Raw genomic sequence first — 115343 nt, forward strand, 5'->3', positions numbered from 1 at the left:
ATTTTGGATATTGCTAAAGTGAAAATCGGGAATGATGTGATGATAGGGCCAAATACATTGATTTCTACAGTAAATCATCCCATAACACCTCAAGGACGACGAGACCATCTAGCTGTGGCAAGCTCAGTAACAATTGGGAATGATGTATGGCTTGGTGGAAATGTAACTATTTTACCTGGTGTGACGATTGGTAACAATGTTGTTGTGGCGGCTGGTGCGGTTGTGACTAAGGATGTAGCTGATAATTCATTAGTTGGTGGGGTACCTGCCAAATTGTTAAAAGAAATTCCTAATGATGTTGTATAACTTCTTACAATAGCCATCATTAGTTGTTTATACCGTTCGACTATATTTAAGATATTCTTCACTAACTTTCTAATGTGTAAAATTTAAAAAGATAAATGATGAAAATGGATATGTAATTCCTAAATTTTATAACAGTAAACTTGTGTAGTAGTGTTAATAGTGGTTACTTTTTAAAAGTTCTTGATTTACAAGGGTTTTTACCTCTTAAACTGTACTAGTACAATTTCGCCCATTGTACCATTTTTTTGCAAATGAAACAATATTGTACTAAAAAAGGGGTATTTTTGGCTAATTATGGACCTCACAAAGGATATTTGTGGCAATTCATTGGAATAAGCTGTTTTAAGTGCTATTATTTCAATTGTGATATTTTTAAATCAAATGGAGGGTAATCTAAATGTCAGATAACAAAATTAACATCGGTTTAGCAGTTATGAAGATTTTAGAATCTTGGGGAGCAGATACTATTTACGGTATTCCTTCAGGTACTTTAAGTTCATTGATGGACGCGATGGGTGAAGAAGAAAACAACGTTAAATTCCTACAAGTGAAACACGAAGAAGTAGGTGCTATGGCTGCTGTAATGCAAAGCAAATTCGGCGGTAACCTAGGTGTTACTGTTGGTTCTGGTGGTCCAGGTGCATCTCACTTGATTAACGGTTTATACGATGCAGCAATGGATAACATTCCAGTAGTTGCAATCTTAGGTTCTCGTCCACAACGCGAATTAAACATGGACGCTTTCCAAGAATTAAACCAAAACCCAATGTACGACCACATTGCAGTTTACAACCGTCGTGTAGCTTATGCTGAGCAATTACCAAAATTAGTTGACGAAGCGGCTCGTATGGCTATCGCTAAACGTGGTGTAGCAGTTCTAGAAGTACCTGGTGATTTCGCTAAAGTTGAAATCGACAACGACCAATGGTACTCATCTGCAAACAGCTTACGTAAATATGAACCAATCGCTCCAGCAGCACAAGATATCGACGCAGCAGTTGAATTATTAAACAACTCTAAACGTCCAGTAATCTACGCTGGTATTGGTACTATGGGCCACGGTCCTGCAGTTCAAGAATTAGCTCGTAAAATCAAAGCGCCAGTTATCACTACTGGTAAAAACTTTGAAACTTTCGAGTGGGACTTCGAAGCGTTAACAGGTTCTACTTACCGTGTAGGTTGGAAACCAGCTAACGAAACAATCTTAGAAGCAGATACAGTATTATTTGCTGGTTCAAACTTCCCATTCTCAGAGGTTGAAGGTACTTTCCGTAATGTTGATAACTTCATCCAAATCGATATCGACCCAGCTATGTTAGGTAAACGTCACCACGCTGATGTTGCTATCTTAGGTGATGCTGGTTTAGCAATCGACGAAATCTTAAACAAAGTTGACGCTGTTGAAGAGTCAGCATGGTGGACAGCTAACTTGAAAAACATCGCTAACTGGCGTGAATACATCAACATGTTAGAAACTAAAGAAGAAGGCGACTTGCAATTCTACCAAGTGTACAATGCAATCAACAATCATGCTGATGAAGATGCAATTTACTCAATTGATGTTGGTAACTCAACACAAACATCTATTCGTCATTTACACATGACACCTAAAAACATGTGGAGAACTTCTCCATTATTCGCGACAATGGGTATCGCTATCCCTGGTGGTTTAGGTGCTAAAAACACTTACCCAGATCGTCAAGTTTGGAACATCATTGGTGATGGTGCCTTCTCTATGACTTACCCAGATGTAGTAACTAACGTACGTTACAACATGCCTGTAATCAACGTTGTATTCTCTAACACTGAATATGCCTTCATCAAAAACAAATATGAAGACACTAACAAAAACTTATTCGGTGTAGACTTTACAGATGTTGACTACGCTAAAATCGCTGAAGCACAAGGTGCTAAAGGATTTACTGTAAGCCGTATCGAAGATATGGACCGTGTAATGGCTGAAGCTGTTGCAGCTAATAAAGCAGGTCATACTGTAGTTATCGACTGTAAGATTACTCAAGACCGTCCAATCCCTGTAGAAACATTGAAATTAGATTCAAAACTATACAGCGAAGACGAAATCAAAGCTTACAAAGAACGTTACGAAGCTACTAACTTAGTACCATTCAGAGAGTACTTAGAAGCTGAAGGCTTAGAATCTAAATACATCAAATAATCATTTGGTAACCTTAGATTAGTAACTAAGATTTATTATATTCAGACGAGATAAGAACAGGTTGGGGCTTTTCCCAGCCTGTTTTTGCTTATATAGAATTCTTGCAAAAATAGTTATTTCGACCATATTTTCAACCATCGTGTTCAAAATTTCCTAATCAAGCTTGATAGTTTTTCGATACTTTGATCAAGACATAATAGTTTTGTAGATGTGTTACAATTTATCTAAACAAGATGGAGGTTTTAGCTATGACAAACAAGAAAATTTTAACCACACATGTAGGTTCATTACCACGTCCAAAAACATTATTAGAGGCAAATGACCGTCGTGCAAAAAATGAAATTTCAGACGAAGAATACAATCGAATCATCCAAGATTCAGTGGATCAAGTTGTTGCAAAACAAAAAGAACTTGGTATCGACATTGTAAATGATGGTGAATATGGTCATATCACATCTGGTCCAGTAGATTTTGGTGCTTGGTGGAACTACTCATTCTATCGGTTAGGTGGTTTAGAAATGACTGACCAAGACCGGTGGGCAAACCCTGAAAAAGTTCGTTCAACACCAGGAAACATTAAATTAACATCATTTCCTGACCGTCGTGACCGTGCAATTTTCTCAGCTGCCTATGAAGATCCAGATTCTGGGGTTTTAGGTAAACGTAAAGCTGTCGGTAACCCAGTTTTCGCTGATAAAGTGACTTACGTTGGTCATGACCAAGTACAACGTGACGTAGATTTCTTAAAATCTTCACTAGCTAAAAATAACTTAGATAAAGGTTTTATTGCAGCTGTATCTCCAGGTTCAGCAGCTCGTCTACAAGATAACTACTACAACGGTGATGAAGAAGCCTTATTAAATGATTTAGCAGACGCATTACATGAAGAATATAAAGCAATCACAGATGCTGGTTTCATCGTTCAAATTGATGCGCCAGACTTGGCTGAAGCTTGGGACCAAATCAACCCAGAGCCATCAGTTGAAGACTTCCAAAGATGGTTACAATTACGTATTGACGCTATTAACCGTGCCTTAAAAGGTATCGATCCAGCTTTAGTTCGCTTACATATTTGCTGGGGTTCATGGCATGGACCACATACAACAGATATTCCATTAGAGTACATCGTTGATCAATGTTTAGAAGTAAATGCAGCAGGATTTACTTTTGAAGCATCAAGTCCACGTCATGCGCACGAATGGAAAGTATGGGAAAAAGTAGGCCGCTTAAAAGAAGGCCAATACATCATTCCTGGTTTAGTATCACATTCAACAAATGCGGTTGAGCATCCAGAATTAATCGCAGAACGCTTAATCCGTTTCGGTGAAATTGTTGGGCCAGAAAACGTCGTTGCTTCAACTGACTGTGGTTTAGGTGGACGTTTACACGAGCAAATCGCTTGGGCTAAATTAGAAGCCCTTGTAGAAGGTGCAGCAATCGCTTCTAAACACTTCTACGGAGAATAAAACGAGTTATTTAGCTATATAAAAAGGGTTTGTAGCAGAGCTATCGCAAACCCTTTTATGCACTTTTTAATAGCATAAGAAAAGCCCTCTGGCTAGCGTATAGAACGCCAAGTCAGAGGGCTTTTACCTTGTTATCAGTTGTTATTTACGTTGTTTGCCAGCATTACGGTTTGTTTGGCTGTCATTATTTGTTAAGCGTTTGTTTGTAGGTTCGTTCTTAACAGAATCAGTCACATCTTTACGGCCGCTAGAAGGTTTCTTCACCTTGATTGGGTTCTCAGCCATTTCTTTATCAACTTCTGCTTGGATTCTTGGCTTGAAGTAGAAAGTTGTAAATAATGATTGTAGAATTGACCAAATGGCACCTGCTAAGAAGTAAAGTGTTAACCCGGCTGGTGTTGTAAATACAATGAATCCCATCATAATTGGTGTCATGAATAGGGTAGAACGCATTTGCGCTTTTTGCTCTTCTGGTACACCTTGCAAGGTAATGAATGATTGAATTAAGTACATTACAATGGTGATAATGGCTAATACCATATGAGATTCTCCAAGTGAGATACCGAAGAATTCAGAGCTGGCAATTGGTTCACTCACGCGAATAGCAGTGTATAAACCAGAGATGATTGGTAATTGTAGTAATAATGGTAAACAACCCATTCCACCAAACATAGAAACGTTATTTTCGCGCATGAATTCTTGTTGTTCAGTCGCTAATGCCATTTTCTCTTCTTGCGTTGTGGCATTTTTTTGACGTTCTTGAATTTCTTTTAAGTATGGTTGGAAAGCAGCCATCTTAATTTGTTGACGCGTTGAGCTTTTCAGCTGGTTCAGGGTAAGTGGCAATAGAATAATACGAATGGCAATGGTAATAATGATAATAGCAATTCCGTAGTTACCAGCAAACTGATCAGCAATCCATGCGATAAGTTGACCAATCGGTGCTACTGTTAAGCGGTACATAAGACCATCTGGATTATTTGGATTGGCACATCCACCCAAAAATACCACGAGTGACATCACTAACATAATTAGCGATAGGCGTTTATTTTTTAAACGGCTTGACAATACTTCACGTCCTTTAATTTATATAGTTATTTGATTCTTGTTTAAGTGTCTTGACTAACGTTACTATTGTAGCTAATTTGGGGGGCTATTTCAATAAACGGTGCGAAATTTCACCATTTCCTCACTATTGAAGGTTTCAACGACTTGGATATTGTCGACATGGGCGGATGGGTTTTCCGGCATTTCTTTGACTTCTTCAATAAAAGCGCGCAATGTGGCATCGTCTGCTTGAACAAGAATTTCGACTGATCCATCGTTCTTATTCTCAACAGTTCCTGCAACTTTCATCCTCTTGGCGATTCTTTCCGTAAAATAACGAAAGCCTACACCTTGCACACGTCCGGTTACAACAATTCTACATGTTTTCATAAATATCCCTTCTTTCATTATGCTTCTTTAATTATACTAGATATTATGTCGATTAACATCAGACTAAGTACTAATTTTGAATGGGATTTTTATTAAAATGAAGTCCTTTGTTTGCGTAAGGTCAAAACATCACCAAGATGAAAATCGACCGTAAGTTTGGTATAATAGAGTGCTGATTGGAGAGTGAAGAAGATGAGTTTCCAAGTATATCAAATAGATGGATTTGACGAGCCATGGTGGTTTGAAGATGACTGGCATGAGCATGTCGTCGCTGTTGAAACGGCTGACAGCTTAGAGGATGCAGCACTTATTTTTCAAGGTGAATCATTAAAATTGCAGGGCTTATTTCCGAAGACGCGTAGCCGAGTAGAAGGGATGCGCGCTTTCTGGCAACCGGGTGAAACGGATTGGTGTGAACCTTGTGCCAATGATGAACAAGTCTACCATAGCCTAGTCCTTTATGAGAACCAACAAGCTTTAAGTGAGGCACGCGTCAAAGAATTAACCAGTATTTTAGACAATATCAATCGCTATTCGAGCGATAAAAATCTTTTAGAAGAGGAGGGTTAGCGTGGCAAGAAAAAAGAAAAGACGGACTAAGAAACAACAAGAGCTATTCCGCATGCAATTATTTTCTGGGATTTCATTATTTTTCGCCATTATCGGTGTGCTAGAACTTGGTGCATTGGGCCGATTATTCATGCATCTGATGGAATTTTTTGTTGGGGGACTAGCCGTTCCTGTATTTATTATTGAAATTATCTTCACAGGATGGGTGCTTGTGACAGGGCATGGCCCATTAGTTTTAGGTAGAATTATGAACACGGTGATTTGGGCAGTACCTATCCTAGCCATATTAATGCATGCTTGGGATTATTTAGCCATCGCCTTATCCAGCGATACATCTGTATTAGTGGTGACTTGGCAACGGGCTATCGCCAATTTTACCGCTGAAGGTGCCGGTCAACCATTAGGTGGTGGGCTTTTAGGTGGTTTATTATATACCTTTACCTTCTACACAGTAAGTCAGTTGGGAACCTATATTTTTGTGGGCATCGCCTTAATGATTCTATTGTGCTACCTGTTCAGTATTACCTGGTTAGATTTAATCGAAGGGCTTCAGTCCATTACCAGTGTGGTGTTTAATTGGTTAAGTGAATTCTGGGATACAACGAAACAACAATTTTCAAGTTACCGTGAGGACCGGGAAAAATATAAGGCAGACCAATCTAAACAAAAAGCTAGCCGAAGTAAAGCTACTAAAAAAAGCAAGCAGTCTGGTGAAGATCAAGATAGTTCGGAAAACAACAACCGCATTAAACCAAAACAAGTGGATACAGACGACGAAGATGTAGTCATTGTTGGGCCAAGCGCCAGTGCGAGTAAAGGCAACCATCCAGCTGAAATCGAACAAACTTCTCTTGAAATTGGCACGCAAGCTGATGAATTCCCCAAGGCTGAACAAGCAAAGACGCAAGTTAGTCCAACCACTGATGACCAAGATGTCGATACTGAACCAGATGACGGTAAAGATATTGTCATGGATATGGCTGCAGAGCCAGAAAATCCAGAGTACAAATTACCACCAGCCAACTTGTTGACGCCAATTAAAGCGACAGACCAAAGTGGTGAATACTCTGTCATTAAAGAAAATGTCCGTAAACTTGAAGCGACTTTCAAGAGCTTTAATGTGGATGCCAAAGTCACTAAGGCTAACTTGGGACCAGCTGTAACAAAATATGAAATTCAGCCAGCGATTGGGGTAAAAGTAAGTAAGATTGTTGGTTTAGCCGACGATATCGCCTTATCACTAGCTGCTAAAGATATCCGGATCGAGGCGCCGATTCCAGGTAAATCCTTTATCGGGATTGAAGTGCCCAATCAAGATGTATCCTTAGTTTCCTTCCGTGATTCTTTTGAGCATCAACTGCAATCGGGAAAAGTCTTGGAAGTCCCATTAGGAAAAGATATTTCAGGCAATATTCGTTCAGCAGACTTGACCAAGATGCCCCATCTATTGGTTGCTGGGTCTACAGGATCTGGTAAATCAGTCGCTATCAACGGGATTATCGTATCCATTTTGATGAAGGCCAAGCCAAATGAAGTCAAATTGATGATGATCGACCCTAAAAAAGTGGAACTATCGATATATAACGGTATTCCACACTTGTTAACACCAGTTGTAACCAATCCAAGAAAAGCAGCTCAAGCCTTACAAAAAGTCGTTCAAGAAATGGAACGTCGCTATGAATTGTTTGCTGCTTCGGGCCAACGGAATATTGACGGTTACAATGACTTCGTTCATGAAGAAAACCTTAATGAAGGTACTGCGCATCCGACCCTACCTTATATCGTTGTGATTGTAGATGAGTTAGCCGACTTGATGATGGTCGCTTCTAAAGAAGTTGAGGCCGCAATTACCCGGCTAGCACAAATGGCACGTGCAGCTGGTATCCATATGATCCTAGCGACACAAAGGCCATCTGTTGACGTTATTACAGGGATTATCAAGGCCAATGTACCGTCAAGAATCGCCTTTGCCGTATCTTCAGGAACTGACTCAAGAACCATTATCGACCAAAACGGTGCCGAAAAACTATTGGGTCGAGGAGATATGCTCTACCTACCTATGGGCGAGTCGAAACCAATTCGTGTCCAAGGGGCCTTTATCACAGATGACGAAGTGGAACATGTTGTCTCATTTGTAAAAGAACAACAAGAGCCAAATTATGTCGAATCTATGATGCCAACTGAGACTAAAGAATCAGCGCCAGGCGAAGATTTAGATGAAATGTGGGATACTGTCCTTGAATTTGTTAAAACCCGTGAAACCGTCTCGATTTCAATGTTACAACGTCAATTTAGAGTTGGTTACAACCGTGCAGCTCGTCTAGTAGATGACATGGAACAACGCGGAATTGTCGGCCCACAAGAAGGGTCTAAACCGCGTACAGTTAACATCTTCCAAGAAAACGGCGATAAATCAACCGAGTAGGTTATGTAATAGGCCGATACACACATTTTCCAAGTCAAAAAATGCTATACTATAATTAACATAGCAGACAGTCAACTAGGAGGGATTATTTGAATTTACCAAATAAATTAACCATCATTCGGATGATCATGATTCCAATCTTCATGATTTTCGTATCTATCCCAGCAAGTGGAGATGGTACACAAGTACTCGGCAGTCATTGGTACTGGCAATATGTGGTGGCAGCCATCATTTTCGCAGTCGCATCATTCACCGACTGGCTAGACGGTTACATCGCACGTCGCGACAACCTTGTCACTAATTTCGGTAAATTTGCCGACCCATTAGCCGACAAGATGCTCGTTGCAACAGCCTTTATCGCCTTAGTTGGTATCGATTTAGCACCAGCATGGTTAGTTTCAATCATTATCATGCGCGAATTAGCTGTCACCGGACTCCGCCTATTACTAGTGGAAAAAGGGACAGTCATGGCGGCTGGGAGTGCTGGGAAATTGAAAACATTCACCCAGATGCTATCCATTATCTTCTTGTTACTCGGGGATTTCCCCTTAGGATTCTTGCCATTTTCAATCGGGCAAATCCTACTATATCTTGCATTAGTCTTTACCATCTATTCAGGTGTAGACTACTTCGTTAAAAATATTTCCGTCTTTTCAGACGGACTATAAACACAATTTTTAAGGGCTTCGGTTTTTACCGGGCTCTTTTTTGTTCTATAATATACAAGAATCACTATGCGCAAACGCATAAATAAAACGTATATACTAATAGGTGGGAAAAGAATGAAAGTAGACATTATAGCTGTCGGAACAGAATTATTAATGGGACAAATCGCGAATACAAATGCGCAATTTATTGCACGAAAATTGAATGAATTAGGCTTTGACCATTACGTACAAACGGTCATTGGCGATAACCCTGAACGGTTAAAGAAGGTGACCGCTCAGGCTGAACAAAGGTCGGATATCATCATTTATACAGGTGGTTTAGGACCTACTCGAGATGATTTAACCAAACAAACTATTTCAGCTTACTTAAATCAACCACTCATTCACGATGAAGTGGGGATGGAAACCATCAAAGCAACTTTTAAAGGCAGAATCATGACTGAAAACAATCTGGCTATGGGGCTGACTTTTCAAGCAGGGCATACTTTCCCCAATGATGTAGGGCAAGCGCTTGGTACAGCGATTGAACATGATAACCATACCTATATTCTATTGCCAGGACCACCATCTGAAATGAAGCATATGTTCAACCATTATGTAGCTGATTATTTACTAGACCAATACCAAAATGACATGGTACTAACATCTAAATACCTGCACTATTTTGGTATCGGTGAATCGCAATTAGCTGACACTATTGATGACTTGATTATGAGTCAAGAAAATCCAACAGTAGCCATTTACTTTGGAAATTTCATGGTAACAGTTAGACTAACTGCAGCTGGTAAAAATGAAGCAGAAACCAAGCCTTTATTAGAAGACCTGGCTACAGCTATCAACGCTCGGTTAGCTGACTATTATGTAGGCGAAGGAGAAAACTTAGGCATCAATGAAGTATTGGTAGAGAAATTGACAGACCGTGAGCAGACTATTGCTTTCGCTGAAAGTTTCACTGGTGGACTGGCAGCTAAAAAAGTTGTCGATGTCCCAGGGTCTTCAAAAGTCTTACACGGATCAGCCGTCACTTATACAGAAACAGCCAAAGCCAATGTGTTAAATGTCCAACCGCAAACACTGGAAACTTATGGCATGGTGAGTGCTGAAACAGCGACTGAAATGGCGGAAAACGTACGAGATCTATATCAATCTGACTTTGGAGTATCCTTTACAGGTGTCGCTGGACCGGATGCCATGGAAGGAAAAGAAGCGGGGACTGTCTATATTGGTATCTCCCAAGCAGGCCAAGAAACTAAAGTTTTAACACCAACATTAAGAGGTAGTCGTCAAAATATTCAATATCGTTCAGTCTATTCAGCTTACTTTGATATTATTAAAAATTAATAGAACATTCGTTCGCTTTTCTCTTGCTTATTCAGCAAAAGAATTATAAAATAAAAGAAACGCAGGAGAACATTAGGAGGATTTACGCATGACTATGGATAAAAACGATAGCAACCGTCAAAAAGCATTAGACGATGCAATGAAAAAAATTGAGCGTAACTTTGGTAAAGGCTCAGTCATGAAAATGGGTGAACGCGGAGATACTAGAATCTCTACTGTTCCAACAGGTTCATTAACATTGGATATTTCTTTAGGAGTTGGTGGCTACCCACGCGGTCGTATTATTGAAGTCTACGGACCAGAATCATCTGGTAAAACGACTGTTTCATTACATGCAATTGCGGAAGTACAAAAACGTGGTGGTATTGCAGCCTTTATCGATGCTGAGAATGCGCTAGATCCTGAATATGCAGCTAAACTAGGTGTAAACGTTGATGAGTTACTACTTTCTCAACCAGACACTGGTGAACAGGGTTTGGAGATTGCTGACGCTTTAGTATCTTCAGGTGCCATTGATATCATCGTTGTCGATTCAGTTGCAGCCTTAGTACCACGTGCCGAAATTGAAGGTGAAATGGGTGACTCTCATATCGGTCTTCAAGCCCGGTTAATGTCTCAAGCATTACGTAAATTATCAGGCACCATCAACAAAACGAAAACAATCGCCATCTTTATCAACCAAATTCGTGAAAAAGTTGGGGTAATGTTCGGTAGTCCTGAAACAACACCAGGCGGTAGAGCCTTGAAATTCTACTCTACTGTGCGTTTAGAAGTACGTCGTGGTGAACAAATTAAAGAGAGCGGGAGCGCAATCGGTAACCGTACTAAAATTAAGATTGTTAAAAACAAGGTAGCACCACCATTCAAAGTGGCAGAAGTTGACATCATGTATGGGGAAGGGATTTCTCAAGAGGGTGAACTAGTTGACTTGGCAGCTGAATTAGACATCATTAACAAGTCCGGTTCTTGGTATTCATATGGTGAAGACCGTATCGGTCAAGGTCGTGAGAATGCAAAACAATTCTTACGCGAAAATCCAGAAATTCGTGAAACCATTGATGGACAAGTTCGTCAACACTTCGGTTTTGGCCAAAATGGTAAATTAAGCGAAGAAGAACTAGCAGCCTTAGAAGCAAATGATGAAGCACAAGTGGAATTATTGGAAGAAGAAACAGAATAAAATTTATTTTTAAATAGATAACCACCATGCCTTTCCCATTGAATCACTATGGGAAAGGTATTTTTTTGCCATCTTTTTTGAAAAGGCTATCATGCTTTTGACTGCCGACTTGATTGACATTCATTCCACTTAAATATAAAATGAACTTATGTGCATGTAATGCATGTTTTATAATATTTTAATATTTACGAAAAAAGAACACAATTAAATAGATACGGAGGTGAAACTATGGGATTTACTGAAATTGCCTTCGCTATCATTGCTTTAATTGTTGGTCTATTGGGTGGCGTTTATGTAGGGAAGAAGTCTTTATTACAAGAACAAGAACGTGAAAAAGATGAAGCGCACATAACCGCACAAGGAATCATTGAAAATGCTAAACGTAGCGCAGAATCTGAGCGGAAAGAAATTATCTTAAACGCAAAAGAAGAATTGCAACGGTATAGAAATGAAGTAGATAGTGAAGTTAGAGATCGCCGTAGTGAAGTTAAGAAACAAGAAGACCGTTTAAACCAAAAAGAAGAAAAATTGGATAGACGGGATGCATCTATTTCTGACAAAGAAAATAAATTAAGTAATGAAGAACAATCTCTACGTGACCGTAAGAAAAAGGTTGCTGAGACTGAAAAAGCAGCAGACGCATTAATTGAAAAACGAAATGAAGTTTTAGTTAATGTAGCAGCTATGTCTCGTGAAGATGCCAAAAACTTATTACTAAAAGAGATGGAAGATACATTAGCCCATGAGAAAGCCTTATTAATTAAGAAGGCAGAGCAAGAAGCTAATGACACGGCAGATCGAGTTGCAAAACAAATTGTACTTCAAGCTATTGAACGCTCTGGAGCGGATACAGTTACAGAATCTACAGTTACAGTTGTTCACTTACCAAATGACGATATGAAAGGTCGTATCATTGGTAAAGAAGGACGAAACATCAAGACATTAGAATCCTTAACCGGAATTGACTTGATTGTTGATGATACACCTGAAGCTGTCGTATTAAGTGGATTTGATCCGATTCGTCGTGAAATTGCAAAAATCGCTTTAGATAAATTGATTGGAGATGGACGAATCCATCCAGCCAAAATTGAAGAGGCAGTTGAAAAAGCTCGTAAACAAATGGATAGTAAAGTAAGAGAAATCGGTGAAGAAACTATCTTTGATTTAGGTATTCATTCTCTTCACCCTGACTTAGTGAAAACATTAGGTCGCTTATACTACCGAACAAGTTACGGTCAAAATGTTTTGAATCACAGTATTGAAGTTGCTAAATTAGCTGGTGTAATGGCAGCAGAACTTGGTGAAGACGTACAATTGGCTAAACGCGCTGGTCTAATGCATGATATCGGTAAAGCCGTTGATCATGAAGTAGAAGGGTCTCACGTACAAATTGGTACGGAATTTGCTATCAAATACCAAGAACCTGAAACTGTTATTAACGCCATTGCTAGCCACCATGGTGACGTTGAAGCAACAAGTGTTATCGCTAGCTTAGTTGCCATCGCCGATGCACTTTCGTCAGCACGACCAGGGGCCCGCAGTGAATCATTAGAAAACTACATCCAACGATTACGTAGCCTTGAAGCTATTGCCAAAAATTATGACGGCGTTCATAATGCATACGCAATTCAAGCCGGACGAGAAATCCGTGTAATGGTTAAACCAGATGAAGTAGATGATTTAAAAGCAATTGAATTAGCACATGACATTTCAAAACGCATTGAAAATGAACTGGATTACCCAGGACAAATTAAAGTAATCGTGATACGCGAAAAACGAGCAGTTGATTACGCAAAATAGTTTACTAAAGGAGCATGCAAATGCTCCTTTTTTAGTTGGTCCATTTTTTGTATGATAAATGTGTTTTTATAAGTTAAATGATTGTAATGTAAACGGCTAATTTAGAAATTTATGAATAATAAAGAGTTTACTAAGGCATCAAACTTAAGACGACAAGTTTAATGATTGATGCCTTAGTATGGGTATGATGTCAATATTTTTATTGGTAAAATATTGAATAGCAGTAAAAATATAATACAGATATGACAAAATACAATTATGTATTCCTTGTTAGAAGTATATGAAAATAGATGGCTTAACAAGGGGAAACTCGTATAATAAATAAGAACATTCAATACAGAAGGTGTGAATAGATTATGACAGATAGAGTAGCTGGGTTACCATATACAGCTGTGTACAAAGGATTGAATTTACTTTTAGCCCAAGATACAGATATTGTTCCTAATATTGTAGGGCATGGTGGGATTGGTAAATCGCAAATGATTCGAGATTTAGCTAAAAATAATGATTTTGCTTACTTTGAAATTACCTGTTCTTTACTGCAACCAGGTGATTTAACTATGCCGGTTCCAAAAGAAGACCATATTAAATATTATCTAAATCCACAAATTCAAGGAGCGATTACAGCAGCAGAAGCGGATCCAGACCGTAAAGTGATTCTTTTCTTGGACGAATTTAACCGACCAATTGCTATGGTGCAAGGAGAATTGATGAACTTAGTGCTACAACGTAATTTGATGGGACAAGCTTTACCTGATAATGTGGTTATTATTACGGCTGAAAACCCTTCAAGTGATGTAGAAGGGTTCGAAAATACGTCATACGCAACCAATGCTCGTGATATGGCTATTAATGACCGGACGATGCGGATTAGAATGGGCGCTAACTTAGAAGATTGGATTAGTTCTTTTGCCAAAAAGATACAAGTTAACAATCCAAATCGTACGATGATTCATCCATTGATTACAGAATTTCTGCAAGCAGATGGTCGCCAATACTTTATTGTAATTGATGAAACGAGAGATAAGAATCCAACACCTCGTGCATATGAACGACTATCCAACTTATTATATGCCTTTGAGGATGCGGGACATGATATTTATCATTTAGCAGATGATTATCTTGAATTCTTGATTGAGGGTATTGAAGGAAACATTGGTGATGAGGCTGGTCAAGTCTTTGTGACTTTTTTGAGACAACAACAAACTGATTTTATTAAACCAACCGAAGTTGTGCAAGCAACAGGATCTCATCTACCCGAAAGTATTTTAGATAGATATCAAGCTATGCCAATAGTACGCCGTAAACGCGTCATAGAAGATTTAACAGATTATATTGTGCATCAATCAGATTTAATTGAAGATGGCGATCTAATTAGCCGTTATACAGATATCTTTGTGGTTTCAGAGCCTGATGAAATTTATATTTTGATTAAACGGATGCATGACGCACCGGCTGATTCAGCAATAGCACGATTTTATAAAGCTTTAAATCAAAATGATGACTTTGTTGAGAAAACCTTTGATATTACAATGGCCGTCAATGCCAATGAGTAAAAGATTGTATGGAAGAAAGTAGGTGTTTAAGTGTCTGAGAATGAATTATTTTCCGCCTTCGAGTTTGAAAATATTGAAACTACTTTTCGGAAAATGAGAATTGCATATATTACCTTTTTAAATCATGGCCAATATGAGGACTATGAAAAATTTAGTGATGCACAAAATCAACTGTTGGGCATACTGACGGCTAGTTTAATGAATCATCAAGATTCGCAAAAAGGTGCAAGAGATGTTCTTTTCGCTGGGATTCTTTTTCATACAGACCGAGAAATGAATGGGTCACTCGCCAAACCAATTACCATTGGCTTTCGCGGATTAGACTTGGTTATGACAATTAACCCTATTTTATTTTACCTTTACTATGAAACACCTGCTGGGATGTTGGCGGCGATTAGACAGATGTGTTATCACGTCTTATTTGGCCATATTGTCGAATATGATTGGGCCTTTAAGGATGAAGAATCAGCTAAAGTGATGAGTGTCGCGATGGAAGCTGAAGTGAATCAATATGTGGATGATTTACCAGATACCGTAGTAACTTTAAAATGGGTGAAGCATATTACAGAAGATCGCCTTATCTTACCAAAGGCTGGGACGCTATATTACTATAATGAATTAAAAGCAGTAAAGAATGATCCGAAAAGACAAGGGCACAACCGGACGGAATCAACCTTTAATAAAATGTTAGGTTCTGGTCAAATGGATGATTTATATAGTCAATTAGCAGGCAATTTTGACCCAAATAAAGCAGAAGAACTGCGAATTGATTCAGCCAAGCAATTAAAAGAGGAAATGAAAAATAACCGTACCATGCAGCCTATTACACCTAATAGTCAGCATGCGGACTTATATCGGAAGTTGATGAATGGTTTAATTAAAGATTCTTACAGTCAAATGACTGAAGAATTACGATTAAAATTATCAAGTGAAGTGAAAGTCAGCATCGATCAAATTACTAAGCAACGGGCATTAAACTGGCGAGATGTTATTAAAAGAGGCATGGGTACGTCTTTAGTCCCTTATAAACTGTCTAAAAATCGTATGAATAGACGACAGCCACATCGAGTGGATTTACCAGGTCGTGTTTTAGATACGGCTAGTCGATTAGTGGCATTCTTTGATACCTCAGCTTCACAGAATGAAGAAGCCTTGGCATATTCATTAGGTGAGTTAGCCAATATACAAAAGACTTTACACGCTGAAGTATGGGTAGTCCATGTGGATACGACTGTCCAGTATGCAAAACAGTTATCATTTCAATCTTTAAAAGATATGGAATTTGCTGGACGAGGAGGCACCAGTTTTGCCCCGGCCTATCAATGGCTTCATGACCAAGGTTTTACCAATGAAGATACTGTTGCAGTCTACTTTACAGATGGTTATGGAGATGATGATTTTGAACGGTATGGGTTCACGAATATGTATTGGATTCTAACAGAAACTGAAGTGGGCGACCCATCTCCTTTATCTACGGATGGTGAAGGTAAGGTCTTATACCTGAAAGCTGATGAACGATATAACCGCCATATCTTGCGCCATCATAAAAATGCGCCAATCAATCACCAGCAAAGTGATCATATTTAGGAGAGTTATATGGATACTATAAAAATCAAAAAAGCTTTAGTTAAGGCCCAAATGGGTGACTATACTGCTATGGTGAAAGATATACCATATGCCACATTTGAAAAATTGAATATCCCCTTACAATTTGATTTCAAGAAAATTGATGAAGAAGTTGCTGCTTATATTGTAGCGAATGGCTATTTAGAGATGTTTCCTAGCCAGATGAACCAGTTAAATCTTCTGCAAAAAGGGAATCGCTTTAGGTTAGAAACCGGTATTTCTAGTGAGATGGACGATCAATTTCTGGAAGAATCATGGACTAGATATGAAACAATAAAGCGGACTGCCTTAACTAATGAAAAAAAGGAATCGATGATCAGTCGAACTGGGAGTCAAATTTCTATGTGGGATAAATTAATAGCTAATGATATCCCCGAATTAAAGAAACGCCAAGAAATACTATTAAAAGAATTTGAATAAGCAAGCTAAAAAGGTCAGAAGTGTCGAAAATTCCTGACCTTTTTTATTGCTAAAAGAACTGTATTTATCAATAAGTGATTATTGTTTTTCATGAATTAGATTGAGTAAAATTTCTACAAAAACTGTTGGTAAGGATTGTAAGTCGACGATTGACTTAGCAGAGGTGGTACGACCAGGTAAGACAATTGTATGATTGAAAAAGCGTTTTAATTCAGATCTGGGATTAAGGGTAATCAAGAAAGTGTTTTCTAAAGATGCGCTTGGAATGGCTTCAAGAAAAGCCGTTGCATTGGTATTATTACCCGTTATTGAGAAAAATATTAAAGTAGCATTCTCAGATAGAGTGTTGACATAATGGCCGCCAGTAACGAAATTATCCGAAAACATTGACATTATACCAAGATCTAATAAGCCAAGGGATAAAGCTCTAGCTGGAATTGAAGATAAGTGCATACCAAATATATAATTCATTTCATGGTTTAGTAAAGCCTCTACCAACTTATTTAATTCAGTTTCATCAATCGACTTAAAATCAATGAGTGTGTTTGAAAACTCATTGATATAACGATCAATAAACGAGTGTGCATCTTGTGGCTCGAGTTGACGATTACCTTTCAAATAATGAATAAACTCAAAGCGGAAATCTTTGTAGCCATTATAGCCTAACGTCTGACAGAAACGTAAGACTGCTGAAGTTGAAGTGTCAGCACGGTTTGCTAATTTAGTAATTGTAAATGTTTCAATATGCTGTGGATTGTCTAATATATAAGTAGCTACTTTAGCTTCTGAATTTGAGAAATCCTTTTGGTGTAGATGGATATTATCGATAATCGTCATACTGACCGCTCCTCTATATAATCTCTAACCTATTTTAAGTTCCTTTGACAATTTTGTCAAAAAAATATGATAATTCATTGACAACGCTTTCATTTTAAATTAATATCTAATTAAGATAATATTATCAAGTTTCCGTAACAAAATTATCACGAAAAGGACAATGATTATGGACTATAAAAAATTAGCTAAAGATATTGTTACAAATGTAGGTGGAGAAGATAACATTCAAGTAGTGAATCATTGCATGACCCGACTACGTTTTAATCTAAAGGATAATTCTAAACCTGATAAGAAAGTATTAGAAGGGTTAGAAGGCGTGTTAGGTGTTGTATATGCTGGTGACCAATACATGGTTATATTGGGTCAACATTTACTACCAACCTACGAAGAGATTGTGAATAACTACCATGTTAAAGCTGGGGAAAGTATTGATGAAAACTTAGATGATTTATCAAATACCAAAGAACCTTTAAGTTTTAAAAATGCAGGTGGCCGACTCATTGGTTTTATTTCTTCATCTGTAACGCCATTGATTCCTGGGTTAATTGCAGGTGGGATGTTAAAAGTGGTGTTGCTGCTAGTCGTTACTTTCCTATCTCCTGAGTTTGCTGAGAGCTCCTCTCATCAATTGTTATCAGCGATTGCTGATGCACCATTTTACTTCATGCCGTTGATCGTGGCCTATGGGGCAGCAACGAAACTAGGAGGGACACCAGTTTATTCTATTGTTGCAGCAGCTGCTCTCTTGCACGGCAATTATACTGGTTTAGTGACTGAAGCAGCTACTAATGTCAATTTATTTGGTATTAATGTTCCGCTATTAAGTTATGGTACTTCTTTATTACCGGCCTTATTAATTGCAGTGGTGGCTTACTATGCAGAGAAATACCTCAATAAAATTGTACCTGGTATTTTTAAATCAGTATTTGTTGGTATGGGTACTGTTTTAATTGCTGGTGGATTAGCTTTCGTAGTGCTTGGTCCATTAGGTAATATGCTTGGTCAAGTGATTGCATCAGTATTTATGTTTTTAAGTGGCACTATAGGACCAATTGCAGTTGGATTACTTGCTGCAGCACTACCTTGGATGGTAATGACTGGAATGCATACGGCAATTGCGCCGTTTATGACGCAATTACTTGTAAATCCGGGATACGATGCAATTATTCGTCCAGCTTTCTTACTACATAATATGGCAGAAGGTGGTGCCAACCTTGGTGTCGCAGCTAGAACAAAGAATGCTAAATTACGTAGTGAATGTATTTCATTAGCTATTGGTTGTATTGTTGCAGGTGTTACAGAGCCGGCTATTTACGGGGTTAACTTAAAGTATCGTAAACCGATGTATGGGGTAATGGCTGGTGGTTTTGTTGGTGGTGTGGTTGCAAGTTTATTAGGTGCACGTGTATATATTATGGGATACTCCAACCTTTTAGCCTTGCCTATTTTCCAAGAAACAGTGATGGCGATCGTGATAGGTATTGTAGCAACAATTGTCACTGCAGCAGTTGTAACCTATATGTTAGGGATCGATGAGACAGAGAGTGTTGACCTAGCAGAACCAGTTAAAGCACTTTATCCGGATGATGCTATTGTAGCGATTACAGAAGGCGATTTGCTGCCTTTGACAGAAGTGAATGATGAAACCTTTTCGAAAAAAATGCTAGGAGATGGCGTAGCTTTTAAATTAGATAGTGACTTTATTTGTGCGCCAGCAAATGGTCAATTAACAACCCTTTTCCCAACAGGTCATGCTTTTGGCATTACCACCAAAGAAGGTATTGAATTACTGGTTCATATTGGGATTGATACTGTGAATTTGAAAGGTGAAGGGTTTGATGTACTAGTTGAACAAGGTGAGGAAGTGCGTGCAGGAGAACCAATTGTTCGGGTAGACCGTGAAAAAATTACTGCGGCAGGATATGACCTAACAACTATGTTAATTCTAACCAATGACTTTGATCATGAAATTCAATTAAATAATCAGGGACAAGTGAAAGTCGGGACAAGCTTAAATTAAGAAAGGAAGCATCAAAATATGACAATTTCAAAAAAACTACCGGAAGATTTCCTATGGGGTGGCGCAACGGCAGATTTTCAATTTGAAGGTGGCTATGGTAAAGGTGGACGCGGTATTTTAAGTCATGATTATGAAACGGATGGGAATCAAGAGAATCCAAGACACCATACGATGGTATTGCCGGATGGAACAAAGATTAAACCAAAGAGTTCATTCTTCTTAGCTGAAGAGGTACCGGTTGATGCAAATCCTGTCTTTGAAGATGGGGCATATTATCCTAGTCACCAAGCAGTCGATTTTTACCACCGCTATAAAGAGGATATCGCTTTAATGGCGGGTATGGGCTTTAACGTATTTAGATTTTCTATTTGTTGGAGTCGTATTTATCCAACAGGAGAAGAGAGTGAACCTAATGAAGAAGGTTTAAAATTCTATGATGATGTTATCAATGAAATGGCTAAATACGGAATGGAACCATTAATTACGATTTGTCATGATGAATTACCGATGGATTTGGCCTTGAAGTATAATGGTTGGGCATCAAAAAAAGTTATTGATGCTTATGTGAAATTGTCTACCACCTTATTTGAAAGATATGGAGACCGGTGTCGTTATTGGTTAACCTTTAATGAAATTAACGCTGTGCGTGGTTTTGGTCCGACAGGTGTACGTAAATCAAGTGGTCAAGACCGCTATCAAGCTGCGCATAATATGTTTGTTGCTTCGGCTAAGGTTGTAGAGATTGGTCATAAAATGATGCCAAATAGCCAATTTGGCGCAATGTATGCGATGAGTGAACTTTATGCTGCAACTTGTAAACCTGAAGACGTTTTCCACCAAATGCAACAAAGACGCGAAAACTGGTATTTTATTGATATTATGGGTAGAGGCTACTATCCAAGTTATACAGAAGAATTATGGCAGCGTCATGGATTTGAAGATTTAGATATTACTGAAGAGGAAAAGGAGATTCTATTCCGTGGGCAATTAGATTTTATTTCCTTCTCTTATTATCGTTCTAACACTACTCAAGCAGGTGATGATTGGTTTAATGTTGGTGGCTCACCTAATCCATATCTTGAAACGACACCTTGGGGATGGCCTGTAGACCCATTAGGACTACGATATTGTATGAATTCAATTTATGATCGTATTCAAAAACCTTTATTTATCGTAGAAAATGGTATGGGGGCAATTGATGAGCCGGACGAAAATGATTATGTTGAAGATGACTATCGTATTGCCTATTTAAATGATCATTTAAGCGCTATGGCTGATGCGATTAATATCGATAAAGTCCCTTGCTTAGGCTATACCATGTGGGGACCAATTGATTTAGTTTCTCTATCTACCGGTGAAATGAAAAAACGTTATGGCTTTATCTATGTGGATATGGATGACAAAGGAAATGGTAGCTTAGACCGAACACCAAAGAAATCATATTATTGGATGAAAGATGTGATTGCTTCTAATGGTGAAAAATTAGGGCAGTAGTTGATAAAGTTTACGTCTAATTCCTGCATAAACAGTGTAATAAGAGCTGACTGACTCACTGCTAAGTGTATGTGACCTGTAGTCAGCTTTTTTCTTTCGGTCATCAGTCTTACCTTGCATTTTAAATATCTTTGTCGCAATATGAAGGGTAAGAATACCAAGAGTGAGGGAAAATAGATGGACAACCAGGAAAATCAAAAACCAATTATTTTCGAGCGGAAAAAGTTTCAATATGATGATATTCGGGAGATGCACACCTTATACATAGAAGATTACCCCATTGTCTATATCTTGCATCAAAATAAGACCAGTAAAGCGCGACCCAAAGCCTATATTGGGCAAACTGTTCATGTTCACAACCGGATGCGAGATCATTTAAAAAATAGCCAGCGAAAAGACCTTACTGATGCTTTGTTTATTGGCCACCAAGCTTTTAATCAGTCGGCAACCTTTAATATTGAAACGAACTTGATTAACTATTTTATTGCTGATAATCAATTCTCCCTACAGAATGTTAGTCAAACGGCTAACCTATCGATGCATAATTATTATCAAAAAACCTTATATGACGATGAATTATTCGAGGACCTATGGGAGTCATTACGTCGGGAAGGCTTGGCCAAAGAAACCACGGATAATTTAAAAAATCGTGATATTTATAAATTATCCCCTTTTAAAACCTTATCTGAACCGCAACGAGCTTTAAAAGAAAATATCCTTCACTATTGTAAAAAGGTGATACAAGACATTAAAAATCAAAAAAGTATACAGAAGAAAGTTTATGTGATTCACGGGGAAGCGGGAACGGGTAAAAGTGTGATTTTATCCTCTTTATTTAATACACTACAAGAAGAGGCAAGGCAAAATCATTCTGCATTAGCGGGTACAAGGAATTATTTACTAGTTAACCACACGGAGATGTTGAAAACTTATCGTCAAATTTCAGAATCACTACCTTATTTGAAGAAAAAAGACTTCAATAAACCAACACCTTTTATCAATAGTCAATCAATTGATGAAGCGGATATAGTGTTGATTGATGAAGGGCATTTGCTACTGACACAACCAGATGCCTATAATAATTTTTATGGTGATAACCAACTGGATGCTATTATGGAGAAAGCAAAAGTAGCAGTACTTATTTTTGATGAAAAGCAGTACTTAAAGGTGAAGAGCAAATGGGATAGAGATGATTTAAAAACAATCCTTAGTCAGTATGATGTTGATGAATTTAAACTGACTGACCAATTTCGAATGAATGCTTCACCAGAAGTGTTGAATTGGGTTGATAATTTTGTTGAGAAAAAGATATCACCTTTGCCACCTTCTGATGAGCGTTTTGAATTTAAGATTTTTGATGATTCTGAAGCTTTTAAAGACTATATCTATCAAAAAAATGCTGAAAAAGGTTTATCGCGAATCGTGTCGACATTCGATTATGCCCATAAGAAAAATGGTGATGTCTATCTTGTTGACCAAGCAGGAGTTAATTTGCCTTGGAATACCACTAATAGTAAGGTAACTTGGTCAGAACGACCAGAAACGATTAATGAGGTAGGATCAATTTACACTGTCCAAGGCTTTGATTTAAACTACGTAGGTATCGTACTTGGACCGTCAGTAGATTATGATTTCGAAGCAGGAAAATTAGTGATTGATCCAAGTAAGTATCAAGATACGGGTGGTTATAGTGGGGCGAATCGTTTTTCAACCTATCAGGAAGCAATGATGGCCAAGGAGCAAATCATTCTAAATTCTATTAATGTCTTGATGAAACGGGGCATTTACGGTCTCGCACTTTATGCGGTAAATGATAACTTAAAACGTAAGTTATACGAAATTAAAGAGGAGGCAGGAAAATATGACGTCTAGTATGGAAAAAATTAATCAATTTCGAGATGAGCGGAATTGGCGCCAATTTCATAATGAGAAGGATTTGGCACTTTCAATAAGTTTAGAAGCTGCTGAATTACTGGAAATTTTTCAATGGAAAACAGCTACTGAGGGTGTACAGAACATAGATGATTTGAAGGATGAGATAGCGGATGTGCTGATTTATGCTTATATGTTAGCAGACAATTTAGGTTTTGATATTGATGAAATTATTGAACGTAAATTAATCAAAAATAATGAGAAATATCCTATTGAAAAAAGTCGCAACAATAATTATAAATATACTGAATTATAAAAAAATCGCGTCCCTTAATCTAAATATAGGGACGCGATTTTTGATTAGTTAATTTGTTTTATTGACTGCTTGATTCCCTTTGTATAAGGAAGTAATAGTCCAAATAAGTAGTGCAAGAATAAAAATAATAGTTAAGCCTACCAATATGTAAACAAAAGTGATCTGTTGCGTGCTCGGGTGCTCACCAAAGAAAGCTAGGATTTCATCAGGTAAACCAAGCATATTTAAGATGGTCAAACCAATTACTGAGATCCACCCTAAAATTCTGACAACAGCGGTATTTTTGAAACGCTTGCCCATTTCCGCTTCAGAATCAGTAATCATCAATAAGGGGATGATAGAGAAAGGAAGTGCGAGGGCTAAGAAAACTTGGGAGTTATTCATTAAATTATTTAGCGCAATATGTTCTTCCACGGTTCCTTTTTGACTAGTATACATTACACTTACAACAACAGGGATAATCGCAATCAATCGGGTGATTAACCGTCTTGCCCAAAGGGGTAATTTCATTTCAATAAAGCCTTCCATGATTACTTGCCCTGTTAAAGTCCCTGTAATGGTTGAATTTTGACCCGAAGCCAGTAAAGCGACAGCAAATAGGGTAGCGAGTACGCCCTTACTAGCAAGGTCAGCTAGGACGCTATTAGCCATGAATTGTGGGTTGGATAATGCTTCGTATAAACCAAAAAATGAAGGGTCTTCTACGACACCCGTTTTAAAAACAGCAGCGCCCATAACCAGTAATAGGGCATTGACGATAAATGCTAGACCTAGCTGGATGTTAGAATCCCACATAGTGAAACGAACGGCAGCAGCTATTTTATCTTGATTATTATAATCAATTTTCCGACTTTGTGAAATGGCTGAGTGTAGATATAAGTTGTGAGGCATAACGGTAGCGCCAATAATACCTAATGAACCAGCTAAGGGTGTCATACCATTTATACTGGGACTGGTTGCTAATACATCATTAGTAGGTATAAAACCACTTAGAATAGCAGCCCAACTTGGATTTGATAGCGCAACTTGGTAGACAAAGACGAATAGAATGACAAAAATTAAACAGACGACTATGGCTTCAATCTTCCGAAATCCGATGTGGGCAAGTAATAATAGGAGCAGGACATCAAAGACCGTGATCATAACAGCAATGAGTAAGGGAATATTGAATAAGAGGTACAAGGCAATGGCTGCCCCAATAACTTCTGCAATATCAGTTGCCATAATCGCCAATTCAGTAATGATCCATAAGATAAAAGCTAGTTTTTTACCGGTCCGCAAGCGGATGGCTTGGGCCAAATCTTCTTGGGTGACAATCCCTAGTTTGGCTGCCATATATTGGAGTAGCATGGCCACAAGTGATGATAGTAAAATCACAGACATCAGCATGTATTGAAAATTTTGCCCACCAGTAATGGAAGTTGACCAGTTGCCTGGATCCATATAACCGACGGCAACTAGGGCACCTGGTCCGGAATAGGCTAAGAGTGTCCGCCAAAATCCTTTACCGGTTGGGACTTCAACTGTTCCGTTTATTTCACTTAGTGAAAGATCGCTGATTTTTCTTTTATTTTCTATACTTGATTCTTCTGCCATGGGCTACCGTCTCCTTTGAACATTTCTGTTGCAAATAGAGTATACGCCTATAAAAGGTAAAGGTAAATATAAAAATAAGGGTAACCTAAAATAAATACATAAGAAAACCACAAATGGTTAGGGGATGGCTTGGCTAGCTAAACTTTCTTCACCTATATAGACAAAGGCCATACTCGTACAAGTCGCCAGATATGTGGTAAAATAACAGAGATTAGGAAAAGTGAAGGGATGACCTTTTTGTCACGACCTTATACGTAAAAAGTGAAGTAAAAAAGATAAAGCGAGTGAATTCAAGATGCCTCAAAAAACCAAACAAACGCCAATGATGGAACAATATAATGAAATGAAGGGCCAATATCCGGATGCCTTCTTGTTCTTTCGTCTAGGTGACTTTTATGAAATGTTTAATGACGATGCCTTAAAAGCGGCCCAAATTTTAGAAATTACCTTAACCTCGCGCAATAAAAATGCGGAAGATCCAATCCCTATGTGTGGGATTCCATACCATTCAGCCAGCGAATATATTAAAACCTTGGTCAGCCAAGGTCATAAGGTGGCAATTGCTGAACAATTGGAAGACCCCAAATTAACCAAAGGCATGGTCAAACGTGGTGTTGTTAAAGTCTTGACACCAGGGACCTATATGAATGACAGCATTGGCATGGTTGAAAACAACTACCTTTCTGCCTTAGATTACGTTAATGGCCAATACATTTTATCCTTTTCTGATGTGGGTACTGGGGAGTTAAAAGTGACTACGCTTGACGACTTTAATGCTGTTTTGACAGAATTTGCCCAATTACAATCAAAAGAATTGGTTGTTTCCCAAGCTGTACCAAAAGACCAAGTAGAAGAATTACAACAACTACAATCCTTCACCTTATCACCTTTTGAGTTGACAGCTGAAGCAAGGGCGAAAACAAGAGAAAGTTACAAGCAAATCCTAGCCGACATTCCTGATGACCAGGAATTGAATGGCCTCTTATTACTATTGACTTATGTAAATTCTATGTCCCACCAAGCAATAGACCATTGGCAGGCGGCGACCCACTATGAAGTAGCGCATTACCTCCACATGGACTACTATGCCAAAAGTAATTTGGAATTAACCGAATCAGTTAGAACCAAGAAACGGCAAGGGTCCTTGTTAGCCTTCTTAAATAAAACAGAAACGGCTATGGGCTTTCGTTTACTAAAAAATTGGTTGGATAGACCACTGATTTCCCTACCGGCAATTGAACGGCGTCAATCCCAAATTGAAGATTTGATCGAACATTATTTCCAACGTCTTGAAATTAAAGACCTATTACACGGGGTGTATGACTTAGAGCGGTTAGTGGCAAAAGTAGCCATGGGGAACGTTAACCCTAAAGAATTACTACAATTAAACCAGTCACTAAGTCGGGTCCCAGGAATTATTGACACCGTTGACCAAATTGCAGCGGATAATGAAGATGAAAGTGTATGGGCCAATATCAAAGGGCAAATTACAGCCTTACCAGCATTAACCGATACGATTGCAGGGGCCATCAAGGAAGATGCACCGGCGACTTTAAAAGATGGGAATGTCATTGCGGATGGCTTTAACCCACAATTAGACGAATACCGGGATGCCATGCGTAACGGGCAACAGTGGATTGCTCAATTGCAGGCGGATGAACGGGCCAAAACGGGCATTAAATCCCTTAAAGTTGGCTATAATAAGGTATTTGGTTACTATATCGAAGTGACAAAAGCCAACCTGCATTTACTTGAAGAAGGCCGTTATGACCGCAAGCAGACCTTAACCAACGCAGAACGGTTCATTACACCTGAACTAAAAGAAGTGGAAGCAAGAATTCTTGAAGCGGAAGAACAGTCACAAGTACTTGAACACCAACTTTTCCAAGCAGTACGTGAAGAAGTGAAGCGTCATCAAGTGACTTTGCAGGCGATTGCGAGTACAGTAGCTACTATTGATGTGCTCCAGTCCTTAGCGGAAATTTCAGAAACCCACCAATACGTGAAACCACAATTCATGACCGACAAACGTGACTTGTACTTGAAAGAATCAAGACACCCAGTAGTGGAAGGGGTTATTGGCCAAGATAAATTTGTGCCTAATGATATTGTGATGGATCCTGAAACAAGTATTTTAATGATTACTGGACCCAATATGTCTGGTAAATCCACTTATATGCGACAATTAGGGTTGATTGTTATCCTTGCGCAGATGGGCTGTTTTGTACCAGCTAAAGAAGCCCGCTTACCAATTTTCGATAAAATTTTTACTCGAATTGGCGCAGCAGATGACCTGTTAGCAGGACAATCGACTTTCATGGTGGAGATGATGGAAGCAAACCAAGCTTTACAACATGCAACGGATAATTCTTTATTACTATTTGATGAGTTGGGACGTGGTACCTCAACTTACGATGGTATTGCTTTAGCACAAGCCATCTTGATTTATATCCATGATCATTTCGATGCGAAAGTCCTTTTCTCAACTCATTATCATGAGCTGACAGCCTTAGATGAGCGTTTGCCTCGCTTAGCCAATATTCATGTTGGTGCTAGTGAAGAAGATGGTGAATTAGTCTTTTTACATAAGGTATTTAATGGTGCTACAGACAAATCATATGGTATTCATGTAGCTAAATTGGCTGGTATGCCGGTTGAATTGTTGAAGAATGCCCAAGCAGTTTTACAGGAATTAGAAAATAATAATTTAAATGAAGTGAATAAAGACCAGCAGATGTCCTTATTTGATATGGTGGCCGAGGAAACACCTATAGAATCATCGGATAGTAAGCCAGTGGATACACCTAGTCAAAAAGTGATTGCACAATTGAAGTCTGAAGATATTTATAATTTAACACCGATTCAAGCCTTAAATTTCTTAGCAGAATTGAAGAGCCAGCTATAAAGGATGATGTAAATGGCTATACAAGAATTACCTATTCAAGTTGCCAACCAAATTGCAGCGGGAGAAGTGGTTGAACGACCAGCCTCTGTGGTAAAGGAACTTGTAGAAAATGCGATAGATGCCGGCGCCAGTGAGATTGCAATTCATATTAAGGAAGCTGGTTTGCGGTCGATTCAAGTAATTGATAATGGTAGAGGGATTGCCGCTGACCAGGTTGGATTGGCCTTTAAGCGGCATGCAACTTCAAAAATATATAGTTCAAATGACCTGTTCAGAATACGAACACTTGGTTTTAGAGGGGAAGCTTTGCCTTCTATCGCTTCTGTTTCTGAAGTAACTATGAATACTTCGGATGGGGAATCATCAAGTGAAATTTACTTAAAAGATGGCGGTATTATAGACCAGAAGACATCTGCATTGCGTCGAGGCACATCGGTAATGGTAGAAAATCTTTTCTATAATACGCCCGCTCGTTTGAAATATTTGAAGAGTTTACAAACAGAATTGGCCCATATTACAGACATTATTAACCGTGAAGCGTTAGGACACCCAGACATCCGTTTTAACTATACCCATGACGGGAAAACCTTATTGTCAACAAATGGTAAGGGCCGGGTCAATGAAGTCTTAGCGGCCATTTACGGATTTAGACAGGCCAAAGATATGGTAGCTATTGAAGGCGAAAACTTAGACTTTCACATTTCAGGATACGTGTCCTTACCAGCTGTCACTAGAGCCAGCAAGTCTTATATGTCCCTGTTTGTGAATGGTCGTTTTATCAAAAACTATAAGTTAAACCAGGCCATTTTAAAGGGTTATGGATCCAAATTAATGGTGGGACGTTACCCAATTGCAGTCATTTATATTGAACTTGACCCGCAATTAATCGATGTGAACGTGCATCCAACCAAGCAAGAGGTCCGTATTTCTAAAGAAGACGACCTCTATGATATGATCAAAACCGGCATTATTGATGCCTTAGCCCCTGTACAACGAATTCCGGATGTATATGCAGACGGTGAAGGGGACGATGGCCAATCAGTCAATAACAGCGATTCATTTGCTTCAACATCTTCTGGGCAAAACAACTACCGCCCTCTAAGCCAGCCAACTACTTATCTTGGCGAGCAAGCCAGTTTCGACTTCTCGGCCAGTCAAAGTAATCATGGCAGCAAGGGCCAACAAGACGCCAATAGCCTTTTTTCAGGCAATGGTTTCTCTAATGCTTTTGATGAAAATGTTAATGAAGAGGTCAAACAATCTGTCCAAGTGCCGACTTACTTGCGGGATGAAGCTCAGGTGGTTCAAGCAGAAGACCTTGAAAATGAGGCTGATCATTCAGATGAGGCGCCAGTAGCTTATTTGGATACGGAACAAGAAGTGAACTTGCCAAAATCTCACAACAAACCAGTCTGGCAAACGGTTAAACAAGTTCGGGCGCTTGACCAGGCTATCGTAGACCGGCATATGTCCTTTCCCAAGTTGACTTATGTGGGGCAAATGCAGGGGACTTATTTGGTGGCTGAAAATGAGACGGGCATGTATTTGGTGGACCAACATGCGGCTCAGGAGCGGATTAAGTACGAATACTACCGGGATACCATTGTGGAATTTGGAACGGCAATGCAGAGTTTACTATTACCGATTGTTTTCGATTTCTCAAATTCAGAGGCCCAAAAGATTGACCAAATCCGGCCAAAATTGTTGGAAATGGGGATTGATTTAGAACCCTTTGGTCCAAATGCCTTCCAGTTACAGCAGCACCCAATTTGGATGGGCAAGAAGAATGTCCAAAAAATTGTGGAAGATTTGATTGCCTTAGTTTTAGAAGATTCTAAAGCAACGGTAGGCAATTACCGGGAAGCAACAGCTATTATGATGTCATGTAAACGGTCGATTAAAGCCAACCATTATTTAGACGACATGCAGGCGAAACAGTTGCTGCATGACTTGGCTTATACCAAAAATCCTTATAACTGCCCGCACGGTCGACCAGTCCTGGTCCATTTTTCAAATTATGAAATTGAGCGGATGTTCAAGCGAATTCAAGATCCGCACGAGTCACCTCAATTGTAGGGTGTGTGAAAGTCGTAATCTAGATTTTCGTGTATAGAAAGATATTGTGCTAGAATATAAGTAACGAAAAGCGAGGTGTGACTCTTATGTCACAACCTCAACTGAACGAAAAAAAAGGAGTTTCATTATGACAAAAGACTACAATAAAGAAGAACGTTTGAAAGAACTATCTGAATTAGAATATGAAGTAACACAAAACGCGGGTACTGAACGCCCATTTACTGGTCAATATGACGACTTCTACGAGCAAGGTATTTACGTGGATATCGTGAGCGGTAAACCATTATTTGTATCTACTGATAAATTTGATGCCGGTTGTGGTTGGCCATCATTTTCAAAACCAATTCTGGAAGATGAAATCGAAGAGTTAGATGACTCTTCATATGGTATGAAACGTATTGAAGTCCGTTCAAAAGACGCAGATACCCACTTAGGTCACGTATTTAACGATGGCCCAGCTGAATTAGGTGGCTTGCGTTACTGCATCAACTCAGCTTCACTTCGTTTCGTATCGCTAGAAGATATGGACAAAGAAGGTTACGGCGACTTGAAAGAATTAGTGAAGTAAGACCATGTACGAATTTATGATAGGTCAGGTTGAAAGTGTCTACCCAGATGCTGTCATACTTGAAAGGGGGGGGATTGGCTACTATATTTATATGGCCAATCCTTATCGTTTTACAGACAAAATCGGGCAAGACCAACCAGTGAAAATTTGGTTGTATCAATCTGTTTCAGAGAATGACATCCGTTTATATGGCTTTAAATCACAAGAAGAGAAGATTATCTTCCTGCAGTTGATTTCTGTTTCTGGTATCGGCCCTAAATCCGCCTTATCCATCCTATCATTAGACGATAACGCCGGTTTAGTCGCAGCCATCCAGGCAGAAGACAATGCCTTTTTAATGAAGTTTCCAGGTGTTGGCAAAAAGACAGCCGGCCAGATTGTGCTGGATTTGAAAGAAAAACTGCCAAAAGTTTTAGCTGAGTCTCCGTCCTCTGCACTATTCAAGCAAGAAAGCTTGGATATTCAAGGGCCAGAACAAGTCAACCTACCATTCATGCATGAACTTGAAGAGGCCATGGCTAGTCTTGGCTACAGCCAAAGAGAAATCAATCGCGTAGTGAAAAACGCTGACTTCACAGGTGTGACCGCTACAGCAGAAGCCATTCGCATCGCCTTGAAATTTATCACAAAACGGTAATATAGGAAAAGAAAGGAGGCAGTCGCCATGGATTTTGATCATCATGAAGATGTTGACCAGGAAGATTTAAATGTGGAAATCGTCCACAACGGCCAAATTCATTCACCCCATGCACAAGCAGATGAAGCCCAGGAATTATCCTTACGGCCTAAGTTTTTGCGGGAATATATCGGCCAAGCTGAATTAAAAGAAGAGTTAGCGATTTATATACAAGCCGCTGAAAATCGTGATGAAGCCCTTGACCATGTCCTCCTTTATGGACCACCAGGTTTAGGGAAAACCACCCTGGCTAATATTATCGCCAATGAAATGGGGGTTAATATTCAAACCACTTCTGGACCAGCCATTGAAAAAACAGGAGACTTACTAGTCTTGTTGAATGAGCTGTCAGCAGGAGATGTTTTGTTTATTGATGAAATTCATCGCTTACCCCGTGTGGTAGAAGAAATGTTGTATTCTGCTATGGAAGATTACCAAGTAGATATTATCGTTGGACAAGATGAAGGGGCGCACCCTGTGCATTTTCCGCTGCCACCTTTTACCCTAATTGGGGCAACAACTAGACCAGGAGCTTTGTCTTCACCGCTACGACATCGGTTTGGGATTGTTCAACATTTACGCTACTATACAGTGGATGAATTAGCGACCATTGTTGAACGGACAGCCCGTTTATTTGAAGTGCCAATTAAAGATCAAGCAGCGAAAGAAATCGGGATGCGGTCACGAGGGACACCTCGTATCGCCAATCGATTATTAAAGAGGGTCCGTGATTTTGCCCAAGTCTATCACGAAGATGGTTTAATTGACGATCCTATCACGGATAAGGCTTTATCTATTTTGAAAGTTGACCAGGCAGGTTTAGATGAAACGGACCGAAAGATTCTCGATGTGATTATTCGCTATTATGGTGGGGGACCGGTTGGTTTGTCGACCATAGCAGCGAATATCTCAGAGGAAACGACAACAATAGAAGATATGTATGAACCCTTCTTAATTCAAAATGGGTTCTTACAAAGAACGCCACGTGGTCGTCTAGCAACACCAAAGGCCTACGACCATTTAGGCATACCCTATGCGGAGGAATTTTAAGTGACATTAACGACAAATGATTTTGATTTTGACTTACCAGAGGAACTGATTGCCCAAGTACCCATTCAAGACCGGCTAGCTAGTAGACTGTTGAAACTTGACGCCCAAACTGGGGATTTCCAGGACGGCTATTTTCCAGATGTAGCTAGTGAACTTGAAGCGGGTGATGTCTTGGTATTGAATAATACCCGAGTATTACCAGCGCGTTTACACGGGATTCGCCCTGATACGGGCGGACATATCGAAGTCTTACTATTAAATAATACGGAAGGCGACAAATGGGAAACCTTGGTTAAACCAGCTCGTCGTATTCGTGTGGGGACTGAGATTGTCTTTGGGGATGGTCAATTAGTGGCGGTTATTACTGAAGTGCTTGACCATGGTGGCCGAATTGTGGAATTCAAATACAATGGCATCTTTTTAGAAGTCCTTGAGGCTTTAGGTGAAATGCCATTACCGCCATATATCAAAGAGAAACTAGACAATCCTGACCGGTATCAAACCGTCTATGCCAAGGAAAATGGGTCAGCGGCAGCGCCAACAGCGGGTCTTCATTTTACAGAGGAATTTATGGCCGACTTAAAAGACCGGGGCGTTGAAATTGCCTACCTAACTTTACATGTTGGGCTTGGGACCTTCCGGCCGGTATCTGTGGATGATATCGATGCCCACAAAATGCATTCAGAATTCTATCGCTTAGACCAAGAAAATGCGACTAAAATTCGACGTGCCCAAGAAGGTGGACACAAGGTGATTGCAGTTGGGACGACATCTATCCGCACCCTTGAAACGATTGGCACTAAATTCAAGGGGCAAGTCCAAGCTGATTCTGGTTGGACCGATATTTTTATCGCACCAGGCTATCAATTTAGCGTGGTTGAAGGTTTTATTACTAACTTCCACTTACCTAAATCAACTTTAATTATGTTGGTTTCAGCCTTTGCCGGACGCGATCATGTCCTTGCGGCTTACCAGCATGCGGTTGAAGAAAAATACCGGTTCTTCTCCTTTGGGGATGCCATGTTCTTACGAGGGCCCCAATACGCTGATCCAGCGATTACTGCAGAAGATATCGAAGCGGCGAAACAACGAAATAGTCAGTTTTTTACTAATGAAGACAAATAAATAGTGATTTTAAACAAACCATATGAATGAGGAGGTGACCGGATGTTTGTGCCATTACATGTAAATTCAGCCTATTCCCTATTAACTAGTCCCATGTCTGTTGAAGCGTACGTACAAGCAGGGGCGACTGCAGGTTATACCCATTTAGGCTTGGCCGATGTTAATGTCATGTCAGGCAGCTTGGCATTCGTCCGTGCCTGTGAGCAAAATGGCATCACCCCTTTAATCGGGCTAACCGTCCAGTTGAATATTGACAATATCAAAGAAGAATTGGTTGTTTACGCAAAAAACTACGAAGGCTATCAGCATCTGATGGCCCTTTCGTCGTCTTTAAAATTACAAGCAGAAGCCAACCGCCGGGCCATTTACCAAGAAATCACCATGCACGCGGATGATTACATTGTGATTTTTTCTGCTATGAGCGGCCCCCATATGCGGTACTTGAAACAAGGCGACGGTCAGGCAGACTACGACCAGTTAGAGAAAGAGCTACTTTGGTGGCGACGCCATTTTTCAGATGACCAATTATTCCTAGGTCTTTCAGCTTTGGAGAATGAACAATTCCACGCAAAAGCCATCATCGAATTGAGTGAACAATCAGGGATTCCATTAGTCGCTATGCCGCACATTCAATATGCAAATCCAGAGGACTTCTTCACCCAACAAGTCCTTGAAGCCATTGACAATAATAAGCCGATGACAGGGATTGATGAGTTGAAGCAAGTGAAAGGGTCCCATGCACTTAGAAGTCCAAACCAATGGGCTAATATGTACCAACCCCCAGATGATCAAGATTTAGTTTATAAAGAATCCTTGAGCCGATTAGAGGCAGCGGTAAAGGGTATTGATATTGTATTTCCTCAAGTTGAAACCTTACTGCCCAAGTACCCGCTACCAAGTGAATACACGGATACACCAAAATACCTAAAAGACCTAGCGGAAGCAGGGTTAGTTAAGCGGGTGGCGGAGATTACAGATGCCTATACCGACCGCTTGGCTTATGAATTGTCAGTCATCCATGATATGGGCTTTGACGATTATTTCTTAATCGTTTGGGACGTGATGAACTACGCCCACCAACACCATATTCAAACGGGACCAGGACGTGGGTCGGCTGCCGGGGCCTTGGTGGCTTACGTCTTAGAAATTACAGACGTTGACCCGATTGCAAACGACTTACTATTTGAGCGGTTCTTGAATCCAGAACGGCAGAATATGCCGGACATTGACCTGGATTTCCCAGATAATAAACGGCAAGAAGTGCTCGACTATGTCTACCGGAAATACGGAGACAACCATGTAGCACAAATTGCAACTTTTGGGACATTTGGTGCTCGGCAAGCCTTGCGAAATGTGGGATCTGTTTTTGGGAAAGCGCAAGTGACCTTGTCAGAATGGGCTAATACAGTAGGTAATAACCCTAATTTACCAGCTGAAACACTAACAGCAGTCCATGACCAGTCCCAGAAATTGCGGGAATTAATTGAAAACGAAGACCACGGGCAATTGTGGTTTGATACCGCCCGTAAACTAGAAGGGTTACCACGCCACGTCTCCACCCATGCAGCCGGTGTTGTGATTGCGGACCAACCTCTAACCTTGCATACACCGCTTCAAGCCTCATCTACCCATATTCCAAACACCCAATATACAATGGGGGATGTTGAGGCAGTGGGCCTACTGAAGGTCGACTTTCTTAGCCTATCCAACCTGACTATTTTGCATGACGGGTTAGCGGCCGTTGGTAAATTAACCAGTCGACCAGTCAAAGCCTTGGATATTCCATTAGATGATCCAAAGACTTATGAAATCTTCCAACATGCAGATACCAATGGCGTCTTCCAATTTGAATCGGACGGTATTAAGAATGTTTTGAAACAAGTAGCGCCAACATCCATTGAAGATGTGGTTGCGGTTAATGCCTTGTACCGACCAGGTCCAGTCCAACAAATTCCACATTTTGTGGCCAGAAAGCATGGACGTGAAGCTATTGCTTACCCACACCCTGATTTAGTACCAATGTTAGCCCCTACATATGGCGTTATGGTCTACCAGGAACAAGTAATGCAGGTCACCCAAAAAATTGCAGGATTTAGTCTGGGTGAAGCGGATATCTTGCGTCGTGCCATCGGTAAAAAGAAACATGAAACCATTGAAAAAGTCCGCAAACAATTTATCAGTGGGGCTATTGAAAATGGCTACCAGGAAAGTGTCGCTGTGCAAATCTATGACTATATTGAAGCCTTCGCCAACTATGGTTTCAATAAGTCGCATTCCTTTGCTTACTCATACTTGGCCTACCAATTGGCTTGGATCAAGGCCAATTATCCAGTTGCTTTTTATTATGGCAACCTGAAACATACAAGGATATATGATAAAAAAGGGAAGAACCTGGTACTAGAAGCGAAAAACCACGGGGTTGAAGTGGTCAATCCAGATATCAACAAGTCATTTTATGGATTGTCAGTTGTGGACGACCACCAATTACAACTCGGCTTAGGGGACATTCGAGGCATTCCTAAGCGGGCAGTAGCAGAAATGATTCAAGCTCGGGAAGCGGAAGGACCATTTAAGGACTTTGCCGACTTTATCCACCGACTTGGAAAGCTTGCCCTCAAAGAAGACATCTTAGTTAAATTAGCCCAAGCAGGTGCTTTGGATAGCTTTGGCTACAACCGACGTACCTTACAATTGGAAGCTATCCCTAAGATGATTACCCATGAGCAACTCTTTAAAACAAACAATCAACACCAAACCTCGCTACTTGAGAACGATGACTTGTCAGCCATGTTCGCACCCAAGATTGTTGAAATCGATGAATTTGACCAACACCAATTAATTGAAAATGAAATAGAAACGCTGGGGCAAGCATTATCGATTAGCCTTTTTGAAGACTATGAAAGTTTTTATCAAACAGGGACTATTGATTACATTGAAAACCTCAAAGAAAATGACAAAGCCTTTTTCATAGGTGAGGTTATGGCGGTGAAACGAATCACTACTAAGAAAAATCAACCCATGGCCTTTGTGACACTAGAGGACCAAACGGGGCAAATTTCTGTGACGGCATTCCCGGAAGCTTATATTACTTTCGCCAAACATTTAAACCAGGGCAATGCCTTGTTGGTTTACGGAAAGACGCAAAAGCGCAATGATGAATTGCAAGTCGTCTTGACTAAGGCTTGGATGTTGGATGAAGATACAAAAGCTTATTTAAACAATTTGAGTCAAAAACAAGTTGACGGTTCTGGTCAAGCAGATCATGCTGGCGGACAAAAAGACCAGCTTGCACAAAGCACTCAAGCCCCAGTTTGTTGGATTCGCGTTGAAGATAAGGCCAAGGCTAGTGAGCTGAAAGCTGGACTACTAGAAGTTGTTGGCAAATATCCGGGGCAAACCAGGCTTCATTTTACGATTGTGGCGAGTCAAGAAAACTACTGGTTGTCTGAAAAGTATGCGATTGAAGTGACGGATGAATCGGTTACAGAATTGATTGCTTTCTATGGCGAGGAAAATGTGGTTGTTAAATAGCATAGAATACTTGTATATCTTTGCACAAAATTAGAAAACGTAAGACATTGGTAAGGAAAAATGGTAGAATAACACTGTAAATAAATTTATTGAGGTGAAAAAATGGGAAAACGTATAGGAGTTTTAACTAGTGGTGGAGACGCACCTGGTATGAACGCAGCTATCAGAGCAGTAGTTCGCAAAGCAATTCATGACGGCGATGAAGTTTTCGGTATTCGCTATGGTTATCGTGGCTTAGCTGAAGGTGATATTTTCCAAATGGCGGAACGCGATGTAAGTGATTTGACTTCTCGTGGAGGAACCATGCTTTATACTGCTCGTTATCCAGAATTTCAGAATGAAGAAGGCCGTAGACCTGCTATTGAACAATTAAAGAAACATGGTATTGACTCATTAGTAGTAATTGGTGGGGATGGTTCTTACCGTGGTGCTGCATCATTAGCGGCAGCAGGTATTCAAACTGTCGGCATTCCAGGAACAATTGATAATGATATTCCTGGTACTGAATATACAATCGGTTTTGATACCGCATGTAATACTGCCTTGGAAGCAATCGATAAAATTCGTGATACGGCTACTAGTCATCTTCGTACATTCGTAATCGAAGTGATGGGACGTAATGCGGGTGATATTGCTGTATGGACTGGTATCGGTTCAGGTGCTGAGCAGATTATTATTCCAGAAGCGGAATTTAATATGGATGAAGTTGTTGCGAATATCGAAGAAGGCAGACGTCGCGGTAAGAAACATTCTATTATTATTCTTGCTGAAGGTGTAATGGAAGGTCATGAATTTGCCAATAAACTTTATGAATATGATGACTATAATGCACGTGTTACTGTGTTGGGACACGTTCAACGTGGTGGATCACCTACAGCTCGTGACCGTGTGTTAGCAGCGTTATTCGGTTCTAAAGCTGTTGAATTGCTACATGAGGGTGCTAGCGGTGTTTGTGTAGGTATCAGTGGAGAAAATATTATCGCTACTGATATTAATGAAGCATTGCAAACAAAAGGACACTCACGTTCGTCACAAGTAAATCTATACAATATCAACTCAGAAATTTCATTTTAATTTTTTTCTAAGAAAGGATGCATTAATCATTATGGAAAAAAACACCAAGATTGTATGTACCATTGGACCCGCATCGGAGTCTGTAGACACTTTAGTTCAACTGATTGAATCAGGTATGAACGTTGCTCGTTTGAACTTCTCTCATGGAGACCACGACGAGCATTTAGCACGTATCAACAACATCCGCGAGGCTTCAGAAAAAACTGGTCGCCGCGTTGCAATCTTATTAGATACTAAAGGTCCTGAAATTCGGACAAACAACATGAAAGACCACAAACCTGTAACATTGGTTAAAGGTTCTGAAGTTCGCGTATCAATGACAGAAGTTGAGGGTGACGAAACAAAATTCTCAATTTCATACACTGAATTGATTAATGATGTGGAAAAAGGTTCTCATATCTTAATTGATGATGGTTTAGTAGACTTATTAGTAACTGATATCGACACTGCAAACAACGAAATCGTTACTGAAGTACAAAACACTGGTATCGTCAAAGATAAAAAAGGTGTCAACGTACCAGGCGTTTCTGTTCAATTGCCAGGTATTACTGAAAAAGATGCAAATGATATCCGTTTCGGTCTAGAAAATGATATTGATTATATTGCAGCATCATTCGTACGTAAACCAAGTGATGTCTTAGAAATCCGTGAAATTCTAGAAGAAACTGGTAACGAATCAGTTCAAATCATCCCTAAAATCGAAAACCAAGAAGGTGTAGATAACTTAGACGATATCTTATCTGTATCTGATGGTTTAATGGTTGCTCGTGGTGACTTAGGGGTAGAAATCCCAGCTGAACAAGTACCAGTTGTACAAAAAGACATGATCCGTAAATGCAACTTAGCTGGTAAACCAGTTATTACAGCTACACAAATGTTAGATTCAATGCAATCTAACCCACGTCCAACTCGTGCAGAAGCATCTGACGTTGCTAACGCAATCTTTGATGGTACTGACGCAATCATGCTTTCAGGTGAAACTGCTGCTGGTGACTATCCAGTAGAAGCAGTTCAAACAATGAACCGTATTGCATTAGTAACTGAAGGACGTAAAGAAGCGAAAACTGACATTGGTTCATTAAAACCAAGTACAGAAGGTGACATGGCAGAAGCAATCAGCCAATCTGTTGCTTACACTGCTCGTAGCTTACGCGTTTCAACAATCGTTGCAGCCACTGAATCTGGTCACACAGCGAAAATGATTTCTAAATACCGTCCAAGTGCTAAAATTATCGCTTTAACTTTCTCTGAAAGCCAAGCACGTAAATTAGTTTTAGCATGGGGTGTAGAACCATTTGTTGTTGAAAAACCAGCTTCAACTGACGAAATGATGTCATTAGCAGGTACTGTAGCGAAAGAATCTGGCTACGCTCAGGATGGTGATACAATTATTATCTCTGCTGGTGTACCAGTTGGTGAAAAAGGTACTACTAACTTGATGAAAATCCAAGTTATTGGTGAAAAATTAGTATCAGGTTCAGGTATCGGAGAAAAATCTGTTGTTGGTCATGCAGTAGTTGTAGACAACGCAGCAGATGCAGTAGCTAACGTAAAAGCTAACTCTGTATTAGTTGTGAAATCAACTGACAACGACTACAATGAAGCAATTAAAAACGCTGCAGCAGTAGTTGTTGAAAAAGGTGGATTAACAAGCCATGCAGCTGTATTAGGTGTAGAAAATGGAATTCCAGTTGTTGTTGGTGCAGAAAACGCAACTTCTTCAATTGAAAACGGCCAATTAGTAACAGTTGATGCTCGTCGTGGTATCGTTTATAACGGCGCAACTACAACTATCTAAACTTGCTTAACCTGAGTCACTAAAATCTATTATTCGGACATTTAAAAAGTGTTGACTGAGCTTTCATAGCTTGGTCAGCGCTTTTCTTTTCCCAAAAATGATACATTATATTAGATTATTCGATGGAATCTTCATTATTTTCTAATTTTTGTACAAATATAATTGCCCCTATTGGAAATAAAGGCTAAAATGAATAAGAGAAATTGAAAATTAGGAGGAAACAGTACATGCTACGTTTCATTACAGCTGGCGAATCACATGGTCCCTTAGAAACTGCGATCATTGAAGGCGTTCCAGCAAACTTACCAATCGATATAGATAAAATCAACGAGAATCTTGCTCGCCGTCAAATGGGCTATGGTGCAGGTAATCGTATGAAAATTGAGAAAGACCAAGTGCGTATTACTTCAGGTGTTCGCCATGGATTAACTTTAGGTTCACCAATTACTTTGATTGTTGAAAATAGAGACTTTAAAAAATGGACTGAAATTATGAGTGCAGAAGATGTAGAAGACGGTATTAAAAAACGTCGTACTGTACATCATCCACGTCCGGGGCATGCTGACTTAGTTGGTGGAATCAAATACGGTTTTAAAGATTTACGTAACGTTTTAGAGCGTTCATCTGCTCGTGAAACAACGATGCGTGTAGCCGTTGGTTCAATTGCCCAACAAATCCTAGATGGTTTAGATATTGAAATCATCGCTTACGTTAAAGCTTTAGGTGGCGTTGAAGGTAAGGTTGATGCAACAAGTCTTTCTTATGAAGAAATCCGTCAAACAACGGATGAATCAGAATTAAAAATGATTGACCATTCAATTGATGAAGAAATCAAAGCGAAAATTGACCAAGCGAAAAAAGATGGGACTACTTTAGGTGGGGTTATCGAAGTGATCGCTAAAAATGTTCCTGTTGGTTTGGGTTCGTACACACACTGGGACAAGAAATTAGACGCTAAATTAGTAGGTGCTATGGTCTCGATTAATGCCTTTAAAGCGGCTGAAATCGGTGACGGTGTTGAAGTGGCTAGCCGTTTTGGTAACGAATTAATGGATGAAATTGCCTACGACGATACTCAAGGTTTCTACCGTCTAACCAACCATATGGGTGGTTTTGAAGGTGGTATGACAACTGGTATGCCAATTATTGTCCGTGGTTACAAAAAACCAATCCCAACACAATATCATCCATTACAATCAGTGGATATCTACACCAAAGAACCGTACAAAGCGTCGATTGAACGTTCTGACATTACGGCAGTACCTCGTGCAGCCATTATTGGTGAGACAGTAATCGCTACTGAATTAGCCCAAGCAATTTTAGAAAAATTTCCACATGATGACTACAACGAATTAGTCAAAGCAGTAAACAACTACCGCGAATACGCTAAAAACCCTGACATTTGGCAAAATGAAGGAGAGTAAAACATCCATGAAAGAATTAATGATTGATGCCAATGCACTAGAAGGGACAATCACGATTCCTGGTGATAAATCAATTTCTCACCGGGCAATTATGTTCGCTTCTATTGCTAAAGGCACCACAAAAATTGAAGGCTTTCTACATGCGGAAGACTGTATTTCAACTATGAATATCTTCCGAGATTTAGGTGTTCAAATTGATGAAGAGGCAGATGGGTCTGTCATCGTTCACGGTAAGGGTATTGAAGGCTTGACTGCACCAGATCATGCCTTAGATGCTGGAAACTCCGGGACGACTATGCGTTTACTGGCAGGACTTTTCTCAGGATTCCCATTTAAAATTAAAATGATTGGTGACGAATCCCTATCAAAACGACCAATGAACCGTGTTATGTTACCATTGCGCCAAATGGGGGCATCGATTTCTGGCTCAGAAGGTAGCGAGTTTGCGCCTTTGTATATCCAACCAGTGGACCACTTAAATGCTATTGAATATGATATGCCAGTGGCGTCTGCTCAAGTAAAATCATCGATTTTATTGGCAGGTTTAACTGCTAAAGGTACAACAATTATCCATGAAAAAGAGCGGTCACGTGACCATACTGAAAACATGTTAAAGAACTTTGGCGTTGAACTAAAAGTTGACGATAAAGACATCTATCTAGAAGGTGGCCAAAGCTTAACAGCTACGGATATTAAAGTCCCAGCAGATATTTCCTCAGCAGCCTTCTTTATTGTTGCTGCACTATTAGTTAAAGGTTCTAAACTCCACATGCCAAATGTGGGTTTAAATCCAACCCGTGCAGGGATTATTGAAGTCTTGAACAAGATGGGTGCAAATATCGAAACATACTTGCATGAAGGTGGCTTGAGCGGTGATTTAACTGTTTCTGCCAGCGACTTAAAAGCAACAGAATTCGGTGGCGACATTATTCCAGCTTTAATTGATGAAATTCCAATTATCGCTTTAGCCGCAACCCAAGCGGAAGGTAGGACAGTGATCCGCAACGCTGAAGAATTAAAAGTAAAAGAAACTGACCGTATTCAGGTCACAGCCCAAGAATTAAATAAAATGGGTGCAAACATCGAAGAAACTGAAGATGGTATGATTATTACCGGTCCAACACCATTGCACGCAGCGGATGTGGATAGTTACGGTGACCACCGTATTGGTATGATGCTACAAGTTGCTGCTTTATTGGTAAAAGAAGGAACTGTCAACTTGGCACGTTCTGAAGCAGTAAACATTTCTTTCCCAAGCTTCTTCGATGACTTAGCCGCTTTAAGCGCGTAAGTCACCCAATTGGAAATGGAAGGTCGATCAAAGGATGCCAATCATATTAACAGGATTTATGGGTGTCGGAAAGACAACAGTCGGGCGCATTTTGGCCAACAAGTTAGGAGTCCCATTTGTGGACATGGACTTCTATATCGAGACCCGTCGAGGTCAGACGATTGCAGAAATCTTTGATCAAATTGGAGAATCGGGTTTTAGATTATTGGAGTTCCAAATCTTGACGGAATTACTAGAGGCTGAAGAAAATGCTGCTCTAGTGATTTCAACCGGTGGCGGTATTGTGGAAACGGCTGAGTGCCGTCAACTGCTAGCCCAACAAGATAAGGTTTTCTACTTACAAGATAGCTTTGAAACCTCGTGGCAACGGATTAATCGTGGTGGTCACGGTAACAATGACCGCCCCTTAGTCAATGCCAATAGTAAAAGTCAGATGGCTGCCAAGTATGAACGACGAATTCCTTTATACGAGGAAGCGTCGAATTACCTACTGGATGTTCGTCAAACCGATGCATATGAAACCGCAGAAGTAATTATAAAAATGGGTTAAACTGGATAATTTGAATCTACTTGTATAAAGAGGAGGTGTCAGCTTAAGTGCGGGCCTCCTTTTTTCATGCAAAAAAAGGCGAAAATATGACAACTTATACAGTATTTGCATAATCGACGTTTACCTTTAGTTCAGAATCGAGTATAATCAGGTGTTTGAAGAATGAAGCTGCGGCCAAGTAATTAATAAATATGATATAATGACATTAACATGCACAAGCACCGTTTTAAGGAGAAAATATATGAGCGCACAATTAGGGACGGTTACTACAGCGTTAGTAACGGATCAAAATGACAAATTTTATTCAGTACAAAAAGAGGGTATTACTTACCAACTTGATAAGAGCGAAGGGGATTACCAATTAGGTGATGCGGTCCAAGGTTTCATTTATGAAAATATGAAACACACAAAAATGATGACCACGCAATTACCTGACGTTCGTCAAGGTCGTTATGGTTGGTCGACTGTTACTGCAGTCCGTAAAGACTTGGGGGTCTTTGTAGACATTGGTTTAACAGACAAGGAAATCGTGGTATCTTTAGATGACCTACCAAGTGAAAAACATTTATGGCCGAAAAAAGGCGACCGCCTATTTATCCGTTTAGAAGTAGATAAAAAAGACCGGGTTTGGGGTAAATTAGCTGAGGACCAAGTTTTCCAACAAATTACCAACAAACTATCACCTCAATCAAAATCTTGGACTAACCAAGAAGTGAAAGGGACTGTTTACCACGCAAAATTAGTGGGGACTTATGTGATTACAGATGACTATTTCTTAGCCTTTATCCATGAAAGTGAACGCTTGGAAGAACCACATTTAGGACAAGAAGTCGAAGGGCGTGTCATCGGTATCGGACAAAATGGGAACTTGAATATGTCCTTGAAACCTTTAGCCCACACGGTAATTTCTGAGGATGCACAAATGATTTTGGCCTTGTTACAACGCCAACCGAATCATTTCTTGCCTTACCACGATAAATCGAATCCCGATGATATCCGTGAATACTTTGGCATCTCTAAAGCACAATTCAAACGTGCCTTGGGGAACTTATTGAAGAACCGTCAAATTGAACAAGTCGAAGGCGGCATCCGTCTTAAATAATTAGTCATTAAAGGTTTATCAACTAAGATTTGATTGATTCATTTTTTGGAAAAGGGCACAGCAAATCAAGTGGAATAGGCCTTTGACTGTATATGTTTCGTTGAGTGAAGAAAGGGTAAGCATGAAGCTAACTGAAGTGATTGAAGATTTTTTAAATACCATGCGCGTAGAAGAAGGATTGGCAGAAAATTCCATCATCTCTTACAAGCAAGAATTAAACCGAATGATGACCTATTTAAATCGTCAAGGCATCGAAAAGGTCCAAGACATTAGTCAGGACACAGTGTTAGACCATTTAAAGTGGATGGACCAAGACCATTTGGCCACGTCAACCAGATCACATTATGTGTCAACCTTACGTCATTTCTTTCGCTACCTAAAATTGGATGGGGTCATTGAAGACAATCCAATGGAAAAAATTTCTTTACCCAAGAAAACCCAACATTTACCAGCTGTTTTAACCTTAGACGAAGTTGATCGGATTTTAGCGACGCCAGACATCACTAAGCCACTAGGATTGCGGGATAGAACCTTGTTAGAAACCCTGTATTCAACTGGCATGCGGGTATCTGAAATCATCCATATCAAACTAGAAGACATCCATTTAGATATGGGCTTTATCCAAACCATTGGTAAAGGCGATAAAGAAAGACTAGTCCCAATCGGTGAGGTGGCAGAAGACTGGATTAACAAGTATCTAACAGAAGGGCGCCCAAAACTAGTAAAAGATGAAGACGAGACCCAAGGCTATTTATTCGTGAATAATCGGGGTAAACCTTTGTCTAGACAGGGTGTTTGGAAGAACTTGAAGAAGATGGTGATCATGGCCCATATCACCAAAGACATCAGTCCTCATACCCTGCGCCATTCCTTTGCTACCCATTTACTTGAAAATGGGGCGGATTTAAGAGTGGTCCAGGAACTCCTTGGCCACTCTGATATTTCAACAACGCAAATATACACTCATATTCATGCCCAACATATGAAGGATATTTATAATCAAAATCATCCGCGGGCATAAAAATACAAGGAATGTTTGCATAACCATATACCAAAGCAAAAAGGTAGGATCATCCTGCCTTTTTTTTGCATGTTTTTAGAAAAGGGTTGTTTATTCCCTGTTTTGAAGCCCTAAATTGCTTCATGTAGTTTATAATGTATATATGGGTGCGATAAAGTTCGTTCGATTACCTGGATTTTTTGCCTTAAACGATTCATTTCGGTAGGCCGAGGGAAAGAAACAGGGAAACCCTAAGAAAGCAGAAGGAGGAGAAAGTGTATGTTACAAGTAGAACACCTACGAAAAACCTTCGGCAGAGTTGTCGCAGTAGATGATGTGTCCTTTGAAATTCAACCGGGCACCATCCTTGGTATCGTTGGACAGAATGGATCTGGTAAAACGACAATTTTTCGAATGATTCTAAATTTTCTAACACCGGAAAATGGTGGCCAAGTTAAATGGGACGGCCAACCCTTACATATGAAGAAAGTGTATGACACGGTGGGGTACTTACCCGAGGAACGTGGCCTTTATGAGACCATGACCATTGAAAAACAAATCATGTATTTTGCCCGCTTGCGTGGCATGAAAAAGAAAGAAATCAATGCCAAAATCGATGAATGGCTAGAAAACTTCAATGTTAAAGGTGACCGTAAAGATAAGATTAAAACCTTATCCAAAGGCAACCAACAAAAGGTCCAATTGATTGCCACCTTAATCCACGAACCAAAATTGGTCATTTTAGATGAGCCATTTTCAGGTTTAGACCCAGTAAATGCTGGATTTTTGATGGAAGGTATCTTACGCCTGCGCGATCAAGGCGCATGTATCATTTTTTCAAGTCATAATATGGCCAACGTCCAAGATGTTTGTGATTCAGTCGTTATGATTCATAACGGGGAGCAGAAACTCTACGGGCCAATTAATGATGTGCGTAATGCCTACGGTAAAACAAGACTGTTCGTCCAAGCTAAGGGCTGGGATCAAGAAGCCCTAGCAGCCTTAGAAGGGGTGGAATCGGTTAGTCAATTGACAACTGGGGAATATAAGTTAATCCTATCAGATGAAAATGTAGGACCTGAATTATTCAAGACCATCTCAAAAGGCGAATACATCCAATCTTTTAGCCAACAACCGCCAACCTTAGATGAAATCTTTAAAATGGAAGCAGGTGGACGTCATGAGAAATAGTCGTTTGGGTATTATTATCGAAGAAGTCTACAAGAAAAATGTCTTTTCATGGTCATTTGTTATGCTATTATTAAGCCCCATCTTGATGGTCGCTGTAGTGGCTATCATTTCAGGCGTTATCGGTATGGCAACAGCATCTGATTCAATCGGTACGGTATCTATCATTGGTGCCACTGACCAAACTGTAAGCGCAATTGAAAAGGAAGACAACGGACAGAACCAATTAATTTTCGACCAAGATGTAGACCAAGCACAAGAGGCACTTGTTAACGAGGAAATTGATGGCTATTTAGTCATTGACGAAAGTGATCCGGAAGCCATCCAAGCTGAATTCTACAAAAGTAATACCGGGAAGAATATCTCAACTACCGGCTTCCAAACTGTATTAGAGAGTATTCAATTATCCAACCGGTCGCAAGCATTAGGCCTGACGGAAGAAGAATCCAGCCATCTAATCGATTCAAATGTGGCCATCCAAAGCCAAACTATTGATTTAGAATCCGGTACCAGCGAAAGTGACCAGGACATTCAATCTATGGTACGAACAGGTGTCGCCTATGTTGTATCCTTTATCGTATTCATGTTTGTCATGAACTACATCTCCATCATTTCACAAGAAATTGCCGTAGAAAAAGGGTCACGCATCATGGAAATCGTCCTATCTTCCATTTCATCAACCACCCATTTTATGGGTAAAATGTTGGGAATTTTCCTCGTATTGCTGACACAAGTTGCCTTCTACGCAATCTTACTAGGCATCATCTTTATCACAATCATGAACACGCCAATGCCAGCAGAATTACAAGCGCTATTAGGGGACGAAACAATTCCAGCCTTATTGTCTAATTCAGCATCTATCATTGGTTGGTCCGGGTTATTAGCCTTCTTGGGGATCATCACCTACTCAGTCTTAGGTGCCTTCCTTGGATCACTTGTTTCAAATGTACAAGATGTGAATAAAATGATCACACCGATTATTCTATTAAGTATTACTGGCTTTTATATTGGGATGTTTGGACTAGGTTTCTCAAACAATATTTTAGTTCGAGTAGCCTCACAAATCCCGTTCTTCACACCATTTGTCATGCCATTCAGAATAGCTGCTGAAACTGTATCGACCACAGAATTAATCTTGTCTGTCATCATTTCACTACTATTCTCAATCCTTTGCCTATGGTTATCCGCCAACTTCTACAAGTCAAACGTCCTGACCTACTCAGACAAAGGCTTATTCGGCACACTGAAACAATCTTATACCTTAAGACAAAGTGAGAAAAAAGGCTAACAACAACTATCTAGTCAGGTCTCTTTAGACCTGGCTATTTTTATCGAAATCGATATGAGAAAGATTAACTAACGCAACAGACCACCACTTGTCATCGATCATTAATCAAACTGAAACTGTGCGTTTTTTTGAAAGAACAAGTATACATTACCGTAGGCAGACGATTTATAATCAGGTAATTTGTTAAACATACATACATTTTACAATTTATCCAAAAGGTACATTATATTATTAGCAAGCACATTATAAAAAATATTGCCAAGGTAGTAGCCTCCTAGAAGCCTTAGCAGTGCGACCACCATTAGGCCTTGACTGAAGGTGGTCGCACTGCTTTTTTAAGGCTATGATAGGAATGGTGAGTGTCTTGGGCAATCAAATATTTACTACAACTCAAACTGTATAAAAATACAACACATCAGCTAGCAAAAACATGCAACAACAATTATGCAAAGAGTGCTTTTCGTAGTCGGGTTCGTTCGACCAGCTCAAATCCTCTTCTAATTAGTTTGCATCACACTGCGTGTGATACCGCACTAATTTTCCAGTGTTGTTGAGCTAAACGGTCTCTCTCGCACCCTTAAATATTTTTAATAAAAATTGCCTTGACTGTTGATATATGCTAATGTACTCTTACACATACTTTGTTATTATGCAAAAGTAAAAGGAGGGCAAAGATGTTAGTGCCTTATATAGGAAGATACGAGAAAATCGTAATGGGCCTATTATCCTACATCCCTGAGTTTAAAGAATTTTCTGAACTTAAAGAAGAAATGGATAAAATTAATCAGCAAGAACGTAAAATTTATTTATGGAAAGAAGCTGATTCTGATAATATCATCGGTTTAGTTGGCTTTGACCAACATGATGATACAGATACTTTAGTCGTGCGTTATTTATCGATCAATCCTTCTTTTAGAGAAGAAGGACTTACTTATGATTTATTAACGGCATTAAAGAAAGAATTTCCCGTTTATTCCCTTACTGGTGTAATTTCCCTATCTACAATTTTGTCGAAATGGACAAAACGTCGCCAAGAAGAGTTGGACAAGGAATTGGATAATAAACAAGAAAACACACCCCAAGTCTAGGAGAAAATTGTCAGGATGAACGATCAAACAAGTGAATTAACATTAGATCTAGCGGCCTTTGAGGGGCCGCTTGATTTACTATTACACTTAATTAAAGATTTAAAGGTAGATATTTTTGATATTCCCATCAATCTGGTTACCGACCAATATTTAGCTTATATTCATACCTATGAAGCCTTATCGCTAGATGTTGCTTCAGAATATTTGGTGATGGCGGCTACTTTATTGGAAATCAAAACACAAATGATGCTACCAAAAACGCCCAAAGAAGCAGTTGAGGAAGAAGATGATCCACGTGACTCATTAGTGGAACAATTACTCGCGTTCCAGCAATACCAGGAAGTTTCCCATATCTTAGCGGATAAACAGGCTGAACGGTCGTTGGAATATACCAAGCAACCATCAGACTTATCGGCTTATCAAGAGAAAATCCCTATGACGGGTCGCCAATTAACGCCTGATGACTTGTATAGAGCCATTCAAAAGATGGCCTTCCGCTTGAAAAATCAACAACCTATTCAAACCACGATTGCAGGTGAGACTTACTCGGTAGGGACTGCAATGGCGGATATTCGCCAAGCCTTCGTTGAGGCGGACCGGGATGTATTGATGTTTCAAGAAGCTGTTTTTCTTGGAAAAGTTCAATCGCGTAGTCAAATTATTAGTATGTTTTTAGCGATTTTGGAATTAGTGAAGTCAAATGAGTTATACTTATATCAGGAAGACTTAAGAGCAGATATTCAATTGATTAGACGGGAGGAAAGTGAATGAATGCAGTCGCTGCAATAGAAAGTTTACTTTTCGTAGCAGGTGAAGATGGGATTGCTGTCGATGAACTTGCCAACTTGTTAGAGATACGACAGGAATGGGCTTTATACTACGTGATGGTTTTGAGAAATCGTCTCCAACACGACCCACAATCTGGATTAAGAATTACCGTTATTAATGAACGAGTTCAATTAGTGACCAAGGCAGCATACGGTGAAGTAGTCAAAAATTACGCGGTTTCTCCTTTTGCAACGAAATTGTCTCAAGCGGCATTGGAAACATTGGCGATTATTGCCTACCAACAGCCAGTCACACGAATGACGATTGATGATATTCGAGGTGTTCAGTCATCTAACATGATCCATAAATTACTAGAGCGAGATTTGATTATGGAAACGGGCCGTCAGGATTCACCAGGTCGGCCGATTATATACGGGGTAACTTCTTACTTCTACCAATATTTTGGTTTGGAGTCCTTAGAAGACTTGCCGGATATTCATAATCTAGTCTTAGATGGCTCGGTAGATGAAGAGACCCTTTTTAAAATTGATGATAACGGTGAACCTGAACAAAAAGACTTTAACCAAACAGACATTAGCCAGACAGAATTTAATGAAACAACAGCAGAATAAACGACTGAATAGGTCACCTATAGGAGTTATTTAAAGATGGAAAGATTACAAAAAGTGATGGCACACGCAGGTGTTGCCTCGAGACGAGAGTCTGAAAAATTGATTGCCGCAGGACGCGTGAAAGTCAACGGTGAGGTTGTCAGAGAGCTGGGCCATAAAGTATCCAACACTGACCGCATTGAAGTAGACCAAGTACCTATATATAAAGAAGAACCAGTGTACTACGTATTCTACAAGCCAACTGGCGTGATTTCTGCAGTGAAAGATGATAAAGACCGGAAAGTGGTGACTGACTTTTTCCCAGGAATTGAACAACGGATTTATCCAGTAGGACGGTTAGACTACAATACCTCAGGATTATTGTTATTAACTAACGACGGTGAATTCGCCAATACCTTGATGCACCCACGCTATGAAATCAACAAAGTCTATGTGGCTAAAGTTGAAGGTGTCATTACCGGAGAAGAACGTAAGCAATTAGAGCGAGGCGTTGAAATTGACGGTGTGAAAACTGCCCCAGCACAAGCGAAAATTCTTTCTGTTGATAAGGACAAAAAGACCACCATTATCGAGTTGGTTATCCATGAGGGGCGTAACCGCCAAGTCCGTAAAATGTTAGAAGCAGTGGGTCATCCGGTAGCCAAGTTGAAACGTGAACGTTACGGCTTTTTAGACCTTAAAGGTTTGAAACCAGGAGACAGCAGAACCTTACTAAAACACGAAATCGAAGAATTATTGGCGAATGCCAAGAAAAAGTAAGCGTCCTACTTGAAAAAAGTAAGATACTTGCTATAATAGGTATTGTAATCAAATAAATTTGAAGCAATCTTCAGGGCAGGGTGAAATTCCCGATCGGCGGTAAAGTCCGCGACTCCCATTTGGGACTGATCTAGTGAAATTCTAGAACCGACTGTAAAGTCAGGATGGAAGAAGATGGGCGGACTATGTCTGTTTGCCTATACTCTTTTTACCTTGAAGGTGGAAAGAGTTTTTTTATTTCCACTTTTGAGTGCCAACCCCATGAAGTAGAAAAGGAGAGAAATTCACATGGGAAAAAATCACACTAAAGAAATCGTATTGGTCGCAATTGTCGGGGCACTATCATTCATATTGATGTTTATTGGTTTTCCAATCATCCCGGCCTTACCTTACTTAAAGGTAGACTTTTCACTTGTACCAATCTTACTCGTCGCATTCATTTCAGGACCTAAAAAAGCAGTTGCTGCCAGCCTAATCGCCAACGGTTTACATTACATGTATACAGGTGGTGAAATGGGGATTCCAATCGGTGACGCAACAGCCTTTATCGCGACTATCGCTTACATCTTGCCAATTTACTACTTATTGAAAGATCAAATGGCGACAGTTTACACAGGCAATAAATCAGCGAAAGAAATGAATTTCGGCAAAACGATTGCTGCTTACCTAGCTGCAACCCTTTCTTTAACATTAGTGATGACTATCTTAAATTACTTCGTGATCACACCATTCTACATGCAAGTCATGAACTTCGATGTAGGTAACATGCAAACATATATCCTTGCGGGTATCATCCCATTCAACTTGTTCAAAGGGGTATTGGTTTCCCTTCTAGCACATTTCGTCCTAGTTCAAACCCTACCAACCCTAGTCAATCGATTCGGTACGCGCGAATATTCACACCATTAAAAGTGAAGCATGGTCAATTTTCTGGTATGATAGATTCAGAGAATCATGTCAAGTAAAAAATAGTAGGAACGTTGGAGGGATAGGATTGGATACTTTATTAATGGCGATTGCTTTTAAAGTCCAAGCCCTACCCCCGAATTCCGTATATCAAGTGTTGATTGGCAAGCGAACAGCCACAACACTTTTTTTTGCATTTTCAAACAATTTAACTGCCTATTTCGGTCTTTATCCAAAACTTGCAAAAGATGCATGGATGTCCTATACCCAAAATGTAGCTGAATATATCTCGGTGGAAGCTATCTTCCGCCAAAACGATCAAATCAATTATATGCATTTGTTAGTTGATGACATCCTTCAAAAACGAAACGGTCTGATTATCCCAAGTCACCACCACAAGCACCACTTAGCCTTCAAATTATTGCTGCAAGTCTTATCTAATATTCAGGCCGAAAACCCGCACTATAGCCCAATCGTCCAGGATTTAGAAGTTCAACAGCTGATCAAAGATTTTATTTCAATGGCCAAAAGTGCAGACGCGCCCCAAGCTGGCTTACAGGCTATAACCAAAAGCCTTCACCAGCAACTCGCTAAGGAACTATCTGCCTTCCCAGACCAGGCAGCCCTTATTTTCCTAGAACAGTTTGAAGGCGCCAAATTACCGGCACAAACCCTTGAACAAGTAGCAGAAAATCATCAGATTTCGAAGCGGGCAGTTGTCATTACCCAACAGGCCTTGATGGATCAAATCTATCAAAATTGGGTAAGTGGTCATACTTTAGGGGCAGAAACTCAATGGCTGCAAATTTTTTCCCAAGGGGTTTTTAACCAATTCCCAATTTGGAATCAAACCACGCAAGATACTTTAAATTTAATCAACCAAGGTTGGTCACTTCAAAAAATTGCTGATAGAAGACGGTTAAAATTATCTACCATAACAGAACACATCATAGAAATTACCTTGAGTTTTCCTTGGATAATTCAACCAATTGTGGTTGAAGAACTTAATTTGAAAGACATTTCACCCCTTGTAAGCCAAGAGCCAGATGAGAATTACGAGTCCTTTAAAGCGAGATTCGGCGAGAAAGATTATTGGTTATATCGGTATTGGCATATCGTCTATCAGAAAGGAGCCCATGATGACAGATTGGCATAAACGCCTGGAAGAAGTGACAGGTTACCAAACATTTAAACCCGGGCAATTGGCGAGTTTAGAGGCTTTAGACCGACAGGAAAACGTGGTGGCCATTTTACCAACTGGTGGAGGTAAATCTTTAATATACCAAATCAACCAATATAATGAATCTGGTGTAACATTGATCATTTCGCCCTTGATTTCCCTGATGCAAGACCAAGTCAGTCAATTACAACGGATGGGATTAGGACGGGGCATTGCCTTAAATTCTACCTATGACCGCGGGGAACAAGCTTATATTTTAAGCCACCTATCTGACTATCAATTCCTATTTCTATCACCAGAAATGCTCCTGAAAGATCAAGTAATCAGGGCCTTACAACGGATGGACATTCAATTATTAGTTGTTGATGAAGCCCACTGTATTTCTCAATGGGGTTACGACTTCAGACCGCAATATACTGAATTGAAAAAGGTTCGTCAGCTCTTAAAGCAACCAAAAACATTAGCCTTATCTGCTACTGCCAACCAATCCACACTAGCAGATATCAAGGCTTACTTATTTGAAGAGGGAGAACCTATTCAACTGGTAAAAGAATCAGTTGACCGACCCAATATTTTCTACCTATTCGATGAAATTGACGCCGGTGAAGTGAGGGTAAACAAATTGCAGGATTGGTTAGACCGGTTGCCTAAGCCAGGAATTGTTTATGTCCACCATAAAAGTGAACTCGAAGAACTCAACCAATGGATGAAAGATCATACAGATTTGCGGGTCGCTTCTTACCATGGGGATAGAAGTCTAGAGGATAGGCATATCATCCAAAGTCAGTTTCTACAAAATGAATTGGATGTTGTTTTTGCAACGTCAGCCTTTGGTATGGGAATTAACCATGGTCATATACGCTTTGTCTTGCATTATCATCTCCCTAAGAATATGGCAGACTTTATTCAAGAAGTCGGGCGGGCAGGACGAGATCAGGAACAATCAGTGTCAATTGTCTTATACGATCATCGCGAGGCAGCTAGACTGCAGCAAATGCGCCGGTTATTAGAAGACGAGGCAGACTTGTTGGATGATTTATTGGAACGGCTGTTTAAACAGGCCTTAACCCAAAGTGAAGTTGACCAATACGCAGATAGCATAAGTGCCATGTTGTACTTTTACCGCCATCATTTTACGGATCACCAAACAGCAAAAGTACATGCCCAAAAACTTCGTCAGGAACGGCTACGGCAGATCTACCAAATGTTAGATTTAATGGCTAATGACCAGTGTTACCGGACTTTCTTATTAGAACAAGCCGATGAACAGGTAGTGGATAGACCAAACCTATGTTGCAGTAATTGCCAACCTGACTACGTCAGTCAACCGATATGGCAAGACTTAATGGCCCGACCGAATCGAGTGACAGTCGAAAAAGACCAACATGATGATTTCAAGGGAATGTGGACCCAACGTTTGCAGCACTTATTATCTTGAAACAGGTCCATAAAGTTTTGTTAAATTGCCTAAAGAAATACTGACATAAAAAGGGGTTCATGGTACAATTCTTAGTGTTAAGAAAGGGGTATATGGATGAAATTCTGGGACAAGTTGACGAAAAAAAATCATGAAAATACAGAAGTAGAAACTGAACATGTTTCAGAACAAAACAGTTCAGTATCTTCTGACCAAACCCCCCCTACAAGTGATGACTTTCAGAATCAAGGGTTTGGCGAATTTGAGAATTTAAAAAATCAAAAGTATACGAGAACGGCCCGCAATAAGAAGAATAATCAAGATACGATATCGACAACATCTAAGGTAATTGCCTTTTTGCTATTTGTAATGATTGTTGTACCGTTCCTTTTGATTGCCTATGTGAATAATGAAGACAAGGTGCCTGAACCGGAATCAACTGAGCAAGTCATGATTTCCAAAACGCAAAATGTTGAATCAATTTCAAAAGCCAGTGAGTCAGCATCTATATCAGCTTCCGAATCTGTCTCTGAATCAATTGCTGCCTCAGAAAGCGCAGTTGCTGCTTCAGAATCAGAATCAGCTCGCCTAGCTTCTGAACAAGAATCTTCAAGTATTGCAGCCAGCGTAGCTGAGTCAAATGCAGCAGTAGCAGCGTCAGAAGCTGCAGCCCAAAGTGCCGCTGAATCAGCTTCAATTGCTGAATCACAAGCAGCCGCAGCCGAAGAAGAATCAGCTTCTTCTGAAAGTGCGTCTGAATCAACAGGCACTTATACTGTTCAGGCAGGGGATAACCTATATCGGATTGCAGTGAACAACGGTATGACCCTAGATGAATTACTTGAATTAAATGGTTTAACACAAAGTTCTAGCATAGGACCAGGAACCGTTTTACGTGTAAATTAATAGAATGAAAGAGTGGTGGACAGATTGTCTAAAGCGATTCAAGTCGCAATCGATGGACCAGCATCGTCTGGCAAGAGTACAATTGCCAAGAAAATTGCTAAAAAATTAGCCTATGTTTATTTAGATACAGGTGCCATGTACAGGGCAATTACATTACTAGCCCTAGATGGACACATTCCAGCTGAAGATGCTGACGCATTAAAAGCCTTAGCTGAAGCGAGTGAAATTACCTTTGAGCCAGGGGAAAATGGCCAGCGCGTCTTAGTTAACGGACAGGACCAGTCAGAGGCCATTCGTACAGACCGTATCTCAAAAGAAGTTTCTGCGTACTCAGCAGTTTCTGAAGTACGCCAGGTCCTAGTTGAAAAACAAAGAGCCTACACGCAAAATGGACAAGGCGTTGTAATGGACGGCCGTGATATTGGGACAGTGGTATTGCCTGATGCTGAAGTGAAAATATTCCTAACGGCATCTGCTGAAGAACGTGGGCGTCGTCGCTTTTTAGAAAATCAAGCCAAAGGTTATTCAGAAATGAATCTTGAAGACTTGATTGAAGATATTAAGCGTCGAGACTTGTATGATTCGACCCGAGAAGATAGTCCATTAGTACCTGCAGACGATGCGGTCATGTTAGATTCATCTGATTTAACACTTGAAGAAGTAGAAGATTCTATATTAGCTGAAATCCACCGTGTGATTGCATAATTTATATTGCAAAAAATACTATCAATCACAAAAAGAGGTAAAATTCAAGCGAATTCTACCTCTTTTTATTATCTTTGAGGAATAAATGTTGAATATGGTTTAAATAAATGATATAATAATAATTGATCATTGGCTTAGTGCGAATGAGGTAGTACATTTAGGAGAGGATTTAGAGTATGTCAAACGAATTTGAACAAAATCAAAATAATGAAGAAATTCCATCAATGGAAGAGATTCTTGCAGAATCAGTAGAAGTAAAAATTGGTGATACAGTAACAGGTGAAGTATTATCAATCGACGATAACCAAGTAATTGTTGGTATCGAAGGCGCAGGTGTTGAAGGGGTTATTCCTTTCAAAGAATTATCTGCTCAACCAATTGACTCAATCGAAGAAGTTGCTAAAGTTGGCGACACTTTAGAGTTAGTTGTTATTAAACAAATCAAAGAAAAAGAAAATGGTTCATTCCTACTTTCTCGCCGTCGTATCGAAGCGAAAAAAGTATGGGCTGAATTAGAAGTTAAAGCTGAAAACGGTGAAATTATCACTGTTCCAGTTAAGAGCGTAGTTAAAGGTGGATTAGTTGTTGATGCGGGTGTACGTGGTTTCATCCCAGCTTCAATGGTTGAAGACTTTTTCGTTGACGATTTCTCTCCATACAAAGGCCAAGAATTAGAAGTTAAAATTGTTGAAATTGAACCTAGCGAAAATCGTTTAATCTTATCGCACAAAGAAATCGCTGCTGAAAAACGCATCGCTGAACGTGCAGAAAAATTAAACTCATTCCAAGAAGGCGATAAAGTAACAGGTACAGTAGCTCGCTTGGCTAACTTCGGTGCATTTATTGATTTAGGTGGTATCGATGGTTTAGTACACATCTCTCAAATCGCTCAAGCACACGTTAACCATCCTTCAGATGTATTAAGCGAAGGACAAGAAGTTGAAGTATTAGTTCTTTCAGTTGATGAAGAACGTGGACGTATTTCACTATCTATTAAAGCTTTACAACCAGGACCATGGGAAAACATTGAAGAAAAAGCGCCTAAAGGTGCTGAATTAGAAGGTACTGTACGTCGTTTAGTTGACTTCGGTGCATTCGTTGAAGTATTCCCAGGTGTTGAAGGTTTAGTACATATCTCTCAAATTTCTCACGACCACGTTGCTACACCAGGTGAGAAATTAACAGAAGGTCAAGCTATCCAAGTTAAAGTTTTAGACGTTGATGCTGAAAACGAACGTTTATCATTATCAATCAAAGCTCTAGAAGAAGCACCAGAAGTTGATGCATCTGCACAATCTGCTGCTCCTCGCGAAGAAAAACGTCAAAACAAACCTCGTAAACAAAACAACAACCGTCGTAACAATGCTGCTAATGCATCATCTGACGATGAATCAGGTTTCACATTCGGTGACTTATTAGGTGACCAATTGAAAAACTTCGATTTCGGGGACGATAACGAATAATTTTATTAATAAACCATAAGTTTGGTTTGATGGTAGGTTGGGGAAACTCGCCTACCTTTTTTATTTCAATGTTTGCTATTGAAAGGAGGCAAAACGATGTCTAATTTAACAATTGCCATTGTCGGCCGTCCAAACGTAGGAAAATCTACCATTTTTAACCGCGTTGTTGGAGACCGAATTTCAATTGTCCAAGATGAACCTGGCGTTACCCGTGATAGAATTTATGCACAGGGTGAATGGTTAGGGAAACAACTAAATGTAATCGATACTGGTGGTATCGAATTTAACGACCAAGATTTCATGACACAAATTCGCTTGCAAGCTGAAATTGCCATGGAAGAAGCAGATGTTATCATCATGATGACTAATGTCCGTGAAGGTGTGACAAAGACAGACTCTCAAATCGCCAGCATGTTACGCAAGACAGATAAACCTGTCGTACTGGCTGTAAACAAGGTGGATAACCCTGAACAAAGAGCGGAAATTTATGATTTCTATTCATTAGGTTTAGGCGATCCATACCCAATTTCTGGATCTCACGGGTTAGGTATCGGGGACATACTAGAAGAAGTATTCCACTTGGCACCAGACGATATTGAAAATGATGATGACGATGATACTATTTCATTCGCCTTAATTGGCCGTCCAAACGTAGGTAAATCTTCTTTGGCCAATGCAATTCTAGGTGAGAACCGTGTAATCGTATCGAATGTAGCGGGGACAACTCGTGACGCAATCGATACATCTTTCGAGGATGACGGACAAGTTTATAAAATCATTGATACAGCTGGTATCCGTAAACGTGGTAAAGTATACGAAGCAACTGAGAAGTATTCAGTAATGCGTGCCATGCGTGCAATTGAAAGAGCTCAAGTGTGTCTAGTTGTTTTAAATGCTGAAGAAGGTATCCGTGATCAAGATAAAACGATCGCTGGTTATGCCCATGAAGCAGGACGCGGGATTATTATTGTGGTAAACAAATGGGATACTCTTGAAAAAGACAACCATACCATGAAGAAATTCACTGATGACATTCGTCGTGACTTTCAGTTTATCGACTATGCACCGATCATTTTCGTATCTGCAGAAACCAAACAACGTTTAGTGCAATTACCAGAAATGATTGCCCACGTTCACGGTAACTTCAACCGTCGTGTTCAATCATCATTATTGAATGAGGTATTGGTTGATGCGATCCGTATTAACCCAGCACCATCTGACAAGGGTAGAAAATTACGTATTTACTACCTAACACAGGTCAAATCTGCACCGCCAACTTTTGTGGCATTTGTCAATGATGAAGAGCTAATGCACTTCTCATATGAGCGTTTTCTTTCAAATCAAATCAGAAAATCTTTCGATTTTTTAGGTACACCTATTCAAATCATCACAAGAAACAGAAAATAACAAAAAATGGTTTAAAACACGCGTATTTTTAACCAAAAACGTTGTTATATAGCGGTTTGTATGGTATTCTATAAAAGGATTATCTGAGAGACATTTCGATTATCCCGTATATTTATCTTTGAATAAATATATCCGAAAGAATTTCGGAGGAGGTGAAATTAGAATGGCAAATAAAGCAGAATTAGTACAAAACGTTGCAAATGCAGTAGGTGATTCTAAAAAAAGTGTAGCACCAGTTGTAGATGCAGTTTTCGAACAAATCGAAGCATTTTTAGCTGACGGTGAAAAAGTTCAATTAATCGGTTTTGGTAGCTTTGAAGTTCGTGACCGCGCTGCGCGTAAAGGTCGCAACCCTCAAACTGGCGATGAAATCGAAATCCCTGCAAGCAAAGTACCAGCTTTCAAACCTGGTAAAGCATTGAAAGATGCAGTTAAATAAGATTACAAAGAACGTCGTTGATGTCAGAGACATCAGCGGCTTTTTTATTTGCAGTATTTTGCCAAATACACCAAAAAAATTGCACAAAAGTAGCAAAAATATGGGCGTCTATGATGGATGGTGTTAGTAGATGCTATAATGACTGGTCAGAATTGGTAACTATGACGCTATCCATAATTAGCTTAGAAATCGCAAGATATGCACGAAAAAGGAGGCTAGACTATTGTCCAACCTCCTAATTTAAATTGTTATTGTCTAAACTACTTTACTTCGATAATTGCCGTTTTTTCATCGACTGAGCCGTCAGCGACTACTTCAACATTGTCATATTGATCGGCGTTTGTGATAATAACCATAACATCTGGATCATAACCAGCTTCTTTAATAACTGCTAAGTCAAAGCTTCCTAAAAGGTCACCTTTGTTTACTTGATCACCTTGTTTGACTTCACTTGTAAAGCCGTGACCGTTTAAATTCACAGTATCGATACCAATATGGATTAAGACTTCTAAGCCTGATTCACTGGCTAAACCATAAGCGTGGCCCGTTTTAGAAGCAATCGTTAAACTACCTGAAATGGGTGCATATACATTACCACTTGCGTCAGGAACGATGGCTAATCCTGGTCCCATCATACCTTGAGAGAATACTGGATCGTTGACATTTTCTAGGGCAGTGACCTTACCAGCAAGTGGTGCAACAATCGTCTTATCATCGCTTGCTAGGCCAGTGCTTTCACCTGCTACAGTGTTTGTTTCTGAGGTAGGGGCTGTTTCTTCAGTTTCATGAGCAGCAACTACTTTTGCTTCTTTCTCTTTCTCAGCTTGGGTAGCTTTTGCCTCTTTTTTCGCAATAGATTTACCGTAAATGTATGTGGCTACGAATGCAACAACGATAGATACGGCGATGGCAAGCATAAATGTTGGTATAAAGCGAGGGATGATGGCAACGAAACCAATCACACCTGCAGGTCCTAATGACTGACTACGAACGTTAAAAATACCTAAAATGACTGAGGCGATACCTGAAGCGATTAACCCGATGAAGAATGGATATTTCAATTTCAAGTTGACCCCGAACATGGCTGGTTCAGTAATCCCTAGCATGGCAGATAGAGATGATGATGTCGCTAAACCTTTAGTTTTTTCATTTTTAGTGATGAAGTATACGGCTAAGGTCGCTGCACCTTGAGCAACATTGGCAACTGATGCGATTGGGAAAATGAAGTTACCACCTGTAGTCGCAACATCTGCAATTAGGGCTGTTTCAATCGCTGGGAATGATTGGTGTAAGCCTGTTAATACAATTGCTGAGTAGAATAGACCGAATACACCATAACCAAATGCCCCTAGGTAAGAAATAGCTTCTACAATACCGTTCAGTAATAAATCAGATAGGGTACGTAGGACTGGTCCTACTACTGTAAAGGTAATCATCCCTGTTAAGATGATGGTTAACATCGGTGTGAAGGTAAAGTCGATGGCATCTTTTAGATATTTATGGAAGAAGTTTTCCAATTTAGCTAGAATCCAAGCAACCCCAATAACAGGTAAAACTTGTCCTTGGTAACCAGCTTGGGCAATCTCTAAGCCAAAAATATTCCATACCGGCATTTCACCGGCTGCAGTCACATTGGCCACGTCGTAACCATTTACTAGTTGTGGCATAACCATGATTAACCCCATGGTGGCACCTAGATAAGGGTTACCGCCAAATCGTTTAGTAGCCGAGAAGGCAATTAAAACAGGTAGGAAGGCAAAGGCAGCAGAAGCGAACATGTTGATCATGTCAGCAAAATCTGCCCAGGCTGGGTACATAGCAACTAGGGCTTCAGGTCCAAATAAGTTTTCACTTGTTAGGACGTTGTTGACTGCCATAATCAAACCACCGGCAGTTAGGGCTGGAATTAATGGAACGAAAATATCTGATAATACCTTAATGACTGCCATTACTGGGTTTTGTTTACCCTGATTTTTAGCCGTTTCTTTTACTTCCTCTTGGGATGCAGGCTTAATATCGGCGATTTTTGTATATTCCTCATATACCTTATTCACATCACCAGGTCCTACAATAATTTGATATTGACCGTTCGCTTGGAAGGTTCCTTTCAAGTCTGGGTCATTATCTAATGCTGATTGGTCAATCTTTGCTTCATCTTTCACCACTAAACGCAAACGTGTGGCACAGTGGGCTGCAGTCACAACATTGTCTTCCCCCAGCGCTTGGTGGATACGTTTGGCAACTTCTTTATGATTCATGATATTTACCTCTTTTCTTCATATTTATTTTGTAAATTTAAGCGTTTTCATTTACTTGATTAGAATTTTAGCAGGCGAATGGTAATATGTCAAACGTTTGACAGAAAATATTTCATTTACATATAAATCCATTGAAAAATAAGGATATCTAATATGGAAACGCTTGCTATTTTTCCAAGATATGCTTAAAATGATAGCATCATAAACACAAGAATGAGGATGCAAGAAATTCATCATTTATTAGGAGGATACACATGTCTTTTAAATTACACAGCTTTAACAAAGCAGATCGATACCGAAACTATGCCGACTGGCCAGAGGACTATGTCACAGCACTCAATGAATTAGCAGACCAATCACCATGGCGCAATCACTTTCATATCGAACCGAAAACAGGCTTAATCAACGACCCTAATGGCTTTTCATTTATAAACGGTGAGTGGCAAGTATTCTACCAATACTACCCATTTGGCCCAGTCCACGGCCTAAAATCTTGGTACCGAGTAACCTCTAAAGACTTGATCCACTGGGAGGAAAAGGGTTTGGGACTGCTTCCTGACAGCGCCTTAGATGCTCACGGTGCCTATTCAGGTTCAGCAACCGCTGATGGTGACAAGTTACGGTTATTTTATACTGGAAATGTGCGCGATGAGAATTGGGTTCGTCATCCAAAACAAAATACGGTTACCTTCGACCCTAAAACAGGGGCCCTGGGTCAAAAAGAGCTAATCATTGATGAAATTGATCAGGCGACAGACCATTTCCGCGACCCTATGTATTTTACAGCTCATGGTCAATCTTGGTTAGTCATTGGGGGCCAAAGAAAATCTGACGAGCGGGGGACCTTGTATTTATACCAAGCAGACCCAGAAAACCTAGACCAGTGGACTTACCACAGTGAATTACCGATCCCGCAAGCAGACTCTGCCTATATGTTTGAATGTCCAAATATTAACCAAGTAGATGGCAAAGTCTTTGTCACTTTCTGTCCGCAAGGAATTGACCAAGACCAATTAACCTATCAAAATATTTACCCTAACGCTTATCTAGTGGCGGATGCTTTTACTGCAGCGGGCAAATTAGAAAACCCTGGTCAACTAGAAAACTTAGATTACGGTTTTGATGTGTATGCCAGTCAACTGATCAATGCGCCTGATGGGCGAGTGCTAGGCGTTTCCTGGTTAGGTCTACCGGAAATTGATTATCCAACGGACCAATATGGTTACCAAGGTGCCTTAAGCTTAATCAAAGAATTTCGCATTCAAGATGGTCATTTATACCAATACCCAGTAGCTGAGACCTTGGCCTTAAGACAAGCGCCACAAGCCCTTTCTGACCATATTGAAATGGACCAAAACACCTACGAATATGCCTTTGAAGTAGCGGCGAATAAACAAGCGACCGTTCAATTATATGCAGACGCAGACAAAAAACATTTTGTCACCTTATCCATTGATACAATTGATGGTAAAATAAAACTTGATAGAAGTGAGATGGGGATAATTTTTGCTGAAGACTTTGGCACAAGTCGAACGCTTGACCTAGCTGGCCAAGAAAAAGTGACAGTGAATGTCTTTGCGGATACATCTATATTAGAGATTTTCGTGAACGATGGCGCTTATGTCGTGTCTTCAAGAATTTTTACACCATCTAACCAACACACACATATTTTTGCAGAAGGAACTGACAACAACCTGGTCTACCCCCTGCAAAAATAATGAATAAGGGGGGAGAACCTTGCGGGCAAAGTTACAAGATGTAGCAGCTTTAGCTGGTGTTTCAGTAACAACAGTGAGTCGCGTCATTAATCAAAAGGGTTATTTATCACAACAAACTATTGATAAAGTCCATGCAGCCATGAAAGAATTGAATTATTATCCAAATTCACTGGCACGGAGTTTACAAGGCAAGTCGACCAAGTTGGTGGGCTTGATTTTTCCTAATATCGACACCATTTTTTACGCAGAATTGGTCAACCACCTGGAGCAAATCCTCTTTGCCAAGGGGTATAAGACCATCATCTGTAATAGCGAGCGAGATGCTGACAAGGAAGCTGAGTACTTGAATATGCTCCAATCCAACCAAGTGGAAGGGATTATTGCGGGGGCCCATAATTTGAATTATGCGGATTACGAGCGGGTGACTGCGCCTGTAATTTCTTTCGACCGGTATATCGGGGAAAATATTCCTATTGTGTCCTCTGATAACTATCTGGGCGGGAAGTTGGCGACAGAGACCTTACTTAAGGGGCAACCGACCAAGCCTTGGATGATTACTGGGGCCAATGATCCCAATTCGCCGACATATTTGCGTTACCAGGCTTTTATGGATGTGACCAAGGCCCATGGTTTAGACGGTCAAATCACTAACATTCCAAAGAACTTTTCGCAGATTAGAAAACAATTGATAATCAAAGCTTTATTACTAGAAGAAACACCGGATGCCATTTTTTGTTCGGATGATTTGACGGCCATGTTGGTCATGAATACCGCCAGTGAATTGGGAATGATAATTCCGGATGATTTAAAGTTAGTGGGCTATGACGGTACAGACTTTATCCAGACCTATGTCCCGCAATTAACGACTATTGCCCAACCCATTAAAGATTTGGCTGACTTATTAGTAGATGTCCTCTTGCAACAAATTGACCACTCGCTTGAGGTCAAGAAGGATGCGGATAATCGGTATGTCCTGCCTATTAAATTAATTCCCGGACGAACTGTCTAGTTTCTAGCTTGTGACATATAGAAGGTGAAAATAATAGAAGAAATTGTATTTAAAGCCATGGGGACAACCATCAGTCTAGCTATTGTCCATGATAAGGCCCAGGTATTATTAACTGAAGCCAAGCGTTGCCTATTGGATTATGAAGAACGGTTTTCTGCAAATGATCCTGACAGCCTTTTGATGCGGATTAATGCGAAGGCAGGTCTGGCTCCTGTACAAGTAGACGCAGATTTATTCAAATTAATCGCCATTGGCAGAGACTATTCTTTGCGTTCAGACGCTTGTTTGAATATTGCAATCGGACCTTTAATCAAGCTGTGGCAGGTTGGTTTTAAGGGCGCTAATTTACCAAGTGAAGCGGCTATTCAAGACCGGTTAGCCCTTACTCACCCTGCAGACATTATTTTAGATGATGCGAAACAAACAGTTTACTTAGCGAAACAAGGAATGGAAATTGACTTGGGGGCAGTTGCTAAGGGATATTTTGCTGACTTAATCAAAGATTATTTCCTTGAGCAAGGTGTCCAATCAGGCATGATTAACTTGGGCGGGAATGTATTACTAGTCGGCGCACATCTTGAAAATCCTGGTGGTTTTTGGCGAGTAGGGGTCCAAGATCCTGACCAAAGTCGCAACCATTTACGCGGGATTATCCAATTTCAAGATGGGTCGGTGGTGACTTCTGGTATTTATGAGCGGCATTTTGAATACCAAGGCAAAACCTACCACCATATTTTTGATTCGCAAACGGGTTATCCGGTAGACAATGACCTGGCGGGCTTGACCATCATCTCTAAGTCTTCCTTGGTTGGGGAGATTTACACGTCTTTATACTTTAATTTAACCAGTCAAGATTTATTGGCGAAATTATCTGTTATTAGCGGGGTGGAAGCGGTCATTATCACAAGAGACGGGGAAGTTGTATTGACCGAGGGGATTAAACCCTTTTACACACCGGTTAATGAAGTTGAAAGTCCCTATTATTAATTTGTGATTCAAGAGAAGTCTAGTAAAATGGACTTCTTTTTTTATTACAGTCTTGTCAGTGGGGGGGCGGTAACTCTTTTTCAAAAGGTGAGGAATTATAGCCCTGGTGGAAGATTTTACCTGGTGAATTGTGCTAAAATAGGCTAGGTATAGGGGGTTGGATCTTTTGGACCAATTAGTGAATGAATTTATTACGTATATACAGCAAAATGAGATTGAAAAGGCCAATGTGGTTTTTGAAAAAATCTTAGGACAGCTTGAAAAAGAAGATGCCCAAGTCATGGCACAAACGGGATACAGCCTGGCGCAATTAGGCTTTGTGGATTATGCCAATGAGATTTATACAGTGGGAGAAAACAGATTTCCTGAGGAAGATTCATGGATCTTATTGAAGGGTGAGTTAGCCCTAGATAATGGACAAGTGGAAGAATCGATTGATGAATTACTGAAAATTACGCTGGAATCACCATTATATGTGGATGCGTTATTACTACAAGCGGATGCTTATCAAATGTATAATTTGCCGGAAGTGGCCTTGGTCAAATTGAGTGAAGCGCGGGAATTAGCGCCAAACCAACCGGTGATTTTATATGGGATTGCGGAATTACGGTTCCAACAGGGTGAATTCCAACAAGCCTTGCCGTTATATGAGCGGTTATTGCAGTCTGAAGAGACACCGGAATCTTTATTTGAAACTATTGAAGCCCATTTTGCTTATGCTAAGGCGGCAACGGGGGACTTTGAAGAAGCCATTGAATTAATTGAAGCGACACCTGAAAATGATCGGACAGATGAGCAACAAGAACAATTAGCCTTCTATTATGTGGAAACAGAAAACTTTGAAAAAGCCAATACCATTTTAGAGGCCTTGTATGAGGACGATAAATTATCGGACGGGTTACTAGCGGTTTTTGCTCAAGTGAAGAATGCCTTTCATGACCATGATGGGGCTTTGGAGATGATCGACAAGGCTATTTTGGTGAACCCATATGAAGCTCGTTTGTATTTCCAAAAGGCTGAATTTGCTCAACAAATTGGAAACCGGGAGACGGCTCGAGAGGCTTTGGAATTGGCTTTAGATATCGATCCTGACTACGGCCAGGCTTTAGTATTGCTACTGCAATTATTGATTGATGACGAGGACTACGGAACAGCCCGAGCCTTGATTCAAGATATGGATGAAAAAGGGATCGAGTTCGACCGTTATGTTTGGATGAAGGCTAAAGTCTTCCAAGAGTTAGAAGAATTTGACTTTGCTAACCAAGCCTACACCGATGCTTACCCACAGTTGAAAGAAGATACGTCCTTCTTACATGACTATTTCGATTTCTTACGAGAAGCAGGGGACTGGCGCCGAATTGAAGCAATCTTTAAAGAACAAAGTGACTTAGCCCAAAGACCAGACTTCCAAGATGTTTATGAAAGTTTACAAGATTGGTTGGCTGAAAATGAAGGTTTTTAATCAGAATACGGGGATACATACGAGTGAGATTACATGAACCATAGTGAATGAGAATTTTAGGAGGCAGGATTATGCGCGTATTAGTAACAGGATTTTTAGGTAGAATGGGTTCCACAGCCGCCAACATGGTCATTAACCATGAAGGATTTGAATTGGTGGCTTTAGCCAATAATGATTTAAACAAGCAAGCAGACCGAGTAGCTGAATGGTCAGATAAGGCGCCAGTTTTTGAAAGCATTCAAGATGCGATTAGCCAAGTTGATATTGATGTAGCCATCGACTTTACGATTCCAGCTGCAGCTTATCAAAATACCAAATACTATATTGAACATAATATTCACCCGGTAGTTGGTACAACTGGTTTTACTGATGCAGAAATTGAAGAATTAACGGCTTTATCTGAAGCAAAAAAATTGGGTGGTTTAATTGCACCGAATTTCGCCATTGGGTCAGTATTGATGCAAGTCTTCTCAGCTAAGGCGGCTAAATATTTACCAGACGTAGAAATTACTGAAATTCATCACAATCAAAAATTGGATGCCCCAAGTGGTACGGCCGAAAAAACAGCTAAATTAATTTATGAAGCACGCGGTGAGCATGTTTCTGGACATCCAGATGAAACAGAATCAATGCCAGGCGCACGTGGCGCTGATTTCCACGGCATCCGCATCCATTCATTACGTTTACCAGGCTACAACTCACACCAAATCGTACAATTCGGCGGTGTTGGGGAAGCCTTAACTATCCGTCAAGATTCATTCGACCGTAACTCATACATGCCCGGCGTAGCATTGGCAGTTGAAAAAGTGGGCGAATTAGACGGTTTAATCTATGGTTTGGAGCACTTATTAGATGACTAATAGCCAAGAATTTACCAAAGCAGCACCTATTATTCATACCCTCAATGAGGCTGGCTACGAGGCTTACTTTGTGGGTGGGGCTGTGCGGGACTTGCTATTAAACTTGCCCATCCATGATGTGGATATTGCCACCTCTGCCTATCCAGCTGAAGTTCAAGCCCTGTTCCCACGTCATTTTGATGTGGGCTTAGATCATGGGACGATTATGGTCTGGTTTGAAGGTGAAACCTATGAAATCACTACCTTTAGAACCGAATCGACCTATCAAGATTACCGTCGCCCGGACAAGGTAACCTTTGTTCAAAACTTAGAAGAAGACCTATTGCGCCGTGACTTTACCATTAATGCCTTGGCCATGAATCCTGACCACAAGATAGTGGATTATTTCCATGGGCAAAAGGATTTAGCAGACCAAGTTATCCGGGCTGTGGGTAATCCACATGACCGCTTTAATGAAGATGGTCTCCGCATGATGCGAGGCGTTCGCTTTGCTAGTCAACTTGACTTTCAAATTGAGCCAGAAACCCTAGTAGCAATCGCTGAAAACGCTGGGATTTTAGTTCATATTGCAGTTGAACGAATTGCGGTTGAAATGAATAAACTGTGGATTGGTGTCAATTGGCACAAAGGATTAGACTATTTTCTTGAAACAGATTTAATTCAGTATGTACCCTATTTAGCGGATTACAAAGCTGTTTTCACAGATTTACTAGGTTATACGAGTGACCAAGTCCAAATCCCAAATGAAAGCTTTGCCTGGGCCTTATTTTTCTGGCGGGCCTTTGAACGAAATGGTAAGGAAGATTTGGCGGCCATTCAACAGCAAGTCCGCCAATTCACCAAGACTTGGAAAATGTCTAACAAAGCCCAAAAGGATATCCTTGCTTACTTAGATATCTTGATTTACCGGGCCCAAGCAGCTGAATGGACCCTAGTTGATTTATACGGCCGTGAACGAGATCAACTTGTCTTAGTGGAAGGTTTTATCGAAGCACAGCAAGCAGCTGGTCAAGAAGGATTTAAAGCTGTTTTCAAACAGCCAAAAGTCCAAGCTGTTCAGGACTTATTTGACCAACTACCGATTCAATCATTACGTGATTTAGCTATCAATGGTCAAGATATTATTCAAGAAATCAATCCAGAAAATAAACGGGCTATAGGCCAAATGCTACAGTTTTTAGAGCAAGCTGTTGTGGCCCAAGATGTGGTGAATGACCGAGCGGCTTTATTGGCTTATCTAGATACCCATCATGATCAAATAAACGAAATTTAATTGTAGGAAGGTGTTAGAAGTGACAACCACTTATGCGGTTCTGGACTTAGAAACAACAGGATCTACATATGATAACGGTGACCGCATTATTCAAATTGGGGTGGCCTTTGTTCAGAACGGGCAGGTTGTGGATCAATTTGCTACGGATATCTTTCCTAACCAAGAAATTCCACGTGAAATTACCAAGTTGACCGGGATTACTAATGAACAAGTCAAGCGGGCGCCAAAGTTTGAAGCAGTTGCAGAATTCCTTTGGCAAAAGCTGTCCAACACGGTCATTGTTGCCCATAATATTGGCTTTGATTACAAATTTTTAGACAAGAGCTTCCAAGCTCACGGCTACCCGGCTATGACCCATGACCGGGTAGATACTGTGGAAATGGTGCGGACCCTTTTCCCAACGGCAGATTCCTATAAACTTGGTGAATTCTGTCTAGCCCACGGCATCCAACTTGAAAATGCCCATACGGCCATTGATGATGCAGTGGCAACCGCCCATATTTTGATTATGTGTCAGGAAAAAGTAGCCACCATGCCAGTCGAGTTATTCGCCCAGCTTCAGCCATTCTTACATTATTTTATCGGGCAAACCGGCGACTACATGGCCTTATGGTTTAAAGACCACAAGGGGGCCAAACGTCCTTACGAATACATCGCGCCATTTGTCTTGAATCCAAAATCAGCCAATTTTCATATTTTTCCTGCTGGCTTTGGGACAAAAGAAGCTAGCTATTTACAAGCTGGTGATTTAAAGGTGATTGAAGCCAATCACGGGGTAAGCTTAGCTCCCTTTCAAAAGATCATGGTCAAAGATGTAGCACCATTTTTCTATGAACAAGCGACCACTTCTACAGACACGAATAAAACACCTAAATACGCCTTTTTAACGGCCAATGCAGGCGTTGGAAAATCCTTGGCCTACGTGGTATCGGCCTTATCAGCTGATGATACGGCTAGTCAACAAACTGGGGCTAAGTCTGGGGTAAATAACGGGCAAACTCAAGTGGTCATTTCAACCTCAACAGTGATCTTACAGCACCAGTTCTTGGATAAAACGGTCCAATTAGCGGCCAACCTATTAGGCAAACCTTTGAAAACCGTGATTTTAAAAGGACAAAACCACTTTATCCAGTTGACGAAATTGCAGAAATACATCCAACAGTTAAAGCAACATCCAGAATCGGCCTTAAAACGAGATGTCTTAATTTCAGTGGCACTTTTTGTCTGGTTGCATGAAACTGAAACAGGTGACTTGCATGAACTGAATCCTGGCTTAAATAATGAGCTTTACTGGCAAAATGTCAATCGCCAATCAAAAGGCAGCCGAAATGATGAAATTCAACGGTGGGCAGATTATGCTTTCTATGAACGACATGTGACGGAAGCCAAATCTGCAGATATCGTGATTTTAAACCACGCTTACTTTGTCTACCATTACCAAGATTTAATTGACCAAGCTATTTTGACAGAAGAAGCTAAGGTCATTATTGATGAATGCCATCAATTACCAGTCACCGTCCATCAACAACAGATAAAGACCTTCCAATCGAAAGAGGTGGAGGAAACTTTAACGGCGATGGAACGAACGGTGCATCGGTTGATGGACAAGGTAGTCACCAACAATGTGAAAATCCAGGCAGTCGACAAACTCTACCATGTGGAGAAAAATTTACAGGAAGCCTGGGGCAATTTAGACCGGTTTATCGATCAAATTTCAGATAGATTCCAAACCAAGTCTTACTACCAACGGCATACGGCGCAAAAATCCTATTATATTGCACATGACTATTATCTAGTAGCCAATTGGCGTGAGTCGGCCCAAAAGGCGGTTACAGCCATGTCTAAGATGGTGTCACCATTGAAGGTCATTGCGAGACAGCTATACCAAATGGAAATTTTGACCAAGCGGGCCTACCAGCAAATACTTGGCCAGTTAAACCAGTACGATTACGCAATTCAAATCTGGCTAGAAACAACTAAATCAAGTGAAAATTATTATGCGGACTTACAAGTCAACTTCGGCAAACACAATGTCCAAGTGACCATTGACCGCAAATTGTACACCAGTCAGTCTCATTTAGCGGCTATTTTCCAAGCGATTCCATGCAAAATGTTATTGGTATCGGCGTCACTTGAAATCGTCCGGTCTAAAAATATGATCCAGTCATTATTTGGTATCGAGGACTTTGCCTGGTATTCTTTCATGGAAGATTCGTACACCCAGCAATTTGTCCAAGGGCGGAACCATCAAGTTCGTGGCTATTACCTGAAAGATTTTCTCTCTATCGACAAATACAATGAAGACCAGGCTGCTATGGTGATTGCTGATTTGGTGGAAACCCTATGGACCAATCGCAAAACTATGCGGAAAATCCAAGTCTTCTTCCAGTCTAGGTCTTTGATGCGGGCAACGCAATTTGAAATGAAGCAGCGGATGACTCGGTCTGACTATGGCAACCTGATTGTTCAAAACAATCAACGCAATCTAGACCGGTTAGCCCGTCAGTATGAAGACAGTTCACGAGCCATTTTATTCGCTGTGGCTAGTTTCCAAGAAGGGGTCCATCTCAATGCCAAAACGGACGCCTTTGTCCTAACCAGACTGCCATTTTCAGCGCCAGATACGCCGGATGAATTGGCCAAGCAAGATTATCTAAAATCACTGGGCGATAACTATTTTGATGATGTGGCTTTACCGGATATGTTAATGAATCTAACGCAAATCTTTGGCCGGATGGCCGCGTCGGGTAGCCAAGATGCGATCTTTATCTCACTCGATAAGCGGTTAGAAAAGGCAGCCTATGCTGACCAAATTGCTGATGTGATGCCGGATGCTCTAAACATGCAGACGGTAAAACTTCAGGAATTGAAGCAGATAGATTAAAAATATGTTAGAATAGACCTACAAAAGGGGCAAGAGATCATGAAACGCAAATTATTTTCCATTTTGATCGCCGTAATGGTGATTTATTTGGTAGGGTCCACCTATATTTACGCGAATTCGCAACAAATGGTGGCTAGTGCAGAAGCAGAAACGACGAAAGTCGCAAAGGATGCTGGCTTAACCAATATCACTGATTTTTATGTATTTAACAAAGATGAAACGTATTATGCCGTTATGGGCGAAAACAGTGAAGGGCGCCAAGTTTATTTTGCCTACCAACCCGATACTGATTACCAGAAAATGGGCTTTGTAGATGAGATGGTTAACGAAGATAATGCCTTTTCACTGACAAGATACGAAATGCCTGATGTCAATGTAAGAACAGCCAACCTCGGTATCGAAAACGATACATTCGTGTGGGAAGTTTCATTCACAGATTCAGACGGCCGTCTTGGCTACCATTACATCAATGCAACAACTGGTGAATGGTACGAAACCATCAACGACTTATAGGAGGAATGAGGCTATGGAATTAGCAAATAGAATTAAAAAAATGCAGGGGTCACAAACATCAGCTGCTGCAGCTAAGGCTCGTGCACTACAAGCACAAGGAATTGACGTCATCTCACTAGCAGTAGGGGAACCAGATTTTAACACCCCAAACTATATCCTAGAACAAGTAAAAGAGGATATGTCTGCAGGGCGCGGTCACCATTACACCGATTCAACTGGGATTACAGCTTTAAAGCAAGCCATCATTGACTATCATGCTGAATATGATAAGGTCAACTACACGTTAGATCAAGTCTTTATTGCCGATGGGGCGAAGATGGTCCTTTATTACACTTTCCAATCCCTTTTAAACGAGGGGGATGAAGTCTTAATCCCAGCACCTTACTGGGTGAGCTATGTGGATCAAGTGAAGATGGCAGACGGGGTACCAGTGATTTTTGAAACATCATCAAGTGATAACTTTAGAATCACCCCAGAATTGTTAGACCAACATGTGACTGACAAAACAAAATTACTAGTCTTAAATACACCGTCAAACCCAACAGGGGCGATTATGAGTGAAGAAGACGCCCGCGCAGTAGCCCAATACTGTTTAGACCACAACATCCTAGTGGTTGCCGATGAAATATACTACCGTTTAGTCTACAACGGCCATCAATCACAATCGATTGCAGCTATTTCACCGGAAGTTAAAGAAAATACCATCGTGATTAATGGTTTCTCAAAAGCCTATGCGATGACAGGTTGGCGTTTAGGCTATGCCTTAGCGGACAACAAATATGTTGGTGCTTTTGCTAAATTGGCTAGTCAAATCAACTCAAACCCAGCAGGTATCAGTCAATTTGCAGCCTTAGCCGCCTTAACTGGTCCTCGTGAAGAGGCCGTTGAAGCCATGCGTAAAGAATTTGAAAACCGCCTAAATGCGGCCTACGAAGAAGTATTAACGATTCCGGGCTTTAGGTTAGATTTCAAACCGCAAGGGGCATTTTACCTATTCCCAGATGCAACTGAAACTGCTAGATTATGTGGCTATGAATCAGTAACTGACTTAGCCAATGCCTTCATCGATGAAGCACATGTTGTTGGTGTGCCTGGTGTGGCCTTTGGAAAGGCAGACCATATTCGTTTTTCATACGCAACCAACGAAGAAACATTTGCAGAAGCCATGAAACGTATCCGTGAATTTGTCCAAGGGAAAATGGCTAAATAATAGAGGCAATTTTTATCTGATAAAATACGCATAAAAAAAGTTAGGTTACTTTATAGACCTAACTTTTTTGTATTATAATAGACCTGATAGCAACCCAGCGGACCGGACCGGTTATTTTTCAAGAAATGAATAACACGACGGTAGATGAAATAGATAAGCAAGTAAAACGATAAAAGGAGGGTGCCGCATGCAAAGAGAATACTATACAGTCCTACGCAACCGTATTTTAGAATCATACCACCGGTTGAACATCTCAAATGAAGAAATGATGCTTTTAATCCACTTTTTAACTTTCCAACAAGCAGGTGAAGACTTTCCAGCTATTTCCCTGATTGGTCGGCGGATGAATGTAAAAGACCAACAACTTTATGACATGATCCAGTCTTTAATTGAACGAGGCTTTCTAAGTATCCCCTCTTATAAGAATGATCAAGGTAAATCGGTTGAGTATTATTCCTTGGATCCTCTCTACCAAAAAATCATACAATTGGATAAAGTAGACGAAAGTGAACGATTTAAAGAGGCTAAAGCCACTAAAGAGGGCGAAGTGTTCGACATGATTCAAGTCGAGTTTGGTCGTCAATTATCGCCAATTGAATACCAAAAGATTAGTGATTGGTTCAAGAAAGACGATTATGACCCGGACGTCGTCAAGGAAGCCTTGAAGGAATCCGTCTTAAACAATGTCTATTCCTTGAATTATATGGACCGGATCTTATTAAACTGGTCTAAACGTAAACAGACTCAAGCGAATGATTCAGCAGGTTTCAGCAAGCAAAAAGCGCAAACCCAAGACCTCCCACCGGTGCCAGTCACCAAATGGCTAAATAAATAATTTTTCAGAAAAATCATTAAATATGGAAGAGGAGGGCTTAGCTGTGACTGAATTACCTTTAAAAACCAAAGCAGAAACAATCGCTATCCTAGATGAGTTAGATAAACTATACCCCAACCCAAAAACCATGTTGGACTATCAAACCCCATTCCAATTAGTGATAGCGGTTCTGATGTCCGCGCAAACGACTGATGTGGCGGTCAATAAAGTGACGCCCGACTTATTTGCTAAGTATCCGGACCCAGACCATATGGCTGAAGCGGACTTAGCAGATTTAGAATCCTATATAAAAACGATTGGTCTTTACCATAACAAGGCCAAGAATATGAAGAAGACAGCCATCATACTTCGCGACGAATTCAATGGACAGGTACCCAAAACCCGGGAAGAATTGATACAATTACCTGGTGTTGGTCGGAAAACAGCCAACGTCGTCTTAAGTGAAGCCTTTGGGATCCCGACAATCGCGGTCGATACCCACGTTGAACGGGTGACCAAGCGGATGGGCATTGTCGACCCGGATGCCAGCGTTAGACAAACGGAAGAAACCTTGATGGCGAAAATCCCTAAAGAAAGATGGCGAGATGCCCACCACCAATTCATTTATTTTGGCCGAGAATACTGCACTGCCCGTAATCCTAAATGTGCATCTGACCCGAGGATTACTTTCTGTGAATGTCGAAAGCTCAAATAAATATCGGATTTTTGAAGGCCAAAAGAGCCTGTTAGTTACAGAACGTCACTTGATTAATATTTTGAAGTTGGGTATATTTATGAACAAGCAAATGAAAGAGAAGGTGAAAACATGCCTGCAGAACATGACGGGACGCAAACAGCTGAAAGTTTACATGCCTTACGTGTCCACTTAAAAGGGAGTCAATACATCCTTGAAGTGCTTAAAAAAGATATGCGTAAGAAAGGTTTAAGTGAAAACGAGTTTACAGTCTTAGAGTTACTATATAATCGTGGTCAACAACCCATCCAACAAATTGGTAAACGGATCCTGATTCCATCATCAAGCTTAACTTATGTGATTGATCGCTTAGAGGATAAGGGTTTTGTTGAACGTACGCATAATCCTGAAGACCGTCGAGTGATCTATGCTAAAATCACAAAACTAGGCCGCGAGAAAATGGCAGAAGTTTTCCCTGGACATAGTCAATTAATCGCTGATATGTTCCAAGAATTTAGCGCTGAAGATGTAGAAACGTTTATTCATTTAACCAAAAAACTAGGCTTTACAGCCCAAAAAATGCTAGAAAAATAAGAGGTGTGAAAAAAGTCGTTAAGACTAAACGTGCTGGACCAAAAGCCGAACAATTACTTGTGAGTATTTGGCGTATATTGGGAAGCATCGGAAGAGTTTGACTTTTCTAACCTGATATTAGAACTAATAGGATTTTATATGGAGAAGTTTATCTATGTGATAGCTTCTCCTTTTTTTCTCGTCATCGATTATTGGTAAGCTTGGCCAAGATTTTCACATGTTGAAAAGTGTACGAATATGATATGATTATACAGAATGATTGGGGTGTTGATATGAAGGAAATAATTCATTTTTATCATACAAATGACTGGCATTCTCACCTGGAGAACTGGCCAAAATTTTTACGTTATTATCAAACACAAGCGGATAAACATCGAAGTGAAGGCGAAGCCCATTTTCTTTTTGATATAGGTGATGCAGTTGATCGCCAACATCCTTTAACAGAAGCTAGTCAGGGGCAAAATATGATAATCTTGATGAATGAAATTGGGGTAGATGTTGCGACAATTGGCAACAACGAAGGGATTGGAAGTCAGCATGATATCCTAGACAACCTGTATGAACAGGCTGATTTTCCGGTTGTTTTAGGCAATATTTTCGATAAAGAAAGTGGCCTACCACCCAAATATACCCAAGACTACACCATGATTCAAACCAATCAGGGCAGTCGGTTTGCGGTATTTGGCATGACGGCCCCATTCGAAATTTCTTATAGCGTAGTTGGCTGGGCCCCGATTGATCCACTCTTGAGCATCGCACGTGTATTAAAGGACATCAAGGCAAATGAAACTTTTGATGGTATTCTGCTACTGAGTCATCTCGGTTTACCAGCAGACCGCCAAATCGCTGAGCAATTTCCAGAAATCTTGGCTATTTTCGGTGCCCACACCCACCACGTTTTACCAAAAGGCGAGTGGGTCGGCCACACACTATTAACTGGTGGCGGTAAATACGGGCAATTTATGGGCCATCTAACCCTTGAAATTAATAAAGATGAAGGGCATTTATATACCCCTGGCAAAATGGCAACAGATGCGCAACAAGCTAACCCGATTATCGATTATGCACGCTATTTCAAATTGCACGAAGAATTGATCGCTTCTGACCGCATTTCTGCCTACGATGAAGACTATAACAAGGTAAATAGGTGGTTAGAAGAGGGCGAAAGCCAATTGAAAAACCAAATCGTTGGCCAATTACCTATCACTTTAACAGCGGATGAGAATCATTTTTCACTCTTACAATACGACACCTTATTGGCCATGAAAGCAGCCAGTGGTGCAGATATTGCTATGATTAATTCGGGCTTATTTCTACAAGGATTGCCTGCTGGGCCAGTATCCAAATATGATTTGCATAAGGCACTACCACATCCTATTCGCTTTATGGTGGTCGAGTGTACAGTTTCAGAATATTTGGATCAAATATACCCGCAAATTACAACGCTCAGACCGGATTTACAAGCTATGCCGATTAAAGGATCTGGATTCAGAGGGCGAATTTTTGGGCAATTAATGGTCTTAGACAATGTAAAATTAGACCAGCTTGCACCAGATCAACCTTTGAAAATCATTACAATTGACCACCTATTGTATTTGCCTTTTTTCACGGAACTAATCAATAAAAAACATTATTTATGGGGACAACCCTTTATACGAGAACTCATTGCGGATAAGATTCAGCAAGCCAGTAGTCGCGATGAATAGCTATATGCATTCATAGGCGCATAAGGCGTAAGGAGGTATGACATGTTAAGTCGTAAGAAACAAGAAGAATTAAGAGAACAACGGGCGAGTTTAAATTATCCCGTTGCGCAAATTAAACGTACGAGTCAAGAGACCTTAGAAATTAACGGGCAATCATTTGTGCTTGTAGATAATTACCGGGATGCTTTAGATATTGAAGCGTTGGCTGACCGGTATATGGATATTTTAGATATTTATGACTTTGTCGTGGGAGACTGGTCTTATGAACAATTACGGTTGAAGGGCTTCTTTGCTGATGATGCAAAAATTGGCTCATTAGAGCAAAAAATCAAGCATTTACCTGATTACTTACTAGAATATGGGAGTTTTGGGGCCGCTTATTTTGTGCTATTGCATGAACGTACTGGAGAAGAAATTCAAAAACGAAACGAAGCCTTTTGGACTCAACAAAAACACCAAAACCAAGAATCTTCAAGAAGTAAACAAAATAAAAACCAATCACAAAGGTCAGCGAGTCGGAAATCTTACCAAGGGAACAAAGCAGACAACCGACATAAATCGTCTGGGCCAAACCAAAATAAAGAGAAACACAAACAGCGACGGTCAAACAAGAAGCTTGAAAGTACTAAAGGGCCATCTTTCTCAATCTCACAAAATAAAGAGTCGAATAAAAATACCCAAAAACAAAAACCTGTGAAGCGAAAAGTCGTCACTAAACGTCAACATTCTTTTAGTATCAAGGAAAAGGGGGATAAAGCATAGATGGATCTACAAGATAAGGTTTTCTTAATTGATTTAGATGGTACTATGTACCGCGGCGGTCAACCGATAGCGGGTGCGAAGGACTTTATTGAGCGCTTGATTGGAGATAATATCCCATTTATGTTTGTGACCAACAATGCCATGCGTAAACACCAGGCAGCAGCAGATAATTTAAATAAAATTACGGGCTTAAATGTTGAGGGTAAACATTTCTACACCTCAGTGGATACTTTGCGCTTTATCCTTGCTGAAGATTTAACATCTGGCAAGCTGACAAAAGAAACAGGCAAAGCCTATGTCATCGGAATGGATTACTTAAAAGATGAAGTAGTGGACGCAGGATTTGAATTGACTCAAAACGTCGACCAGGACCCGTGCGATGTGGTGATCGTTGGCCTTGACCAAGAAGTGACGTATCCACAATTCATTGAAGCCTCGATTGCAGTTCAAAGAGGGGCTGCTTTCTATCTCACCAACCCAGATGTACAATTCCCTTCAAGCCGAGGATTTGTGCCCGGTGCTGGTGCCATAGGTCAAGTAATCACTGCCGCCACACGGGTTCACCCAATAGTTTGCGGAAAACCAAATGCCTTAATTATTGAAGGTGCCTTAGCCAAGATGGGCTATAGCAAAGACCAAGCCGTATTTTTAGGTGACAACTTAATGACAGATATATCAGCAGCAGAAAATGCTGGTATTGATTCGATATTTATTGAAACAGGGGTACATACAAGAGATCATCTAGAAGAATTTGGCGTGATGCCAACATTGGTGGTGGAAAATTATGAAGCACTATTATCGACATGGTAGTCGACATTTAAATAAAATACGATTATGGATAGAGATTCTTGCCTTATTGATATTTTTTATTACATTGGCTATCACAGTTACCATCGCCAATGTCCCCTTATTCATGGGGTCCCTGTGGTTTTCAAAATCTTTTGAAACCGTCGATTTATCCTTTTGGACAGTTGTTGACAACTACTTACAACTGCTAGCCTATCTGAATTTTCCTTGGATAGATACCTTATCTATGTCAGACTTTCCAACCTCATCTTCAGCAGCCTTTCATTTTATGGAAGTGAAGCACTTATTTTATTTAAATTATGGTGTGATGGCGATTTCTGCCCTAATTGGCTTCTGTTCCTTACATAAATTGAAAGTTACCCACAATTTGTGGCGCCTATACTGGCCCTTCAAGAAACTGAGATGGCTTCCAATCATTGTAATCATCTTACTCGTTTTTAATTTCAACACTATTTTTATTGCATTTCATGAAATAGCCTTTAATAACGACGCCTGGTTATTTAACCCAGCCACAGATCCTATTATTCTCGTACTCCATGAATCCTTCTTCTTATTATGCTTTGTTTCTGTCTTTTTGATCTTGCAACTCGCTATTGAATGGGTTTATCGTATCGGGAAAAAGGACTTCAACCGTCAAATCTTAGGTATATAAAAACCAACCCAAAAGAGGCTGTAACAAGCACTTTTGGGCTGGTTTTTTTGCTTTATTGATTTATGTATTTTAAAACTGCAAGTCATACCAACATCAGTCTGTAAACATAGATGTCGAATGTAGTGGAGCAACCTGACGGTCGGGGAATAAGTAATGGGCCGCTTGATTAATGACATGTGGCGCTTCGCCAAAACCAGTTGCAATCAATTTGGCTTTATGCGGGTAATTAGCTATATCACCAACTGCATAGATACCGGGAATATTGGTTTGCATGTTATGGTCTACTTGGATAGATTCATTCTCAATTTCAAGACCCCAATTTCTAATTTCATCGATTGAGGATACAAAACCATAGGTCATAAAGATATGTTCAACAGGTAGTATCCGACTTTCTTGACTACGAGCCTTGGTAACTTCTAAGCCAGTCAAGAATCCGTCTTTACCAAGAAGTATTTTTGGTACATAGGGGGTAACGAATTCAATATTGGCTGTTTGTTCAGCTAAGCTAACTGAATATTCATGGGCACGAAAACGGTCGCGACGATGAACCAAGTAGACTTTTTTAGCATGGTCAGCTAAAGCCAAACTGGCATCAAAGGCTGAGTCACCACCACCAAGGACCGCAACTTCTTTACCTGTGTATTTAATAAAGTCTGATACATGGTATGAAATATGCTGATCTTCATAGTCAGAAAGGCCAGCAATCGCTATTTTTCGAGGTTTAAAGGAACCATTGCCGGCAGCGATAATGACTGCACCCGCTGTATAGGTCGACTCGCTTGTTTGAATCGTAAAGTCTTGGTCATTTTTTTGAATATTTAGAACTTTTTCGTTTAGATGAATATCTGTAGTAGTAGAAAACCGGTGCAATTGTGCTTGTAAGACTTGGCTTAATTCGTGACCGGTTATTTTTGGGTATGCTGGAATATCGAATATATTTTTTTCAGGATATAAGGCTTTTGGTTGACCACCGATTTCAGGTAATGAGTCTACTAAGCGGACACTTAGGTTGCGCATACCTGCGTAAAAGGCGGTAAATAAACCTACTGGACCGGCCCCTACAATCAGGAGGTCCGTTCTGTTATTTGTCATTGTGATCTCTTTCTAATTGGGTTTTACTGTGTTGGTTGATTATAATGGGAGATTAAATAGGATGTAGATAAAACGAACACCTAGCGTAACAAGTACACCAGTGGTCATACCACCAATAACCTCTGAAGGTTTGTGACCTAAATAATCATTAATGACCATGCGATCCTCATCAAGTGTGTTTAATTTAGCTAATAGATCTGTATCGTCAGTTTCTCTAGCCTTTTCTTTTAGAATCTTCATAAGGGTATAGATTAAAACCCCTTGCTCCCCATCCTGGCGACGAACACCCATGGCATCAAACATGACGATCATACCAAAACAAACGGCAATCGCAACGATTGGTGAGAAGAAACCATACTGAAGAATCAAAGCAGTGATTAGCGAAGTAACGGCAGCCGAGTGGGAACTAGGCATACCACCTGTAGCATGAATGATTGAGAGGTTAGCGTTTGGTTTCTTAAAGAAAACAGCAATAGGATATTTAACCAATTGTGCAATCATGATTGCTGCGAAGGTAACGACTAAAGGAAAATTAGTTGTTGTATTCATGTTTTCCTCCTTGAATTTATTTAATTCAATAATAGCATGAAAAAGATTCATTCGGAAAATGTTTCGCTGTAAAAATAGAAAATATGAAAAACTTTATCAACTTGGCGGAATAAAATTATTCAGTCATTAAATGGAGAATTTTCGCTCAGTATTTGTTACAATAAGTTTAGAAAAGAATAGGAGGCAGAAAATGACTTACCCACAATTAGATATTAAAGATACGCAATTGAAAGCTACGATTGAAACAAATAAAGGTGCTTTCCAAGTTGCACTATTTCCAGAATTAGCACCAAAAACAGTAGAAAACTTTGTAACCCTAAGTAAACAAGGTTACTACGACGGTGTTATTTTCCACCGTGTAATTCCTAACTTTATGATCCAAGGGGGCGACCCATCTGGGACTGGTATGGGTGGGACATCAATTTATGGTGAAAAATTTGAAGATGAATTCAATCTTGAATTGTTCAACATTAACGGTGCCTTATCAATGGCGAACGCAGGACCTAATACGAATGGTTCACAATTCTTCGTTGTAACAGCTAAAGAAGTACCTGCACAAATGTTAGGACAACTAAAAGCTGGTGGTTGGCCAGAAGAGATCATCGAAGCTTACAGCGAAAACGGCGGAACACCATGGTTAGATCAAAAACATACTGTATTTGGTCAAGTGGTTTCCGGAATGGACGTTGTCTACAATATTGAAGACCAACCTCGTAATGCATCAGACAAACCTTTAGAAGAAGTTGTCATTACTAGTGTTACTTTTGAAAACGAATAAGCTACACACTAGAAAGGATCCAACTTCATGACAACTAAAGAATTTCCATACCACATTGGTGATGTAGTTGAAGGTGAAGTGACAGGTTTACAACCATATGGTGTCTTTGTTCAATTAGACGAAGACCATCAAGGATTAATCCACATATCCGAAATTAATCACGGTTATGTGAGCAACGTGGAGGATAAATTTACCATCGAACAAAAACTGACGGTAAAGATTATCGATATCGATGAGTTTACCAGCAAAATGAGTTTGTCAATTCGAGCATTAAAGAAACTTGCAACCTCTAATAAACCTGCTAAGAATGCTTGGCCTAAAAAACGTCCTGCACCAAAAATTGGCTTTGTTTCTATAGAAGAACAATTGCCAGGGTGGGTTGAGGAAGCACTACAAAAGATGGCTACAAAATAATATTTTATAAATGAGGAGTATTAAAATGGGACATATCAAATTTGATTATAGTAATACTGACCAATTTATTGCAGAACACGAATTAACACAAATGCAACCGTTAGTTACAGCAGCCGATACAATCTTACGTGAAGGTACTGGTGCAGGTAGCGATTATATTGGTTGGGTTGATTTACCAAAAGCATATGATAAAGAAGAGTATGCACGTATTAAAAAAGCTGCAGCTAAGATTCAATCTGACTCAGATGTATTAGTTGTATTAGGTATCGGTGGTTCTTACTTAGGTGCTAAATCAGCAATCGACTTTTTATCTCATTCATTTTCAAACTTACAATCTAAAGAAGAACGTAAAACACCACAAGTCTTCTTTGCAGGTAATAGCTTAAGTTCAACTTACATTGCTGAATTAATCGAAACAATTGGGGATCGAGACTTCTCTGTAAACGTTATTTCTAAATCAGGTACGACTACCGAAACGGCTGTAGCATTCCGTATTTTCAAAAAATTACTAGAAGAAAAATATGGTGAAGCAGCTAAAGAGCGTATTTATGCAACAACGGATAAAGCAAATGGTGCATTAAAATCTGAAGCTGATGCTGAAGGATACGAGTCATTCGTTATTCCTGATGCAGTTGGTGGACGTTTCACTGTATTAACACCAGTTGGTTTATTACCAATTGCTGTTTCAGGTGCAGATATCGATGCCTTAATGCAAGGTGCTGCTGACGCGATGGAAGCATACAGTGATGCTGATTTAAGTAAAAATGAAGCTTATCAATATGCTGCATTACGTAATGTCTTATACCGTAAAGGTAAAGTAACTGAGCTATTAATCAACTATGAACCAAAATTACAATACTTCTCAGAATGGTGGAAACAACTATTCGGAGAATCAGAAGGTAAAGATGGTAAAGGGATTTACCCATCAAGCGCCAACTTCACAACTGACTTACACTCTCTAGGTCAATACATCCAAGAAGGGCAACGTAACTTATTCGAAACAGTTGTTAAAGTAGAAAAACCAAGTAAATCAATTGCAATTCCCGCATTTGATGAAGACTTAGATGGTTTAGGCTACTTAGAAGGTAAGGATGTAGACTTTGTAAATACTAAAGCTTTCCAAGGTACTGTATTAGCCCATACTGATGGTGACGTACCTAACTTCGTGTTAACCATTCCAAAAATGGATGCTTACTCTTTAGGTTACATGATTTACTTCTTTGAAATTGCAGTAGCAATTTCTGGTTACTTAAATGGGGTAAATCCATTCAACCAACCAGGGGTAGAAGCATACAAGAAAAATATGTTTGCTTTATTAGGAAAGCCAGGATTCGAAGATTTAGCAGCAGAATTGAACGAACGGTTGAAATAAGTGGTTTAAAATCACGATCAAAGAAATGTCGAACAGAGATGTTCGGCATTTTTTTGTATTTTTGATAAAAAAAGACAAAAAAACTATTGACGAAAAACTGCTTTGTTGATATTATAAATCTTGTCGATTCGGAGCAAAACCAATCGAAAAAACAGTAAAAAAATGATTGACAAGTTCTGATAGGACATGCTATTATTATGAAGTTGTTTGTTTTGGTTTCAAAAAAACAAACTACGAAAAAAACTGTTGACAATCATCTTGTTGAAATGGTAAGATAATTGAGCTTTATAGTTTACGGTCCACGCGAAAATGGTTTAAAAAATAAATCAAAAAAGTGTTGACAAGAAAACATGAAATAGGGTAAGATGATCAAGTCGCTTCAGTAATTAAGTGGTCAAAAAAGTTTTAAAAACTTTAAAACTTTTTGTTGACAAAGCTTGAATGAAGATGATATGATATACGAGTTGCTACAAGGCAACGAGATAGACCTTTGAAAACTGAACAAAGAAGACAAACCAAAAATTGTGTATGGAATCATTTGATTCCAACAATTAAAAGTAGTGAGAACTACTATAAATAAGTCAGCAAACTTTAATGAGCAATCAAGCTCATGAAAATCTTTCATGAGAGTTTGATCCTGGCTCAGGACGAACGCTGGCGGCATGCCTAATACATGCAAGTCGAGCGAACAGATGAAGTGCTTGCACTTCTGACGTTAGCGGCGAACGGGTGAGTAACACGTAAGGAATCTACCTATAAGCGGGGGATAACATTCGGAAACGGGTGCTAATACCGCATAATATCTTCTTCCGCATGGAAGAAGATTGAAAGACGGCTCTGCTGTCACTTATAGATGACCTTGCGGTGCATTAGTTAGTTGGTGGGGTAACGGCCTACCAAGACGATGATGCATAGCCGACCTGAGAGGGTGATCGGCCACATTGGGACTGAGACACGGCCCAAACTCCTACGGGAGGCAGCAGTAGGGAATCTTCCGCAATGGGCGAAAGCCTGACGGAGCAATGCCGCGTGAGTGAAGAAGGCCTTCGGGTCGTAAAACTCTGTTATAAGAGAAGAACAAATTGTAGAGTAACTGCTACAGTCTTGACGGTATCTTATCAGAAAGCCACGGCTAACTACGTGCCAGCAGCCGCGGTAATACGTAGGTGGCAAGCGTTGTCCGGATTTATTGGGCGTAAAGGGAGCGCAGGTGGTTTCTTAAGTCTGATGTGAAAGCCCACGGCTTAACCGTGGAGGGTCATTGGAAACTGGGAAACTTGAGTACAGAAGAGGAATGTGGAACTCCATGTGTAGCGGTGGAATGCGTAGATATATGGAAGAACACCAGTGGCGAAGGCGACATTCTGGTCTGTTACTGACACTGAGGCTCGAAAGCGTGGGGAGCAAACAGGATTAGATACCCTGGTAGTCCACGCCGTAAACGATGAGTGCTAGGTGTTGGAGGGTTTCCGCCCTTCAGTGCCGCAGTTAACGCATTAAGCACTCCGCCTGGGGAGTACGACCGCAAGGTTGAAACTCAAAGGAATTGACGGGGACCCGCACAAGCGGTGGAGCATGTGGTTTAATTCGAAGCAACGCGAAGAACCTTACCAAGTCTTGACATCCTTTGACCACCCTAGAGATAGGGCTTTCCCTTCGGGGACAAAGTGACAGGTGGTGCATGGTTGTCGTCAGCTCGTGTCGTGAGATGTTGGGTTAAGTCCCGCAACGAGCGCAACCCCTATTATTAGTTGCCAGCATTTAGTTGGGCACTCTAATGAGACTGCCGGTGACAAACCGGAGGAAGGTGGGGATGACGTCAAATCAGCATGCCCCTTATGACTTGGGCTACACACGTGCTACAATGGATGGTACAACGAGTCGCAAACCCGCGAGGGCAAGCAAATCTCTTAAAGCCATTCTCAGTTCGGATTGCAGGCTGCAACTCGCCTGCATGAAGCCGGAATCGCTAGTAATCGTGGATCAGCACGCCACGGTGAATACGTTCCCGGGTCTTGTACACACCGCCCGTCACACCACGAGAGTTTGTAACACCCGAAGTCGGTGAGGTAACCTTTATGGAGCCAGCCACCGAAGGTGGGACAGATGATTGGGGTGAAGTCGTAACAAGGTAGCCGTATCGGAAGGTGCGGCTGGATCACCTCCTTTCTAAGGAATATAACGGAAACACAATGTGTTTGACTCTTCTTTGTTTAGTTTTGAGAGATTTATCTCTCTTGTATATATTTTGTTCTTTGAAAACTGAATACTGTAAGTAATAAACCTCTTATTTAATTATTTTCTACCAGGAGATAATTAATATAAGAAATTCCAATTTTACCAAGAGTAAAAAACCAATAAAAGTAAGCAAATTACTTTTCGCGAATCATACAACTTAACCAATGGTTAAGTGAATAAGGGCGCACGGTGGATGCCTTGGCACTAGGAGCCGATGAAGGACGGGACTAACACCGATATGCTTCGGGGAGCTGTAAGTAAGCTTTGATCCGGAGATTTCCGAATGGGGAAACCCAATTGCTTTGATAGGCAATTACTCAACTACGAATACATAGTAGTTTGAGAGGAAGACGCAGGGAACTGAAACATCTCATTACCTGTAGGAAGAGAAAGAAAATTCGATTTCCTGAGTAGCGGCGAGCGAAACGGAAAGAGCCCAAACCAAAGAGCTTGCTCTTTGGGGTTGTAGGACAGACGATATGTAGTTAAAGATTTAGTCGAATGGCATGGGAAGGCCAATCACAGAGGGTGACAATCCCGTAGACGAAAGATCAATAACGCTAGTCTGTATCCTGAGTACGGCGGAACACGTGTAATTCCGTCGGAATCCGGGAGGACCATCTCCCAAGGCTAAATACTCCCTAGTGACCGATAGTGAACCAGTACCGTGAGGGAAAGGTGAAAAGCACCCCGGAAGGGGAGTGAAATAGTACCTGAAACCGTGCGCTTACAAGCAGTCAGAGCCCGTTAATGGGTGATGGCGTACTTTTTGTAGAACGGACCGGCGAGTTACGATTGCATGCAAGGTTAAGTTGAAGAAACGGAGCCATAGCGAAAGCGAGTCTGAATAGGGCGTCGAGTATGTAGTCGTATACCCGAAACCAAGTGACCTACCCATGTGCAGGGTGAAGGTGCGGTAAAACGCACTGGAGGCCCGAACCCACGTCTGTTGAAAAAGGCGGGGATGACGTGTGGGTAGCGGAGAAATTCCAATCGAACTTGGAGATAGCTGGTTCTCTCCGAAATAGCTTTAGGGCTAGCCTCGGATGATGAATATTGGAGGTAGAGCACTGTTTGATCTAGGGGTCCATCTAGGATTACCGAAATCTGATAAACTCCGAATGCCAAATATTTTAATCCGGGAGTCAAACTGCGAGTGATAAGATCCGTAGTTGAAAGGGAAACAGCCCAGACCACCAGCTAAGGTCCCAAAGTTTCAGTTAAGTGGAAAAGGATGTGGGGTTGCTTAGACAACTAGGATGTTGGCTCAGAAGCAGCCATCATTTAAAGAGTGCGTAATAGCTCACTAGTCGAGTGACCCTGCGCCGAAAATGTACCGGGGCTAAACTGAACACCGAAGCTGTGGATATCCGCATGGATATGGTAGGAGAGCGTTCTAAGGGCAGAGAAGCAAGATCGAGAGGACTTGTGGAGCGCTTAGAAGTGAGAATGCCGGTATGAGTAGCGAAAGACGGGTGAGAATCCCGTCCACCGTATGACTAAGGTTTCCTGGGGAAGGCTCGTCCTCCCAGGGTTAGTCGGGACCTAAGCCGAGACCGAAAGGTGTAGGCGATGGACAACAGGTTGAGATTCCTGTACTTGTTTGTATTGTTTGACCAAAGGAAGGACGCAGGAGGCTAAGCAGAGCACGTTATTGGATTCGTGTTCAAGCAGTGAGTCTGACACAGAGTGAAATGCTTCGTGTTAAAGACAAGCTGTGATGAGGAGGGAAATATAGTACCGAAGCTGCTGACGTCACACTGCCAAGAAAAGTTTCTAGTTAGATACAAACAACCCGTACCGCAAACCGACACAGGTAGTCGAGGAGAGCATCCTAAGGTGAGCGAGCGAACTCTCGTTAAGGAACTCGGCAAAATAACCCCGTAACTTCGGGAGAAGGGGTGCTGACCATTTGGTCAGCCGCAGTGAATAGGCCCAAGCGACTGTTTATCAAAAACACAGGTCTCTGCTAAATCGAAAGATGACGTATAGGGGCTGACGCCTGCCCGGTGCTGGAAGGTTAAGAGGAGTGCTTAGCATTAGCGAAGGTACGAATTGAAGCCCCAGTAAACGGCGGCCGTAACTATAACGGTCCTAAGGTAGCGAAATTCCTTGTCAGGTAAGTTCTGACCCGCACGAAAGGCGTAACGATTTGGGCACTGTCTCAACGAGAGACTCGGTGAAATTGTAGTACCAGTGAAGATGCTGGTTACCCGCGACAGGACGGAAAGACCCCATGGAGCTTTACTGCAGGTTGATATTGAGTGTCTGTGTGACATGTACAGGATAGGTAGGAGCCATTGAAGCCGGAACGCTAGTTTCGGTGGAGGCGCTGGTGGGATACTACCCTTGTGACATGGCCACTCTAACCCGCGACCGTAATCCGGTCGGGAGACAGTGTCAGTCGGGCAGTTTGACTGGGGCGGTCGCCTCCTAAAATGTAACGGAGGCGCCCAAAGGTTCCCTCAGAATGGTTGGAAATCATTCGTAGAGTGTAAAGGCAGAAGGGAGCTTGACTGCGAGACCTACAAGTCGAGCAGGGACGAAAGTCGGGCTTAGTGATCCGGTGGTTCCGCATGGAAGGGCCATCGCTCAACGGATAAAAGCTACCCTGGGGATAACAGGCTTATCTCCCCCAAGAGTTCACATCGACGGGGAGGTTTGGCACCTCGATGTCGGCTCATCGCATCCTGGGGCTGAAGTCGGTCCCAAGGGTTGGGCTGTTCGCCCATTAAAGCGGTACGCGAGCTGGGTTCAGAACGTCGTGAGACAGTTCGGTCCCTATCCGTCGCGGGCGTTGGAAATTTGAGAGGAGCTGTCCTTAGTACGAGAGGACCGGGATGGACACACCGCTGGTGTACCAGTTGTTCTGCCAAGAGCATCGCTGGGTAGCTATGTGTGGATGGGATAAACGCTGAAAGCATCTAAGCGTGAAGCCCTCCTCAAGATGAGATTTCCCATATCTTTAAGATAGTAAGACCCCTGAGAGACGATCAGGTAGATAGGCTAGAAGTGGAAGTGCAGCGATGTATGGAGCGGACTAGTACTAATCGGTCGAGGACTTATCCAATGGATATAAGATTGTATGATGGAATGGTAGACGACTTACAGATTCAGTTTTGAGCGAACAAAATGCTCATAAACACATTAAATATTGTGTGGTGACGATGGCAAGAAGGTCACACCTGTTCCCATCTCGAACACAGAAGTTAAGCTTCTTAGCGCCGAATGTAGTTGGGGGTTTCCCCCTGTGAGACTAGGACGTCGCCATGCAAAACCGGAGAATTAGCTCAGCTGGGAGAGCGTCTGCCTTACAAGCAGGATGTCGGGGGTTCGAGCCCCTCATTCTCCACCATGACTCGTTAGCTCAGTCGGTAGAGCAACTGACTTTTAATCAGTGGGTCGTAGGTTCGAATCCTACACGGGTCATTATGCGGGTGTGGCGGAATTGGCAGACGCACCAGATTTAGGATCTGGCGCCGCAAGGCGTGGGGGTTCAAGTCCCTTCACCCGCATTATATATAAGCCGGCTTAGCTCAGTTGGTAGAGCATCTGATTTGTAATCAGAGGGTCGAGGGTTCAAGTCCTTTAGCCGGCATTGATATCTTTGATATTCAAATACGCGGAAATAGCTCAGTGGTAGAGCACCACCTTGCCAAGGTGGGGGTCGCGGGTTCGAACCCCGTTTTCCGCTTTGTCCGAAAGGACATCCATATAAATACATTTTATAATATGCCGGGGTGGCGGAATTGGCAGACGCACAGGACTTAAAATCCTGCGAGGGTTAACCTCGTACCGGTTCGACCCCGGTCCTCGGCATTTTATATAAGCACCCATGGCTCAACTGAATAGAGTACTTGACTACGAATCAAGCGGTTGCAGGTTCGAATCCTGCTGGGTGCATGACCCGGGAAATAGCTCAGCTTGGTAGAGCACTTGGTTTGGGACCAAGGGGTCGCAGGTTCGAATCCTGTTTTCCCGATTCTAATGTGGGGGATTAGCTCAGCTGGGAGAGCGCCTGCTTTGCACGCAGGAGGTCAGCGGTTCGATCCCGCTATTCTCCACTTAATTAGATGTATAATATGGCGGTGTAGCTCAGCTGGCTAGAGCGTCCGGTTCATACCCGGGAGGTCATGGGTTCGATCCCCTTCGCCGCTATTATATAATTACTTGGACCTTTAGCTCAGTTGGTTAGAGCAGACGGCTCATAACCGTCCGGTCGTAGGTTCGAGTCCTACAAGGTCCATCCTTGTATGGGATTATATGAAAGATATTTTATTGCCTCGGAGGATTACCCAAGTCCGGCTGAAGGGAACGGTCTTGAAAACCGTCAGACGTGTAAAAGCGTGCAAGGGTTCGAATCCCTTATCCTCCTTTTTCTTATTAATATCGCGGGATGGAGCAGTTGGCAGCTCGTCGGGCTCATAACCCGGAGGTCGTAGGTTCGAGTCCTACTCCCGCAATTGAAATGGTCCCGTAGTGTAGCGGTTATCACGCCTCCCTGTCACGGAGGAGATCGCGGGTTCGATTCCCGTCGGGACCGTAAATAAAATTATATGCGGGTGTAGTTTAGTGGTAAAACCATAGCCTTCCAAGCTATCGTCGCGAGTTCGATTCTCGTCACCCGCTTTAGTATTATGGGCCTGTAGCTCAGCTGGTTAGAGCGTCCGCCTGATAAGCGGGAGGTCGATGGTTCGAGTCCATTCAGGCCCATTGATATTTGGAGAATTACTCAAGAGGCTGAAGAGGACGGTTTGCTAAATCGTTAGATCGCGTAAGCGATGCAAGGGTTCGAATCCCTTATTCTCCGCTTTTATATATATTTGGCCCGTTGGTCAAGCGGTTAAGACACCGCCCTTTCACGGCGGTAACACGGGTTCGAGTCCCGTACGGGTCATAGCTTGATAAAGCTTAATATTTTTACTACCTCGGAGGATTACCCAAGTCCGGCTGAAGGGAACGGTCTTGAAAACCGTCAGACGTGTAAAAGCGTGCAAGGGTTCGAATCCCTTATCCTCCTTTTTCTTATTAATATCGCGGGATGGAGCAGTTGGCAGCTCGTCGGGCTCATAACCCGGAGGTCGTAGGTTCGAGTCCTACTCCCGCAATTGAAATGGTCCCGTAGTGTAGCGGTTATCACGCCTCCCTGTCACGGAGGAGATCGCGGGTTCGATTCCCGTCGGGACCGTTGATTAAGGTCTGATAGCTCAGTTGGTAGAGCACTTGATTGAAGCTCAAGGTGTCGGCAGTTCAAATCTGTCTCGGACCATAGTAATATTTTTATACTGGCCCGTTGGTCAAGCGGTTAAGACACCGCCCTTTCACGGCGGTAACACGGGTTCGAGTCCCGTACGGGTCATCATAATTAAAAAAGGGAGGCGAAAGCTTCTCTTTTTTGTTTTTCTATTTTATATTGTCTTAAGATTATCCTAAAATAAATATTAAGAATAGATTTGCATGGATAAACATTACAAATTAACTTAAGACTTTGATATAATAAATACCATATGTAAGTGAAGGGATGGATAATATTGCGACGATTTTTTGAGAATAAAAAATTAATTGTCCTGCTTGTTAGTGTCATCACTTCATTCAGTATGATTGCCTACTCTATATTTAGTCAATCACAGATGCCCAAACCAATTTTATGGGTGAATGATGTGACCGCAGTTGTGGGTAGATTTGTTTCTACACCAACGAATGCGATGATGCGCTTTACAGATTCAATTAACGATTTAATGAACACATACGAAGATAACCAACGATTGAAAAGCCAAATTTCTTCACTAGAGGAACTGGAAGCTCAAAATGAGATATTACAAAGTGAAAATGAAGAGCTATCTGCCTTACTTGATTTACAACCTTCATTAGTTGGTAAGAATGTTATTGCTTCTTCTGTTATTTCTAGATCTCCAGATACCTGGTTAGACTCAATTACAATCGATGTAGGGACTAATAGTGGTATTGAAGAGAGCATGTCTGTGATGACAGAGAGTGGCCTTGTAGGGCATGTAACGGAAGTCTCTGCTACGAGTTCAAAAGTGCAGTTATTGATTACTGAGAATAATCAAATGAAGAACGTAGCTGTAAGTATTCAAACGGATGATGGTATCGTGTCTGGGATTTTATCTGACTATGATGAAAAGACACAGGAATTAATCCTTAAACAAGTGCCGAATGATGCAAAAGTTTCTGAAGGAAATACGGTCACTACAAGTGGTTTAGGTGGTGTATCTCCAGAAGGTTTAATCATTGGAGAAGTAACATCAGCATCTTCTGATAACTTTGGTTTATCTCAGTCCGTGAGAGTAAAACCTGCTGCAGACTTCAAAGATATCCGTTCAGTATTGGTTATCATGACCTTGAATGAAAGTTCAAGTGATACATCAGCTGATAGTGAAGATCAGGCTGCTGAATCCTCCGCTGCATCTACAGATACAGGAGAATAGGGAGGTCAATATGTTACATTTCTTTAAGAACAATTTTTTGATCCCTACCTTTTTGTTCTTTATTTTATTACTGGATGGTAGCGTGATGACCATGTTGTCATATAGTTTGGGTAGTGAAAAATTTCAGATCAGTCCACAATTCACACTGATTGTGATTACCTTATTGGCGGTTTATTTAATAAATGATTCAAAAATATTCCTCGTGAGTATTATCATAGGTTTTATATACGACGCTTATTATTCTTCGATACTTGGGGTTAATTTATTCTTATTTCCCATGATAGTAATACTTACTCGGGCGGTTATAAAAAAATTCCCAATGAACTTTTATACGATTTGGTTATGGATCCTTATTGTTTATACCGTGTACACGCATTTTATCTATGCTTTATACTACTTAATCGATATACATAGTAGTAGCTATTATTACTTTTTAAGTCAGAACTATATTCCGTCGTTATTATTCAATGCCTTTTTAGGTTTTATCTTTATTTGGCTAATTCAGAAATTAGTTATTTGGTTTGAAAAATAATACTTGATTAAAAATTAAAAAATGATTATAATAAATTTACAAATATGAAAAGTGTTGATTGGAAGAGGTTACGAGCCTTTTATTAAAGAGAGCCTAGCAAAGTTGAGAATAGGTATAAAAATCGTATCTACACACCCAAGAGCAAATTATTAAAGATAATTCGTGCGTGAGCGTTAATCACTGTGTCAGTATTGACACGCAGAGATAGTAATCGTGAGATTGCTATGAAAAAAGGTGGAACCACGTTTATTTCACGTCCTTTTATACCAAGTGAGTTTGGTGTAAAAGGACGTTTTTTTATTTAACTGGAGGGTGGAAGCAATGAAGAAATTTAAACTTAGCAATTTTGTATTATCAATTATTTTATCAATAGGTCTGGTATTTGCTATAGGGCAAACATCGGTAAAAGCAACTGAATCTGAGGATACTAGTGGTGAAACTTATATTATCGGTTTAGACGATACATTCGCGCCAATGGGTTTCCGTGATGGAGCAGGTGAATTGGTCGGTTTCGATATCGACTTAGCTAATGCAGTAGCTGACCTATATGGTTGGAATTTAGAATTTCAACCAATTGATTGGGCGATGAAAGAAACTGAGTTGAATTCAGGTAATATCGATATGATCTGGAATGGTTATGGGATCACACCAGAACGTGAAGAAATGGTCTTGTTCTCTGAACCATATATTGAGTCTGGACAAATGGTTATTAGTAAAAAAGGTTCAGGTATTGAAGAAATTTCTGATTTAGCAGGTAAAACAATTGCCACACAATCTGGGTCAACAGCCTTAACATTTATGCAAGAGTGGCCAGATGACTTATATAACCAATTAGCTGATGAACCAGTCTTATACCCTTCGTACAATGAAGTGTTTGCCGATTTGGATGCTGACCGTGTGGACGCGATCTATGCTGGTGATATTTATTCTCGCTATACCTTAAATCAAAAAGGGACTTTAGATGAATATGAGTACTTTGTAGATGAAACATCTGTTGAACCGATGGGTGTTGGTTTTAGAAAATCAGACACTGCATTAAAAGAGCAAGTAGATGCAGGTATTGAAGAATTAAGACAAAACGGGACTTATGCTGAAATTGAAGCGAAATGGTTCGGTGAAGATTCAGAATCAACGGGCTCTTCAAATATTGTCATGACGGTATTGCCTTCATTATTAAATGGATTAAAATTAACCCTACTTTTATTTGTCATTGTATTGATTCTATCGGTGCCAATTGGCTTCTTAATTGGAATCTTACGCGTGTTTGGACCAAAATGGTTACAAGCAATTATTGAAGCTTATGTTTTCATCATGCGTGGTAGTCCACTAATGCTTCAATTGATGGTGATCTTCTTCGGTTTACCATATATTGGTATCGCCATGGATCGATTCCCAGCAGCTGTTCTAGCATATGTGATTAACTATGCAGCTTATTTTGCAGAAATTTTTAGAGGTGGTATTTCAGCAGTGCCGGACGGTCAATATGAAAGTATTTCTGTATTAGGTATTGGTAAAATTCGTGGTTTTAGAAGAATTATCTTACCGCAAGTAGTTAATATTGTATTACCTTCAATTGGTAACGAAGTGATTTCCCTAGTAAAAGATACGTCATTAGTTTATGTGATCGGACTTGGCGAGTTACTAAGAGCCGGAAATATTGCAGCTAATACCTATGCGTCTCTAGTACCATACTTAGTTGCTGGGGCGATTTACTTAATCGTGACAGCAGTTCTTACATTTGTCTTACGTAAATTTGAAAACCAATTGAAATGGTAAAAGGGAGGTCATCTTATGTCATTAAAAGTAGCAGGACTAAATAAATCTTATCAAGATAACCAAGTCATTAAGGATTATGACTTCGAAATCAATCCTGGTGAAGTTGTGATTTTACTAGGTCGTTCAGGGACGGGTAAAACGACATTCATGCGTATTATAAACAATCTTGAAGAAGCAGACCGTGGTACGATTGAAATTAACGGTAAGGTCTTATCAAAAGATAACGGCACTAAAGCTGTCTATAGTTCAAATAGTGAGCGTCGAGCTTATCAAAATGAACTCGGCATGGTTTTCCAAGATTATCAATTGTTCCCAAATTTAACCGTGATTCAAAATCTGATTGAAGCACCCTTAGCACAAGGGCTTAAAAACAAAGAAGAATTGATTGAAGATGGTAAAAAACTATTAGCGGATGTTGGTTTATCTGATAAAGCAGATGTTTTTCCATCAACATTGTCTGGTGGTCAAAAGCAACGGGTGGCGATTGCTAGAGCTTTAATGCTAAATCCAAGTGTCTTGTGTTTTGATGAACCTACTTCAGCCTTGGATAGAGAATCTGCTAATCAAATCGGTGGCCTTATCACAGCCTTAGCTAAAGACCAAGGTAAAGCCATTCTGATTGTTACCCATGATACTGAGTTCGGTAAACAAATTGGAACTAGAATTGAGTCATCGACTGAATTCGCAAAATAATCTAAGCTAAATTCTAGATTTTATCAACTATTTAACTTAATCGTGATGATTTTCTTGACGTGGTTAGGTTAATTTGGTAACATATATGGTGTTGTAAAAAGTGTGAGCACCACACTGCAACCGCGCATGATATCGTATTTTAAGTGTCGAAAGACCACGTGTCGTGGCGAGTCTAAGTCTATATAAGGAGGTGCGTTAGATGTACGCAATTATTAAAACTGGTGGAAAACAAATTAAAGTTGAAGCTGGACAAGCTATCTACATTGAAAAATTAAATGCAGAAGCAGGAGACAAAGTTACTTTTGATCAAGTAGTTTTTGTTGGTGGTGACGATGTTAAAGTAGGAGCACCATTAGTTGAAGGTGCGACTGTTGAAGCAACTGTTGAAAAACAAGGTCGTCAAAAGAAAGTAACTACTTTCAAATACAAAGCTAAAAAAGATTCTCACCGTAAACAAGGTCATCGTCAACCATACACTAAAGTTGTTATCGACTCAATCAATGCTTAATTAAAAGTGTGATGTTATGATTCAAGCAATCTTTAAAACTGACGAGAAAGATCAATTTGTTAGCTTTGAAGTTTCTGGCCACGCCTTTGCTGGTGAATATGGGCAAGATGTTGTTTGTGCAGGAGTATCCGCAGTCGTTTTATCGACAGTGAATAACCTGACACGTATGGCAAGTATCGAGCCACTTATTGAAGCCGATGAAGAAAATGGCGGTTACTTGTATGTTGAGTTAACCAAGGATCTCTCTACAGAGCAGGGTGAACTTGCTCAAATGTTATTAACAAGTTGCTATTTGGCCTTGTCTGAAGACGTTGAAGCCAATTACGGTGACTTTATACATGTATCCAAAACAACGAAATATTAGAGGAGGTTATCCCATGTTGAAATTTAATTTACAATTCTTCGCCCACAAAAAAGGGGGCGGGTCTACTACCAATGGTCGTGACTCTCAATCAAAACGTTTAGGTGCTAAACGTGCTGATGGTCAAGAAGTTTCAGGTGGTTCAATTTTATACCGTCAACGCGGTACTAAAATTTACCCAGGTGTAAACGTAGGACGCGGTGGAGACGATACTTTATTTGCTAAAGTTGACGGAATCGTTCGCTTCGAACGTAAAGGCCGTGACCAAAAACAAGTATCAGTTTATCCAGTAGCTGCTGAATAATTTGATATTCAAAGAGCGCTTGAACTTAAGGTTCAGGCGTTTTTATTTTGCCCGAAAAAAATCCTATTATGAGTCTAGAACAGCTTAGGCTAGCGGTCCTATTTAGGCAGAAAGACAAGGTGGATGTATCTGTGATGGCATATCGTATGTTTTAGGACGGACTATAGTCGCAATGATTGACAGGAAGCCATTCTTCGTTGAAAATAGGTATGTAGTAGGATAATGAGAGAGAGGAAGTACTATGTCAGTAGAAAATATCAACCAATTATTTGGTGTATTGCATGACTCAACGATTTTGATTCAGGAAGCGCTAGAGTTTTCTTACCTAGAAGCTTTATTTGAAACTTTGCAAAATCTTGCTGATGGCGAAGTGCAACAAATCGACCAACGACCAAGTGATGAAGAGGCTGAGCAATTGAGAGAGATTTATAGCAATATCAATCTCCAAGAATTCGAAGCTGAAGACATTCGTAAGGCGGTTCAATTTGCCTTTATTGAAGGGGAAAAAGCTGATCAATTACAAGCTAATTACCATATGACACCTGAAGCTATCGCTGTTTTAATGGGCTATTTTGCCACTAAATTGGTAGATCAAGGGCATTTAGCTGATAAAGCAGAAGATACTGAGATCACCTTCTTTGATGCGACAATGGGGACTGGAAACTTGTACGCCATTATTTATAACGCTTTGAAGGCATCTGGTTATAAAATTCAAGGATTCGGCTATGATAACGATGACTTAATGTTGTCAATAGCGGACGTTTCCACCCGTCTACAAGATATCCCAGCTAATTTATATTTAGGGGATTCATTACAAAATCTGATTGTCCCACCAAGTGATCTAATTGTAGGTGACCTACCCTTAGGCTATTATCCAGTGGATGAAGTAGCTGACACCTATTCTTCTGCGAAAAACCGTGAGGAAGGGCAACATGCTTTTGTTCATTATTTGATGGTAGAACAAGGATTACGTTACTTGAAACCGAATGGTTGGGGTATTTATATTATGCCTGCTGGCCTTGTCCAAGATGAAAATATTAAGACCTTAATTGAAGCCATTGGGGAGCATGGTTATTTCCAAGCTTTATTGTCGCTACCAAGCAATCTTTTCAATAATGAGAAATCTAGAAAAGCCATTTTATTAGTGCAAAAAGCGGGCGACAAGGCTAAACAAAGTGAGAAGGTACTTGTTGGTGAAATTCCGGACTTGAAGAGTAAGGAAGAATTGCCTAAGTTCTTGGGGGCTTTTGAAAACTTTCTTGAGAAAATGAAGTAGACTTTGAAATAGCTACTTTGCAAAAAATGCATTTCACAAGGAATAGAATAGAAATGTCTTTACCATAACGAAACATGTCATGTTATAATGAAGTATATTAAATAATATTGATTTAAGATTAAAGGAGAGAAAGCATGTCTAAAGTAATTGCTGTAAACGCAGGTTCTTCTAGTTTAAAATTTAAAATTTACGAAGTGCCTAGCGAAGATGTTGTAGCGTCAGGTCAAATCGACCGTATTGAAATCGGTAACTCTAACATTTCTATCAAATATGGGGAAGGCCAAAAATTTGAGGATGTTAAAGATATAGCTGATCACGAAGTAGCTACTGAATTCTTGTTAAACCAATTAAACACTTTAAACATTATCACTAGCTATGATGAAATTTCAGGTACTGGCCACCGTGTGGTAGCTGGTGGAGAAATCTTTAAAGAGTCTACATTATTAGATGATGAAGCAATCCAAAAAATTGACGAATTAGCAGAATTTGCGCCTCTACATAATGGACCAGAAGCTCGTGCCATTCGTGCTTTCCAAAAAGTATTACCAGGTAAACCAGCTGTTGGAATTTTTGATACATCATTCCACACAACAATGCCTGAAGTAGCTTATTTATATTCTATTCCATTAGAGTACTACGAAGAGTTTGGTGCACGTCGTTATGGTGCACACGGTACTTCTCACAGATATGTAGCAAACCGTGCTGCTGAATTAATGGGTAAACCAATTGAAGATTTAAAAATTATTACTTGCCATTTAGGTAATGGTGGTTCAATTACTGCTGTAGATGGTGGAAAATCTGTTGATACTTCAATGGGCTTCACACCATTAGCAGGTATTACAATGGGGACACGTTCTGGTGATATTGATACATCTCTAGTTCAATTTTTAATGAAGAAATTGAATATTACTGATATTGATGAAATGATTTCTATCTTAAATAATAAATCTGGTTTATTAGGTTTATCTGGCGTATCTTCAGATATGCGTGATGTTGAAGATGCAGCAGATAATGGTGACGAACGTTCACAAACTACATTAGAAATCTTCTATGACCGAGTACGTAAATACATTGGTCAATATATTGCAGTAATGGGTGGCGTTGATGCAGTTGTATTTACAGCTGGTATCGGTGAAAACTCAGGTCGTACACGTGCAGCAATCATTGATGACCATATGGCATTCTTTGGTATGGAGATTGATGAAACAGCAAATGATACACGTGACGAGGCGAAAATTTCTAGCGAAGATTCAAAAGTTGCAGTTTACACTATCCCAACGGATGAAGAGTTAGTAATCGTTCGTGATACAGTACGTTTAGGTAACATTAACGAATAATCAAACATTTTCCAAAGGACTCAAGTTGTCTCTGATTAGGCAACTTGGGTCTTTTTTTATCGAATTATGTAATTTAATTTCATTAAAATAAATTTTTACAGGATAATTCATAATTTATTGAAAAAATATTCCAAAGTGCTATAATAAATTTTAAGTAAAACGTTTTCAAATTAAAAGAGAGTAAGTTAAAGCTGAATGAGGTGAGTATATGTATGGTTTTTCCGTATATTTAAATGAAGCAATTGATCGTGATCACATCGACCGGATGGTTGCTGCTGGTTTTACTGGTATTTTTACATCAATCCATATTCCTGAAGATGATTCCACTGCCTATCTAGATCGGATGCAAGACCTTGGCACCATTGCAAAGGCTTATGACTTGTCGCTAGTCGTAGACATTTCAGGGACCAGTCTCCATAAAATTGGTGGGTCATTTGAAGATATCAGGCCGGTCATTGATCTAGGGGTTACAGGTTTGCGGATTGACTATGGTATTGGTTTTGAAACGGTGGCTCGTTTAAGTCGTGAAATTCATATCGCTTTAAATGCTAGCACACTGACTGAACAAGATTTAGAGCAACTCCATTATTATCAAGCAGACTTAAATCAAATAACCGCCTGGCATAACTACTATCCAAGGCCTGAAACTGGCTTAGACATGGACACCTTTAAACGCCACAACCATTGGCTGAAGTCGACGGGTCTTCGGACTATGGCTTTTGTCCCTGGTGATGACAAAATGAGGGGGCCAATCTACGCAGGCTTGCCGACGGTTGAAGCCCACCGAAGCATGCATCCTTTGGCGGGAACTCTAGATTTAATCACTAATGGCCATATTGACGACATTTATATAGGTGACCCATCAATTTCACGGGAAGTCCTTTTTCAATTTAAAGAATATATTGAAAAAAACCGGATTTGTTTAAGGGTGGAAAGTGCAAGGGACGCGGTTGCTGAACAAGTGGAATGGATTTTAGGTGACCATACTAATCGGCAAGATGCGGCAGCTCTAGTGATTAGAAGCCAAGAATCAAGACGACAATTAAGGTCAAATGACCCAATCAAAGCAGTGAATACTGATGCGCGACAATTTGGCGCTATCACTGTCGATAATGAAGGCTACGGACGCTACCAGGGTGAAGTACAAATTTGTAAGGTCGATTTACCGCAAGATGAGAAAGTCAATGTGGTTGGTCAGGTTGTTCAAACAGATAAAAGCTTAATCCCCTATATTGGGCCCGGACAAACATTTAGATTATTGCAGAAGTAATGGAGGACGAAAAAGATGAGTGTAGAAATTAATCAGTTAACGACTGAGAAGCGCAATCCAAATACTATGCATTTGGACCAGATGTCAGTTGGTCAAGTACTTGAGCTGATGAATAAGGAAGACCAACAGGTGCCTGAAGTGATTGCTGAAGCACTTGGACAAATTGAAGCGGCGGTTGAAACGATTATTCAGTCGTTAAAAGCTGGCGGTCGATTAATTTACTTTGGGGCCGGAACGTCTGGTCGTTTAGGCGTCTTGGATGCAGCTGAGTGTGTACCGACCTTTGGGGTCTCACCAGACTTAGTGGTCGGCTTGATTGCTGGTGGTGACAAGGCCATGGTCGAAGCGGTTGAAGGCGCTGAAGATTCGCTGACTTTAGCGGAAGAAGATTTCAAGAAGTTGAACTTAAATGCCAATGATACTGTCGTTGGGATTGCTGCTTCTGGACGGACGCCTTATGTAATCGGTGGCTTGCAATACGCCCAAAGTATTGGGGCCAAAACAGTCTCAATTGCCTGCAACAAGGAGGCTAAAATTAGTGGTTATGCCCAGATTCCAATTGAAGTGGACTGTGGACCGGAAATCTTAACTGGATCAACCAGACTAAAAGCGGGGACAGCCCAAAAGTTGATTTTGAATATGTTATCGACGGTTTCGATGATAGGCATCGGGAAAGTCTATCAAAACTTGATGGTGGACGTGCAAGCAACGAATGAGAAATTAGAAGAACGCTCTAAACGGATTATTATGGCAGCAACTGAATGTTCATATGAAGAAGCAGCAAGCTATTTTGAAGCCGCTAATCATAAAGTTAAAGTAGCCATCGTGATGATTTTAACCAATTTAGATGCTACAGAAGCCAGTCTAAAAATTAATGCAGCCAATGGTTTTGTAAATCAAGTATTAAAATGATGAGGGGATGGGTATCATGGCTAAAACAAGTAATGAAGCACGATTAGCACAAGCAATTTACCAACATATTGGCGGACCAACTAACACGAGTAAAGTCTATAACTGTATGACTCGAGTCCGGATCAACATTAAAGATGACCAGCAAGTAGATATGGAAGCCTTGAAACAAGTAGATGGCGTCATGGGCGTTGTTGAAGATGGGGACACCTTACAAGTGGTTGTTGGTCCAGGGACGGCAGCCAAAGTAGCCACTGTCATGGCCGACCAAGGGCATGTCCAACAAGGGCGTCAAGTTCATGAAAATCTTGACCAAGATTTAACTATAGGTCGGTCTGAAGCTGAACGAATCACTGCAGAAAATAAAAATAAACAAAAAGAAAAGAACAATACACCTTTTAAACAAGCACTGAAAGTGATTGCGTCGATCTTTGTGCCTTTAATTCCAGCCTTCGTCGGAGCCGGTATTATTGGTGGTATCGCGTCAATTATTCAAAATATGCTGACGGCGGGTGCATTAGAGCCGGGTATGTGGGACAACATTTTTCTTGTCCTTAAAATCCTTCAAAACGGGTTATTTGCCTACTTAAACATCTACATTGGTATTAATGCTGCCCGGGTATTCGGTGCAACAGAAGGCCTTGGTGGGGTTGTCGCAGGGGTTACTTATTTAACTGGTATGTTACCTGAAGCGCCACTACCAAATATCTTTACAGGTGGTGACTTAGCGGCTGGTCAAGGTGGAGTCATCGGAGTTATTATCGCCGTTTACCTATTGTCACTAGTTGAGAAAGGCTTACGTAAAGTCATTCCGGATGCCATCGATATCATTGTGACCCCAACCATTTCCCTATTAGTTGTTGGGATGATGACCATCTTCTTGATTATGCCGATTGCAGGTTTCGTATCCACTTCACTTGTTGGTGCCATCAACTGGGTATTACAAGTAGGTGGCGCAGTCGCCGGCTTTATCCTTGGGGCGAGCTTCCTTCCGCTAGTAATGTTTGGCTTGCACCAAATCCTGACCCCTATCCATATTGAAATGATTGCGGCTACAGGTAAGACCGTACTACTACCAATCCTTGCTATGGCGGGTGCCGGTCAAGTAGGTGCCGCCTTCGCGCTTTGGTTAAAATGTCGCCAGAACAAGCAATTAACCAACATTATTAAAGGGTCTCTACCAGTAGGTATTCTAGGTATCGGTGAACCCTTGATATACGCCGTAACTCTGCCCTTAGGTCGTCCCTTTGTCACAGCCTGTCTAGGTGGTGGAATCGGGGGTGCTGTCCTTGGGGCAATCGGTGGCGTTGGTGCTACTGCCATTGGACCATCAGGTGTCGCCTTAATTCCATTGATTGCTGACGGACAATGGCCAGCATACGTGATGGGTCTTGTCGCAGCTTATATTGGTGGCTTCATCCTGACATACTTCTTCGGTGTGCCCCAAACTGCCCAAGAAGCCAGTGAAATTACTGGATCGCCATCAAATACCATGGAAGGCTTAGACAATTTATAGTAAGATATGAATAAGTGGAAAAGGGCTGTCAACTCCTTGCTGGCAGCCCTTTAAATTTGCGAAATGATAGACGATAGAGAGGTGCCAAGATGGCAAGAAATGTCCTTCAAACAATCAACGAAATGCTGAAAGACTTACCCAAGTCTGAACAAAAGATTGGTCAACTTGTTTTAGAGCGGCCAAAAGATGTTATCCAGATGAACGCGACCGAACTCGCAAAAGAGGCCAAGTCAAGTCCAGCGGGGGTTATCCGTTTTTGCCGTTCGATTGGGATCAGTGGCTTTACCGCGTTAAAACTCGCTTTATCTGCACAAACAAGTCAAAGAGGCGATTTAAACTATACGGATATTGATGCAAACGAAGGTCTAGATACCATCAAAGAAAAGCTGGCAACCAACGCTAGTGTAGTCTTCGCCGATACCAATGTCAGTCTCTTAAACCAAGATATCGATCAAGTTACGGACTGGATTATGGCTAGTCCAGTGGTCTTTTTATATGGACTCGGTGCATCAAATATTGTAGCCCAAGACTTCCGGCAAAAATTTACCCGGATTGGTAAGCAAGTCATGGTGACCCAAGACCAACACGAACTAGTCGCAGCCATGGCCATTGCTCCAAAAGACTCACTATATATTGGGATTTCCAATTCAGGTGAAAAAGCTGAAGGAACCAGAGTCATAAAGATGGCCAAAGAACTTGGTTTAAAAACCGTTTCCTTAACTAAAGCGGGTGCCAATACTCTTGCTAATTTAGCCGATATTCCCTTACATACGGCCGATACCAAGGAGGCTTTGTTACGGAGTGGGGCAACCATTTCCTTGTTAGCCCAGCTTTATGCCATTGACCTGCTGTTCTTTTCTTATATGACGAAAAATTATGACACCCATGTTCAAAACTTAGCCATATCTAAAGAAGCAACCAACGCAATCGACAGCTTTTACCAAGATTAAAGAAAGGTGCTAAAAAACGACAGCATATATTTAAAACTAAAAGCAAATTTATACTAAGTAGACTAGCTCTTTTCCAAAGGGCTAGTTTTTTAGATCATTTAGCTTAGCGAAGAGTGGTCATTCTTCAAGGGGATTTAATCGTCTTTTAATGAAGAGCAAAATTTGCTATGATGGTAGGTAGAAACTTGAAAGAGAAAGGATGAAGACAGGTGCTAAAAATATATGGCTTAAAACAATGTTCCACAACACAAAAGGTGAAAAAACACTTGGAAGACCAAGGGTTAACCTTTGGGGAAATCATCGACATCCGTGATCAACCACCCGTGGCTAAAGAAATTGCCTGGGCACTGGACCAAGTAGACGGTAAATATACAAAAATATTAAACACATCAGGCGGTTTGTACCGTGAATTAGGCTTAAAAGACAAGCTAACCGATATGTCAGAAGAGTCATTTTTAGCCTTACTGTCTGAACAGGGCATGTTAATTAAACGACCATTAATTGTAGGCGACCAAGTCGCTACAGCAGGGTCAAAAGTCGATTTTTTGGACCAGATCTGGTTAAGCAAATAAGGATAGAAAAATAAGGACAGGACAAGGGGCAATATAGGATAAAGATTCTTGGAGGGGTTTTATTGGAAATTGAAGCGTTAAAGGATTTAATTGCAGGGCAAGAAAGCGACATGTTCGCCTTTTTAGAAGAATTAGTGAATACGGAATCAGGGATTGATCAAATTTCTGGTATCAATCAAGTGGGGACGATTATCAGTCAATGGTGTGAAAGTATTGGCATGACCACCCGGACCATTCCCCATGACCAAGCAGGGGACTTGTTGATTGCTGAATATAAAACTGCCGAAAACAAGGACAAAAAGCCTATCGTCTTATCAGGTCATATGGATACCGTCTTTAATGCCGATGTGACCAAAAACCACCACTTCCGTTTGCTGGCTGATAAACCGGGTTTTGCTAAGGGTGCTGGCCTTATGGACATGAAGGGTGGCCTCGTCATCGCCATGTATGTGGTGAAAAACCTGATTGAAATGGGCTATCAAAAATACCCCCTAAGTCTAATTTTGATTCCGGATGAAGAAACCCTCCACCGATATTCAGATACCCGTCAGGAAATGATTGGGGAATTACAGGATGCAGCATTGATGCTGAACTTTGAACCCACACCAACCTTTGATGAAATTGTGGTCGGTCGCCAAGGTGGCATGATGCTGAACGTAACCGTCGAAGGTATCCAAGGTCATTCCGGTATGGAAGTTGAAATAGGCCGGTCAGCCGTTGTGGAATTAGCTCAGAAAGTCGTTGCCCTAGAAACCTTAACTGATATCTCGCGCAAGAAATTGATCAACTGTGGCATTATCAATGGGGGTGTTTCAGCCAATACCATTCCAGGTTCTGCCAAAGGAAACTTCTCACTTAGATTCCCAAACCAGACCATTAAAGAGGAAATTATCGCAGACATCGAACGCGTTATTGCTGAACCCTATATAGCAGATACAGTGACCAAATTTGAAATTGAATCGGGCGTAGATGCCATGGTTTACACCGATAAAGTCGATCAATTAGCAGACCATTACTCTGCCACGGCTTACAAAATGGGTTATGGTCCTCTAGCTAAGGTTGAAAGCCAAGGCGCATCCGACGCCTCTCTAGCATCCCTTGTAGACATTCCCGTTGTTGACGGCTTGGGCATTGTGGGGACAGGTGCCCACACCCTTGAGGAAGAAGCTGATTTGACCTCACTTGTACCAAGAGTCGCACTATCCATTCAAGCCATTTTAGATTTATAATAAAGTAAGCAAATCAAATAACCGCCAACCAGGAGACAAGACATCACCTAGTTGGCGGTTTATTTTATTTGAGTAAACTTTTTGCTGAGCATTTAGTCAGCAATTTGTTCATTGTCTAAATTTGTACGAACCACTAACACATCACACGGGGCATTACGAATCACATATTCAGAAACAGACCCGATAAATAAACGTTCAACAGCATTTAAACCAGTCGCACCAATCATAATTAAATCTGCCTTGTTTTCTGGCGCTAAAGTATGGCAAATTTGGTACTTGGCAGAACCATAATCAATCACAGTTTCCACTCGTTCAATCCCTGCTTTACGCGCTTCTTCCTCATAATCAGTTAACATGACTTTAGCACGTGTTGTAACAGCCTCAGGAATGACCTCATTATACATATTTGTTGTTTGGAAGGCAGAGGTGTCAATAATATGGGCAACAATTAGGGTAGCATTGTTACGCTTAGCAACAGCTACAGCCTTTTTAAACGCTAATCTAGACTCGTCCGAACCATCAATTGGGGCTAATATACGTGAATATTCTTGATACATTTTCCTCACGCTCCTTTGTATTTATTATACCACTTAAAAAGCATAAAGTAAGCGCTTAAGTATCATTTTGCAGTTATAAAGGTAAAAAATGAGAGCAATATATCAGTATTGCAGGCGAGGAGATGCAAAAGAAAAGTATAACAAAAAAGGATGCGATAAACGCATCCTCTAAAAAGTTAATTTTATAAAAGAGCTCCGTTATGTGCCGTGATGAGATCTATCTGTATTGAACCCGCATTGATATACAGGTGGGAACCACATATCTACTTCAACAGTCCTCGTGATGAGGCGTTATATCCATAAACCTTGGCAGTTCCCTAGATAGCTAATTGTTCGGTCAACACATGTAAAGAAATCGCGAACACTACAGAGGAATTCTTCTTATAAGTATCATACAGGCTTTTGACGATAATTTCAAGTTTTAGACTCTGAAAAATCCGACAATTACTATAATCATAACATTTATAAGTGATTACTTACCTTCACGTTTACGGCGGTTTTCAGCTAAAGCCCGTTCATAATTCCCAGTGTCTCCGGCTTCGTAATACCGTCTACCAACTAGGGTATCTGGCAGGTATTGTTGGGCTACCCAGTGGTTAGGATAGGCATGTGGAAACTTATATTCATTGCCGTGACCTAATTTTTCAGCGCCTTTATAATGCGCATCTTTTAGGTGTTTTGGAATGATACCAGATTTACCAGCCCGCACGTCAGCAAGGGCGGCGTCAATTCCTTCAATAGCTGAATTGGATTTAGGCGATAAGGCTAAATCGATAATGGCATTGGCTAAAGGAATCCGAGCTTCGGGTAGGCCTAATTGGTTGGCCGCTTGAACTGCAGCAACCGTTCGTTCGGTTGCTTGCGGGTTGGCCAAACCAACGTCTTCGTAGGCTATGACTAATAATCTCCGACATAAAATGGTTAATTCACCGGCTTCAATTAATCGTGCTGCGTATAGGAGGGCAGCGTCTACGTCGCTTCCACGAATAGATTTTTGAAAGGCTGAAATGACATCGTAATGCATGTCTCCGTCTGCGTCGTGGGAGAATGATTTCATCTGCATACTTTCTTCCGCAATATCCAAAGTAATATGGATACGGCCATCCGCATTTTCGTCTGTTGATTTAACGCTTAGTTCTAGGGCATTTAAGGCCGACCGCAAGTCACCAAAGGCTGCATGGGCGAAATGGTCAATGGCATTGTCATCAATATCAACTGGAAAGCTGCCTAATCCGCGGTCACTATCGGTTAAGGCCCGTTCTAAACCAGTTTTAATATCTGCTTCATCCAGTGGTTCTAATTGAAAGATTTGAGCCCGAGACCGGATGGCTGGACTGGTGTTAATAAAGGGATTTTCAGTTGTAGCCCCAATTAAAGTAATCAAGCCTGATTCCAAATGAGGTAGTAGAAAGTCTTGTTTTGTTTTATCTAACCGGTGGATCTCGTCTAGTAATAAGACGATACCGCCAGAAAATTTAGCTTCCTCAACTACCGCCTGTAAGTCCTTCTTGCTGTCTGTAGCGGCATTTAATTTTCTAAAGGCATATTTAGTAGACCCAGCGATGGCTGAGGCAATCGATGTCTTCCCAATACCGGGTGGTCCATATAAAATCATGGATGATAATTGCATGGCTTTTACCATTCGGAAAATGATTTTGCCTTCTCCAACTAGATGTTGTTGGCCGACAACTTCTTCGATTGACCGCGGTCGCATGCGAAAGGCTAAGGGATTATTTTGTGGCATTTACCTGTCTCCTCTCTTGGCTATACTCGTCTTAATTATAACATAGGTGATTCAGGTTAGCGAATATACGTTCGTTTTCCAATAAAAAAGTAAGACAGAAAAATAGTCTGACAAGCACATTAATGATAAAATAAGTCGAACAACCATTGCTATATGGATGGTAGAAGAGTAGATGAGGAGTTAGATTACATATGAATTGGTTACAGTCATTCATTCAACAAGCAGAGATTCGCCACGCTTTCAAAGAGGCATCGGTAGGGATTGAACGAGAGGGTCACCGGATTACACCTGAGGGGCAGTTGGCTTTAACCCCGCACCCTAAAAAAGTGGATGGGTCAACGTCGTCATTTTATATTCAACGGGACTTTGCGGAGTCGCAATTAGAATTGGTGACACCGCCAGTTTATTCTGCGGACCATGTCATGGAATGGTTGCAAGCGATACATGAAGTGACGATTGAGTCATTAACAGAAAATGAACGGATCTGGCCATACTCAATGCCACCTGCCTTGCCGGCGGATGATTTGATTGAAGTGGCAGATTTAGAAGATCCGGTTGCTGTTGACTACCGGGATTATTTAGTAGAAGTATACGGTAAAAAATTGCAGATGATTTCTGGTATTCACTTCAATATGCAGATTTCACCTGCTTTCATTCAACTAGTCCATGAAGAAGCGAAAAAAGTAGACGGCAATAGCCAATCGCTAAAAGATTTCCAGTCTGATTTTTATCTACGTTTATCCCGTAATTTCTTGCGTTACCAGTGGATTTTAGTTTATTTATTTGGGGCGGCGCCAATTGCGGATGACAGCTTTTTCCGTGTGCCATCAGATAAATTTGCACACCCAGTGCGGTCAATTCGAAACTCACGTCTAGGATATATCAATAAGAATGATGTGACCTTTACTTATGACAATTTAGAGGACTATGTGACGCAATTAGAGGACAACGTGACTGAGGGGCGTTTAATCGCTGAGAAAGAATTTTATTCAAATGTTCGATTACGTGGTGCCAACAAAGCCCGGTCTTTACTGAATAAAGGCATTAAGTACCTAGAATTTAGACTGTTAGATATTCAACCGGATGCCGCTTACGGGATTAAAGCGTCAGATATTGAATTCATGAAATACTTCATCTTGTACTTAGTCTGGTCCAGTAAAGATGCCAATATGGCGGATGTCCATTACGGGATTGACTTGAAGACTAAGGTTGCTGAAGAGGAAACTTTCCAAAAAACGCAAGCTATGGACGAAGGGTTAGCCATTTTGCAAGACATGCAAGGCATGTTAGAGGCGATTGAAGCTGATCAATCGGTTATTGAAACGACACAATTGATGGTAGACCGGATGAAAGACCCAGCATTAACGCCAGCTGGCCAAATGATGACGACTATGAAAGATGTTGATGGATTCCTAAAAGCAGGTCGCCAATTCGCGGAAGAGGTCTACGAGTCAGCCTGGGCTAAACCTTATGCTTTAGGTGGCTTTGAAGATATGGAATTATCAACCCAGATTCTAATGTTTGATGCCATCCAAGAAGGCTACCAAATGGATATTTTGGACCGGGATGACCAGATGCTCCGTCTAAAATATAAAACCCACAAGGAAATCGTGAAGAATGCTAACATTACTAGCAAAGACCCTTATATTGGTCACTATGTTATGGAAAATAAGGTAGTCACTAAGGCCTTATTAGCTGAGCACGGCATTCATGTGCCAAAAAGTCTAGAATTTAATCAATTTGGTGAAGCGATGAAAGTGGCAGCTTTATACCAAGACAAAGCTTTTGTGATTAAACCAAAATCAACGAATATGGGAATTGGGATTTCAATCTTTAAGAAAGGCGCGACGGCTGACGAATTTAAGGCAGCTTTAGATATCGCCTTTAAAGAAGACCATACTGTTTTAATTGAAGACTTTGCCTTTGGCACTGAATACCGTTTTTACGTGCAAGAAGGGGAAGTCCTGTCTATTGTCAACCGTGTTGGGGCTAATGTGATTGGAGACGGTCAGTCAACAGTTGAAGAATTGGTCGCTGACAAGAATAAAGACCCTAAACGAGGACGGGACCACCGTTCGCCACTAGAAATCATCCAATTAGGGGATATCGAAGTGAATACCTTGAAACAACAAGGCTTTACACCAACGGATGTGGTGCCTGAAGGGCAACAAGTAATTTTACGAGAGAATTCAAACATTTCAACAGGTGGAGATTCTATTGAAGTCTTAGCCGATATGCACGATTCTTATAAGGAAATTGCTGTGAAGATGGCGGCTGTTTTAGGGGTGAATATTACCGGATTAGACCTAATGATTGAAGACATTCACCAACCAGCAAGTGCAGATAACTATGCATTAATTGAAGCCAATTTTAACCCAATGATGATGATGCATATTTACCCAGCAATGGGAGAGGGCAAACGGATCACTAAGGACCTGTTAAGCTTCCTATTCCCTGAGAAAACAAAATTTACGGGAGGAAAATAATGAAAGGCATTTATTTAGATTACGCCGCAACAACACCAGTTGACCCAGAAGTCATTGAAGTCATTACAAATGCCATGCATGATGATTTCGGTAATGCTTCAAGTTTGTATAAGATTGGGCGTGAATCTAAGCAGAAGATAGAAGGCGTCCGCAGACAAATTGCCAAGACCCTAAACGCTGATGCAGATGATATTATCATTACGTCTGGTGGGACCGAGTCCAATGATTCAGCTATTAACCAAACTGTTGCCAGACTTGCAAACAAAGGCAAGCATTTGATCACAACAGCTGCAGAACACTCTTCTGTCTACCAAACTATGCGTCACCTTGAAAGACAAGGTTTTGAAGTGACTTATCTAGACTTTGATGAAGAAGGTCATATTGACTTTGAAGAATTGAAAACAAGCATCCGAAAAGAGACAATTTTGGTATCCATTATGGCCGGCAATAATGAAGTAGGGTCTCTTCAAGACATCCAAGCCATTGGCGACCTCTTACATGAAAAGGATATTTTCTTCCATACAGATACTGTCCAAACATATTTGAATATTCCTTTAGACGTGGAAAAAATGCACATCGATGCCTTGTCTATGTCTGCCCATAAAATATACGGGCCAAAAGGGATAGGCTTTATGTATTACCGTAATGCTAAGGCGGATTTTGCCCCTTATGTACGCGGTGGTAACCAAGAAAACAAACATCGGGCAGGAACAGAAGCCTTACCTTTAATCTTGGGCATGTCTAAAGCCATCGAAAAGCAATATGACAATATGGAAAAGCACCAGGACCACTTAAAGGCCTTGCGTCAATATTTCTTGGAAGGCGCTCGGGAACGTGGCTTAAACTTCCAAATCAATGGTCCGGCTGAAGCAGAATTGGCCCATGTCTTAAATATCTATTGGCCGGGTCACCCATCTGATCAAGTTTTAATCAAGCTAGATTTAAGAGATGCTTACTTATCAGCAGGTTCAGCATGTACAGCAGGATCACTTGAACCATCACGCGTGCTTGTGTCTATGTACGGGGCGGATTCGCCGCGAATCGCAGAAAGTTTACGACTTTCTTTTGGGGAACCAACTGAATTTTCAGATATTGATCAAATTTTAGATATTTTTGCTTCAATTAAATAGTTATTTTTAGTGGAGGGAACAGATTATGGCAATGACAGCAAGTGTCCAGTTGAAAGGGGCTAGTAAGAAATTTAAACTAGCCGATACAGTGAAGAAATATACCCTTAGAGACTACGGATTCCAAGAGGGTAAACAAGGGAACTTTGAATTCGAACGCGTAGTAACCGCATCATTTAATGATAGCCGCGAAGTTTTATTCAAAATGAAAGTGAATAGCAGCCTTGATGGTTTTTCTATGACTGTGACTAATTTGAACGGTATGCAAGTGGTGAATGTTTATAAAAACGATTCGATGGCACCACTGCAAGAAGCGGTTGAACGGTTACAAGCGGATATGGTCACTATGGGTATCCTTGAAGAAATTGTATAGACTATAGTAGATAAATATACTCGAAAAAAGTAAGCGTATTGCTTGCTTTTTTTGCTACAGCCTGTATAATTTGTACTTGTGATTTTATAATCTCTACTAACAACCTAATATACGACCTTCAATCGTAAAATTATGGCAGAAAGATGGTGATGTTGTGGTAGAAAATAATCCAAATAAAAATACCCGCGTGGTAGTCGGTATGAGTGGTGGCGTTGATTCCAGCGTAACAGCCTTATTACTGAAACAACAAGGGTATGATGTCATCGGTATCTTCATGAAGAACTGGGATGACACAGACGAAAATGGCTTCTGTACAGCAACGGAAGATTACAAAGACGTTGCCGCAGTAGCCACGCAAATCGGTATTCCTTATTACTCGATTAACTTTGAAAAGGAATATTGGGACAAGGTATTCACTTATTTCCTAGATGAATACAAACGTGACCGGACGCCCAACCCGGACGTAATGTGTAATAAGGAAATTAAATTTAAAGCTTTCCTAGACTATGCATTAGAACTTGGGGCTGACTATGTTGCAACTGGCCACTACGCGCAAGTTGAACGCGACTCTAAAGGCAAAGTGCACATGTTACGTGGTTTAGATAATAACAAGGATCAAACATACTTCCTTAACCAATTATCACAAGATCAATTACAACGTGTCATGTTCCCATTAGGCCATTTAGAAAAACCAGAAGTACGTCGAATTGCTGAAGAAGCAGGCTTAGCAACTGCTAAGAAAAAAGACTCAACTGGTATTTGCTTTATTGGTGAAAAGAACTTTAAAGAATTTCTAGGTAACTTTTTACCAGCGCAACCTGGTAAAATGATTGCTGAAGATGGGACTGTAATGGGTGACCACATGGGCTTGATGTACTATACAATCGGCCAACGTAAAGGGTTAGGCATCGGTGGCGGTGGCGAATCTGATCAACCATGGTTCGTTGTAGGGAAAGACCAAGCTAAAAACGTTTTATACGTTGGCCAAGGCTTCCACAACGATAAATTATATGCAGACTACTTAATGGCGAGTGACCTATCATTTGTCGATGACGAATTTACTGCAACTTCTTTTGATTGCACAGCGAAATTCCGTTACCGTCAAAAAGATACACAAGTCCATGTTGATATCAATGAAGATGGGACTGCGAAAATCACTTTTGCAGAACCAGTACGTGCAATCACCCCTGGACAAGCAGTTGTATTCTACGACGGTCCAGAATGTCTAGGTGGCGGTACAATTGATGCTGCTTTCAAAAATTCAGAAGTAGCAGAATTGCAATACGTTTAAACACTTCAATCAACTATTCAAACAATTCAAACTAACATAGAAGAGGCGTGATGTCATGGTCACGTCTTTTTTTATTATATTTCTATAGGCAAAATGACTTAGATACCTATAAATCTATCCATTCTGAACTACTTGAATATGCTATAATATGTAAGATTACTAAGACGAGGAAGGAGCAGCCAACATGCGACAAAATCAGAATCAACCAACAAGTGAAGATTATGTCATAGGTGAGGTAAAGGCGACCTTCTTTTTTAATGAAAGCAACTTTTATCGGGTAATGTCAGTTGAAATAGACGAAACCAATACCATGTATTCAGAAAAAGAAATCGTGATGACGGGAAACTTCCCAACTATCCAGGACGGGACGACCTATCATTTTAAAGGTAAATTGGTGGACCACGCTAAATATGGTGTTCAATTCCAAGTAACTTCTTATGAAGCGCAGAAAATCACCTCTAAAGAAGGGTTAATTCGATTTCTATCATCCGAACAATTTCCAGGAATTGGAGATACGATAGCCAGTCGTATTGTTGATGCTTTTGGCGACCAAACCATTGATACTATTTTAAATGATGCAGAAGCCTTAAAAGTGGTTAAAGGTTTGTCTAAAAAGACTAGAACTATGCTACATGAGCGGATGGTTGAACAAAGAGGGAATGAACAAGTTTTCGTTAAGCTAGCTGAGATGGGCTTTTCATCGCGGTTGGCTGGGCAAATTTATGGCCTCTACCATAACGAAGCGGTCGAAATTATTGAAGAAAATCCTTATATTTTGATCGACGATATCCGCGGTTTTGGTTTTCAAAAAGCAGACCAAATCGCTTTAAATATTGGTTTCCCCTTGGATTCACCAGTCCGGGTTGCTGGGGGTGTCATGTTTGTCCTAAACTTAGCCACTTTTGAATCAGGGAATACTTTTGTGATGGAGGAGCCACTGATTGAGAAAACCCAAGAAGTCTTGATGCACGGGCAGTCACAATTTATTGAAGCCAAACGCATTCAAGATACCATTTCAGATATGAACGAAACAGGTAAGTTGATCTTATCTGAAGAAGGGCGAGTTGCCTTGCCAACTTTATACTTTGCTGAAGTGGGTATTGCCAAGATGATGGGGCAAATGCAGCAACCTCAGTATCAACCCCAATATCCGGGTGTTGATTTAGACGAAGAAATCCAAAAACTAGAACAAGACTTAGGTATTTCCTACGGACAGGCTCAAAAGAAAGCCATTAAAGAGGCGTTAACTTCCAAAATGTTTATCTTAACTGGGGGACCAGGGACAGGTAAGACAACGGTATTAAACGGCATCGTCCAATTGTATGCTCGTTTAAATAATATTTCCTTAAATGTAGAAGAATATGACCCAGGTGCCTTTCCAATTTCTTTAGCCGCCCCAACAGGACGAGCCGCTAAACGAATGACTGAAATGATCCATCTGCCAGCATCAACTATTCATCGTTTACTTGGTTTAACAGGTGAAGAGGATGACAGCGAAGACGGCGAAGAGTCAGGCGTGCAGCTAGAAACTGACTTATTGATTATTGACGAAATGTCCATGGTGGATACATGGCTTGCCTATAAATTACTTTCAAGTGTCCCTTCATTTATGCAAGTCATTTTTGTGGGGGATAAAGACCAGTTAGCTTCTGTAGGACCCGGACAAGTATTAGCTGACTTATTATCTTCACAGACAGTTAAAACGCGTGAGTTGGATGAAATCTACCGTCAGAAAAACCAGTCGACCATTGTCCAATTGGCTCATCAGATTAAACAAGGTATTGTGCCTAAAGATTTGATGATGAACCAACGAGATCGGTCCTTTTTCAAGGTGCAAGCTAATCAAATTGCAGACTTAGTAGCTATTGTGGCTAAGCGGGCTGTTGACAAGGGCTACCAAAAACGAGACGTTCAAGTCTTGGCGCCGCTCTATAAAGGACAGGCCGGGATCAATCATATCAATGAGCGTTTGCAGGCTGTTTTAAACCCCAACGACGACGGTAAAAGACGGGAGT

At 40.6% G+C, this 115343-nt stretch carries 92 protein-coding genes, 23 tRNA genes, 3 rRNA genes, 1 other RNA gene, 1 riboswitch and 1 other annotated feature (2 of these 121 cut by a window edge); of the genes, 109 read left to right on the plus strand and 10 right to left on the minus strand.

Features of this window, described 5'->3' with window-relative positions:
• The 3 genes from AWM74_RS07465 to AWM74_RS07475 all read left to right on the plus strand — a co-directional run.
• A protein-coding gene (locus AWM74_RS07465) for a DapH/DapD/GlmU-related protein (RefSeq protein WP_026465374.1) crosses the window boundary here: on the plus strand, nucleotides 1-306 show its 3' portion. 261 nt of this gene lie to the left of the window's left edge; the window shows 306 of its 567 coding nt (coding positions 262-567); its start codon lies beyond the left edge, outside the window; its stop codon occupies nucleotides 304-306.
• A 397-nt stretch (nucleotides 307-703) separates the two neighbouring features.
• Nucleotides 704-2482: a pyruvate oxidase gene (gene spxB, locus AWM74_RS07470; RefSeq protein WP_026465373.1), complete on the plus strand. Its 1779-nt coding sequence runs from the start codon at nucleotides 704-706 to the stop codon at nucleotides 2480-2482.
• Nucleotides 2483-2730: 248 nt separating this feature from the next.
• Nucleotides 2731-3948: a cobalamin-independent methionine synthase II family protein gene (locus tag AWM74_RS07475; protein ID WP_026465372.1), complete on the plus strand. Its 1218-nt coding sequence runs from the start codon at nucleotides 2731-2733 to the stop codon at nucleotides 3946-3948.
• Between the two features lie 141 nt (nucleotides 3949-4089).
• On the opposite strand, the gene yidC is transcribed toward AWM74_RS07475, so the two are convergent.
• On the minus strand, nucleotides 4090-5016 hold the full coding sequence (gene yidC, locus AWM74_RS07480) for a membrane protein insertase YidC (RefSeq protein WP_026465371.1): 927 nt from the start codon (nucleotides 5014-5016) through the stop codon (nucleotides 4090-4092).
• A gap of 90 nt (nucleotides 5017-5106) precedes the next feature.
• A complete protein-coding gene (locus tag AWM74_RS07485; RefSeq protein WP_026465370.1) occupies nucleotides 5107-5385 on the minus strand; it encodes an acylphosphatase in 279 nt (92 codons plus the stop codon).
• 192 nt (nucleotides 5386-5577) lie between these two features.
• Here AWM74_RS07485 and AWM74_RS07490 point away from each other — a divergent pair, with 192 nt between their 5' ends.
• From AWM74_RS07490 to AWM74_RS07530, 9 genes are all read left to right on the plus strand, one after another.
• On the plus strand, nucleotides 5578-5955 hold the full coding sequence (locus AWM74_RS07490; protein WP_026465369.1) for a DUF1033 family protein: 378 nt from the start codon (nucleotides 5578-5580) through the stop codon (nucleotides 5953-5955).
• A 1-nt stretch (nucleotide 5956) separates the two neighbouring features.
• Entirely contained in the window at nucleotides 5957-8380 is a 2424-nt protein-coding gene (locus tag AWM74_RS07495) for a DNA translocase FtsK (protein WP_026465368.1), read from the plus strand.
• A gap of 89 nt (nucleotides 8381-8469) precedes the next feature.
• Nucleotides 8470-9048 (plus strand): CDP-diacylglycerol--glycerol-3-phosphate 3-phosphatidyltransferase, encoded by a 579-nt coding sequence (pgsA, locus tag AWM74_RS07500; protein WP_026465367.1) that lies wholly within the window; start codon nucleotides 8470-8472, stop codon nucleotides 9046-9048.
• Between the two features lie 114 nt (nucleotides 9049-9162).
• Nucleotides 9163-10389, plus strand: a complete 1227-nt coding sequence (locus AWM74_RS07505) for a competence/damage-inducible protein A (protein WP_026465366.1) — start codon at nucleotides 9163-9165, stop codon at nucleotides 10387-10389.
• Nucleotides 10390-10477: 88 nt separating this feature from the next.
• On the plus strand, nucleotides 10478-11569 hold the full coding sequence (gene recA, locus AWM74_RS07510) for a recombinase RecA (protein ID WP_026465365.1): 1092 nt from the start codon (nucleotides 10478-10480) through the stop codon (nucleotides 11567-11569).
• A 228-nt stretch (nucleotides 11570-11797) separates the two neighbouring features.
• On the plus strand, nucleotides 11798-13369 hold the full coding sequence (gene rny, locus AWM74_RS07515; protein ID WP_026465364.1) for a ribonuclease Y: 1572 nt from the start codon (nucleotides 11798-11800) through the stop codon (nucleotides 13367-13369).
• A gap of 356 nt (nucleotides 13370-13725) precedes the next feature.
• Nucleotides 13726-14925: an ATP-binding protein gene (locus tag AWM74_RS07520; protein ID WP_026465363.1), complete on the plus strand. Its 1200-nt coding sequence runs from the start codon at nucleotides 13726-13728 to the stop codon at nucleotides 14923-14925.
• Nucleotides 14926-14955: 30 nt separating this feature from the next.
• A complete protein-coding gene (locus AWM74_RS07525) occupies nucleotides 14956-16512 on the plus strand; it encodes a VWA-like domain-containing protein (protein ID WP_016897623.1) in 1557 nt (518 codons plus the stop codon).
• A 9-nt stretch (nucleotides 16513-16521) separates the two neighbouring features.
• Nucleotides 16522-16971: a hypothetical protein gene (locus AWM74_RS07530; RefSeq protein WP_026465362.1), complete on the plus strand. Its 450-nt coding sequence runs from the start codon at nucleotides 16522-16524 to the stop codon at nucleotides 16969-16971.
• Between the two features lie 78 nt (nucleotides 16972-17049).
• Here the strand turns inward: AWM74_RS07530 and AWM74_RS07535 are convergent, their stop codons facing one another.
• Nucleotides 17050-17808 carry a MurR/RpiR family transcriptional regulator gene (locus tag AWM74_RS07535; protein ID WP_026465361.1) on the minus strand — a complete coding sequence of 253 codons (759 nt, stop codon included), beginning with the start codon at nucleotides 17806-17808 and terminating at the stop codon, nucleotides 17050-17052.
• 166 nt (nucleotides 17809-17974) lie between these two features.
• Here AWM74_RS07535 and AWM74_RS07540 point away from each other — a divergent pair, with 166 nt between their 5' ends.
• The 4 genes from AWM74_RS07540 to AWM74_RS07555 all read left to right on the plus strand — a co-directional run bounded on the left by AWM74_RS07540 (nucleotide 17975) and on the right by AWM74_RS07555 (nucleotide 23510).
• The gene (locus AWM74_RS07540; protein ID WP_026465360.1) at nucleotides 17975-19828 is read left to right on the plus strand and encodes a glucose PTS transporter subunit IIA; all 1854 of its coding nucleotides are present in this window, start codon (nucleotides 17975-17977) and stop codon (nucleotides 19826-19828) included.
• Between the two features lie 24 nt (nucleotides 19829-19852).
• Nucleotides 19853-21322, plus strand: coding sequence for a glycoside hydrolase family 1 protein (locus tag AWM74_RS07545; RefSeq protein WP_026465359.1), 1470 nt, complete (start codon nucleotides 19853-19855; stop codon nucleotides 21320-21322).
• A gap of 177 nt (nucleotides 21323-21499) precedes the next feature.
• Nucleotides 21500-23194 (plus strand): DUF2075 domain-containing protein, encoded by a 1695-nt coding sequence (locus tag AWM74_RS07550; RefSeq protein WP_026465358.1) that lies wholly within the window; start codon nucleotides 21500-21502, stop codon nucleotides 23192-23194.
• Nucleotides 23184-23510 carry a nucleotide pyrophosphohydrolase gene (locus tag AWM74_RS07555; protein ID WP_026465357.1) on the plus strand — a complete coding sequence of 109 codons (327 nt, stop codon included), beginning with the start codon at nucleotides 23184-23186 and terminating at the stop codon, nucleotides 23508-23510. Before AWM74_RS07550 ends, AWM74_RS07555 begins: the two co-directional genes overlap by 11 nt.
• A 48-nt stretch (nucleotides 23511-23558) precedes the next feature.
• On the opposite strand, the gene AWM74_RS07560 is transcribed toward AWM74_RS07555, so the two are convergent.
• The gene (locus tag AWM74_RS07560; RefSeq protein ID WP_026465356.1) at nucleotides 23559-25106 is read right to left on the minus strand and encodes an Nramp family divalent metal transporter; all 1548 of its coding nucleotides are present in this window, start codon (nucleotides 25104-25106) and stop codon (nucleotides 23559-23561) included.
• Between the two features lie 295 nt (nucleotides 25107-25401).
• Here AWM74_RS07560 and mutS point away from each other — a divergent pair, with 295 nt between their 5' ends.
• The 28 genes from mutS to AWM74_RS07700 all read left to right on the plus strand — a co-directional run bounded on the left by mutS (nucleotide 25402) and on the right by AWM74_RS07700 (nucleotide 59422).
• Nucleotides 25402-28011, plus strand: coding sequence for a DNA mismatch repair protein MutS (mutS, locus tag AWM74_RS07565; RefSeq protein ID WP_026465355.1), 2610 nt, complete (start codon nucleotides 25402-25404; stop codon nucleotides 28009-28011).
• 12 nt (nucleotides 28012-28023) lie between these two features.
• Entirely contained in the window at nucleotides 28024-30087 is a 2064-nt protein-coding gene (mutL, locus tag AWM74_RS07570; protein ID WP_026465354.1) for a DNA mismatch repair endonuclease MutL, read from the plus strand.
• Nucleotides 30088-30214: 127 nt separating this feature from the next.
• Nucleotides 30215-30655 carry a peptide-methionine (R)-S-oxide reductase MsrB gene (gene msrB, locus AWM74_RS07575; RefSeq protein WP_026465353.1) on the plus strand — a complete coding sequence of 147 codons (441 nt, stop codon included), beginning with the start codon at nucleotides 30215-30217 and terminating at the stop codon, nucleotides 30653-30655.
• Nucleotides 30656-30659: 4 nt separating this feature from the next.
• Nucleotides 30660-31292 carry a Holliday junction branch migration protein RuvA gene (gene ruvA, locus AWM74_RS07580; protein ID WP_060774351.1) on the plus strand — a complete coding sequence of 211 codons (633 nt, stop codon included), beginning with the start codon at nucleotides 30660-30662 and terminating at the stop codon, nucleotides 31290-31292.
• 72 nt (nucleotides 31293-31364) lie between these two features.
• Nucleotides 31365-32381, plus strand: coding sequence for a Holliday junction branch migration DNA helicase RuvB (gene ruvB / locus AWM74_RS07585; protein WP_420884314.1), 1017 nt, complete (start codon nucleotides 31365-31367; stop codon nucleotides 32379-32381).
• Nucleotides 32382-33506: a tRNA preQ1(34) S-adenosylmethionine ribosyltransferase-isomerase QueA gene (gene queA, locus AWM74_RS07590; protein ID WP_026465350.1), complete on the plus strand. Its 1125-nt coding sequence runs from the start codon at nucleotides 32382-32384 to the stop codon at nucleotides 33504-33506. It abuts the gene before it with no gap.
• A gap of 42 nt (nucleotides 33507-33548) precedes the next feature.
• The gene (locus tag AWM74_RS07595; RefSeq protein WP_026465349.1) at nucleotides 33549-37037 is read left to right on the plus strand and encodes a DNA polymerase III subunit alpha; all 3489 of its coding nucleotides are present in this window, start codon (nucleotides 33549-33551) and stop codon (nucleotides 37035-37037) included.
• 102 nt (nucleotides 37038-37139) lie between these two features.
• Nucleotides 37140-38111, plus strand: coding sequence for a 6-phosphofructokinase (gene pfkA / locus AWM74_RS07600; RefSeq protein ID WP_026465348.1), 972 nt, complete (start codon nucleotides 37140-37142; stop codon nucleotides 38109-38111).
• A 31-nt stretch (nucleotides 38112-38142) separates the two neighbouring features.
• The gene (pyk, locus tag AWM74_RS07605; protein ID WP_026465347.1) at nucleotides 38143-39909 is read left to right on the plus strand and encodes a pyruvate kinase; all 1767 of its coding nucleotides are present in this window, start codon (nucleotides 38143-38145) and stop codon (nucleotides 39907-39909) included.
• Between the two features lie 227 nt (nucleotides 39910-40136).
• Entirely contained in the window at nucleotides 40137-41333 is a 1197-nt protein-coding gene (gene aroC, locus AWM74_RS07610; RefSeq protein ID WP_026465346.1) for a chorismate synthase, read from the plus strand.
• Between the two features lie 7 nt (nucleotides 41334-41340).
• A complete protein-coding gene (gene aroA, locus AWM74_RS07615; protein WP_026465345.1) occupies nucleotides 41341-42624 on the plus strand; it encodes a 3-phosphoshikimate 1-carboxyvinyltransferase in 1284 nt (427 codons plus the stop codon).
• Between the two features lie 34 nt (nucleotides 42625-42658).
• Nucleotides 42659-43174 (plus strand): shikimate kinase, encoded by a 516-nt coding sequence (locus AWM74_RS07620; RefSeq protein WP_026465344.1) that lies wholly within the window; start codon nucleotides 42659-42661, stop codon nucleotides 43172-43174.
• A gap of 241 nt (nucleotides 43175-43415) precedes the next feature.
• Nucleotides 43416-44276, plus strand: coding sequence for a CvfB family protein (locus AWM74_RS07625; protein WP_026465343.1), 861 nt, complete (start codon nucleotides 43416-43418; stop codon nucleotides 44274-44276).
• A 121-nt stretch (nucleotides 44277-44397) separates the two neighbouring features.
• Entirely contained in the window at nucleotides 44398-45297 is a 900-nt protein-coding gene (gene xerD / locus AWM74_RS07630) for a site-specific tyrosine recombinase XerD (protein WP_034257953.1), read from the plus strand.
• 258 nt (nucleotides 45298-45555) lie between these two features.
• Complete coding sequence (locus tag AWM74_RS07635) at nucleotides 45556-46467, plus strand: ABC transporter ATP-binding protein (protein ID WP_026465341.1); 912 nt, start codon at nucleotides 45556-45558, stop codon at nucleotides 46465-46467.
• Nucleotides 46457-47752: an ABC transporter permease gene (locus AWM74_RS07640; RefSeq protein ID WP_026465340.1), complete on the plus strand. Its 1296-nt coding sequence runs from the start codon at nucleotides 46457-46459 to the stop codon at nucleotides 47750-47752. The genes AWM74_RS07635 and AWM74_RS07640 overlap by 11 nt, the downstream gene beginning before the upstream one ends.
• A 674-nt stretch (nucleotides 47753-48426) precedes the next feature.
• Nucleotides 48427-48840: a GNAT family N-acetyltransferase gene (locus tag AWM74_RS07645; RefSeq protein WP_016897602.1), complete on the plus strand. Its 414-nt coding sequence runs from the start codon at nucleotides 48427-48429 to the stop codon at nucleotides 48838-48840.
• Between the two features lie 15 nt (nucleotides 48841-48855).
• Nucleotides 48856-49611, plus strand: a complete 756-nt coding sequence (locus AWM74_RS07650) for a segregation/condensation protein A (protein WP_026465339.1) — start codon at nucleotides 48856-48858, stop codon at nucleotides 49609-49611.
• Nucleotides 49608-50240, plus strand: coding sequence for an SMC-Scp complex subunit ScpB (gene scpB / locus AWM74_RS07655; RefSeq protein ID WP_026465338.1), 633 nt, complete (start codon nucleotides 49608-49610; stop codon nucleotides 50238-50240). Before AWM74_RS07650 ends, scpB begins: the two co-directional genes overlap by 4 nt.
• Before the next feature lie 36 nt (nucleotides 50241-50276).
• Nucleotides 50277-50999 (plus strand): pseudouridine synthase, encoded by a 723-nt coding sequence (locus AWM74_RS07660; protein ID WP_016897599.1) that lies wholly within the window; start codon nucleotides 50277-50279, stop codon nucleotides 50997-50999.
• A gap of 62 nt (nucleotides 51000-51061) precedes the next feature.
• A riboswitch (FMN riboswitch) is annotated at nucleotides 51062-51179 on the plus strand.
• A 108-nt stretch (nucleotides 51180-51287) separates the two neighbouring features.
• Nucleotides 51288-51908 (plus strand): ECF transporter S component, encoded by a 621-nt coding sequence (locus tag AWM74_RS07665; RefSeq protein ID WP_016897598.1) that lies wholly within the window; start codon nucleotides 51288-51290, stop codon nucleotides 51906-51908.
• Nucleotides 51909-51993: 85 nt separating this feature from the next.
• The gene (locus tag AWM74_RS07670; RefSeq protein WP_026465337.1) at nucleotides 51994-53061 is read left to right on the plus strand and encodes a helix-turn-helix domain-containing protein; all 1068 of its coding nucleotides are present in this window, start codon (nucleotides 51994-51996) and stop codon (nucleotides 53059-53061) included.
• Complete coding sequence (locus tag AWM74_RS07675; protein ID WP_026465336.1) at nucleotides 53042-54523, plus strand: RecQ family ATP-dependent DNA helicase; 1482 nt, start codon at nucleotides 53042-53044, stop codon at nucleotides 54521-54523. Before AWM74_RS07670 ends, AWM74_RS07675 begins: the two co-directional genes overlap by 20 nt.
• Nucleotides 54524-54619: 96 nt before the next feature.
• Entirely contained in the window at nucleotides 54620-55408 is a 789-nt protein-coding gene (locus AWM74_RS07680; protein WP_026465335.1) for a LysM peptidoglycan-binding domain-containing protein, read from the plus strand.
• A 24-nt stretch (nucleotides 55409-55432) separates the two neighbouring features.
• The gene (gene cmk, locus AWM74_RS07685) at nucleotides 55433-56113 is read left to right on the plus strand and encodes a (d)CMP kinase (RefSeq protein WP_026465334.1); all 681 of its coding nucleotides are present in this window, start codon (nucleotides 55433-55435) and stop codon (nucleotides 56111-56113) included.
• Nucleotides 56114-56289: 176 nt separating this feature from the next.
• Complete coding sequence (rpsA, locus tag AWM74_RS07690) at nucleotides 56290-57576, plus strand: 30S ribosomal protein S1 (protein ID WP_026465333.1); 1287 nt, start codon at nucleotides 56290-56292, stop codon at nucleotides 57574-57576.
• Nucleotides 57577-57672: 96 nt separating this feature from the next.
• Nucleotides 57673-58983 (plus strand): ribosome biogenesis GTPase Der, encoded by a 1311-nt coding sequence (der, locus tag AWM74_RS07695; protein ID WP_026465332.1) that lies wholly within the window; start codon nucleotides 57673-57675, stop codon nucleotides 58981-58983.
• A 163-nt stretch (nucleotides 58984-59146) separates the two neighbouring features.
• The gene (locus AWM74_RS07700) at nucleotides 59147-59422 is read left to right on the plus strand and encodes an HU family DNA-binding protein (protein ID WP_016897591.1); all 276 of its coding nucleotides are present in this window, start codon (nucleotides 59147-59149) and stop codon (nucleotides 59420-59422) included.
• Between the two features lie 260 nt (nucleotides 59423-59682).
• Here the strand turns inward: AWM74_RS07700 and AWM74_RS07705 are convergent, their stop codons facing one another.
• A complete protein-coding gene (locus tag AWM74_RS07705) occupies nucleotides 59683-61680 on the minus strand; it encodes a sucrose-specific PTS transporter subunit IIBC (protein WP_026465331.1) in 1998 nt (665 codons plus the stop codon).
• Between the two features lie 254 nt (nucleotides 61681-61934).
• Here AWM74_RS07705 and AWM74_RS07710 point away from each other — a divergent pair, with 254 nt between their 5' ends.
• From AWM74_RS07710 to AWM74_RS07785, 16 genes are all read left to right on the plus strand, one after another.
• The gene (locus AWM74_RS07710; RefSeq protein WP_026465330.1) at nucleotides 61935-63398 is read left to right on the plus strand and encodes a sucrose-6-phosphate hydrolase; all 1464 of its coding nucleotides are present in this window, start codon (nucleotides 61935-61937) and stop codon (nucleotides 63396-63398) included.
• A gap of 19 nt (nucleotides 63399-63417) precedes the next feature.
• Complete coding sequence (locus AWM74_RS07715; protein ID WP_026465329.1) at nucleotides 63418-64407, plus strand: LacI family DNA-binding transcriptional regulator; 990 nt, start codon at nucleotides 63418-63420, stop codon at nucleotides 64405-64407.
• A 24-nt stretch (nucleotides 64408-64431) separates the two neighbouring features.
• Nucleotides 64432-65394, plus strand: a complete 963-nt coding sequence (locus AWM74_RS07720; protein WP_335338828.1) for an FAD:protein FMN transferase — start codon at nucleotides 64432-64434, stop codon at nucleotides 65392-65394.
• A gap of 166 nt (nucleotides 65395-65560) precedes the next feature.
• Nucleotides 65561-66856, plus strand: coding sequence for a tetratricopeptide repeat protein (locus tag AWM74_RS07725; RefSeq protein WP_026465327.1), 1296 nt, complete (start codon nucleotides 65561-65563; stop codon nucleotides 66854-66856).
• A gap of 68 nt (nucleotides 66857-66924) precedes the next feature.
• The gene (gene dapB / locus AWM74_RS07730) at nucleotides 66925-67716 is read left to right on the plus strand and encodes a 4-hydroxy-tetrahydrodipicolinate reductase (protein ID WP_026465326.1); all 792 of its coding nucleotides are present in this window, start codon (nucleotides 66925-66927) and stop codon (nucleotides 67714-67716) included.
• Nucleotides 67709-68989 (plus strand): CCA tRNA nucleotidyltransferase, encoded by a 1281-nt coding sequence (locus AWM74_RS07735; protein WP_026465325.1) that lies wholly within the window; start codon nucleotides 67709-67711, stop codon nucleotides 68987-68989. Before dapB ends, AWM74_RS07735 begins: the two co-directional genes overlap by 8 nt.
• Before the next feature lie 19 nt (nucleotides 68990-69008).
• Nucleotides 69009-71873 (plus strand): exonuclease domain-containing protein, encoded by a 2865-nt coding sequence (locus AWM74_RS07740; protein ID WP_026465324.1) that lies wholly within the window; start codon nucleotides 69009-69011, stop codon nucleotides 71871-71873.
• A gap of 39 nt (nucleotides 71874-71912) precedes the next feature.
• The gene (locus AWM74_RS07745; RefSeq protein ID WP_026465323.1) at nucleotides 71913-72386 is read left to right on the plus strand and encodes a cell wall elongation regulator TseB-like domain-containing protein; all 474 of its coding nucleotides are present in this window, start codon (nucleotides 71913-71915) and stop codon (nucleotides 72384-72386) included.
• Nucleotides 72387-72399: 13 nt separating this feature from the next.
• On the plus strand, nucleotides 72400-73596 hold the full coding sequence (locus tag AWM74_RS07750; RefSeq protein WP_026465322.1) for a pyridoxal phosphate-dependent aminotransferase: 1197 nt from the start codon (nucleotides 72400-72402) through the stop codon (nucleotides 73594-73596).
• Between the two features lie 187 nt (nucleotides 73597-73783).
• Nucleotides 73784-74431, plus strand: a complete 648-nt coding sequence (locus AWM74_RS07755; RefSeq protein WP_026465321.1) for a DnaD domain protein — start codon at nucleotides 73784-73786, stop codon at nucleotides 74429-74431.
• A 22-nt stretch (nucleotides 74432-74453) separates the two neighbouring features.
• Nucleotides 74454-75125 carry an endonuclease III gene (gene nth, locus AWM74_RS07760; RefSeq protein ID WP_050857385.1) on the plus strand — a complete coding sequence of 224 codons (672 nt, stop codon included), beginning with the start codon at nucleotides 74454-74456 and terminating at the stop codon, nucleotides 75123-75125.
• Between the two features lie 111 nt (nucleotides 75126-75236).
• A complete protein-coding gene (locus tag AWM74_RS07765; protein WP_003143404.1) occupies nucleotides 75237-75698 on the plus strand; it encodes a MarR family winged helix-turn-helix transcriptional regulator in 462 nt (153 codons plus the stop codon).
• A gap of 272 nt (nucleotides 75699-75970) precedes the next feature.
• A complete protein-coding gene (locus AWM74_RS07770) occupies nucleotides 75971-77404 on the plus strand; it encodes a bifunctional metallophosphatase/5'-nucleotidase (RefSeq protein WP_026465320.1) in 1434 nt (477 codons plus the stop codon).
• Between the two features lie 42 nt (nucleotides 77405-77446).
• Nucleotides 77447-78166 carry a YutD family protein gene (locus AWM74_RS07775; RefSeq protein WP_026465319.1) on the plus strand — a complete coding sequence of 240 codons (720 nt, stop codon included), beginning with the start codon at nucleotides 77447-77449 and terminating at the stop codon, nucleotides 78164-78166.
• Nucleotides 78167-78976: an HAD-IIA family hydrolase gene (locus AWM74_RS07780; RefSeq protein WP_016897575.1), complete on the plus strand. Its 810-nt coding sequence runs from the start codon at nucleotides 78167-78169 to the stop codon at nucleotides 78974-78976.
• Complete coding sequence (locus tag AWM74_RS07785; protein WP_026465318.1) at nucleotides 78951-79625, plus strand: TIGR01906 family membrane protein; 675 nt, start codon at nucleotides 78951-78953, stop codon at nucleotides 79623-79625. The genes AWM74_RS07780 and AWM74_RS07785 overlap by 26 nt, the downstream gene beginning before the upstream one ends.
• 93 nt (nucleotides 79626-79718) lie before the next feature.
• Here AWM74_RS07785 and AWM74_RS07790 read toward each other — a convergent pair whose 3' ends face one another.
• Together AWM74_RS07790 and AWM74_RS07795 are read right to left on the minus strand one after the other, a co-directional pair.
• Nucleotides 79719-80717: an NAD(P)/FAD-dependent oxidoreductase gene (locus AWM74_RS07790; RefSeq protein ID WP_026465317.1), complete on the minus strand. Its 999-nt coding sequence runs from the start codon at nucleotides 80715-80717 to the stop codon at nucleotides 79719-79721.
• Nucleotides 80718-80756: 39 nt separating this feature from the next.
• A complete protein-coding gene (locus AWM74_RS07795) occupies nucleotides 80757-81266 on the minus strand; it encodes a divergent PAP2 family protein (RefSeq protein WP_034257948.1) in 510 nt (169 codons plus the stop codon).
• Between the two features lie 190 nt (nucleotides 81267-81456).
• On the opposite strand from AWM74_RS07795, the gene AWM74_RS07800 reads away from it, so the two are divergent.
• The 44 genes from AWM74_RS07800 to AWM74_RS08015 all read left to right on the plus strand — a co-directional run bounded on the left by AWM74_RS07800 (nucleotide 81457) and on the right by AWM74_RS08015 (nucleotide 105750).
• On the plus strand, nucleotides 81457-82044 hold the full coding sequence (locus tag AWM74_RS07800; RefSeq protein ID WP_016897570.1) for a peptidylprolyl isomerase: 588 nt from the start codon (nucleotides 81457-81459) through the stop codon (nucleotides 82042-82044).
• Nucleotides 82045-82071: 27 nt separating this feature from the next.
• Nucleotides 82072-82458, plus strand: coding sequence for a CvfD/Ygs/GSP13 family RNA-binding post-transcriptional regulator (locus tag AWM74_RS07805; protein ID WP_026465315.1), 387 nt, complete (start codon nucleotides 82072-82074; stop codon nucleotides 82456-82458).
• 25 nt (nucleotides 82459-82483) lie between these two features.
• The gene (locus tag AWM74_RS07810) at nucleotides 82484-83830 is read left to right on the plus strand and encodes a glucose-6-phosphate isomerase (RefSeq protein WP_026465314.1); all 1347 of its coding nucleotides are present in this window, start codon (nucleotides 82484-82486) and stop codon (nucleotides 83828-83830) included.
• Between the two features lie 619 nt (nucleotides 83831-84449).
• Nucleotides 84450-85999 (plus strand): 16S ribosomal RNA (locus tag AWM74_RS07815).
• A gap of 235 nt (nucleotides 86000-86234) precedes the next feature.
• Nucleotides 86235-89138: ribosomal RNA gene (locus AWM74_RS07820) — 23S ribosomal RNA — on the plus strand.
• Between the two features lie 87 nt (nucleotides 89139-89225).
• A 5S ribosomal RNA gene (rrf, locus tag AWM74_RS07825) occupies nucleotides 89226-89341 on the plus strand.
• The 16S, 23S and 5S rRNA genes sit together here with 23 tRNA genes alongside, the layout of an rRNA operon.
• Nucleotides 89342-89347: 6 nt before the next feature.
• A tRNA-Val gene (locus tag AWM74_RS07830) sits at nucleotides 89348-89423 on the plus strand.
• A gap of 1 nt (nucleotide 89424) precedes the next feature.
• Nucleotides 89425-89497, plus strand: a tRNA-Lys gene (locus AWM74_RS07835).
• A 4-nt stretch (nucleotides 89498-89501) separates the two neighbouring features.
• A tRNA-Leu gene (locus AWM74_RS07840) sits at nucleotides 89502-89583 on the plus strand.
• Between the two features lie 10 nt (nucleotides 89584-89593).
• Nucleotides 89594-89666, plus strand: a tRNA-Thr gene (locus AWM74_RS07845).
• 24 nt (nucleotides 89667-89690) lie between these two features.
• Nucleotides 89691-89762 (plus strand) — tRNA-Gly (locus tag AWM74_RS07850).
• A gap of 40 nt (nucleotides 89763-89802) precedes the next feature.
• A tRNA-Leu gene (locus tag AWM74_RS07855) sits at nucleotides 89803-89887 on the plus strand.
• Between the two features lie 10 nt (nucleotides 89888-89897).
• Nucleotides 89898-89971 (plus strand) — tRNA-Arg (locus AWM74_RS07860).
• A 5-nt stretch (nucleotides 89972-89976) separates the two neighbouring features.
• A tRNA-Pro gene (locus AWM74_RS07865) sits at nucleotides 89977-90050 on the plus strand.
• Nucleotides 90051-90059: 9 nt separating this feature from the next.
• Nucleotides 90060-90132 (plus strand) — tRNA-Ala (locus AWM74_RS07870).
• 20 nt (nucleotides 90133-90152) lie between these two features.
• A tRNA-Met gene (locus AWM74_RS07875) sits at nucleotides 90153-90226 on the plus strand.
• A gap of 14 nt (nucleotides 90227-90240) precedes the next feature.
• A tRNA-Ile gene (locus AWM74_RS07880) sits at nucleotides 90241-90314 on the plus strand.
• A gap of 39 nt (nucleotides 90315-90353) precedes the next feature.
• Nucleotides 90354-90443 (plus strand) — tRNA-Ser (locus tag AWM74_RS07885).
• A gap of 15 nt (nucleotides 90444-90458) precedes the next feature.
• Nucleotides 90459-90531: transfer RNA gene (locus tag AWM74_RS07890), tRNA-Met, on the plus strand.
• Between the two features lie 7 nt (nucleotides 90532-90538).
• Nucleotides 90539-90611, plus strand: a tRNA-Asp gene (locus tag AWM74_RS07895).
• Nucleotides 90612-90626: 15 nt separating this feature from the next.
• Nucleotides 90627-90697, plus strand: a tRNA-Gly gene (locus AWM74_RS07900).
• Nucleotides 90698-90707: 10 nt separating this feature from the next.
• Nucleotides 90708-90781, plus strand: a tRNA-Ile gene (locus AWM74_RS07905).
• 9 nt (nucleotides 90782-90790) lie between these two features.
• A tRNA-Ser gene (locus tag AWM74_RS07910) sits at nucleotides 90791-90878 on the plus strand.
• A 15-nt stretch (nucleotides 90879-90893) separates the two neighbouring features.
• Nucleotides 90894-90965 (plus strand) — tRNA-Glu (locus AWM74_RS07915).
• Nucleotides 90966-90998: 33 nt separating this feature from the next.
• A tRNA-Ser gene (locus AWM74_RS07920) sits at nucleotides 90999-91088 on the plus strand.
• Between the two features lie 15 nt (nucleotides 91089-91103).
• Nucleotides 91104-91176 (plus strand) — tRNA-Met (locus tag AWM74_RS07925).
• Nucleotides 91177-91183: 7 nt separating this feature from the next.
• Nucleotides 91184-91256: transfer RNA gene (locus tag AWM74_RS07930), tRNA-Asp, on the plus strand.
• A gap of 8 nt (nucleotides 91257-91264) precedes the next feature.
• Nucleotides 91265-91337, plus strand: a tRNA-Phe gene (locus AWM74_RS07935).
• Between the two features lie 18 nt (nucleotides 91338-91355).
• Nucleotides 91356-91427 (plus strand) — tRNA-Glu (locus AWM74_RS07940).
• 172 nt (nucleotides 91428-91599) lie between these two features.
• Nucleotides 91600-92517, plus strand: a complete 918-nt coding sequence (gene mreC, locus AWM74_RS07945; RefSeq protein WP_034258144.1) for a rod shape-determining protein MreC — start codon at nucleotides 91600-91602, stop codon at nucleotides 92515-92517.
• Nucleotides 92518-92602: 85 nt separating this feature from the next.
• Nucleotides 92603-93049: a rod shape-determining protein MreD gene (gene mreD / locus AWM74_RS07950; protein WP_420884315.1), complete on the plus strand. Its 447-nt coding sequence runs from the start codon at nucleotides 92603-92605 to the stop codon at nucleotides 93047-93049.
• Between the two features lie 321 nt (nucleotides 93050-93370).
• Nucleotides 93371-94825 carry an ABC transporter permease subunit gene (locus AWM74_RS09370; protein WP_026465867.1) on the plus strand — a complete coding sequence of 485 codons (1455 nt, stop codon included), beginning with the start codon at nucleotides 93371-93373 and terminating at the stop codon, nucleotides 94823-94825.
• 15 nt (nucleotides 94826-94840) lie between these two features.
• Nucleotides 94841-95518, plus strand: coding sequence for an amino acid ABC transporter ATP-binding protein (locus tag AWM74_RS07960; RefSeq protein WP_026465868.1), 678 nt, complete (start codon nucleotides 94841-94843; stop codon nucleotides 95516-95518).
• 108 nt (nucleotides 95519-95626) lie between these two features.
• Nucleotides 95627-95702, plus strand: a sequence feature (ribosomal protein L21 leader region).
• A 15-nt stretch (nucleotides 95703-95717) separates the two neighbouring features.
• Complete coding sequence (gene rplU / locus AWM74_RS07965) at nucleotides 95718-96026, plus strand: 50S ribosomal protein L21 (RefSeq protein ID WP_003140931.1); 309 nt, start codon at nucleotides 95718-95720, stop codon at nucleotides 96024-96026.
• A gap of 16 nt (nucleotides 96027-96042) precedes the next feature.
• A complete protein-coding gene (locus AWM74_RS07970) occupies nucleotides 96043-96390 on the plus strand; it encodes a ribosomal-processing cysteine protease Prp (protein ID WP_003140932.1) in 348 nt (115 codons plus the stop codon).
• A 13-nt stretch (nucleotides 96391-96403) separates the two neighbouring features.
• The gene (gene rpmA, locus AWM74_RS07975) at nucleotides 96404-96691 is read left to right on the plus strand and encodes a 50S ribosomal protein L27 (protein WP_026465869.1); all 288 of its coding nucleotides are present in this window, start codon (nucleotides 96404-96406) and stop codon (nucleotides 96689-96691) included.
• Nucleotides 96692-96932: 241 nt separating this feature from the next.
• Nucleotides 96933-97967: a class I SAM-dependent methyltransferase gene (locus AWM74_RS07980; protein ID WP_026465870.1), complete on the plus strand. Its 1035-nt coding sequence runs from the start codon at nucleotides 96933-96935 to the stop codon at nucleotides 97965-97967.
• Between the two features lie 134 nt (nucleotides 97968-98101).
• Entirely contained in the window at nucleotides 98102-99304 is a 1203-nt protein-coding gene (locus AWM74_RS07985; RefSeq protein WP_026465871.1) for an acetate/propionate family kinase, read from the plus strand.
• A gap of 208 nt (nucleotides 99305-99512) precedes the next feature.
• Nucleotides 99513-100574, plus strand: a complete 1062-nt coding sequence (locus AWM74_RS07990) for a DUF871 domain-containing protein (protein ID WP_026465872.1) — start codon at nucleotides 99513-99515, stop codon at nucleotides 100572-100574.
• 15 nt (nucleotides 100575-100589) lie between these two features.
• On the plus strand, nucleotides 100590-101486 hold the full coding sequence (gene murQ, locus AWM74_RS07995; protein ID WP_026465873.1) for an N-acetylmuramic acid 6-phosphate etherase: 897 nt from the start codon (nucleotides 100590-100592) through the stop codon (nucleotides 101484-101486).
• 16 nt (nucleotides 101487-101502) lie between these two features.
• A complete protein-coding gene (locus AWM74_RS08000) occupies nucleotides 101503-102999 on the plus strand; it encodes a PTS transporter subunit EIIC (protein WP_034258146.1) in 1497 nt (498 codons plus the stop codon).
• An 89-nt stretch (nucleotides 103000-103088) separates the two neighbouring features.
• Nucleotides 103089-103949, plus strand: coding sequence for a MurR/RpiR family transcriptional regulator (locus tag AWM74_RS08005; RefSeq protein ID WP_026465874.1), 861 nt, complete (start codon nucleotides 103089-103091; stop codon nucleotides 103947-103949).
• 209 nt (nucleotides 103950-104158) lie between these two features.
• A complete protein-coding gene (locus AWM74_RS08010; RefSeq protein WP_026465875.1) occupies nucleotides 104159-104521 on the plus strand; it encodes a Spx/MgsR family RNA polymerase-binding regulatory protein in 363 nt (120 codons plus the stop codon).
• Nucleotides 104522-104583: 62 nt separating this feature from the next.
• On the plus strand, nucleotides 104584-105750 hold the full coding sequence (locus AWM74_RS08015; RefSeq protein ID WP_026465876.1) for a M20/M25/M40 family metallo-hydrolase: 1167 nt from the start codon (nucleotides 104584-104586) through the stop codon (nucleotides 105748-105750).
• Nucleotides 105751-105842: 92 nt separating this feature from the next.
• On the opposite strand, the gene AWM74_RS08020 is transcribed toward AWM74_RS08015, so the two are convergent.
• From AWM74_RS08020 to AWM74_RS08030, 3 genes are all read right to left on the minus strand, one after another.
• Nucleotides 105843-106307: a universal stress protein gene (locus tag AWM74_RS08020; RefSeq protein ID WP_026465877.1), complete on the minus strand. Its 465-nt coding sequence runs from the start codon at nucleotides 106305-106307 to the stop codon at nucleotides 105843-105845.
• Between the two features lie 188 nt (nucleotides 106308-106495).
• A non-coding RNA gene (gene ssrS, locus AWM74_RS08025) (6S RNA) lies at nucleotides 106496-106683 on the minus strand.
• 96 nt (nucleotides 106684-106779) lie between these two features.
• A complete protein-coding gene (locus tag AWM74_RS08030) occupies nucleotides 106780-108051 on the minus strand; it encodes a replication-associated recombination protein A (protein ID WP_026465878.1) in 1272 nt (423 codons plus the stop codon).
• A gap of 191 nt (nucleotides 108052-108242) precedes the next feature.
• Between AWM74_RS08030 and gshAB the strand changes: the two genes are divergently transcribed.
• The 5 genes from gshAB to recD2 form a co-directional block, all read left to right on the plus strand.
• A complete protein-coding gene (gene gshAB, locus AWM74_RS08035) occupies nucleotides 108243-110537 on the plus strand; it encodes a bifunctional glutamate--cysteine ligase GshA/glutathione synthetase GshB (protein WP_026465879.1) in 2295 nt (764 codons plus the stop codon).
• Complete coding sequence (locus tag AWM74_RS08040) at nucleotides 110537-111667, plus strand: cysteine desulfurase family protein (protein WP_026465880.1); 1131 nt, start codon at nucleotides 110537-110539, stop codon at nucleotides 111665-111667. The genes gshAB and AWM74_RS08040 overlap by 1 nt, the downstream gene beginning before the upstream one ends.
• 25 nt (nucleotides 111668-111692) lie before the next feature.
• Nucleotides 111693-112037, plus strand: coding sequence for a hypothetical protein (locus tag AWM74_RS08045; protein ID WP_016897550.1), 345 nt, complete (start codon nucleotides 111693-111695; stop codon nucleotides 112035-112037).
• A 199-nt stretch (nucleotides 112038-112236) separates the two neighbouring features.
• On the plus strand, nucleotides 112237-113328 hold the full coding sequence (gene mnmA, locus AWM74_RS08050; RefSeq protein ID WP_051218302.1) for a tRNA 2-thiouridine(34) synthase MnmA: 1092 nt from the start codon (nucleotides 112237-112239) through the stop codon (nucleotides 113326-113328).
• Nucleotides 113329-113512: 184 nt separating this feature from the next.
• A protein-coding gene (gene recD2, locus AWM74_RS08055; RefSeq protein ID WP_026465882.1) for an SF1B family DNA helicase RecD2 crosses the window boundary here: on the plus strand, nucleotides 113513-115343 show its 5' portion. The gene runs 728 nt beyond the window's last position; only the first 1831 of its 2559 coding nucleotides appear in the window; its start codon is at nucleotides 113513-113515; its stop codon lies beyond the right edge, outside the window.

The sequence above is a fragment of the Aerococcus urinaeequi genome (assembly GCF_001543205.1).
GTDB lineage: Bacteria > Bacillota > Bacilli > Lactobacillales > Aerococcaceae > Aerococcus > Aerococcus urinaeequi.

What these genes read in the sequence shown, in the direction of transcription:
- pfkA (WP_026465348.1), top strand. Translation starts at nt 37,140, where the DNA reads ATGGGAAAACGTATAGGAGTTTTAACTAGTGGTGGAGACGCACCTGGT.
- AWM74_RS08040 (WP_026465880.1), top strand. Translation starts at nt 110,537, where the DNA reads ATGAAAGGCATTTATTTAGATTACGCCGCAACAACACCAGTTGACCCA.
- AWM74_RS07795 (WP_034257948.1), bottom strand. Translation starts at nt 81,266, where the DNA reads ATGAATACAACAACTAATTTTCCTTTAGTCGTTACCTTCGCAGCAATC.
- mreD (WP_420884315.1), top strand. Translation starts at nt 92,603, where the DNA reads ATGACCATGTTGTCATATAGTTTGGGTAGTGAAAAATTTCAGATCAGT.
- aroC (WP_026465346.1), top strand. Translation starts at nt 40,137, where the DNA reads ATGCTACGTTTCATTACAGCTGGCGAATCACATGGTCCCTTAGAAACT.
- AWM74_RS07635 (WP_026465341.1), top strand. Translation starts at nt 45,556, where the DNA reads ATGTTACAAGTAGAACACCTACGAAAAACCTTCGGCAGAGTTGTCGCA.
- AWM74_RS08005 (WP_026465874.1), top strand. Translation starts at nt 103,089, where the DNA reads ATGGCAAGAAATGTCCTTCAAACAATCAACGAAATGCTGAAAGACTTA.
- AWM74_RS07555 (WP_026465357.1), top strand. Translation starts at nt 23,184, where the DNA reads ATGACGTCTAGTATGGAAAAAATTAATCAATTTCGAGATGAGCGGAAT.
- AWM74_RS07800 (WP_016897570.1), top strand. Translation starts at nt 81,457, where the DNA reads ATGACTTACCCACAATTAGATATTAAAGATACGCAATTGAAAGCTACG.
- AWM74_RS07530 (WP_026465362.1), top strand. Translation starts at nt 16,522, where the DNA reads ATGGATACTATAAAAATCAAAAAAGCTTTAGTTAAGGCCCAAATGGGT.
- AWM74_RS07620 (WP_026465344.1), top strand. Translation starts at nt 42,659, where the DNA reads ATGCCAATCATATTAACAGGATTTATGGGTGTCGGAAAGACAACAGTC.
- xerD (WP_034257953.1), top strand. Translation starts at nt 44,398, where the DNA reads ATGAAGCTAACTGAAGTGATTGAAGATTTTTTAAATACCATGCGCGTA.
- AWM74_RS07980 (WP_026465870.1), top strand. Translation starts at nt 96,933, where the DNA reads ATGTCAGTAGAAAATATCAACCAATTATTTGGTGTATTGCATGACTCA.
- AWM74_RS07960 (WP_026465868.1), top strand. Translation starts at nt 94,841, where the DNA reads ATGTCATTAAAAGTAGCAGGACTAAATAAATCTTATCAAGATAACCAA.
- AWM74_RS07505 (WP_026465366.1), top strand. Translation starts at nt 9,163, where the DNA reads ATGAAAGTAGACATTATAGCTGTCGGAACAGAATTATTAATGGGACAA.
- AWM74_RS07770 (WP_026465320.1), top strand. Translation starts at nt 75,971, where the DNA reads ATGAAGGAAATAATTCATTTTTATCATACAAATGACTGGCATTCTCAC.
- AWM74_RS07485 (WP_026465370.1), bottom strand. Translation starts at nt 5,385, where the DNA reads ATGAAAACATGTAGAATTGTTGTAACCGGACGTGTGCAAGGTGTAGGC.
- nth (WP_050857385.1), top strand. Translation starts at nt 74,454, where the DNA reads ATGGAAGAGGAGGGCTTAGCTGTGACTGAATTACCTTTAAAAACCAAA.
- AWM74_RS07550 (WP_026465358.1), top strand. Translation starts at nt 21,500, where the DNA reads ATGGACAACCAGGAAAATCAAAAACCAATTATTTTCGAGCGGAAAAAG.
- aroA (WP_026465345.1), top strand. Translation starts at nt 41,341, where the DNA reads ATGAAAGAATTAATGATTGATGCCAATGCACTAGAAGGGACAATCACG.
- AWM74_RS07810 (WP_026465314.1), top strand. Translation starts at nt 82,484, where the DNA reads ATGGGACATATCAAATTTGATTATAGTAATACTGACCAATTTATTGCA.
- AWM74_RS07755 (WP_026465321.1), top strand. Translation starts at nt 73,784, where the DNA reads ATGCAAAGAGAATACTATACAGTCCTACGCAACCGTATTTTAGAATCA.
- mnmA (WP_051218302.1), top strand. Translation starts at nt 112,237, where the DNA reads ATGAGTGGTGGCGTTGATTCCAGCGTAACAGCCTTATTACTGAAACAA.
- AWM74_RS07625 (WP_026465343.1), top strand. Translation starts at nt 43,416, where the DNA reads ATGAGCGCACAATTAGGGACGGTTACTACAGCGTTAGTAACGGATCAA.
- mutL (WP_026465354.1), top strand. Translation starts at nt 28,024, where the DNA reads ATGGCTATACAAGAATTACCTATTCAAGTTGCCAACCAAATTGCAGCG.
- gshAB (WP_026465879.1), top strand. Translation starts at nt 108,243, where the DNA reads ATGAATTGGTTACAGTCATTCATTCAACAAGCAGAGATTCGCCACGCT.
- rpmA (WP_026465869.1), top strand. Translation starts at nt 96,404, where the DNA reads ATGTTGAAATTTAATTTACAATTCTTCGCCCACAAAAAAGGGGGCGGG.
- mutS (WP_026465355.1), top strand. Translation starts at nt 25,402, where the DNA reads ATGCCTCAAAAAACCAAACAAACGCCAATGATGGAACAATATAATGAA.
- AWM74_RS07750 (WP_026465322.1), top strand. Translation starts at nt 72,400, where the DNA reads ATGGAATTAGCAAATAGAATTAAAAAAATGCAGGGGTCACAAACATCA.
- msrB (WP_026465353.1), top strand. Translation starts at nt 30,215, where the DNA reads ATGACAAAAGACTACAATAAAGAAGAACGTTTGAAAGAACTATCTGAA.
- AWM74_RS07780 (WP_016897575.1), top strand. Translation starts at nt 78,167, where the DNA reads ATGGATCTACAAGATAAGGTTTTCTTAATTGATTTAGATGGTACTATG.
- rny (WP_026465364.1), top strand. Translation starts at nt 11,798, where the DNA reads ATGGGATTTACTGAAATTGCCTTCGCTATCATTGCTTTAATTGTTGGT.
- murQ (WP_026465873.1), top strand. Translation starts at nt 100,590, where the DNA reads ATGAGTGTAGAAATTAATCAGTTAACGACTGAGAAGCGCAATCCAAAT.
- AWM74_RS07535 (WP_026465361.1), bottom strand. Translation starts at nt 17,808, where the DNA reads ATGACGATTATCGATAATATCCATCTACACCAAAAGGATTTCTCAAAT.
- AWM74_RS07560 (WP_026465356.1), bottom strand. Translation starts at nt 25,106, where the DNA reads ATGGCAGAAGAATCAAGTATAGAAAATAAAAGAAAAATCAGCGATCTT.
- AWM74_RS07785 (WP_026465318.1), top strand. Translation starts at nt 78,951, where the DNA reads ATGAAGCACTATTATCGACATGGTAGTCGACATTTAAATAAAATACGA.
- der (WP_026465332.1), top strand. Translation starts at nt 57,673, where the DNA reads ATGTCTAATTTAACAATTGCCATTGTCGGCCGTCCAAACGTAGGAAAA.
- AWM74_RS07745 (WP_026465323.1), top strand. Translation starts at nt 71,913, where the DNA reads ATGAAACGCAAATTATTTTCCATTTTGATCGCCGTAATGGTGATTTAT.
- AWM74_RS08020 (WP_026465877.1), bottom strand. Translation starts at nt 106,307, where the DNA reads ATGTATCAAGAATATTCACGTATATTAGCCCCAATTGATGGTTCGGAC.
- AWM74_RS07710 (WP_026465330.1), top strand. Translation starts at nt 61,935, where the DNA reads ATGTCTTTTAAATTACACAGCTTTAACAAAGCAGATCGATACCGAAAC.
- spxB (WP_026465373.1), top strand. Translation starts at nt 704, where the DNA reads ATGTCAGATAACAAAATTAACATCGGTTTAGCAGTTATGAAGATTTTA.
- AWM74_RS07680 (WP_026465335.1), top strand. Translation starts at nt 54,620, where the DNA reads ATGAAATTCTGGGACAAGTTGACGAAAAAAAATCATGAAAATACAGAA.
- AWM74_RS07705 (WP_026465331.1), bottom strand. Translation starts at nt 61,680, where the DNA reads ATGAATCATAAAGAAGTTGCCAAACGTATCCACCAAGCGCTGGGGGAA.
- AWM74_RS07520 (WP_026465363.1), top strand. Translation starts at nt 13,726, where the DNA reads ATGACAGATAGAGTAGCTGGGTTACCATATACAGCTGTGTACAAAGGA.
- AWM74_RS07490 (WP_026465369.1), top strand. Translation starts at nt 5,578, where the DNA reads ATGAGTTTCCAAGTATATCAAATAGATGGATTTGACGAGCCATGGTGG.
- AWM74_RS07540 (WP_026465360.1), top strand. Translation starts at nt 17,975, where the DNA reads ATGGACTATAAAAAATTAGCTAAAGATATTGTTACAAATGTAGGTGGA.
- AWM74_RS07970 (WP_003140932.1), top strand. Translation starts at nt 96,043, where the DNA reads ATGATTCAAGCAATCTTTAAAACTGACGAGAAAGATCAATTTGTTAGC.
- AWM74_RS07765 (WP_003143404.1), top strand. Translation starts at nt 75,237, where the DNA reads ATGCCTGCAGAACATGACGGGACGCAAACAGCTGAAAGTTTACATGCC.
- AWM74_RS07985 (WP_026465871.1), top strand. Translation starts at nt 98,102, where the DNA reads ATGTCTAAAGTAATTGCTGTAAACGCAGGTTCTTCTAGTTTAAAATTT.
- pyk (WP_026465347.1), top strand. Translation starts at nt 38,143, where the DNA reads ATGGAAAAAAACACCAAGATTGTATGTACCATTGGACCCGCATCGGAG.
- AWM74_RS07595 (WP_026465349.1), top strand. Translation starts at nt 33,549, where the DNA reads ATGTTTGTGCCATTACATGTAAATTCAGCCTATTCCCTATTAACTAGT.
- AWM74_RS07645 (WP_016897602.1), top strand. Translation starts at nt 48,427, where the DNA reads ATGTTAGTGCCTTATATAGGAAGATACGAGAAAATCGTAATGGGCCTA.
- AWM74_RS07640 (WP_026465340.1), top strand. Translation starts at nt 46,457, where the DNA reads ATGAGAAATAGTCGTTTGGGTATTATTATCGAAGAAGTCTACAAGAAA.
- AWM74_RS08030 (WP_026465878.1), bottom strand. Translation starts at nt 108,051, where the DNA reads ATGCCACAAAATAATCCCTTAGCCTTTCGCATGCGACCGCGGTCAATC.
- AWM74_RS07675 (WP_026465336.1), top strand. Translation starts at nt 53,042, where the DNA reads ATGATGACAGATTGGCATAAACGCCTGGAAGAAGTGACAGGTTACCAA.
- AWM74_RS07735 (WP_026465325.1), top strand. Translation starts at nt 67,709, where the DNA reads ATGACTAATAGCCAAGAATTTACCAAAGCAGCACCTATTATTCATACC.
- recA (WP_026465365.1), top strand. Translation starts at nt 10,478, where the DNA reads ATGACTATGGATAAAAACGATAGCAACCGTCAAAAAGCATTAGACGAT.
- AWM74_RS07805 (WP_026465315.1), top strand. Translation starts at nt 82,072, where the DNA reads ATGACAACTAAAGAATTTCCATACCACATTGGTGATGTAGTTGAAGGT.
- AWM74_RS07650 (WP_026465339.1), top strand. Translation starts at nt 48,856, where the DNA reads ATGAACGATCAAACAAGTGAATTAACATTAGATCTAGCGGCCTTTGAG.
- AWM74_RS07475 (WP_026465372.1), top strand. Translation starts at nt 2,731, where the DNA reads ATGACAAACAAGAAAATTTTAACCACACATGTAGGTTCATTACCACGT.
- AWM74_RS07790 (WP_026465317.1), bottom strand. Translation starts at nt 80,717, where the DNA reads ATGACAAATAACAGAACGGACCTCCTGATTGTAGGGGCCGGTCCAGTA.
- AWM74_RS07700 (WP_016897591.1), top strand. Translation starts at nt 59,147, where the DNA reads ATGGCAAATAAAGCAGAATTAGTACAAAACGTTGCAAATGCAGTAGGT.
- ruvA (WP_060774351.1), top strand. Translation starts at nt 30,660, where the DNA reads ATGTACGAATTTATGATAGGTCAGGTTGAAAGTGTCTACCCAGATGCT.
- rplU (WP_003140931.1), top strand. Translation starts at nt 95,718, where the DNA reads ATGTACGCAATTATTAAAACTGGTGGAAAACAAATTAAAGTTGAAGCT.
- AWM74_RS07990 (WP_026465872.1), top strand. Translation starts at nt 99,513, where the DNA reads ATGTATGGTTTTTCCGTATATTTAAATGAAGCAATTGATCGTGATCAC.
- AWM74_RS08045 (WP_016897550.1), top strand. Translation starts at nt 111,693, where the DNA reads ATGGCAATGACAGCAAGTGTCCAGTTGAAAGGGGCTAGTAAGAAATTT.
- AWM74_RS07775 (WP_026465319.1), top strand. Translation starts at nt 77,447, where the DNA reads ATGTTAAGTCGTAAGAAACAAGAAGAATTAAGAGAACAACGGGCGAGT.
- AWM74_RS09370 (WP_026465867.1), top strand. Translation starts at nt 93,371, where the DNA reads ATGAAGAAATTTAAACTTAGCAATTTTGTATTATCAATTATTTTATCA.
- rpsA (WP_026465333.1), top strand. Translation starts at nt 56,290, where the DNA reads ATGTCAAACGAATTTGAACAAAATCAAAATAATGAAGAAATTCCATCA.
- AWM74_RS07665 (WP_016897598.1), top strand. Translation starts at nt 51,288, where the DNA reads ATGGGAAAAAATCACACTAAAGAAATCGTATTGGTCGCAATTGTCGGG.
- scpB (WP_026465338.1), top strand. Translation starts at nt 49,608, where the DNA reads ATGAATGCAGTCGCTGCAATAGAAAGTTTACTTTTCGTAGCAGGTGAA.
- AWM74_RS07660 (WP_016897599.1), top strand. Translation starts at nt 50,277, where the DNA reads ATGGAAAGATTACAAAAAGTGATGGCACACGCAGGTGTTGCCTCGAGA.
- AWM74_RS08000 (WP_034258146.1), top strand. Translation starts at nt 101,503, where the DNA reads ATGGCTAAAACAAGTAATGAAGCACGATTAGCACAAGCAATTTACCAA.